General features: G+C 73.0%; 109 protein-coding genes and 2 pseudogenes (1 of these 111 cut by a window edge). 67 read left to right on the top strand and 44 right to left on the bottom strand.

The features are described 5' to 3' along the window. Positions 1–53 carry the 5' end (the start) of a hypothetical protein gene (locus QOZ86_RS08075; RefSeq protein ID WP_431521205.1) on the bottom strand. 262 nt of this gene lie to the left of the window's left edge, so only the first 53 of its 315 coding nucleotides appear in the window; its start codon is at positions 51–53; the stop codon falls past the left edge of the window. 4 nt (positions 54–57) lie between these two features. Here QOZ86_RS08075 and QOZ86_RS21145 point away from each other — a divergent pair, with 4 nt between their 5' ends. The 4 genes from QOZ86_RS21145 to QOZ86_RS08060 all read left to right on the top strand — a co-directional run bounded on the left by QOZ86_RS21145 (position 58) and on the right by QOZ86_RS08060 (position 1,985). Next, positions 58–156 carry a helix-turn-helix domain-containing protein gene (locus tag QOZ86_RS21145; RefSeq protein WP_431521204.1) on the top strand — a complete coding sequence of 33 codons (99 nt, stop codon included), beginning with the start codon at positions 58–60 and terminating at the stop codon, positions 154–156. A 129-nt stretch (positions 157–285) separates the two neighbouring features. Beyond that, positions 286–441: a hypothetical protein gene (locus tag QOZ86_RS08070; protein WP_284491441.1), complete on the top strand. Its 156-nt coding sequence runs from the start codon at positions 286–288 to the stop codon at positions 439–441. A gap of 460 nt (positions 442–901) precedes the next feature. After that, positions 902–1,339 carry a DoxX family protein gene (locus QOZ86_RS08065; RefSeq protein WP_284491440.1) on the top strand — a complete coding sequence of 146 codons (438 nt, stop codon included), beginning with the start codon at positions 902–904 and terminating at the stop codon, positions 1,337–1,339. A 496-nt stretch (positions 1,340–1,835) separates the two neighbouring features. After that, the gene (locus QOZ86_RS08060; RefSeq protein WP_284491439.1) at positions 1,836–1,985 is read left to right on the top strand and encodes a hypothetical protein; all 150 of its coding nucleotides are present in this window, start codon (positions 1,836–1,838) and stop codon (positions 1,983–1,985) included. 122 nt (positions 1,986–2,107) lie between these two features. Here QOZ86_RS08060 and QOZ86_RS08055 read toward each other — a convergent pair whose 3' ends face one another. Further along, positions 2,108–2,425: a type II toxin-antitoxin system PemK/MazF family toxin gene (locus tag QOZ86_RS08055; protein WP_284491438.1), complete on the bottom strand. Its 318-nt coding sequence runs from the start codon at positions 2,423–2,425 to the stop codon at positions 2,108–2,110. Next, complete coding sequence (locus QOZ86_RS08050) at positions 2,422–2,622, bottom strand: hypothetical protein (protein ID WP_284491437.1); 201 nt, start codon at positions 2,620–2,622, stop codon at positions 2,422–2,424. Before QOZ86_RS08050 ends, QOZ86_RS08055 begins: the two co-directional genes overlap by 4 nt. A gap of 875 nt (positions 2,623–3,497) precedes the next feature. Here QOZ86_RS08050 and QOZ86_RS08045 point away from each other — a divergent pair. The 3 genes from QOZ86_RS08045 (at position 3,498) to QOZ86_RS08035 (ending at position 4,774) form a co-directional block, all read left to right on the top strand. Then, entirely contained in the window at positions 3,498–3,689 is a 192-nt protein-coding gene (locus QOZ86_RS08045) for a hypothetical protein (protein WP_284491436.1), read from the top strand. 47 nt (positions 3,690–3,736) lie between these two features. Further along, positions 3,737–4,330, top strand: coding sequence for an HhH-GPD-type base excision DNA repair protein (locus QOZ86_RS08040; protein ID WP_284491435.1), 594 nt, complete (start codon positions 3,737–3,739; stop codon positions 4,328–4,330). A 99-nt stretch (positions 4,331–4,429) separates the two neighbouring features. Further along, a complete protein-coding gene (locus QOZ86_RS08035; RefSeq protein ID WP_284491434.1) occupies positions 4,430–4,774 on the top strand; it encodes a DUF3099 domain-containing protein in 345 nt (114 codons plus the stop codon). Positions 4,775–4,781: 7 nt separating this feature from the next. Here the strand turns inward: QOZ86_RS08035 and QOZ86_RS08030 are convergent, their stop codons facing one another. Further along, positions 4,782–5,660, bottom strand: coding sequence for a carbohydrate kinase family protein (locus tag QOZ86_RS08030; RefSeq protein ID WP_284491433.1), 879 nt, complete (start codon positions 5,658–5,660; stop codon positions 4,782–4,784). An 8-nt stretch (positions 5,661–5,668) separates the two neighbouring features. Beyond that, positions 5,669–6,598 (bottom strand): pseudouridine-5'-phosphate glycosidase, encoded by a 930-nt coding sequence (locus QOZ86_RS08025; RefSeq protein ID WP_284491432.1) that lies wholly within the window; start codon positions 6,596–6,598, stop codon positions 5,669–5,671. An 89-nt stretch (positions 6,599–6,687) separates the two neighbouring features. Here QOZ86_RS08025 and QOZ86_RS08020 point away from each other — a divergent pair, with 89 nt between their 5' ends. Beyond that, positions 6,688–6,915 (top strand): DUF3039 domain-containing protein, encoded by a 228-nt coding sequence (locus tag QOZ86_RS08020; protein WP_284491431.1) that lies wholly within the window; start codon positions 6,688–6,690, stop codon positions 6,913–6,915. A gap of 352 nt (positions 6,916–7,267) precedes the next feature. On the opposite strand, the gene QOZ86_RS08015 is transcribed toward QOZ86_RS08020, so the two are convergent. The 5 genes from QOZ86_RS08015 to ppgK all read right to left on the bottom strand — a co-directional run bounded on the left by QOZ86_RS08015 (position 7,268) and on the right by ppgK (position 13,819). Beyond that, positions 7,268–8,326: a YihY/virulence factor BrkB family protein gene (locus QOZ86_RS08015; protein ID WP_284491430.1), complete on the bottom strand. Its 1,059-nt coding sequence runs from the start codon at positions 8,324–8,326 to the stop codon at positions 7,268–7,270. Between the two features lie 49 nt (positions 8,327–8,375). Beyond that, complete coding sequence (locus QOZ86_RS08010) at positions 8,376–10,556, bottom strand: VanW family protein (protein WP_284491429.1); 2,181 nt, start codon at positions 10,554–10,556, stop codon at positions 8,376–8,378. A gap of 142 nt (positions 10,557–10,698) precedes the next feature. Next, entirely contained in the window at positions 10,699–10,923 is a 225-nt protein-coding gene (locus QOZ86_RS08005) for a DUF7455 domain-containing protein (RefSeq protein WP_284491428.1), read from the bottom strand. Positions 10,924–11,481: 558 nt separating this feature from the next. Next, on the bottom strand, positions 11,482–12,828 hold the full coding sequence (locus QOZ86_RS08000) for an RNA polymerase sigma factor (protein WP_284491427.1): 1,347 nt from the start codon (positions 12,826–12,828) through the stop codon (positions 11,482–11,484). A 247-nt stretch (positions 12,829–13,075) separates the two neighbouring features. Then, entirely contained in the window at positions 13,076–13,819 is a 744-nt protein-coding gene (ppgK, locus tag QOZ86_RS07995; RefSeq protein WP_284491426.1) for a polyphosphate--glucose phosphotransferase, read from the bottom strand. 104 nt (positions 13,820–13,923) lie between these two features. Here ppgK and QOZ86_RS07990 point away from each other — a divergent pair, with 104 nt between their 5' ends. Beyond that, complete coding sequence (locus QOZ86_RS07990; RefSeq protein ID WP_284491425.1) at positions 13,924–14,745, top strand: inositol monophosphatase family protein; 822 nt, start codon at positions 13,924–13,926, stop codon at positions 14,743–14,745. A gap of 10 nt (positions 14,746–14,755) precedes the next feature. Here the strand turns inward: QOZ86_RS07990 and QOZ86_RS07985 are convergent, their stop codons facing one another. Continuing rightward, the gene (locus tag QOZ86_RS07985; protein ID WP_284491424.1) at positions 14,756–15,304 is read right to left on the bottom strand and encodes a LytR C-terminal domain-containing protein; all 549 of its coding nucleotides are present in this window, start codon (positions 15,302–15,304) and stop codon (positions 14,756–14,758) included. A gap of 104 nt (positions 15,305–15,408) precedes the next feature. After that, positions 15,409–16,455, bottom strand: coding sequence for a phosphotransferase family protein (locus QOZ86_RS07980; RefSeq protein ID WP_284491423.1), 1,047 nt, complete (start codon positions 16,453–16,455; stop codon positions 15,409–15,411). Positions 16,456–16,745: 290 nt separating this feature from the next. Here QOZ86_RS07980 and QOZ86_RS07975 point away from each other — a divergent pair, with 290 nt between their 5' ends. From QOZ86_RS07975 to QOZ86_RS07950, 6 genes are all read left to right on the top strand, one after another. Further along, positions 16,746–17,045: a DUF4193 domain-containing protein gene (locus tag QOZ86_RS07975; RefSeq protein WP_284491422.1), complete on the top strand. Its 300-nt coding sequence runs from the start codon at positions 16,746–16,748 to the stop codon at positions 17,043–17,045. A 133-nt stretch (positions 17,046–17,178) separates the two neighbouring features. Beyond that, the gene (locus tag QOZ86_RS07970; protein ID WP_284491421.1) at positions 17,179–18,066 is read left to right on the top strand and encodes a hypothetical protein; all 888 of its coding nucleotides are present in this window, start codon (positions 17,179–17,181) and stop codon (positions 18,064–18,066) included. 153 nt (positions 18,067–18,219) lie between these two features. After that, positions 18,220–18,726, top strand: coding sequence for a dUTP diphosphatase (gene dut, locus QOZ86_RS07965; protein WP_284491420.1), 507 nt, complete (start codon positions 18,220–18,222; stop codon positions 18,724–18,726). A 1-nt stretch (position 18,727) separates the two neighbouring features. Next, positions 18,728–19,495 carry a DUF3710 domain-containing protein gene (locus QOZ86_RS07960; protein WP_284491419.1) on the top strand — a complete coding sequence of 256 codons (768 nt, stop codon included), beginning with the start codon at positions 18,728–18,730 and terminating at the stop codon, positions 19,493–19,495. Positions 19,496–19,560: 65 nt separating this feature from the next. Continuing rightward, a complete protein-coding gene (locus QOZ86_RS07955) occupies positions 19,561–19,938 on the top strand; it encodes an OB-fold nucleic acid binding domain-containing protein (RefSeq protein ID WP_284491418.1) in 378 nt (125 codons plus the stop codon). A gap of 64 nt (positions 19,939–20,002) precedes the next feature. Next, on the top strand, positions 20,003–20,818 hold the full coding sequence (locus tag QOZ86_RS07950; RefSeq protein WP_284491417.1) for a DUF3159 domain-containing protein: 816 nt from the start codon (positions 20,003–20,005) through the stop codon (positions 20,816–20,818). Between the two features lie 78 nt (positions 20,819–20,896). Here QOZ86_RS07950 and QOZ86_RS07945 read toward each other — a convergent pair whose 3' ends face one another. Together QOZ86_RS07945 and QOZ86_RS07940 are read right to left on the bottom strand one after the other, a co-directional pair. After that, entirely contained in the window at positions 20,897–21,571 is a 675-nt protein-coding gene (locus tag QOZ86_RS07945; protein WP_284491416.1) for a potassium channel family protein, read from the bottom strand. Next, entirely contained in the window at positions 21,571–22,239 is a 669-nt protein-coding gene (locus tag QOZ86_RS07940) for a potassium channel family protein (RefSeq protein ID WP_284491415.1), read from the bottom strand. The genes QOZ86_RS07945 and QOZ86_RS07940 overlap by 1 nt, the downstream gene beginning before the upstream one ends. Positions 22,240–22,411: 172 nt before the next feature. Here QOZ86_RS07940 and QOZ86_RS07935 point away from each other — a divergent pair, with 172 nt between their 5' ends. Both QOZ86_RS07935 and QOZ86_RS07930 read left to right on the top strand, forming a co-directional pair. Beyond that, positions 22,412–24,448, top strand: a complete 2,037-nt coding sequence (locus QOZ86_RS07935; protein WP_284491414.1) for an APC family permease — start codon at positions 22,412–22,414, stop codon at positions 24,446–24,448. 94 nt (positions 24,449–24,542) lie between these two features. Then, positions 24,543–25,838 carry a class I SAM-dependent RNA methyltransferase gene (locus tag QOZ86_RS07930; RefSeq protein WP_284491586.1) on the top strand — a complete coding sequence of 432 codons (1,296 nt, stop codon included), beginning with the start codon at positions 24,543–24,545 and terminating at the stop codon, positions 25,836–25,838. A gap of 9 nt (positions 25,839–25,847) precedes the next feature. Here QOZ86_RS07930 and QOZ86_RS07925 read toward each other — a convergent pair whose 3' ends face one another. Next, positions 25,848–26,072 (bottom strand): DUF6968 family protein, encoded by a 225-nt coding sequence (locus QOZ86_RS07925; RefSeq protein ID WP_284491413.1) that lies wholly within the window; start codon positions 26,070–26,072, stop codon positions 25,848–25,850. An 87-nt stretch (positions 26,073–26,159) separates the two neighbouring features. Between QOZ86_RS07925 and QOZ86_RS07920 the strand changes: the two genes are divergently transcribed. The 4 genes from QOZ86_RS07920 to QOZ86_RS07905 all read left to right on the top strand — a co-directional run bounded on the left by QOZ86_RS07920 (position 26,160) and on the right by QOZ86_RS07905 (position 29,231). Continuing rightward, complete coding sequence (locus tag QOZ86_RS07920; RefSeq protein ID WP_284491412.1) at positions 26,160–26,390, top strand: DUF4177 domain-containing protein; 231 nt, start codon at positions 26,160–26,162, stop codon at positions 26,388–26,390. 80 nt (positions 26,391–26,470) lie between these two features. Continuing rightward, positions 26,471–26,839 carry a hypothetical protein gene (locus QOZ86_RS07915; RefSeq protein WP_284491411.1) on the top strand — a complete coding sequence of 123 codons (369 nt, stop codon included), beginning with the start codon at positions 26,471–26,473 and terminating at the stop codon, positions 26,837–26,839. A 107-nt stretch (positions 26,840–26,946) separates the two neighbouring features. Beyond that, positions 26,947–28,872 (top strand): 1-deoxy-D-xylulose-5-phosphate synthase, encoded by a 1,926-nt coding sequence (dxs, locus tag QOZ86_RS07910; protein ID WP_284491410.1) that lies wholly within the window; start codon positions 26,947–26,949, stop codon positions 28,870–28,872. Continuing rightward, positions 28,869–29,231, top strand: coding sequence for a thiamine-binding protein (locus QOZ86_RS07905; RefSeq protein ID WP_284491409.1), 363 nt, complete (start codon positions 28,869–28,871; stop codon positions 29,229–29,231). The genes dxs and QOZ86_RS07905 overlap by 4 nt, the downstream gene beginning before the upstream one ends. 119 nt (positions 29,232–29,350) lie before the next feature. Here the strand turns inward: QOZ86_RS07905 and QOZ86_RS07900 are convergent, their stop codons facing one another. Next, positions 29,351–29,509 (bottom strand): hypothetical protein, encoded by a 159-nt coding sequence (locus tag QOZ86_RS07900; protein ID WP_284491408.1) that lies wholly within the window; start codon positions 29,507–29,509, stop codon positions 29,351–29,353. A gap of 169 nt (positions 29,510–29,678) precedes the next feature. Here QOZ86_RS07900 and QOZ86_RS07895 point away from each other — a divergent pair, with 169 nt between their 5' ends. From QOZ86_RS07895 to QOZ86_RS07885, 3 genes are all read left to right on the top strand, one after another. Then, positions 29,679–30,776, top strand: coding sequence for a sugar ABC transporter substrate-binding protein (locus QOZ86_RS07895; protein ID WP_284491407.1), 1,098 nt, complete (start codon positions 29,679–29,681; stop codon positions 30,774–30,776). A gap of 147 nt (positions 30,777–30,923) precedes the next feature. Continuing rightward, positions 30,924–31,730 carry an ATP-binding cassette domain-containing protein gene (locus QOZ86_RS07890; RefSeq protein WP_284491406.1) on the top strand — a complete coding sequence of 269 codons (807 nt, stop codon included), beginning with the start codon at positions 30,924–30,926 and terminating at the stop codon, positions 31,728–31,730. 10 nt (positions 31,731–31,740) lie between these two features. Then, on the top strand, positions 31,741–33,027 hold the full coding sequence (locus tag QOZ86_RS07885) for a sugar ABC transporter permease (protein ID WP_284491405.1): 1,287 nt from the start codon (positions 31,741–31,743) through the stop codon (positions 33,025–33,027). Between the two features lie 159 nt (positions 33,028–33,186). Here the strand turns inward: QOZ86_RS07885 and QOZ86_RS07880 are convergent, their stop codons facing one another. Both QOZ86_RS07880 and QOZ86_RS07875 read right to left on the bottom strand, forming a co-directional pair. Continuing rightward, positions 33,187–34,338: a ribonuclease D gene (locus QOZ86_RS07880; RefSeq protein WP_284491404.1), complete on the bottom strand. Its 1,152-nt coding sequence runs from the start codon at positions 34,336–34,338 to the stop codon at positions 33,187–33,189. A gap of 219 nt (positions 34,339–34,557) precedes the next feature. Beyond that, positions 34,558–35,187 carry a DUF3000 domain-containing protein gene (locus QOZ86_RS07875; protein ID WP_284491403.1) on the bottom strand — a complete coding sequence of 210 codons (630 nt, stop codon included), beginning with the start codon at positions 35,185–35,187 and terminating at the stop codon, positions 34,558–34,560. 105 nt (positions 35,188–35,292) lie between these two features. On the opposite strand from QOZ86_RS07875, the gene hemE reads away from it, so the two are divergent. From hemE to hemQ, 4 genes are read left to right on the top strand one after another with little or no spacing between them, the layout of a single operon-like run. After that, positions 35,293–36,387: a uroporphyrinogen decarboxylase gene (gene hemE / locus QOZ86_RS07870; RefSeq protein ID WP_284491402.1), complete on the top strand. Its 1,095-nt coding sequence runs from the start codon at positions 35,293–35,295 to the stop codon at positions 36,385–36,387. Continuing rightward, positions 36,384–37,757 carry a protoporphyrinogen oxidase gene (gene hemG, locus QOZ86_RS07865; RefSeq protein ID WP_284491401.1) on the top strand — a complete coding sequence of 458 codons (1,374 nt, stop codon included), beginning with the start codon at positions 36,384–36,386 and terminating at the stop codon, positions 37,755–37,757. The genes hemE and hemG overlap by 4 nt, the downstream gene beginning before the upstream one ends. 52 nt (positions 37,758–37,809) lie before the next feature. After that, the gene (locus QOZ86_RS07860) at positions 37,810–38,001 is read left to right on the top strand and encodes a hypothetical protein (protein ID WP_284491400.1); all 192 of its coding nucleotides are present in this window, start codon (positions 37,810–37,812) and stop codon (positions 37,999–38,001) included. Between the two features lie 60 nt (positions 38,002–38,061). After that, positions 38,062–38,781, top strand: coding sequence for a hydrogen peroxide-dependent heme synthase (gene hemQ / locus QOZ86_RS07855; protein WP_284491399.1), 720 nt, complete (start codon positions 38,062–38,064; stop codon positions 38,779–38,781). 133 nt (positions 38,782–38,914) lie between these two features. Here the strand turns inward: hemQ and msrB are convergent, their stop codons facing one another. Further along, positions 38,915–39,331 (bottom strand): peptide-methionine (R)-S-oxide reductase MsrB, encoded by a 417-nt coding sequence (gene msrB, locus QOZ86_RS07850; protein ID WP_284491398.1) that lies wholly within the window; start codon positions 39,329–39,331, stop codon positions 38,915–38,917. Between the two features lie 41 nt (positions 39,332–39,372). Further along, a pseudogene (locus QOZ86_RS07845) lies at positions 39,373–39,552 on the bottom strand (response regulator transcription factor); the annotation flags it as partial. A 138-nt stretch (positions 39,553–39,690) separates the two neighbouring features. Between QOZ86_RS07845 and QOZ86_RS07840 the strand changes: the two are divergent. Continuing rightward, on the top strand, positions 39,691–40,170 hold the full coding sequence (locus QOZ86_RS07840) for a hypothetical protein (RefSeq protein ID WP_284491397.1): 480 nt from the start codon (positions 39,691–39,693) through the stop codon (positions 40,168–40,170). A 66-nt stretch (positions 40,171–40,236) separates the two neighbouring features. On the opposite strand, the gene QOZ86_RS07835 is transcribed toward QOZ86_RS07840, so the two are convergent. Continuing rightward, a complete protein-coding gene (locus QOZ86_RS07835) occupies positions 40,237–40,440 on the bottom strand; it encodes a cold-shock protein (RefSeq protein ID WP_014377016.1) in 204 nt (67 codons plus the stop codon). A 159-nt stretch (positions 40,441–40,599) separates the two neighbouring features. Continuing rightward, positions 40,600–41,019 (bottom strand): hypothetical protein, encoded by a 420-nt coding sequence (locus QOZ86_RS07830; protein ID WP_284491396.1) that lies wholly within the window; start codon positions 41,017–41,019, stop codon positions 40,600–40,602. A gap of 307 nt (positions 41,020–41,326) precedes the next feature. Between QOZ86_RS07830 and QOZ86_RS07825 the strand changes: the two genes are divergently transcribed. Both QOZ86_RS07825 and QOZ86_RS07820 read left to right on the top strand, forming a co-directional pair. After that, on the top strand, positions 41,327–41,563 hold the full coding sequence (locus QOZ86_RS07825; protein WP_284491395.1) for a hypothetical protein: 237 nt from the start codon (positions 41,327–41,329) through the stop codon (positions 41,561–41,563). Between the two features lie 35 nt (positions 41,564–41,598). Next, on the top strand, positions 41,599–41,823 hold the full coding sequence (locus QOZ86_RS07820; RefSeq protein ID WP_284491394.1) for a PilZ domain-containing protein: 225 nt from the start codon (positions 41,599–41,601) through the stop codon (positions 41,821–41,823). Between the two features lie 9 nt (positions 41,824–41,832). Here QOZ86_RS07820 and QOZ86_RS07815 read toward each other — a convergent pair whose 3' ends face one another. The 8 genes from QOZ86_RS07815 to glgX form a co-directional block, all read right to left on the bottom strand. Beyond that, positions 41,833–42,900, bottom strand: a complete 1,068-nt coding sequence (locus tag QOZ86_RS07815) for a DNA polymerase domain-containing protein (protein WP_284491393.1) — start codon at positions 42,898–42,900, stop codon at positions 41,833–41,835. 37 nt (positions 42,901–42,937) lie between these two features. After that, positions 42,938–44,494 carry an alpha/beta hydrolase gene (locus tag QOZ86_RS07810; RefSeq protein WP_284491392.1) on the bottom strand — a complete coding sequence of 519 codons (1,557 nt, stop codon included), beginning with the start codon at positions 44,492–44,494 and terminating at the stop codon, positions 42,938–42,940. Between the two features lie 75 nt (positions 44,495–44,569). Further along, positions 44,570–45,643, bottom strand: a complete 1,074-nt coding sequence (locus tag QOZ86_RS07805) for an ATP-dependent DNA ligase (protein WP_284491391.1) — start codon at positions 45,641–45,643, stop codon at positions 44,570–44,572. Positions 45,644–45,817: 174 nt separating this feature from the next. After that, complete coding sequence (locus tag QOZ86_RS07800; RefSeq protein WP_284491390.1) at positions 45,818–46,210, bottom strand: VOC family protein; 393 nt, start codon at positions 46,208–46,210, stop codon at positions 45,818–45,820. A gap of 59 nt (positions 46,211–46,269) precedes the next feature. Beyond that, the gene (locus QOZ86_RS07795) at positions 46,270–47,010 is read right to left on the bottom strand and encodes a dihydrofolate reductase family protein (RefSeq protein WP_284491389.1); all 741 of its coding nucleotides are present in this window, start codon (positions 47,008–47,010) and stop codon (positions 46,270–46,272) included. 1 nt (position 47,011) lies between these two features. Beyond that, a complete protein-coding gene (treZ, locus tag QOZ86_RS07790; RefSeq protein WP_284491388.1) occupies positions 47,012–48,781 on the bottom strand; it encodes a malto-oligosyltrehalose trehalohydrolase in 1,770 nt (589 codons plus the stop codon). A 118-nt stretch (positions 48,782–48,899) separates the two neighbouring features. Then, positions 48,900–51,245 (bottom strand): malto-oligosyltrehalose synthase, encoded by a 2,346-nt coding sequence (treY, locus tag QOZ86_RS07785; RefSeq protein ID WP_284491387.1) that lies wholly within the window; start codon positions 51,243–51,245, stop codon positions 48,900–48,902. Positions 51,246–51,318: 73 nt separating this feature from the next. Next, a complete protein-coding gene (gene glgX / locus QOZ86_RS07780) occupies positions 51,319–53,430 on the bottom strand; it encodes a glycogen debranching protein GlgX (RefSeq protein ID WP_284491386.1) in 2,112 nt (703 codons plus the stop codon). Positions 53,431–53,927: 497 nt separating this feature from the next. On the opposite strand from glgX, the gene uvrB reads away from it, so the two are divergent. The 5 genes from uvrB to QOZ86_RS07755 all read left to right on the top strand — a co-directional run bounded on the left by uvrB (position 53,928) and on the right by QOZ86_RS07755 (position 61,527). After that, positions 53,928–56,042 (top strand): excinuclease ABC subunit UvrB, encoded by a 2,115-nt coding sequence (uvrB, locus tag QOZ86_RS07775; RefSeq protein WP_284491385.1) that lies wholly within the window; start codon positions 53,928–53,930, stop codon positions 56,040–56,042. 529 nt (positions 56,043–56,571) lie between these two features. Next, the gene (locus QOZ86_RS07770) at positions 56,572–57,810 is read left to right on the top strand and encodes a TerC family protein (RefSeq protein WP_284491384.1); all 1,239 of its coding nucleotides are present in this window, start codon (positions 56,572–56,574) and stop codon (positions 57,808–57,810) included. A 164-nt stretch (positions 57,811–57,974) separates the two neighbouring features. Next, positions 57,975–59,069: a TerC family protein gene (locus tag QOZ86_RS07765; protein ID WP_284491383.1), complete on the top strand. Its 1,095-nt coding sequence runs from the start codon at positions 57,975–57,977 to the stop codon at positions 59,067–59,069. Positions 59,070–59,144: 75 nt separating this feature from the next. After that, the gene (locus QOZ86_RS07760) at positions 59,145–61,157 is read left to right on the top strand and encodes a S9 family peptidase (RefSeq protein WP_284491382.1); all 2,013 of its coding nucleotides are present in this window, start codon (positions 59,145–59,147) and stop codon (positions 61,155–61,157) included. Between the two features lie 88 nt (positions 61,158–61,245). Further along, positions 61,246–61,527 (top strand): hypothetical protein, encoded by a 282-nt coding sequence (locus QOZ86_RS07755; protein WP_284491381.1) that lies wholly within the window; start codon positions 61,246–61,248, stop codon positions 61,525–61,527. Positions 61,528–61,535: 8 nt separating this feature from the next. Here the strand turns inward: QOZ86_RS07755 and QOZ86_RS07750 are convergent, their stop codons facing one another. Continuing rightward, positions 61,536–62,201, bottom strand: coding sequence for an MBL fold metallo-hydrolase (locus QOZ86_RS07750; protein WP_284491380.1), 666 nt, complete (start codon positions 62,199–62,201; stop codon positions 61,536–61,538). 47 nt (positions 62,202–62,248) lie between these two features. Here QOZ86_RS07750 and QOZ86_RS07745 point away from each other — a divergent pair, with 47 nt between their 5' ends. From QOZ86_RS07745 to QOZ86_RS07685, 13 genes are all read left to right on the top strand, one after another. Beyond that, the gene (locus tag QOZ86_RS07745) at positions 62,249–63,697 is read left to right on the top strand and encodes an amidase (RefSeq protein ID WP_284491379.1); all 1,449 of its coding nucleotides are present in this window, start codon (positions 62,249–62,251) and stop codon (positions 63,695–63,697) included. Positions 63,698–63,881: 184 nt separating this feature from the next. Continuing rightward, positions 63,882–66,779, top strand: a complete 2,898-nt coding sequence (uvrA, locus tag QOZ86_RS07740; protein WP_284491378.1) for an excinuclease ABC subunit UvrA — start codon at positions 63,882–63,884, stop codon at positions 66,777–66,779. A gap of 250 nt (positions 66,780–67,029) precedes the next feature. Next, positions 67,030–67,338, top strand: a complete 309-nt coding sequence (locus QOZ86_RS07735; protein ID WP_284491377.1) for a hypothetical protein — start codon at positions 67,030–67,032, stop codon at positions 67,336–67,338. A 253-nt stretch (positions 67,339–67,591) separates the two neighbouring features. Next, complete coding sequence (gene uvrC / locus QOZ86_RS07730; RefSeq protein ID WP_284491376.1) at positions 67,592–69,622, top strand: excinuclease ABC subunit UvrC; 2,031 nt, start codon at positions 67,592–67,594, stop codon at positions 69,620–69,622. Further along, a complete protein-coding gene (gene rapZ / locus QOZ86_RS07725; protein WP_284491375.1) occupies positions 69,619–70,551 on the top strand; it encodes an RNase adapter RapZ in 933 nt (310 codons plus the stop codon). Before uvrC ends, rapZ begins: the two co-directional genes overlap by 4 nt. Then, complete coding sequence (locus QOZ86_RS07720) at positions 70,551–71,519, top strand: gluconeogenesis factor YvcK family protein (protein WP_284491374.1); 969 nt, start codon at positions 70,551–70,553, stop codon at positions 71,517–71,519. The genes rapZ and QOZ86_RS07720 overlap by 1 nt, the downstream gene beginning before the upstream one ends. A 134-nt stretch (positions 71,520–71,653) precedes the next feature. Next, on the top strand, positions 71,654–72,634 hold the full coding sequence (gene whiA / locus QOZ86_RS07715; protein ID WP_284491373.1) for a DNA-binding protein WhiA: 981 nt from the start codon (positions 71,654–71,656) through the stop codon (positions 72,632–72,634). Between the two features lie 320 nt (positions 72,635–72,954). Next, positions 72,955–73,959 carry a type I glyceraldehyde-3-phosphate dehydrogenase gene (gap, locus tag QOZ86_RS07710; RefSeq protein WP_284491372.1) on the top strand — a complete coding sequence of 335 codons (1,005 nt, stop codon included), beginning with the start codon at positions 72,955–72,957 and terminating at the stop codon, positions 73,957–73,959. Beyond that, on the top strand, positions 73,959–75,164 hold the full coding sequence (locus tag QOZ86_RS07705; protein ID WP_284491371.1) for a phosphoglycerate kinase: 1,206 nt from the start codon (positions 73,959–73,961) through the stop codon (positions 75,162–75,164). The genes gap and QOZ86_RS07705 overlap by 1 nt, the downstream gene beginning before the upstream one ends. A 1-nt stretch (position 75,165) precedes the next feature. Continuing rightward, entirely contained in the window at positions 75,166–76,017 is an 852-nt protein-coding gene (gene tpiA / locus QOZ86_RS07700; RefSeq protein ID WP_284491370.1) for a triose-phosphate isomerase, read from the top strand. Between the two features lie 46 nt (positions 76,018–76,063). Then, on the top strand, positions 76,064–77,839 hold the full coding sequence (locus tag QOZ86_RS07695) for an ABC transporter substrate-binding protein (RefSeq protein ID WP_284491369.1): 1,776 nt from the start codon (positions 76,064–76,066) through the stop codon (positions 77,837–77,839). A gap of 149 nt (positions 77,840–77,988) precedes the next feature. Beyond that, complete coding sequence (gene secG, locus QOZ86_RS07690; protein ID WP_284491368.1) at positions 77,989–78,225, top strand: preprotein translocase subunit SecG; 237 nt, start codon at positions 77,989–77,991, stop codon at positions 78,223–78,225. Positions 78,226–78,400: 175 nt separating this feature from the next. Then, a complete protein-coding gene (locus QOZ86_RS07685; RefSeq protein WP_284491367.1) occupies positions 78,401–78,742 on the top strand; it encodes an RNA polymerase-binding protein RbpA in 342 nt (113 codons plus the stop codon). Between the two features lie 3 nt (positions 78,743–78,745). On the opposite strand, the gene pgl is transcribed toward QOZ86_RS07685, so the two are convergent. The 6 genes from pgl to tkt form a co-directional block, all read right to left on the bottom strand. Next, positions 78,746–79,561 (bottom strand): 6-phosphogluconolactonase, encoded by an 816-nt coding sequence (pgl, locus tag QOZ86_RS07680; RefSeq protein WP_284491366.1) that lies wholly within the window; start codon positions 79,559–79,561, stop codon positions 78,746–78,748. After that, positions 79,558–80,595: a glucose-6-phosphate dehydrogenase assembly protein OpcA gene (locus QOZ86_RS07675; protein WP_284491365.1), complete on the bottom strand. Its 1,038-nt coding sequence runs from the start codon at positions 80,593–80,595 to the stop codon at positions 79,558–79,560. Before QOZ86_RS07675 ends, pgl begins: the two co-directional genes overlap by 4 nt. 192 nt (positions 80,596–80,787) lie before the next feature. Next, entirely contained in the window at positions 80,788–82,305 is a 1,518-nt protein-coding gene (gene zwf / locus QOZ86_RS07670) for a glucose-6-phosphate dehydrogenase (protein WP_284491364.1), read from the bottom strand. Between the two features lie 136 nt (positions 82,306–82,441). Further along, complete coding sequence (locus QOZ86_RS07665; RefSeq protein ID WP_284491363.1) at positions 82,442–84,043, bottom strand: glucose-6-phosphate isomerase; 1,602 nt, start codon at positions 84,041–84,043, stop codon at positions 82,442–82,444. A gap of 73 nt (positions 84,044–84,116) precedes the next feature. Beyond that, positions 84,117–85,223: a transaldolase gene (gene tal, locus QOZ86_RS07660; protein ID WP_284491362.1), complete on the bottom strand. Its 1,107-nt coding sequence runs from the start codon at positions 85,221–85,223 to the stop codon at positions 84,117–84,119. 87 nt (positions 85,224–85,310) lie between these two features. Then, positions 85,311–87,524, bottom strand: coding sequence for a transketolase (gene tkt, locus QOZ86_RS07655; RefSeq protein ID WP_284491361.1), 2,214 nt, complete (start codon positions 87,522–87,524; stop codon positions 85,311–85,313). 310 nt (positions 87,525–87,834) lie between these two features. Here tkt and QOZ86_RS07650 point away from each other — a divergent pair, with 310 nt between their 5' ends. Together QOZ86_RS07650 and QOZ86_RS07645 are read left to right on the top strand one after the other, a co-directional pair. Continuing rightward, positions 87,835–88,767 carry a heme o synthase gene (locus QOZ86_RS07650; protein ID WP_284491360.1) on the top strand — a complete coding sequence of 311 codons (933 nt, stop codon included), beginning with the start codon at positions 87,835–87,837 and terminating at the stop codon, positions 88,765–88,767. Positions 88,768–88,900: 133 nt separating this feature from the next. After that, the gene (locus tag QOZ86_RS07645) at positions 88,901–89,818 is read left to right on the top strand and encodes a DUF559 domain-containing protein (protein WP_284491359.1); all 918 of its coding nucleotides are present in this window, start codon (positions 88,901–88,903) and stop codon (positions 89,816–89,818) included. 54 nt (positions 89,819–89,872) lie between these two features. Here QOZ86_RS07645 and QOZ86_RS07640 read toward each other — a convergent pair whose 3' ends face one another. Both QOZ86_RS07640 and QOZ86_RS07635 read right to left on the bottom strand, forming a co-directional pair. Beyond that, a complete protein-coding gene (locus tag QOZ86_RS07640; RefSeq protein WP_284491358.1) occupies positions 89,873–90,817 on the bottom strand; it encodes a COX15/CtaA family protein in 945 nt (314 codons plus the stop codon). 65 nt (positions 90,818–90,882) lie between these two features. Next, positions 90,883–91,245 (bottom strand): nuclear transport factor 2 family protein, encoded by a 363-nt coding sequence (locus QOZ86_RS07635; protein ID WP_284491357.1) that lies wholly within the window; start codon positions 91,243–91,245, stop codon positions 90,883–90,885. Between the two features lie 142 nt (positions 91,246–91,387). Between QOZ86_RS07635 and QOZ86_RS07630 the strand changes: the two genes are divergently transcribed. From QOZ86_RS07630 to QOZ86_RS07595, 8 genes are read left to right on the top strand one after another with little or no spacing between them, the layout of a single operon-like run. Further along, entirely contained in the window at positions 91,388–92,236 is an 849-nt protein-coding gene (locus QOZ86_RS07630) for a helix-turn-helix transcriptional regulator (RefSeq protein ID WP_284491356.1), read from the top strand. Beyond that, positions 92,233–93,672 carry a Fe-S cluster assembly protein SufB gene (gene sufB / locus QOZ86_RS07625; protein WP_284491355.1) on the top strand — a complete coding sequence of 480 codons (1,440 nt, stop codon included), beginning with the start codon at positions 92,233–92,235 and terminating at the stop codon, positions 93,670–93,672. The genes QOZ86_RS07630 and sufB overlap by 4 nt, the downstream gene beginning before the upstream one ends. Further along, the gene (gene sufD / locus QOZ86_RS07620) at positions 93,672–95,009 is read left to right on the top strand and encodes a Fe-S cluster assembly protein SufD (RefSeq protein WP_284491354.1); all 1,338 of its coding nucleotides are present in this window, start codon (positions 93,672–93,674) and stop codon (positions 95,007–95,009) included. The genes sufB and sufD overlap by 1 nt, the downstream gene beginning before the upstream one ends. Positions 95,010–95,011: 2 nt before the next feature. Then, positions 95,012–95,377 carry a non-heme iron oxygenase ferredoxin subunit gene (locus QOZ86_RS07615; RefSeq protein ID WP_284491353.1) on the top strand — a complete coding sequence of 122 codons (366 nt, stop codon included), beginning with the start codon at positions 95,012–95,014 and terminating at the stop codon, positions 95,375–95,377. A 17-nt stretch (positions 95,378–95,394) separates the two neighbouring features. Next, a complete protein-coding gene (gene sufC, locus QOZ86_RS07610; protein ID WP_284491352.1) occupies positions 95,395–96,210 on the top strand; it encodes a Fe-S cluster assembly ATPase SufC in 816 nt (271 codons plus the stop codon). Next, positions 96,207–97,520, top strand: coding sequence for a cysteine desulfurase (locus QOZ86_RS07605; protein ID WP_284491351.1), 1,314 nt, complete (start codon positions 96,207–96,209; stop codon positions 97,518–97,520). The genes sufC and QOZ86_RS07605 overlap by 4 nt, the downstream gene beginning before the upstream one ends. Positions 97,521–97,530: 10 nt before the next feature. Then, positions 97,531–98,037 (top strand): Fe-S cluster assembly sulfur transfer protein SufU, encoded by a 507-nt coding sequence (sufU, locus tag QOZ86_RS07600; protein ID WP_284491350.1) that lies wholly within the window; start codon positions 97,531–97,533, stop codon positions 98,035–98,037. After that, positions 98,034–98,438, top strand: coding sequence for a metal-sulfur cluster assembly factor (locus QOZ86_RS07595; RefSeq protein WP_269193641.1), 405 nt, complete (start codon positions 98,034–98,036; stop codon positions 98,436–98,438). Before sufU ends, QOZ86_RS07595 begins: the two co-directional genes overlap by 4 nt. A gap of 160 nt (positions 98,439–98,598) precedes the next feature. Here QOZ86_RS07595 and QOZ86_RS07590 read toward each other — a convergent pair whose 3' ends face one another. After that, positions 98,599–100,422, bottom strand: coding sequence for an SCO7613 C-terminal domain-containing membrane protein (locus QOZ86_RS07590; RefSeq protein ID WP_284491349.1), 1,824 nt, complete (start codon positions 100,420–100,422; stop codon positions 98,599–98,601). A 193-nt stretch (positions 100,423–100,615) separates the two neighbouring features. Here QOZ86_RS07590 and QOZ86_RS07585 point away from each other — a divergent pair, with 193 nt between their 5' ends. The 5 genes from QOZ86_RS07585 (at position 100,616) to QOZ86_RS07565 (ending at position 106,377) form a co-directional block, all read left to right on the top strand. Continuing rightward, on the top strand, positions 100,616–102,217 hold the full coding sequence (locus QOZ86_RS07585) for an ABC-F family ATP-binding cassette domain-containing protein (protein ID WP_284491348.1): 1,602 nt from the start codon (positions 100,616–100,618) through the stop codon (positions 102,215–102,217). 292 nt (positions 102,218–102,509) lie between these two features. Beyond that, positions 102,510–102,737 carry a helix-turn-helix domain-containing protein gene (locus QOZ86_RS07580; protein ID WP_014376958.1) on the top strand — a complete coding sequence of 76 codons (228 nt, stop codon included), beginning with the start codon at positions 102,510–102,512 and terminating at the stop codon, positions 102,735–102,737. A gap of 150 nt (positions 102,738–102,887) precedes the next feature. Then, on the top strand, positions 102,888–103,679 hold the full coding sequence (locus QOZ86_RS07575) for an enoyl-CoA hydratase/isomerase family protein (protein ID WP_284491347.1): 792 nt from the start codon (positions 102,888–102,890) through the stop codon (positions 103,677–103,679). 84 nt (positions 103,680–103,763) lie between these two features. Continuing rightward, positions 103,764–105,659 (top strand): ABC transporter ATP-binding protein, encoded by a 1,896-nt coding sequence (locus tag QOZ86_RS07570; protein WP_284491346.1) that lies wholly within the window; start codon positions 103,764–103,766, stop codon positions 105,657–105,659. Between the two features lie 253 nt (positions 105,660–105,912). After that, positions 105,913–106,377, top strand: a complete 465-nt coding sequence (locus tag QOZ86_RS07565) for an SgcJ/EcaC family oxidoreductase (RefSeq protein ID WP_284491345.1) — start codon at positions 105,913–105,915, stop codon at positions 106,375–106,377. Between the two features lie 87 nt (positions 106,378–106,464). Here QOZ86_RS07565 and QOZ86_RS07560 read toward each other — a convergent pair whose 3' ends face one another. The 4 genes from QOZ86_RS07560 to QOZ86_RS07545 all read right to left on the bottom strand — a co-directional run bounded on the left by QOZ86_RS07560 (position 106,465) and on the right by QOZ86_RS07545 (position 111,751). After that, complete coding sequence (locus tag QOZ86_RS07560) at positions 106,465–107,289, bottom strand: DUF881 domain-containing protein (protein WP_284491344.1); 825 nt, start codon at positions 107,287–107,289, stop codon at positions 106,465–106,467. A 141-nt stretch (positions 107,290–107,430) separates the two neighbouring features. Next, positions 107,431–108,138 (bottom strand): sirohydrochlorin chelatase, encoded by a 708-nt coding sequence (locus QOZ86_RS07555; protein ID WP_284491343.1) that lies wholly within the window; start codon positions 108,136–108,138, stop codon positions 107,431–107,433. Beyond that, the gene (locus QOZ86_RS07550) at positions 108,135–108,896 is read right to left on the bottom strand and encodes an SDR family oxidoreductase (protein ID WP_284491342.1); all 762 of its coding nucleotides are present in this window, start codon (positions 108,894–108,896) and stop codon (positions 108,135–108,137) included. The genes QOZ86_RS07555 and QOZ86_RS07550 overlap by 4 nt, the downstream gene beginning before the upstream one ends. Further along, entirely contained in the window at positions 108,896–111,751 is a 2,856-nt protein-coding gene (locus QOZ86_RS07545; protein WP_284491341.1) for an aconitate hydratase, read from the bottom strand. Before QOZ86_RS07545 ends, QOZ86_RS07550 begins: the two co-directional genes overlap by 1 nt. Positions 111,752–112,013: 262 nt before the next feature. On the opposite strand from QOZ86_RS07545, the gene QOZ86_RS07540 reads away from it, so the two are divergent. The 3 genes and pseudogenes from QOZ86_RS07540 to QOZ86_RS07530 form a co-directional block, all read left to right on the top strand. Further along, on the top strand, positions 112,014–113,027 hold the full coding sequence (locus QOZ86_RS07540) for a phosphatase PAP2 family protein (protein WP_284491340.1): 1,014 nt from the start codon (positions 112,014–112,016) through the stop codon (positions 113,025–113,027). Beyond that, positions 113,024–113,785: an SIR2 family NAD-dependent protein deacylase gene (locus tag QOZ86_RS07535; RefSeq protein WP_284491339.1), complete on the top strand. Its 762-nt coding sequence runs from the start codon at positions 113,024–113,026 to the stop codon at positions 113,783–113,785. Before QOZ86_RS07540 ends, QOZ86_RS07535 begins: the two co-directional genes overlap by 4 nt. A gap of 375 nt (positions 113,786–114,160) precedes the next feature. After that, positions 114,161–114,673, top strand: a pseudogene (locus QOZ86_RS07530) (hypothetical protein); the annotation flags it as partial.

Below are 114,673 nucleotides of genomic sequence, written 5' to 3'. Positions count from 1 at the left end.
CGGCCGGGCTGCCCACCGGCCAGATCGCCCGCCGACTGGACCCTGTCGGACAAGACGGTGCGCAACCACGTCTCGGCAGTGCTCACCAAGTTGCGAGTTCCGGACCGCGCAGCTGCCATCACCCGCGCCAGGGAGACCGGCATGGGCCGGGCCTAGTTCGCTGCGCCGGAGCCGATTGCTCAGCGCGAGGGGGCAAGGGACTCTCGCGCCCGGAAGAGACGTCCGCTGAGGGGCAGCGGCCGGCGGGGCGCGTGACGTCATCACCTGGGCCGGTACGGAGCGAGCGTGCCGACTCTGACCATCGCCCAGAATGCCCGGGCCGACGAGCTGCTGAGCCGTGACCCGCTCGCGCTGCTGATCGGGATGCTGCTGGACCAGCACATGCGCCGACGAAGAGCTGAACGCTGGCAGAGGCAACTCCTGACATCTGCCGCCAGGTGATCAGTTGGCGCGTCGATCAGCACGGGTCGAGGGCAGTGGCAGGTCCCGACTTCGACTGGCCGGGGTGCACATCGCGATTCGGGTCAGTGCCCGGCGGCGAGAAGGGATCCGTCGACTGCGCGCAGCCGGTCGAGCAGGGCGTCGGACGTGCCCCGCTCCTCATCGCTGGAAGCGGCGAGGACGGAGCGCGGGTCGGCTGCTCATCTCATCGTGAGCCGGCCGGCCTCCGGTCGCCCGAGCAGCACGAGCACCTCAGTCCACGGGCGGGGGAGGTTGCACCGGATCTCGAGCTCGGCGCCGTGCCGGCGTTCGAGCCGGCTCCGGACCCTGCCTCGTCCCACGACTCGAATAGCGTGGGGCGCGAGCCATCGCCGCCCCCGCCTTCCCATCTGGTTCGACGCAGACCGGTCCGGTCAGCGCCCCACACCCTCGATCCGCCCCACCACCGAGAGGACCCGTCATGACCTTCCCCGCTCCCGCCCGTGACCTCGCCGTCCTGGTGACCCGCGTCGCCGTCGGCCTCATCTTCTTCGCCCACGGCTGGCAGAAGCTGTTCACCAACGGCATCGACGGCACCGCCGCGTTCTTCGACCAGGAGGGCGTGCCCGCCGCCTCCGCCGCCGCGTGGGTCGTCGCCGTCGTCGAGCTGGCCGGTGGTGCCGCCCTGATCCTCGGCCTCGCCGTCCCCGTTGCCGGGCTGCTCCTCCTCGTCGACATGATCGGCGCGTTCGCGTTCGTCCACGCCGGCGCCGGCCTCTTCGTCGACCAGGGCGGCTACGAGCTCGTCCTGGCCCTCGGCGCGGCCGCCCTCCTGCTGGCCGTCGTCGGCGCCGGGCGCTTCAGCGTCGACCACCTGCTCGCCGGCCGCCGTCGGACCGCCCGGTCCGCGGGGGCCTGACCCCGTACCGTGCTCCGGGCCGGGCAGCCCGTGAAGGGTCGCCCGGCCCGCTCTCTGCGCGCAGTGAAGGATCCTCGCCAACACGGCCTGACGGCGGTGCTCCGGGCACGACCCTCGGGGCGCCCCCGCCCTCTCCGCCACGACCACGAGCAGTCCGCGTGACCACGCCCGCCCTCACCACGCCCGCTTCCGGCCGCGCACCCGATCACTGCGCATCGGCAGCGTGTCGCCGCCCTCGAGGGGGAGCAGGCGCACCGGCCGGGGACGCCGGAGGACGGGCTGCTGCCCAGCCTCTACCTGTTCCACGGCTGCGAGCCGATGCCGTTCGGCAGCCCCGAGTGGCTCGACTCGCTGCACGACTGGGCCCGGGCGCTGCCGTGCCCTCGGGCGGCGCGAGCGGTGCTCGTTGAGCGAGGCGGAGCCGACCGCGACCGTGCAGGTGCCGCGGCCGTGCCTGGAAGGTTGTCGCCGCGGTTCCGTGCGGCACACTGCTCCGGTGCCGATCCTCTGCATCGCCCAGGACGCCGCCGCCGACGAGCTGCTCGGCCCTGACCCGCTCGCGCTGCTGATCGGGATGCTGCTGGACCAGCACGTGCGTGGACGAAGCGGTGAGGCGGTCGGCCGCAGAAGGGCAGGTACCCGGTAGGAAGCCCTCCGTCACCGGCGAGCCGACGACACGGTCCGCATCCGTCGCCCTCGCGCGAGGGTATTCCCCGCCCCCGCCGTCGGCCGCCCCGCGCCAGTGGGCCCATGCGACCCGAGTGCGGGTCAGAGGCCGAGGTACCGGGTGACAGCGACCTCGACCTCGTCGAGTTCGTCGCGATGGAGGAAGAACGCAGGCTCTCCCTCGACGAAGCGCACGTCGATGCTGCGCATCTGATCGACGAGGAATCGGGTCAGGACGCCGCCCAACTCGATCTCGGGCCGGAAGACGGCGGGCTGGGCCTGTGTGGACGTCGGGACGACCGTGGCGACGCTCCAGGCCATGTCGGTGGGACTCAGGACCAGTCCGTAGCGCCGGCCGCGTTGCTCGTGACCACGACGAGCCACCCCGAGGTCGACGCGGTAGACAGCGCCGCGGATCACCAGGCGTCGGCCTCGCCGGACAGGTCCTCGTCCGCCAGTCGCTCGGCGTCGGCCCGCGCTCGCGCGAGCCATGCTTCGCGATCCAGCAGGCGGAGCGCGCGGCGGATGACGTCGGCGGTGTGCTCGTCGTCGCGCATCGCCGCGCGGATGATCCGCTCGTCCTCCTCGGTGGGGCGGAACCCGATGGTCTTGCTCACGCGGCGATGCTAAACACCTGCTTGACAATCGTGCAACGGGCGCCGGGTGTGTTGACGGGGCCACGGCGCCCGATGGGCGGGCACGTACGCCGGCTCTGACTTCGACATCTCCGAAAGCACCTGCGGAGATGTGAGAACGCCGACGCTGCTGCCACTGCTGCGCGCGTGGGCAACACCCGACTGGTCCGGGCGGACATCTCCAGCGTGCTCGCCGGTCCGCTGACCGACCTACTGGCGGTCACCTACGGGCCTCGACCGGTGCTCTCCGACGCGCTGCACGGTGTGCCGGGCGTCGCCCGCGCCTACATCTACGGGTCCTGGGCCGCGCGCTACTCCGGCCTGCCGGGCCCGGTGCCCAACGACATCGACCTGCTCATCATCGGTACGGCCGACCTCAATGACCCGATGACGCCGTCCGCCCCGCCGGCGAGCGGCTCCGCCGCGAGGTCAACGTCCGCCGGGTCGCCTCCGACACCTGGGCCCGGGCGGACCGTGGCGAGGACGCCTCCGGCTTCCTCGCCACGGTCACCGCCGGCCCACTGGTCGCACTCGACCTCGACGCCGCCGACCGGCAGCCGTCGGTCGGAGCGGCCCGATGAGGTGGCAGCAGGGCCGGGACCGGATCGAGGAGATGCTGCACGGGACACCGGCGACGCTGCAGCGGGTCCAGCCGAGCCGGGAGCACGCCGACCGGCTGGTCCGTCGGGCCCGCGCCCACCTGGCAACCGTCGTGAAGGTGGCCGGCGACGACCCGGCCGGCGCCTACGGCCTGCTCTACGACGCCGCGCACAAGGCGCTGACCGCCGTGCTGGGAGAACCAGGGCCTGCGGCCCACATCCCGGGGCGGCCACCTTGCCGCGTATCACGCGGTCACCGTGCAACTGGACCCGCCGCTGGGCAGGACGCTGCGGCCGTTCGACCGGCTGCGCCGCACCCGCAACGACGCCGAGTACCCGGCGACCGACGCCGAGGAGCTCACCGCCGAGCCGGTCGTCGAGGACCTCCCGAAGGCCGCCGTGATCGTCGATCTGGCCGCGCAGGTGCTCGACGAGATGAGCCCGTTCTGACCACCGCCGCTGACTGCGTTGCGATCGCCCTACGGCACCATCTCCACGTGCCCACCCTCCGCATCGCCCAGGACGCCGCCGCCGACGACCTGCTCGGCCGCGACCCGCTCGCACTACTCCTTGGGATGATGCTGGACCAGCAATTCCCCATGGAGCGGGCATTCGGTGCGCCGCGGCTGCTGGCCGACCGGCTGGGGGTCGACACCCTCTCGTCCGAGCAGTTGGCGTCGATGGACCCCGACGAGCTCGTGCGCGTCTTCCAGGGGCCGCCGGCGCTGCACCGCTACCCCGGGTCGATGGCCGCGCGCGCCCAGGAGGTGTGCCGGGCGCTGGTGGCCGACTACGACGGCCAGGTGGCGGGTCTGTGGGCCGACGGCCCGGACGGTGCGACGCTGCTGAAGCGGCTCAACGCGCTGCCGGGGTTCGGTGCGCAGAAGTCGAAGATCTTCCTCGCCCTGCTCGGCAAGCAGTACGGCGTCACCCCACCGGGCTGGTGCGAGGCCGCCGGCGACTACGGCCGCGAGGGGTCCCGGCGCTCGGTCGCCGACATCACCGGTCCGGAGTCCCTGGCCGAGGTGCGCGCCTTCAAGCAGGAGCAGAAGCAGGCGGCGAGGGCGGCCAAGCAGGCGGCGGGCAGCTGATCGCGGGGCGCCTGCACCGGGCTCTGCGCGGTGGCACCATGGGGGTGGTCCGGGAGCCGGCGGGGTGATGCCCGCGGACACCGGCCAGCGGAGGGAAAGGTGCCCGTGGCCTCGAGCCAGCAGTTCCCGCGGTCGCGCAGGCCGGAGCCGGTGCTCATCACCGAGGCGGCCCCGAGCCTCACCGACCAGCAGGCCGCCCGCAAGCGGCGGTACGCGATCACGATGGCCATCCGCGGTGTCGCGCTCGTCCTGGCCGCGGTCTTCTACCAGACCGTCTGGCTGATGATCATCCTCGCCGTCCTCGGCACGGTGCTGCCCTGGATCGCCGTGGTCATGGCCAACGACCGGCCCCCGAAGGCCAAGACCCGCCTCCCGGGCGTCGATGCGCGCCCCGACCGGGTGCTGGAGAACCCCGCGCGGTCCGGGCGGATCATCGAGGGCTGAACGGCGTTCAGCGGGCTCCCGGCCGGCGGACCACGTCGGCGGCGCGGGCCAGGCCGGCGTCCAGGGCGGCGGCGGGGGAGCAGTCCTGGTCGGTGAGCCACGCTCCGAGCAGTCCGGCGGCGAACGCATCCCCTGCGCCGGTCGTGTCCACGACCGTCGTCGTCCGCGCTGGTCGGTGCACCACCGTGTCCCCGGACGCCCACAGCGCGCCGTCGGCTCCCAGGGTCACCACGGCGATCGGGTGCCGGCCGGCCAGCGCCCGCGCCGCCTCGGTGACGTCCGCACAGCCGTTGAGCAGCCGTGCCTCGTCGGCATTGGGTAGCACCAGCGTCACTCCGGCCGTGTCGTTCAGCCACCGGTCCACGCCGTAGGTGCGCAGCGGGCCGGTCGAGGCCGGGTCCACCGAGCTGGTGCAGCCCGCTGCGGTGGCCGCGGCCAGCGCCGCCAGGCCCGCGGCGCGCGGACCGGGGTCCAGCAGCGTGTAGCCAGACAGGTGCAGGTGGCCGCCCGGCCGCGGGGCCGGCACGTCGGGTGGGCGAAGCGCCAGGTTGGCTCCGCGGTCGGCCAGCATGCTGCGCTGCCCACCCGGTTCGACCAGGCTCACGATCGTGCCGGTCACCGTTCCCGGCACGGTGCGCAGTCGCAGCCGCACCCCGGCGTCGGCCAGCTCGGCGGACAGGCTCGCGCCGGCCACGTCGTCGCCGATGCAGCCGGCCAGCACCACGGGCACTCCCGCCCGGGCCAGGTGGACGGCGACGTTGGCGCCCGCGCCGCCACCGCGGACCCGGATCGACGCCGGCCGGTCCGACCCCGGCGCCGGCTCCCCGGAGAGGACCGCCACCACGTCGGTGGCGACGTCGCCGACGACGAGGACCGGCTCAGGCACGACCGTGTTCAGGCCGGGGAGGCGGCGAGCGCCGCGGCGATCCGGCCGGCGAGCTCCGCATTGCGCAGGACCAGCCGGACGTTGACCGCCAGGGTCGCGCCCTCGCTCGCGCGGTGCAGGTGGTCGAGCACGAACGGGGTGACCCCCTTGCCACGCACGCCGGCTGCATCGGCCGCCGCGAGCGCATCGGCGATCACCCGGTCGTGCAGCACCGGGTCGAGCTGCTCGTCGGCCGGCAGCGGGTTGGCCACGACGACCGCCCCGGGGGCGAGCCGGCGTCGGGCGGCGAAGACGGCGGCGGCCTGCTCGGGGTCGGTGACCGACCAGTCCAGCGTCGAGCCGGAGTCGGCGACGTAGAAGCCGGGGAACGTGGTCGTGCCGTAGCCGACGACCGTGACCGACAGCGACTCCAGCCGCTCCAGGGTCGCCGGGACGTCCAGGATCGACTTGACGCCGGCGCACACCACCACCACGGACGTGCGTGACAGCGCGGTCAGGTCGGCCGATTCGTCGAAGGTCTCGCTCGCCAGCCGGTGCACTCCGCCGAGCCCCCCGGTGGCGAAGACGGTCACGCCCGCGGCCTCGGCCAGCAGAGCGGTGCTCGACACCGTCGTCGCGCCGCTCAGCCCGAGCGCGGCGGCCACCGGCAGGTCGCGGACGCCCAGCTTGGCCAGGTCCGGGTCGGCGCACACCCGGTCGATCTCCGCGGGCTTCAGGCCGACGTGCGGAACGCCGTCGAGGACGGCGATCGTCGCCGGGACGGCGCCTCCGGCGCGGACGGCGGCCTCGACGTCGTCGGCGGCGGCGCGGTTGTCCGGCCGGGGCAGGCCGTGCGCCAGCAGCGTGCTCTCCAGGGCCACGACGGGGCGGCCGGCAGCAAGGGCGTCGGCGACCTCGGAGGACAGGACCGGGCGGGAAGGGGGGTTGGCGGGAGTCACCCTGTCATCATGGTGGGCGGGTGCGGGAGCACCGCGGCCCGCGGCCGCGCGCCGACCGCACGACCCGACCGTCGAGCAGGGAGCCCCGCATGAGCAGCAGCGACATCCTCGAGCGGCCGGACGTCCGCGAATCGGACACCGGCAACGCCAACGAGGTCTTCCACTACGTCAAGAAGAACCAGATCGCCGAGAGCGCCGTCATGGGCACCCTCGTCGAGGCGCTGTGCGGCGAGGTCTTCCCGGTCACCAAGAGCCCCAAGCCCGGCAGCCCGGTGTGCCCGGCCTGCAAGGAGGTCTACGAGCAGCTCAAGAAGTGACCGGAGTCCAGCCTGGTCGTCCCGAGTGGGCCCGGAGGGTCCGCGCAGGGACGACGGAGGCGCTCAGCGCAGCCGGGGGACGGCACGTGGACGCGGTGCGGTCCGGAGGACCGCAGTGTCATGGGCCCCGGAGGGGTCCGCGCAGGGGCGACGCAACGGCTCCGCGGCGCAGGGGCACGGCACCTGGTCGTGGTGCGGTCCGGAGGACCGCGATGTCATGGTGGTGCGGTCCGGAGGACCGCAGTCTCATGGGTTCGGAGGGTCCGCGCAGGGACGACGGAGGCGCTCAGCGCAGCCGGGGGACGGCACGTGGGCGCGGTGCGGTCCGGAGGACGGCCGGGTCATGGCGGTGTCACAGCCCGAGGCGCCGGGCCTCCTGCTCGAGCTTGGCCTGGCGGCGGGCCTTGCGACGCCGGTCGTGCCGGCGCAAGGGTGCCGGCCAGCGGGACTGGATGGTGGCGTTGAGCTCGGCGCCCAGCAGCACCGCCATGCCGAAGAAGAAGCAGAACAGCAACGCGCCGATGGGGGCCGCCAGCGCGCCGTAGGGCAGCGCACTGGTGAGAAAGTCGGTGACGTACGCGCGCAGCAGCAGCGCGGCCACGAGGAAGAAGCCCAGGCTCAGCAGCGCGCCGGGCAGTTGCCGGCGCCACGGCAGCCGGTTCGGCAGCACGACGTGCAAGAAGCTGGTCAGCCCCAGCAGCAGGCCCACGACGACGATCGGCCAGTAGACGGCGCCGATGAGCATGTCGGTGGTGCTCTGCCAGTCCGGTGGCACCAGGGCGACCAGCACGTCCCGGCCGAGCACCAGCAGCGGCAGCGTGAGCACCGCCAGCAGCATCCCGACGATGAAGAGCCACAGCGCCTTGAGCCGGGTGCGGATCGGGCCGCGCACGTCGCGCTGGTCGTAGGCGATGACGATCGTGTTCATGAACGTCGCGGTGGCTGAGGACCCGGCCCACAGGGACAGCAGGAAGCCGAGGCTGACCACCTCCAGCCGGCCCGAGCCCAGGATGTCGGCCAGCGTGGGGCGCACCAGGCCGTCGACCACGTCCGGGGTGAGGACCTGCGCCGAGGCGTCGAGCAGACGCTCCTCGATCTGGCTGACGGCGTCGTTCCCGATGAGGGCACCCAGGTAGCCCAGCGAGCCGAGCAGGCCGATGAGCAGCGGCGGCACCGACAGGATCTGCCAGAACGCCGCCTCGGCCGACAGTCCGAGGATGCGGTCCTGCCACGCCTTCGCCAGCGTGCGCCCGAGCACCTGCAGCGGCACCCGCAGCGGTGTCGGCCAGCGGCCCAGCTTCGACGGCGCCGGGGCGTCCGCGCGCACCGGACCGGATGCGGCAGGGCCTGCGATCGCGGGCTCACCCACCCCGGCCCGGGTGGGTGAGTCGCTGGGCAGCACGGCGCTCACCTGGACAGTGTGCACGGCGGGTAGTGCCTGACCGGTCCGGTCGCCGGCGTCAGGCCACCCGCCCGCGCGCCGGGCGACGTCCGCCGGGCGCCGGCGGACTGCTGGGGGCGGTGCCCTCGGGGCCCGGCGCGGGCGGTTCGGCCGGAACGCAGTTGATGATCGGCTCGGCGGCGTACCGGGTCCGGAAGTTCTCCCGCTCCAGCTCCGCACCCGTGGTGAGATCCCGGAAGATGCGGGTGACGGTGATGTCGAACCCGGTCGAGCCCGACTGCGGCTCGCAGGTGGGGCTGTCGGGCTTGTCCTGCACCACTGGCTGCCGGATGTTGTAACGCTCGCTGCTGACCGACTGGATCTCGTAGCGCTTCGTCCCGTAGAAGGTCACCGTGAGGGAGTCGGGCGTCCATGCGGTGTCGACGTAGACGCCGGTGTCCCCGTCGTTGCGCCACTTGAGGTCGATGGAGTCGTAGTAGACGGTGGCCTCGCGGCCGGCCGGGTAGCGGCTGATGTAGTAGCTGTGCGGTTTGTGGAAGACGTCCTCGAGTCCGGCGAAGAACACCGCGTTGAACATCGTGGTGGCGAACTGGCTGATGCCGCCGCCGACGGCGGTGGTGAACTCGCCGTTGTTGATGACGCCGGCCTCCACGTACCCCTGAGCCGTCCCCCGGGGACCGGTGAAGCTGTTGAGGCTGAAGGTCTCGCCCGGCATGATCACCGCGCCGTCGACCTCCTTCGCCACCACCCGGATGTTCTCGCCGCTGGCCGGGTTGCCGATCTTCGTGGTGAAGCTGGAGATCTCCTCACGGATGCCGAGCGCCTCGGCCTCGGCGGTGGTGAACTCCGCCGGGACCGGCCCGAGCTCGGCGGTGACGGTCCGCGGTGCCTGGCCGGCGAGCACCGGGAGCAGCTGCTCGGCCAGCTGCGCCGGCGCGATCCCGGTTCCGTCGACCGACGGCACGACGGTGACCGCGCCGCCGGCGACCTCGAACCGGGCGTCCTGGGCGGGGGTACCGAAGGCGCCGAGCTCGTCACCCAGCGCGGACTGCAGGGCCTGGGGGTCCAGGCCCACGGCCAGCTCGCCGTCGTCCTGGGCGGTGAACGTCAGCGCTGCTGCGATCGCCTCGACCGGAACCGCTGCAGAGGTGCCGCCGTCCTGGCTGACGACCTGCACCGGCGCGGACAGCGCCGGGGTGACCGTCTCCTCCAGGACCCGCTCGGCCTCCTCGACGTCGACGTCGACCGGTGTGACGTCGACGGGCAGCTCGATGGGCGCACTCGGGTCGCCACCGGAGGCGAGCGCGTCGGTGATCGCCTCGGCCGAGCCGTCGCGGTTCAACGTCCGGCCGTCCTCCGGCTCCACGACCGACGGCGTGGTGCCCGCGATCGCGATCGTCGCGTCCTGCGGAGCGCGGTCGACCTGGGCGGCGATGCCATCGATCTGGGCGGCCAGCGCCGTCTCCTCGCCGGTGATGACCGGCTCGACCTCGCGGTCGGAGAAGAGAGTGACCAGGCGGGTCCAGGGGTTGAGCGGCTGGTCTTCCGCGGCGTCCACGGTGCGGGCGACGTCGAGGGTGATGCCGGCGGTGGCGGGGGACAGCGTGGCGGTCACGTCGGCCGCGGTGACCGTGTGGTCGGCCACCACGCGTGGGGCCAGCTCCTCCTCGAGCACCTGTGCCGCCCGCGCAGGTGCGAGCCCGCCGACGTCGACGCCGGCCACCACGGTGTTCCGCGGTACCTCACCGGAGGCTGCCAGCAGGTCGACGCCGTAGGCGGCGGCCAGCACGGCGAGGAGGGCCGCGGGGACCAGGGTCGTACGGCGCCGCCACCAGTGGCCGCGTGGGCCGCTCGCCGGCGGCCGGTCGTCGGACCGGGGCCCGGGAGGCACGTCGGCTGCGGGGTCCAGGGGCGGCACCACGGCGGTCCGAGCGGTGTCGCCCTCCGGCGCCGGTGCGGGGCTGACGCGATCGAAGCGCTGGGTGCCGTCGGCCTCGTCGGCCTCGGCGGTGGCGGGGGCGACCGCCGGGCCGTCGTCCGTGGTGGGTGCCACGCCTGCGTCCGGGGGAGCGGCCGGGGCGCTCTCGGGGGCACTGCGCAGCCAGTCCCGGCCCACCGGCCGGGTGTCGTCGGGCTCGGCCCCGAACGCCGGGGACGAGACCGTCGGCTGCGGGCGCCCGCCGGCGCCGTCGGGCCGCATCCGGACGGTCTCGTCGGACGAGGGGGACTGCTGGGACATGCTGGATTCCTCCGGTTGCCGCCGACCGGGGGTCCCCGGAGACGACGGAGCCGCCGGCCCGGTGCCCGCACGAGGCGGGGCATCGGACGCGGCGGCGTCGTCAGGTGAGACGGTCATCGCGGGCGCGACGTTATCGCCTCTCTCACGCGGTTACGTGCTGCTCGCCCTCTGTGTCGATGATGTCGACGGCGATGTCGCGGAGCTTGTTCTCGTACTCACGGGCGTGGTGCCCGCAGAACACGAGATCGCTGCCGCTGGCGAGCACGACACGGACCTTGGCCAGGGCACCACAACGGTCGCAGTGGAACGGCACGACCAGGTCGTCGGCGGCGGGGGTCGTCGTCAGCGTCTGGGTCATCTGGGTCATCACTCGCTCTCTACCGCACGGACCCGCGGTTGCGGATCGGCCTCCTGCACAGCGCCAGGATGGCCCCTCGGATTCCCGTTCCCACCCGGAACGTCGTGGACTCGCCGAAAGAGATGAGTCCGTGACACGCCGGGCGCGGGCGGAGCGGGTTCAGCAGGGGACGTCACTGGGTGGAACTGGTGGTGCACGTGCTGGTGGTCATCTGCCCGACCGGTGGGAACCGGCCGGACCGTGGATCCGCTGCTGTTCTGACGGCGTCCACGCTACGCCGTCTACCCGACAGGTGTCGGCGTACACCGGCGTAGTCACACCGTGACCCTTTCGGGCGAGGGCACCGTGGCACCGGCTGCCCAGATGGCCGACGGCCGGCGCCGCGGGGGTCGCCGGAAGCCGGGAGTCTCCCGAGTGGGCCCCGGAGAGGTCCGCGCAGGGACGATGCAATGACACCGTGACCCTCGGGGCCGCACCGCAGCCAGGTGCCGTTCCCCTGGTGCGAGGAGCCGCCGCGTCACTCCTGCGCGGGACCCTCCGGGCCCCACTCGCCGTGAGGGTGCACCCTCAGTCCAGGTAGTCGCGCAGCACCTGAGAGCGGCTGGGGTGGCGCAGCTTGGACATGGTCTTGGACTCGATCTGCCGGATCCGCTCACGGGTGACCCCGTAGACCTGGCCGATCTCGTCCAGCGTGCGCGGCTGGCCGTCGGTGAGCCCGAACCGCAGCCGCACGACGCCGGCCTCCCGCTCCGACAGCGTCTGCAGCACGCTGGTCAGCTGGTCCTGCATCAGGGTGAAGCTGACCGCGTCGACGGCCACGACGGCCTCGGAGTCCTCGATGAAGTCACCGAGCTGGCTGTCGCCCTCGTCGCCGATGGTCTGGTCGAGGCTGATCGGCTCCCGGGCGTACTGCTGGATCTCCAGCACCTTGTCCGGGGTGATGTCCATCTCCTTGGCCAGCTCCTCCGGGGTGGGCTCGCGGCCCAGGTCCTGGAGCAGCTCGCGCTGGATGCGGCCGAGCTTGTTGATGACCTCCACCATGTGCACCGGGATGCGGATGGTGCGGGCCTGGTCGGCCATGGCGCGGGTGATCGCCTGCCGGATCCACCAGGTGGCGTACGTGGAGAACTTGTAGCCCTTGGTGTAGTCGAACTTCTCGACGGCACGGATCAGACCGAGGTTGCCCTCCTGGATCAGGTCCAGGAACGCCATGCCGCGGCCGGTGTAACGCTTGGCGAGGGACACCACGAGGCGCAGGTTCGCCTCGAGGAGGTGGTTCTTGGCGCGCTCGCCGTCGCGGACGATCCAGTTGAGGTCCCGGCGCATCTGCGGGGAGAGCTTCTGGCCCTCCTCCTCGACCTGGCGCAGCCGCTCGGAGCCGTAGAGACCGGCCTCGATCCGCTTGGCGAGGTCGACCTCCTCCTCGGCGTTGAGCAGCGCCACCTTGCCGATCTGCTTGAGGTAGGCGCGGACGGAGTCCGCCGAGGCGGTGAGCTCTGCGTCCTTGCGGGCCTGCCGCAGCGCCTCGGACTCCTCCTCGTCGTCCCACTCGAAGTCGGTGCCGCCCTCGGTGGTCTCCTCCTCGGCGGCGGCGACCTCGACGCCGTCCTTGCCGGTGACGACCGTCTCGTCGAGCTTGAGCCCCTCGGAGCCGGCGTCGACCACGGCGACGGCGGAGTCCTCGGTGGCCACGGCGGTGAGGACGGTGCCCTCACCGGCACCCGGCGACGGGGTGATCGTCGGCTTCGCGCGCCCCTTGGCCGGGGTCTTGGCGGCCGCGGTCGGTGCCTTCTTCCGGGCGGCGGCCGGCTCGGCGGCCGTCTTCTTGGTGCCGGCACGGGTCCCGGCTGCGGCCGTCCTGGCCCGCGGGGTGCTCGCTACGGCTGCTTCCGGTGCTGGCTGATCGGCGGGCACTCAGGTTCCTTCCCGTACTGGGTTCGTTCCCCGGGGACCGTGTGGTCCGCGGGCAGCGGCTCCGCCTGGGGCTCTCGAGGGCCGGAGGACCCGCGGACCGGCACGGCGTTTGACCGCGATCGGGACGGGGGAATCCCTCCCGGCTGGAGGGCGACGGGCTGGGGCGTCACCATTGTAACGACGTCGCCGAGCGAAATCAGCGCCTCGGATCCGAGGCCCTCGCTCGGACGGGGCGGGACGGGTCGACTCAGTGCTCGGGACGTTCCGCGGCGGCCAGTGCCGCGCCGACGATCCCGGCGTCGTTCTGCAGTTCGGCCGGCACCACGGGGGTGCGGGTGGACAGCAGCGGCACCCACTTGTGCGCCTTCTTGCTCACGCCGCCGCCGACGATGATCAGGTCCGGCCAGAGCCCGGCCTCCAGGACGTCCAGGTACCGGTCCACGCGCCTCGCCCACTCGGGGTAGCTCAGTTCCTCGCGCTCACGGGCGGCCGCCGACGCTCTCCGCTCGCCGCCCTCGCCGTCGACCTGGATGTGCCCGAACTCGGTGTTGGGCACCAGCCGGCCGTCGACGAACAGCGCGCTGCCGATGCCGGTACCGAACGTGAGCATCAGCACGACGCCGCCCCGGTCGCGGCCGGCGCCGTAGCGCATCTCGGCCAGCCCGGCGGCGTCGGCGTCGTTGAGGGTCTCGACGGTGCCCGGGATCCGCTGGGAGAGCCCGGCGTCGACGTCGGTGCCGATCCAGCTCTTGTCCACGTTCGCCGCCGTGTGCGCCACCCCGGCCTTCATCACCCCCGGGAAGGTGACGCCGACGCGACCCGCCCAGCCGAAGGCGCCGACGAGCTCCGCCACCACCTCGTAGACCGACTCCGGCAGCGAGGGCTGCGGTGTCTCGGTCCGCCGCCGTTCGCCGACGAGCCGGCCCTGGTCCAGGTCGACCAGGCACCCCTTGATGCCGCTGCCGCCGATGTCCACCCCGAAACCCTGCACGCCGACAGGTTAGTAGAACGACCCCCTCGCTCACCGCCGCTCGCGAGCTCGCAGCCGGGCCCTGCGAGGGGGCCGTGGCGCCCGGCTGCGGCAGGATCGGCGTCGTGACCGATTCCACCGCCGGCCCTCCGGACCCGCGTGCGCTGCTGGAGCTCGCCGTCTCGGCCGCCCGGGAGGCGGCTGCGCTCGTGGCCCGTGGCCGCGACACCGCAGCCCGGCACGTGACCACGAAGTCCAGCCCCGTGGACGTCGTGACGGCGGTGGACGCGGCGAGCGAGGAGCTGCTGGTGCGGCACCTGCTCGCAGCCCGCCCGGACGACGGCGTGCTGGGCGAGGAGGGCGCCGCCCGTGACGGGACCAGCGGGGTGCGCTGGATCGTGGATCCCATCGACGGAACGGTGAACTTCCTCTACGACCTGCCCGCCTACGCCGTGTCGATCGCCGCCGAGGTCGAGGGCGTGGTGACCGCGGGGGCCGTGCTGAACGTCGCCACCGGGGAGCTCTTCACCGCCACGGCCGGCGGGGGAGCGGAGCTGGCGTCCCCCGGCCGGCCGGTGCGCCGGCTGACGGCCGGCCGCCCGGAGTCACTGGACCGGACGCTGGTCGCCACCGGCTTCGGGTACCGGGTGGAGCAGCGGCGCGCCCAGGGGGCGGTCGTGGCACGGCTGCTCCCGCAGGTGCGCGACATCCGGCGGTTCGGCAGCGCCGCACTGGACCTCTGCGCCGTCGCCGCGGGACGGGTCGACGCCTACTACGAGCTGGACCTCAACCCCTGGGACCACGCGGCGGGCGCGCTGGTGGCCGCGGAGGCAGGGGCGGTCGTCACCGGCCTCTCGGACGGGCCGGTCGGCGCACCGATGGTGATCGCGGTGGCCCCTTCCGTGGCCGGCCCGTTCCTCGACCTGGTGGCCGAGCTGCACCGCTGAGGCGGGAGCCTCAGCAGGCGGTGTCCGCCGCCTCCTCCGCGGGTGCGAACGCCGCAGTGACCTCCTCCGGGGTGGCCATGCTGTCCGGGAAGACGAACTCCGGCCCGATCACGAGGTCCACCACCGCGTCGGCCCGGGTGTCGCGGTACATGCCCGCACCTGGCAGGTAGACCGCCAGGAACCGCGCGGCGTCCCGCCCCCGGGGCCCGTACCGCACCTCGCCGACGCCCTCGACCTGCCGGTCGGTCGGGTCGTTGGCGACCTCGCCGACGGTGAAGCCGCGCGCCCGCAGGTCGTCGGCGACCTGCTGGGCCAGGCCCCCGGTGTCGGTGGAGTTGTGCACGCGCACCGAGACGGCGGCGGGATCCAGCTGCGGAGGTGGCTCCTCCGCGGATGCGCACGCCTGAGCCGCCTCCGCGCGCCGTGCCTGGTCCTCGCGGATGACCGTCCACCACACGGCGCCGGCCGCGAGCGCGAGCACCAGCAGGAAGATGAGCGGCGGCAGCGGGCGCCGCCCGCTGCGCGGGCGCACCGCAGGGCGCGCGGAGCGCTCGGTCACGGTGACTCCTCGGCGGGATCCGGGGGCGTGGCGCCGAGGGTCCGGGGCGCCTACGTCCTGGTTCGGACGGCTGACGGTCCGAGCTTAGGGGGCCGCAGGGGGTCTCAGATCGAACCGTCCTCCAGCGCGGCGCGTCCCAGCGCTACGCACGGGGCGATCCGTTCCGCGTAGCCGCTGGTGTCCTTGCCCGCCATCGCCCCGGCGGCCGACCGGGCCAGGATGCCCGCGATGATCGCGGCGAACTTGAAGAAGCCGAAGGCCACGTACCAGTTCAGGACCGACAGATCGGTTCCGGTGCGCGCTCCGTAGCGATCGGCCACCTCCCGCCTGGTGGGGAAGCCGGGCAAGGTCGTGACCGGGCTCTGCGAGGAGGGTCGGTTCTCACCGGCCTCCGGCCAGTAGACGAGCATCATCCCGAGATCGGTGAGCGGATCCCCCAGGGTGGACATCTCCCAGTCGAGGACCGCGGCGATCCGGCCGGGCGAGGTCGGGTCGAGCAGGCAGTTGTCGAGCCGGTAGTCGCCGTGCGTGATCCCGGGCCGCTGGGTGACCGGCACCGTCTCGGCCAGCCGCGCCGCCAACGCGTCGAGGTCCGGGCGGTCGCGGTCGCGGGTCGCCTCCCACTGCGTCGTCCAGCGGCGGACCTGGCGCGCCACGAAGCCCTCCGGCCGGCCGAAGTCGGCCAGCCCCACGGCGGCGGGGTCCACCGCGTGCAGGTCGCCCAGCGTGTCGACGAGCGCGTCGCCGATCGCCCGGCGCTCGGCAGGGGTGTCGGCGTACCCGGCCGGCAGCTCCCGCGCGACGTGCACCCCGGCGACCCGTTCCATCACGTAGAAGGGCGCGCCGAGCACCGCGGGGTCCGTGCACAGGTGCAGCGTCCGGGGCACCGGCACGGGCGTCGGCCCGAGCGCGGAGATCACCCGGTGCTCGCGCGCCATGTCGTGCGCGGTGGCCAGCACCGCGCCGGTCGGTGGGCGGCGGAGGATCACCGCGGCGTCGGGCGGACCACCTTCCGGCGTCACCACGTACGTGAGGTTGGACATGCCTGCCGCGATCAGGTCGATGGTCACCGATCGCCAGCGCTCGTGCCCCAGCGCAGTGGCCAGGTAAGGGCCGACGACGGCTGGATCGGCACCCGGGAAAGTCGCCACGGCGGCAGGGTAACCTCTGGCGCTCCCCAGCCCACCCGACCGTTCCCGGCGCCCGATGTGTCACCTCTCCGGAGGCGGGCACAAATCGGTGCCGGACGGCGTTGGGGGGCTGCTGGCTCCACCGCGAGGAGGAGCCGGCGAGACGTGGACGGGCGCCCCGGCAGCGGGCTGCTCCCACACCGACCACCGATCGCCCACCGGCGACCGGCCCAGGACGACGGCGCGCACCCCGCGTCGCGTCAGACGAGCGGGCACGACGCCCGCGACGACCCCGGAGGAGGGGCACACCCATGGCCACCGACTACGACGCCCCGCGCCGCAACGAGACCGACGAGCTGGGGGAGGACTCGCTCGAGGAGCTCAAGGCACGCCGGGCCGAGGCCCAGTCGGCGTCGGTCGACGTCGACGAGACCGACTTCAACGAGAACCTCGAGCTCCCGGGCGCCGACCTCTCGAACGAGGAGCTGACCGTCCGGGTCCTGCCCAAGCAGGAGGACGAGTTCACCTGCTCGCGCTGCTTCCTGGTGCAGCACCGCAGCCGGTTGGCCGCCACCCGTGGTGACCAGGGGTTCTGCCGCGACTGCGCCTGAGCGGACCCCCTTGCTCCCCGCCGCTCGCAAGCTCGCGGCGGAACCCTGCAAGGGGGCCGTTCCAGCGCGGTCACTCGGCTCGGCGCGGCCCCTGAAGGGTGGCGGTTCCAGCCGTGACGAGAAGGGACGACCGATGACCGGAGGCCCGCGTACCGGCGCGCCGCGCGACGTCCCGGCCCCCCGGCCGGTGCCGGCTGCGCCGGCGCCGACCGGAGCCGAGGACAGCCCGCTGGCGCGCGCCGGCCGGGCGGTCGCCGAGGCGGTCGCCGGCCTGGCCGGCACGGGTGCCCAGAAATCCGCGGGCGGTGGGCTGCGGGACGTCGTGGGGGCCCTCGCCGGGGCGGTGGCCGGTGCCTTCGGCAGTGGGTCCGCGGCAGCTGGAGCGCCCGGCGCGCGCCCGGAGGAGCCCGGCAGCACGGGCGTCGCCGACGATCGCAAGCCGGGCGCGCTGCTCGGTGACCTGCTCGCCACCGCGGTCCCCCGCCTCCCGATCCGCGACGGTGCCCGGCTCCGTGCGGCTCATCCTGGGGCGTCCGACGAGGAGATAGCCGAGGCGCTGGTCCAGCGGGCCGCCCGGGTGACCTCCGGGATCGGCGCCGCCACCGGCGGGTTGTCCGCGGCGCACTGGTTCGCACCGCCGTCCCTGCTCGCCGTCCCGCTGGAGCTCGGGGCGGAGACGGTGCTCGTCGCCGCCGTCGAGGTGGTGCTCATCGGGGAGCTGCACGAGCTGCACGGCCGGCCGGCGGCCGGCGACGCGGCCGAGCGGGCGCAGGCCTATCTGCGCAGCTGGTCCGAGCAGCGCGCCGTCGCCGGTACGCCGGGTGCGGACCTGGGGTCCCTGCTGGGAACCGCCGGTCTGCGGGCCCTGCGCCGCCGGATGACCCGGCGGCTCGCGGGCGCGGTGCCGTCGGCCGCCCCGCTGCTCGTGGGGGCCGCGCTGTCCAGCCGCGGCAACCGGCGGGCCACCGAGTCGCTCGCCCGCCGCATCCTGGCCGACCTGCGCCGGCCTCCGGCCTGTTGAAGGACCCCGTCCTCCTCACCCCCGCAGGCTCGGGGCGAGCCTCGGGACGCGGCCTGACCGTCCTCCCCACCCTTCGCACGCTCAGGGCGGGCCCCGGGGCGGGGCCGCCCCGCCGCACGGTGGGAACGGGGTGGCCCTTATAGGGTCGCGGTCGTGCCCGAACCCTCCGCCGAGCTGGACGTGCCGGTCCTGCTGACCGTGCCCGACGGAGCCGTTCCGCGCTATGCGCTGGCCGGCGACGCCGGCGCCGACCTGACCGCGGCCGAGGACGTCGAGCTCGCCCCGTTCGAGCGGCGGCTGGTCGGCACGGGGGTCGCCGTGGCGATCCCCGAAGGCTATGCCGGCTTCGTGCACCCCCGCTCGGGGCTGGCGCACCGGCTGGGCCTGAGCATGGTGAACGCGCCGGGGACCATCGACGCGGGGTACCGGGGCGAGATCAAGGTCAACCTCATCAACCTGGACCCGGCCACGCCGCTGCGGCTGTCCCGCGGTGACCGCATCGCCCAGCTGGTCGTCCAGCCGGTGACCCGGGCGCGCTTCGTGCCCGTGGCCGAGCTGCCGGCCAGCGAGCGCGGTGCGGGTGGCCACGGCTCCACCGGCGGGTACCGGGCGGCGGCGCCCGGGTCCGGCGACACTCCAGCACTCGAGGGGCGGAACTGACATGCCGTTCGGACGGCGCCGCAATCGGATCGACCGCAGCCTGCGGGAACGCGGGGTCCCGCCGGAGCCGCAGCAGCGGGTCCGGGACATCCCGGAGACGACCGGGCCGTGGGACGAGGCCGACGCCCCGGACGACGGCGTGAACCGCATCGATCTCGGCGCGATCCGGCTGCCCGCGCTGCCGGGCATGGATCTGCGGGTGGAGCTCAACCAGCAGCAGAAGGTCATCGGCGCGACGCTGCGGCACGGCGGTTCCCTGCTGCAGGTCGCGGCGTTCGCGGCCCCTCGGGTGACCGGGATCTGGGACGACGTCCGCGCCGAGCTCGCCCGCACCGCCTCCGGCCAGGGCGCGTCGCTGCGTGAGGTCGAGGGGCCGTTCGGCATCGAGCTGGCCGGGACCGTCGTCGCCGCGCTGCCGCCGCAGCCCGGGCAGCCGGCCGCGCAGCCGGTCCGGCGGCCGGCCCGCTTCCTGGGGGTCGACGGCCCCCGCTGGTTCCTGCGGGGTCTGCTCAGCGGCTCGGCTGCCGAGGACGGCGAGGCGGAGGCCGCGGCGCTGGAGACGGCGTTCCAGGGCATCGTCGTCGTCCGGGGGAACGAGCCGATGCCGGTTCGTGAGCCGCTCCCGCTGACCCTCCCGGCGCAGGCCGCGGCGCAGCTGGCCGCACAGCAGGTGGCCCAGCAGGCGGCGCAGCAGCAGGCGGCGCAGCGGCGGGCGGTCCAGCAGCAGGCGCAGCCGCCGGCCGACGGCCCGGCTCCCGACGCCGGCTGAGCGACGCGACGCAGCCGACACCCGTCGCGGCCGCCTCTGCGGCGCACCGCACTACGCTGGTCGGTGTGACGGAGACCCGATCGGCGGGCTGGTGGTCGCGCACGATGCAGCGACTCACCGCCGACGACCACACCATCGACGCCCAGCAGCTGCGGGCCGGCACGGCCAGCGCCGGCTGCGAGTCGGTCAGTTCCTGCCGCAAGGGTGCGGTGGTCACGGTGACCGGCCGGCTCAAGTCGGTCGTCTACACCCCCCGCGAGACCGTGCCGACGCTGGAGGCCGAGCTGTTCGACGGCTCCGGATCGGTGACGCTGGTCTGGCTGGGGCGGCGCCGCATCCCGGGGATCGAGCCCGGACGGTCGCTCACCGCGCGAGGCCGGTTCGCCGCGTTCGACGGCCGCCAGGTCATCTACAACCCCTGGTACGAGCTCTGTTCCGGCTGACCCGGGCACGGCGGGGAACTCCCGCCGCGGGCGGGCCAGGAATCGTGGGACAGAGGGGACGAAGGTGACCGCAGCAGGTCCGCCGGCCGGTGACGACCAGGACCACCGGGCAGACCCCGGTGCGGACGCACCCCGCTCGATGTTCGCCCGCGAGGAGCTGCTCAGCCAGCTCGGCGGCTGGCGGGGCATGGTCGACGCCACCCTTCCCACGCTCACCTTCGTGGTGGCCAACGGCATCGGCGGGCTGCGGACCGGCATCTGGGCGGCGGTGGGTGCCGCGGCGCTGGTGTTCGTCCTGCGGCTGGTCCGCCGGGAGAGCACCCAGCAGGCGGTCAGCGGCCTGTTCGGGGTCGCGATCGCCGTCGCGATCGCCGCGGCGTCGGGGGAGGCCCGCAACTTCTACGCCCCAGGCATCATCCGCAACGCCGGCATCGGCGTGGTGCTGCTCGTCTCGGTGCTGGTGCGCTGGCCGCTGGTCGGGGTGGTCGCCGAGTTCCTGTCGCCCAGCCACCTCGGCGGCCTGGCCGCCGGTGGGGTTGCCGGGTTGCGCGGCAAGGGTGGTGCCGGGGCGCCGGTCGACGGGCCTGCCGATGGTGGCGGCCGGCCGCGGAGCGCCGACCCGGTGCCGGAGCGGCACTGGCGCGAGGACCGGCGGATGGTCCGCACCTACTCCTGGCTGACGGTCCTGTGGGCCGGCACCTTCCTCCTGCGGGTCGCCGTGCAGGGCCCGCTGTACCTGGCGGACGAGGAGGACCTGCTCGGCGTGGCCTCGATCGCGCTCGGGCTCCCGGTGACCGCGGTCGCGCTCCTGGTCACCCTGTGGGCCGTGTCCCGGCTGCACCGCCACCGCGCGCCGTCGGTCGACGATCCCCCCGCCTGAAAGAGGACTCTCCTGTCCCTCACCGCTCGCACGCTCGCGGCGGGACCCTGCAGGAGGGCCGTCGACAGGGATCCTCGTTCAGGTGCGGCCGGGTCCCTCCGGGGCGAACACGTGCTGCAGCTCCTCCTCGGTCTCGCCGTGCGAGACGAACAGCAGCTCGTCCCCGCTCTCCAGCGGCTCGTCCGGCGACGGGGTGACCACCCGGTCGCCGCGGAGGATCACGGTCAGGACCGTCTCGCGCGGCAACGGGACCTCGCGGAGCGGGTGCCCTACCCACGGGGTGTCGTCGCCGAGGGTGATCTCGACCAGGTTGGCCGCCCCCTTGCGGAAGCTCATGAGCCGGACGACGTCGCCCACGGTCACCGCTTCCTCGACCAGCGCGGCCAGGACCCGAGGGGTCGAGACGGCGACGTCGACGCCCCACGCCTCGGTGTAGAGCCACTCGTTGCGCGGGTCCTTCACCCGGGCGACGACGCGGTTGACGGCGAACTCGGTCTTGGCGAGCAGGGAGACGACCAGGTTGGCCTTGTCGTCCCCGGTCGCGGCGACGACGACGTCGCAGGTGGCCAGCTGGGCCTCCTCCAGCGAGGAGACCTCGCAGGCATCGGCCTGCACCCATTCCGCGCCGGGGACCGAACGGGTACGGACCTTGCGGCCGTCCTTCTCGATGAGCATGACGGTGTGGCCGTTCTCCAGCAGCTCGCCGGCGATGGACCGCCCGACGGCACCGGCCCCGACGATGGCGACGCGCATCAGTGCTCGCCTCCCTGCGGGCCGCGCTCGATGACCTCGTCCACGCGGGTGGTGAGCTCGTCGGTTGCCGCGACGACGAGCTGGTCGCCGTCCTGGAGGACCGTGGTAGGTGTGGGCAGCTGCGCCTCGCCGAAGCGGACGAGCCAGGCGGCGCGCGCGCCGGTGGCCGCCTCGAGGGCGGTCAGCTTCCGGCCGACCCAGCCCTCGGTGACGGTGACCCGCATGAGCAGCACCTTCCCGGTCGGTTCCCGCCACAGCTCGCTCACCTTGACCGACAGGAGCTCGCGCAGGAGGCGGTTCACCGTCCACGGGACGGTCGCCACGCTCGGGATCCCCATGCGCTCGTAGACCTCGGCCCGCTTCGAGTCGTAGATGCGGGCCACGACGTGCTGGACGCCGAAGGTCTCCCGCGCCACCCGGGCGGAGATGATGTTGGAGTTGTCGCCGCTGCTGACCGCGGCGAACGCGCCGGCGGAGTCGATGCCGGCGTCGAGCAGCGTCTGCCGGTCGAACCCCAGCCCGGTGACCTGCCGGCCGCTGAAGTCCGGGCCGAGCCGCCGGAAGGCCGCGGGATCCTGGTCGATCACCGCGACGCTGTGGCCGATCTCTTCCAGGCGCCGGGCGATGGCCGAGCCGACGCGGCCGCAGCCCATCACGACCACGTGCACGTGTCTCTCCCCGCAGGATCCGGTCGCGCAGGCGTCGTCCGCCCGTGCATTCCGGCCGCGAAGCTACACCCGCGCGGCACCCGCGAACCCGTAGGCGGGCCGCTTCCCCCCGTCGGGGCGGGGTGGGCCGAGTCACCCGCACACGGGGCGCCGGCGTCCGTACCATCGCGCCGTGCCAACCCTGTCCGACCTCGGACAACTACCGAAGCGCCTCGTGCTCGGCCGCCCGGTGCGCAGCGACCGCGCCGGGGAGTCGCTGCTGCCCAAGCGCCTCGCGCTGCCGATCTTCTCCAGCGACCCGCTCTCCTCCGTGGCCTACGCCACGCAGGAGATCCTCATCGTCCTGACCCTCGCCGGCACCGCGTACCTGTACCTCACCCCCTGGCTGGCCGCCGGGGTGGTCCTGCTCCTGGCCATCCTGGTGCTGTCCTACCGCCAGGTGGTGCGCGCCTACCCCTCCGGCGGTGGTGACTACGAGGTCGCCCGGCGCAACCACGGCCCGTTCGCCGGGCTCGTCGTGGCCAGCGCGCTGCTCGTCGACTACGTGCTGACCGTCGCGGTGTCGGTCGCGGCCGGCACCGACAACATCATCTCGGCGTTCCCGTCGCTCGACGACCAGCGGGCGCTCATCGCGCTGCTGCTGGTCACCGTCCTGGCGGCGGCCAACCTCCGCGGGGTGCGGGAGTCGGGGCGGGCGTTCGCCGCCCCGACCTACCTGTTCGTCACCGCCATCCTGGTGATGGTCGGCACCGGTCTGGTCCGGTACTTCTTCACCTCCGCGGAGGTCGTGGCCGAGAGCGCCGGTTACGCCGTGACCCCGGACGCCGGCTACGGGGAGGCGGGGGCGCTCGCGCTGGTGCTCCTGGCCGCGCGGGCCTTCGCCTCGGGCTGCACCGCCCTCACCGGGGTCGAGGCGATCGCCAACGGCGTCCCGGCCTTCCGCACGCCGAAGAGCCGCAACGCGGCCACCACGCTCGCCCTGATGGGCGGGCTGGCGGCCGTCATGTTCCTCGGGGTGAGCTCGCTGGCCCTCGTGGCCGGGGTCACCTACACCGACGACGCCTGCAACCTGGTGGGTTTCGCCGACTGCGCGACCGAGCCGCAGCGCACCGTGATCGCGCAGCTGGCCGCGGCCACCTTCGGGGGCTCCTCGGTCGGCTTCTTCGTGGTGCAGGCCGCGACCGCGCTCGTCCTCCTCCTGGCGGCCAACACGGCGTTCAACGGCTTCCCGCTGCTGGGCTCGGTCCTGGCCGAGGACCGCTACATGCCCCGCCAGCTGCACACCCGCGGCGACAAGCTGGCCTACAGCAACGGCATCCTCCTGCTGGCCGGGTTCGCCGGGCTCCTCATCCTGTTCTTCGACGCCTCGGTCAGCCGGCTGATCCAGCTCTACATCGTCGGGGTGTTCACCGCCTTCACGATCGGTCAGTGGGGCATGGTGCGGCACTGGAGCCGGGAGCTGCGCAGCGCGCCGGACCGCGCGGCCCGGTCGAGGATGCGCAGGTCGCAGGCGATCAACCTGGTGGGCGGCTCGTTCACCGGCATCGTCCTGGTGATCGTCGTCGTCACGAAGTTCACCAACGGCGCCTGGCTGGTGATCGCCTCCATGCCGGTGCTCGTCGTCCTCATGAGGGCGATCAACCGGCACTACTGCAACGTGGCCGAGCAGCTGGTCCCCGACGCCGACTCGCGCACGTTGCCCAGCAAGGTGCACGCCGTCGTGCTCGTCTCGAAGGTGCACAAGCCGACCCTGCGGGCGCTGGCGTTCGCGCGGGCCACCCGCCCCGATGCGCTCACCGCGCTGACGGTCAACGTCGAAGACGAGGAGACCCGCGCCCTGCAGGCCGACTGGCAGCGCTTCGACATCCCGGTGCCGCTGACCGTCCTCGAGTCGCCGTACCGGGACGTCCCCCGCCCGGTGCTCGACTACGTCAAGGGCATCCGCCGCGACAGCCCCCGGGAGCTCGTGGTGGTGTTCGTGCCGCAGTACGTCGTCGGCCACTGGTGGGAGAACGTCCTGCACAACCAGACCGCCCTGCGGCTGCGGGCCCGGCTGCAGTTCCAGCCCGGCGTGATGATCACGACCGTGCCGTGGCAGCTGGAGAGCACGGCCGGGCACGAGGACGACGCCCGCCACGACGGCCCGGCCCCGGGCGACCTGCGGCGCGGGCTCACCGACCATCCGGTGGACGTGACGCCGTATGGCTGAAGGACCCCGTCCTCCTCACCCCTCGCAGGCTCGGGGCGAGCCTCGGGACGGGGCCGCCGCTGCCCCCCACCGCTCGCAGGCTCGCGGCGGGCCCCTGCAGCGGGGCCGTTCCAGCACGTCACCTGACCGGGGCCTGGGCTGGACCGGCCGGGAGTTCGAGGTCGAGGTGGGTGCGGTCGCGCACGGCGGGCACTGCGTGGCCAGGCACGAGGAGCGCGTCGTCTTCGTCCGCCACAGCCTGCCGGGGGAGCGGGTCGTGGTCCGGGTGACCGAGGACCGCCACCCCGGCTTCTGCCGGGCGGACGCCGTCCAGGTGCTGGCGGCGGCGCCCGCACGGGTCGACCGGCCGTGCCCGTACAGCGGGCCGGGGAAGTGCGGCGGCTGCGACTGGCAGCACGTCGACCCCACGGAGCAGCACCGGCTCAAGGCCACGGTCGTCCGCGAGCAGCTGGTGCGGCTCGGCCGGCTGGACGCCGCCGACCCGGTCGTGGCCGGTCTCGTCGTCGAGCCGTTGCCGGGCGGCGCGCTGCGCTGGCGGTCGCGGGCCCGGTTCGCCGTCGACCGCACCGGGGCGCCCGGGCTGCGCAGGCACCGGTCGCACGACGTCGTCGTCCTCGACGACTGCCCGATCACGGTGGAGCCGGCCGCCGCCGCGGTCCTGCAGCAGCGCTGGCCGGGGGCCGGGGCCGTGGACGTGTCGATCGACTCGACCGGTTCGGTGACCACCACCCGGCTGGACCGGCGGGGGCGGCCGCAGTCCAGCGAGGTCCGGTCCGCAGGCGAGGACCTGCCGCAGGAGCCGGCCGGCCGCGCCGAGCGGCGCGCGGGGGGCCGGGACTGGGAGGTCGAGGGCACCGGCTTCTGGCAGGTGCACCCGGGCGCGGCGGACGCGCTCGTCGCGGCCGTCGCCGAATGCGCCGCGGTCCGGCCGGGGGAGAGCGTGCTGGACCTCTACGCCGGTGCCGGTCTCTTCGGGGGCGCACTCGCTCCGGCGGCCGGCGAGCAGGGCCGGGTGGTGTGCGTGGAGTCCGACGCGGGAGCGTGCGCGGCGGCCGATGCGAACCTGGCCCACCTGCCGCAGGCGGAGGTGTGGCAGGGCGAGGTGGACGCCGACGGGCTGACCGAGCTGCTCGCCGAACTGGGATCCCCTCCGGACGTCGTCGTCCTGGACCCGCCGCGAGCCGGTGCCGGCCCGGCGGTGAGCCGGCTGCTGGCCGGTACCGGAGCGCGCGCCGTCGTCTACGTCGCCTGCGACCCGGCGGCGCTCGGCCGGGACGTGGCCGCCTTCACCGAGGCCGGGTACCGGCTCGCCGCCGTCCGCGGTTTCGACGCCTTCCCGATGACCGCGCATGTGGAGTGCGTGGCGCTGCTGGTCCCCGTCGGGCAGTAGCCGGCGAGCTCAGCCGCCGGGCCGGAGCGCGACGTAGGACGCCGGGTCCACAGTCAGCCGCAGGGAATCCACGCCGAACGCTCCACCGACGGCGTCGTCCCCGAGCCCGTCGATCCGGTGCGGGCAGAAGCAGTAGCCGCCCGGGAGCGGATCGGGCACCGGTGCGCCGATCCGCACGAACACCGGCGTGCGGGAACCGTCCGCGCCCACTGCATCGAGCTGTCGCTCGGCCACCACCGTCCCGAGCTGCCGGATCGTGATCGGTGCTGCCTCCCGTCCGCTGCCGGCACCTGCGGTACGGCCATTGGATACCGTCTGGAGGTGCCCACATGGGAATACGCCTCGGTCATCACCGCCAACGACGCGGAATCGCAGCGGGCCGGTGTGAGCGTCAAGCTCCCCGGTGGTCCGTCCGAGCGGCAGCAGGGGGACACCAGCTCGGTGCTGAACAAGCTCGGCGCGGAGGGGTGGGAGCTGGTCAGCTACCACTCCAGCGGCGCCGGCTCCTGGGGGTTCGAGCAGTTCTGGCTCAAGCGGCAGATCGGCTCCTGAGCGCGGGCGTCGCAGGGCGGCCCTGAAGATTCGGGCCCCGTCCTCGAACACCCGTTCGACGCGTGCGGCAGAATGGCGGGGTGGACGCGACGCTGCCGCCGGGCTGGCCCGAGGAGGTGCGGCCCCAGGGCGCGCCGGACTGGGAGCGCACCGCGGTCGCCTGGCTGTTCGACCTCGTTCCGCCGGACTACCGCACGCACGAGGTGCTCCGCCGGTATCCGGTGCTGCTCGCCAGGTTCGCCGCCGACCACGTCTCGGCCGGCCTGGAGGCCGCCCGCAAGGGATGGCGCACCCTCCGCGTCGAGCTCGCCGACCAGCTGCCGGCCGAGGCCGTCGAGGCCGCGATGGTCGCCTACGAGCGCGAGGGTGCACGGCTGGCCGCGGCCGCCCGCGGGATCGAGGTCGTGGCGGGTGCGCTCCGCGGCGAGCGGTGGGTCCCGCGGCTGTGAGGTGCATCCGGTCGGACCGCTCGACCGGAAGACCTGGGAAACCGCAGTTACAGTGGGTCGGCGGCTGCCGAGCAGCTGCCGACCGACCGAGAGGACACCGCCGCACCGTGCCGCTCCTGCGATCGCTGCGGGGCCCGGAAGATGTCAGGGCCCTCGAGTCCGAAGCGCTTCCCGCCCTCGCGGCGGAGATCCGTGACGCGCTGGTCACCAGCGTGGCCAAGACCGGTGGTCACCTCGGGCCCAACCTGGGCTGCGTCGAGCTGACCATCGCCATCCACCGGGTCTTCGACTCCCCGCGCGAGCCGATCGTCTTCGACACCGGCCACCAGTCGTACGTGCACAAGATGCTGACCGGCCGGGTCGAGGGCTTCCAGCGGCTCCGCCAGCGAGGTGGGCTGTCGGGTTACCCGAGCCGGGCCGAGAGCGAGCACGACTGGGTCGAGAACAGCCACGCCTCGACGTCGCTGTCCTACGCCGACGGGCTGGCCAAGGCGTTCGCGATCCGCGGTGACAGGCGACCCGTCGTCGCCGTGGTCGGCGACGGTGCCCTCACCGGCGGCATGGCCTGGGAGGCGCTGAACAACATCGCCGCGGCCCAGGACCGCCCGCTGATCATCGTGGTCAACGACAACGGCCGGTCCTACTCGCCGACCATCGGTGGCGTCGCCGACGCGCTGGCCACCCTGCGGCTCCGGCCGGGCTACGAGAACGCGCTGCTCCAGGTGCGCCAGGCGCTGCACAAGGCGCCGGTGGTCGGCTCGGCGCTCTACGACGCGCTGCACGCGATCAAGAAGGGCCTCAAGGACGTCCTGTCCCCGCAGGGCATGTTCGAGGACCTCGGCCTGAAGTACGTCGGCCCGGTGGACGGGCACGACATCGAGACCGTGGAGTCGGCGCTGCGCCGGGCCCGGTCCTTCGGCGGGCCGGTCATCGTGCACGCCGTCACGACGAAGGGCTTCGGCTACCCGCCGGCCGAGACCGACCAGATCGACGCCTGGCACGCCACCGGGGTCTTCGACCCCGACAGCGGCGCCAGCGTCCGCAAGACCGGGCTGGCCTGGACCGACGCGTTCGCCGACGAGCTGGTGCGCGTCGGCGCCGAGCGGCCGGACGTCGTCGCGGTCACCGCGGCGATGCTGCACCCGACCGGGCTGGCGCCGTTCGCGGAGCGGTTCCCGGAGCGGACCTTCGACGTGGGCATCGCCGAGCAGCACGCGCTCACCTCGGCGGCCGGCATGGCGATGGCCGGGCTGCACCCGGTCGTGGCCGTCTACTCGACGTTCCTCAACCGGGCGTTCGACCAGCTGCTCATGGACGTCGCGCTGCACCGCCAGCCGGTCACCGTCGTCCTGGACCGCGCGGGCGTGACCGGCGAGGACGGCGCCTCGCACAACGGCATGTGGGACATGTCGATCCTGTCCGTGGTGCCCGGCCTGCACCTGGCCGCGCCGCGCGACGAGCCGACGCTGCGCGAGGCGCTGCACGAGGCGGTCGACATCGCCGACGCGCCGTCGGTCATCCGGTTCCCCAAGGGTGTGCTCCCCCCGGACATCCCGGCGCTGGAGCGGCGGGGCCCGGTGGACGTGCTGCGTCGCGCGGCCCGGCCGGACGTGTTGCTCGTCGCCGTCGGGTCGATGGTCCCGATGTGCCTGGCGGTGGCCGAGCGGGCCGCCGACCACGGCATCGAGGTCACCGTCGTCGACCCCCGGTGGGTGCTGCCGGTCGCCGATGAGCTCGTCTCGCTCGCGTCGGGCTTCCGGTTGGTGGTCACCGTCGAGGACGGCGGCCGGGCCGGGGGAGTGGGGACCACGCTCACCCAGGCGCTGCAGGACCGCGACTGCGACGTCCCCGTGCGCACCGTGGGCCTGCCGCAGCGGTTCTTCGAGCACGGCAGCCGCGGCCAGGTGCTCGCCGACGTCGGGCTCACCGAGCAGGACGTCGCCCGGCGGATCGCCGAGTGGACCGCCGTCCTCGCCGAGCGTGCGGAGGACCGGGCGGCCGCCGCCGCCCCGGCCGTGGAGGAGCGGGCATGAGCGCGACCGAGCGTGCGAGGTCGCCCGAGGACACAGCATCGCGCGATGAGCGTCCCGACGAGCGCCAGCGAGGAGGGATCCTCATCGCCGAGATCCAGGTGGCGCCCTCGCCGCCCGGCACCGCGGAGAACCCGCACGCGCACGTGGAGGCGGCGATCGCCGTCATCCAGGCGTCCGGGCTCCGCTACGAGGTCGGCGCGCTGGGCACCACGCTCGAGGGTGAGGCCGACGAGGTGTGGGCCACGCTCCGGGCCGCGCACGAGGCCATGCTGGCCGCCGGCGTCACGGCCGGGCTGTCGCACGTCAAGGTCGCCTCGGTGAACCGCACGATGGACAGCCTGACCGCCAAGTTCCGCTGAACCGGCGGCCGGCCGACGATGCCTGCGGGGGTGCCGCGCTGTCGTCGCCGGTACCGCGCTGTGGCGCGGTAGCCGCCACCACATCGCGGTAGCGGCTGGGACGACGAACGCTCAGTGCATCAGGCGGGGAGCGAGGCCATGCCCTGCGGCGGGAGACGCGAACCGGTGACCTTCTCCGAGACGCCGGTGCGGTCGACGTAGGCAGGAATGCCGCCCAGCCGGAACGGCCACCCGGCGCCGAGGATCATGCCGGTCCAGGAGTGGCTGGCGGAGGTCAAGTTACCCTGCGGTAACCGAGCCGCCGGACGGAACCCCACCTTCCAGCGGGGGACCCCGGTATCACGGTCCGGCAACAGCGAGCGGTTGTGCGTTGCGGTGGCGCACGACCGGTGCGCAAGATGACGCGCCGGAATTTATCTGTAACCCCAACGAATAGAGGTCCCCCTCATGGCGCGACGGCGCACTGTGACGACGGCGATCGCAGCAGCCATGGTCTTCGGCCTGGCCGCGTGTGGTGGCGACGACAGCGGTAACGGCGGCAGCGACGGTGGCGACACCGGCGGCGGCGAGGCGGCCGGCAAGGTCGGCGTGATCCTTCCCGACACCGCCTCCTCGGCCCGCTGGGAGTCGGCCGACCGTCCGCTGCTCGAGGCCGCCTTCGAGGAGGCCGGTGTCGAGTACGACATCCAGAACGCGCAGGGCGACGCCCAGCGGATGGCCACCATCGCCGAGCAGATGATCACCGAGGGTGTGACCGTCCTGGCGATCACCAACCTCGACTCGGCCTCCGGTGCGGCGATCCAGCGCCAGGCCGAGCAGCAGGGCGTGCAGACGATCGACTACGACCGGCTGACGCTGGGCGGCGAGAGCGACTTCTACGTCTCCTTCGACAACACCGAGGTCGGCCGGCTGCAGGGCCAGGGCCTGGCCCAGTGCCTCGGCGACGAGCCGGCGAACATCGCCTACCTCAACGGCTCGCCCGACGACAACAACGCCACGCTGTTCTCGCAGGGTGCCCACGAGGTGCTGGACCCGATGGACCAGTACACGGTCGTCGCCGAGCAGGCCGTCCCGGAGTGGGACAACCAGCAGGCCGCCACCATCTTCGAGCAGATGTACACCCAGGCCGGCGGTGACATCCAGGGCGTCCTGGCCGCCAACGACGGTCTGGCCAACGCGGTGGTCTCGATCCTCGGCCGCAACAACGTGGCCGGGCAGGTGCCGGTGACCGGTCAGGACGCCACCGTCGAGGGGCTGCAGAACATCCTCGCCGGCAACCAGTGCATGACCGTCTACAAGCCGATCGCCGAGGAGGCGCAGGCGCTGGCCGACCTGGCCGTCGAACTGGTCAACGGCCAGGAGCCGACGGTCGCCGGCGAGGTGGAAGATCCGGAGGGCAACCGCACGGTTCCCTCGGTCCTGCTCGACCCGGTCTCGATCTTCCGGGACAACGTCAAGCAGGTCATCGACGACGGCTACCAGAGCGCCGCCGACGTCTGCACCGGTGAGTTCGCGGCTGCATGCCAGGAGCTCGGCATCTCCTGAGCCGTCCGGGCCGGGGCACCCGCACAGCGGTGCCCCGGCCGTCTGCTCCTGCCCTGCGGCTCCCGGTGTGCCGGCACCCGCAGGGCGTCAGACTGTCGCCCTCCGGCCCTGTCCCGGGACCGGACCCCTGCAGGAAAGGACGCATCGGTGTCCACAGCGGAACCGACCTCGACGACCACGACCCTCGACCGGCCGACGCTGAGACTGCGAGGGGTCAACAAGAGCTTCGGGGCCGTCCAGGTCCTGCACGACGTCAACCTCGACGTCTATCCCGGCAAGGTCACCGCGCTCGTCGGTGACAACGGCGCGGGCAAGAGCACGCTGATCAAGTCCATCGCCGGCATCCACCCGATGGACTCCGGCACCGTGGAGTTCGAGGGCGAGCCGGTGCAGCTGAGCGGGCCACGCGACGCGGCGCGCCTGGGCATCGAGGTCGTGTACCAGGACCTCGCGCTGGCCGACAACCTCGACGTCGTCCAGAACATGTTCCTGGGGCGGGAGCGCAAGCGCGGCGTGGTCCTCGACGAGGCCTCCATGGAGGAGGCCGCACGGGACACGCTCACGAAACTGTCGGTGCGCACGCTCAAGTCGGTGCGCCAGCTGGTGTCCAGCCTGTCCGGTGGGCAGCGGCAGACGGTGGCCATCGCCAAGGCCGTGCTCTGGGAGTCCAAGCTCGTCATCCTCGACGAGCCGACCGCCGCCCTGGGCGTCGCCCAGACCCGCCAGGTGCTCGACCTGGTCCGCCGGCTGGCCGACACCGGCCACGCCGTCGTCTTCATCACCCACAACATGGTCGACGTCTTCGAGGTCGCCGACCGCGTGGCCGCTCTCTACCTCGGCCGGGTCGCCGCCGACGTCCCCATCTCCGACGTCGACCGGACCCAGGTCATCGAGCTGATCACCTCCGGCCGGTCCGGTGACGTGGGCCTCGCGGCCGAAGACCTCGAGGACTGAGAGGACCGTCATGTCGAGCAACACGCTGACCGCCGCCGAGGCGAGCGGGCCGCACAAGCCGGCCGGGGGATTCGAGGGCGACCGCCAGGACAACACCGTGGGCGGCGTCGTCAAGAGCTACCTGAACAAGCTGCGGGCCGGTGACCTCGGCGCGCTCCCGGCGATCCTGGGCATCGTCGTCCTGGGCGTCCTCTTCACCGTCCTGCGGCCGGGCACCTTCCTGACGCCGTTGAACCTCGCCAACCTGCTGGTGCAGGCGACGCCGATCATCGTGCTCGCGATGGGGCTGGTCTTCGTCCTCCTGCTCGGTGAGATCGACCTGTCCGCCGGCGTGGTCAGCGGCGTCTGCTCGGCGGTGCTGGCCCAGCTGCTGGTCCAGGTCGGGGTCTCCTGGCCGATCGCCGTGCTCGCGGCCATCGCCGCCGGTGCGGTGATCGGCGTCTTCACCGGCAGCCTGGTCGGCATCATCGGCATCCCGTCGTTCGTGGTGACGCTCGCCCTGTTCCTCGGCTTCCAGGGCGTGACCCTGCGGCTGATCGGGCAGGGCGGCACGGTGCCGGTGCGCGAGCCGGTCATCCGCGCGCTGGCCAACGAGAACGTGCCGGTCACGCTCGGCTGGATCCTGGCGGTACTCGTCGCCGTCGCCTACGCCGCGGTCGAGCTGTGGCGCTGGCGCTCGCAGCGTGCCCGGGGTCTGGCGCACCAGCCGCTGGTCATCGTGGTGGCTCGCGTCGTGGTCATCGCCGCGGTCGTCTTCGGTGTGACGGCGCTGCTCAGCGTCGACCGGGCCCTCGCGGCCGCGATCGACCTGGCCGGCATCCCGTACGCCGTGCCGCTGGTGGTGTTCCTGCTGCTGGTGCTCACCTTCGTCCTCGCGCGCACGAGCTTCGGGCGGCACGTGTACGCCGTCGGCGGCAACGCCGAAGCCGCGCGACGGGCGGGCATCAACGTGACCCGGATCCGGGTGGCGGCGTTCGTGATCTCCTCGAGCCTGGCCGCGATCAGCGGCATCCTCGCCACCTCGCGGCTCAGCTCGGTGACGCCGGACGCCGGAGCGGGCAACACGCTGCTCTACGCCGTCGGTGCCGCCGTCATCGGTGGCACCAGCCTCTTCGGCGGCCGCGGGCGGGCCCGGGACGCCGTCCTCGGTGGTCTGGTGATCGCGATCATCAACAACGGCCTGGGCCTGCTGGGCGTGGCCGCGTACCTGAACTTCATCATCACCGGGGCGGTGCTGCTGCTCGCCGCGAGCGTGGACGCGATCGCCCGCCGACGGGCCGCCACGGCCCGACGATGACCCCTGCCGCCCGCCGTGCCCTGCGCCGGCGGGCGGCAGGCGCCCACGACGACGCCGGGAGAACGCGGCGTCGGCTCGCCGATCGGGCACCCGGGCACAGGAACCTATGCATACGTGTCGGGGCACCGATCCGTAGGCACAGGTTCCTATGCCTGCACCTCAGTCGCGGCAGACCGCGTCGGTCAGCACGCCCAGGGTGAGCCCGATCTGCCACTCCCGGGCGCCGCCGGCGCGCAACGCGTCGGCGACCGCCGCGGCATCGGCCGCCTCGGGCGGGCTCCACATGATCCGGCGCACCAGGTCGGGGGAGACGATGTTCTCCACCGGCACGGAGTGCTTCTCCGACAACTCGGCGAGGCCGGCGCGGGCCACCTGCAGCCGGGCGGCGGCTGCCGGATCGCGGTCGCCCCAGCGGTTCACCGGCGGCGGTCCGTCGCCGGGCTTGCTGTGCAGCGGCAGCTCGTCCTCGGGCTGCGCCTTCCCGCGGGCGAGCGCGGTGAACCAGTGCGCCACCATGCGCCGGTTGGCCCGGCCACGGAAGACCGGCAGCTCCAGCAGGGCACCCTCGTTCTTCGGATCGGCCTGCACTGCCGCGACCATCGCCGAGTCGGGCAGCACCCGGCCGGGGGCGATGTCGCGGCGCCGGGCGAGGTCGTCGCGCGCCTCCCAGATGGCCCGCAGCATGCCCAGCTGACGGCGGCTGCGCAGCCCGTGGACGCCGGAGGTCCGCCGCCACGGGTCCTGCTTGGGCGCCGGCGGCCCGGCGGCCAGGATCGCCTCGAACTCCTGCCGCGCCCACCCGGTCTTGCCCTGCTCCTCGAGGATCGCCGCCAGCGCGTCCCGCAGGTCGACCAGCACCTCGACGTCCAGTGCGGCGTACACCAGCCACTCCTCGGGGAGGGGCCGGGTGCTCCAGTCGGCGGCCGAGTGCCCCTTCTGCAGCGAGTACCCGAGCAGCGACTCGACGACGGCGCCGAGACCCACGCGGGGCAGGCCGGCCAGCCGGGCGGCCAGCTCGGTGTCGAACACGCGCGCGGGCACCAGGCCGATCTCGGCGAGGCACGGCAGGTCCTGGTTCGCCGCGTGCAGGACCCACTCGGTGTCGCCGATGGCCTGCTGGAGCACCGACAGGTCGGGCAGCGGGACGGGGTCGACCAGCCCGCTGCCGGAGCCGTTGCGGCGGAGCTGCACCAGGTAGGCCCGCTGCCCGTAGCGGTAGCCGGAGGCGCGTTCGGCGTCGACGGCGACCGGGCCGGTGCCCGCGCGGAGCGCCTCGGCGTACTCCACCAGCTGGGTGGAGGTCTCGATCACCGGCGGAAGCCCGTCCCGGGGGGCGAGCAGCGGGATCGCTTCGGGCGCGTCCTCCGGCGGCTGGGGAGTGGCCTCGGTGCTCAGTTGCCGTCCACCTTCTCGCCGGTTCTCGTCTGTCGGTCCACGCGCTCGGCCGCGGTCCGCCGCGACGCCGCCCGCGGATCCCGGGACGAGGAGCACCGGCGCAGTGGGCTCCGGACCCCTGTGCCAGGAACGATGTTAGAGAGTCTCGCTACCGACCCGGTCGGAGGGACCCAGCAACCGCACGCCGGGGGGCGGCAGGCCGGCCGCGTTGCCGACCACCTCGAGCCAGGCCAGGAGGTGCCGGTCGAGGTCGGTGTCCTCGGCCGTCCACGACGCCCGCATCTCGACGTCGACCGAGTGCTCGGGGCCGGCCAGCTCGCCGAACCGGGTCGACGCGGTGCGGGTGACCGTGCCCCCGACGGTGTGGTGGGCGGCCCCCGAGTCCCCGAGCGCGTCGGTGAGCCAGCTCCAGGCCACCTCGGAGAACATGGCGTCGTCCACCAGCTCCTCGTCCGTCGCCGCGGAGAGGTAGCCGACGCAGCGCATCGTCCCGTGCCAGGCCTCGTGACCCTGCGGGTCGAACAGCACGATGAAGCGGGCGCTGGCGATCTCATCGTCCTCGTCCTCGCCGTCCGGATCGGGCACCCGGGCACCGATCGCATGGGCGAAGGGGGCGAGTCGCTTCGGGGCGGGGATGTGCTCCAGCTCGATCTCCGGCCGGGCCCGCACCGCGGCCAGTGCGTCGAGGGCGGCGCGGAACGCGGCGGGGACGCCGTCGGCATCCCCGCTCTGCTCCTGGGCGCCGGCCAGGTCGCGTGGCTCCACGTCTCGCAGAGTAGGCCGGGAACCAGCACACGGGCGCCGACGCGCCGCACACCCGCGGGATGCGGCGATCGGGCGGCCGGCGGGTGTCTGGGAGGATCGTCGGTCGTGAGTCCCGCTCCCGTGTCGGCGTCCCCGGCCGATTCCGACCTCGTCCGCGCCGCACGTGGCCTCCCGGTGAGCCGCACCCCGGTCTGGTTCATGCGCCAGGCCGGTCGCTCGCTCCCGGAGTACCGCGCCCTGCGGGCCGGCACGGCGATGCTCGCCGCCTGCCAGGACCCCGACCTGGTCACCGAGATCACCCTGCAGCCGGTGCGCCGGCACCAGGTGGACGCCGCGATCCTCTTCTCCGACATCGTGCTGCCCCTGGTGGTCGCCGGGGTGGACATCGAGATCAAGCCGGGTGTGGGACCGGTGGTGGCGAAGCCGGTGCGCACCGTGGCCGACGTCGATGCGCTGCCGGACCTGGAGCCCGAGCGGCTGTGCTTCCTGCAGACGGCGGTCCGTCAGCTGGTCGCCGAGCTCGGTGCGACGCCGCTGATCGGGTTCGCCGGCGCGCCCTTCACCCTCGCGACCTATCTCATCGAGGGTGGTCCGTCGAAGGAGCACGCGCGCACCAAGGCGTTCATGTATGCCGAGCCCGAGGCCTGGTCGCGGCTGCTGCAGCGGCTCTCGGTCTCGGCGACCACGTTCCTGACCGCGCAGGTGGACGCCGGCGCCTCGGCGGTCCAGCTGTTCGACTCGTGGGCCGGTGTGCTCTCGGCGGCCGACTACGCGCAGCGGGTGCTGCCGCACTCGCGGGCGGTGTTCGACGGGCTCGGTGAGGGCCGGGTGGGGGAGGACAGGGTGCCGCGGATCCACTTCGGCGTGGGCACCGGCGAGCTGCTGCCGCTGATCGGCGAGGCCGGGGCCGACGTCGTCGGCGTCGACTGGCGGGTGCCGCTGGACGACGCCGCCCGGCGGGTGGGCTCCGGGCGGTCCCTGCAGGGGAACCTCGACCCCGCCGTCCTGCTGGCCGACCGCGAGACCGTCGACCGCGAGGTGCGCCGCGTGGTGCAGCAGGCCTCGGCCGCCCGCGGGCACATCTTCAACCTCGGGCACGGCGTGCTGCCCGACACCGACCCGGATGTGCTCACCCACGTCGCGGCGCTGGTCCACGAGCTGACCGCAGCTCCGTCCCACCCCACCACCCCGGGCGCATGACCCGGCGCCGCCTGGTCGTGGTCGGGGCCGGGATCACCGGCCTGGCGGCCGCCTTCGAGTGGCGGCGTCGGCGTCCCGACGACGAGATCGTCGTCCTCGAGGCCGGGGACCGGATCGGCGGCAAGCTGCACCGGATCCGGCTGGCCGGGCACTGGTACGACACCGGGCCCGAGGCGATGCTCGCCCGGGTGCCGGAGGCGGTCGGGCTGGTCGAGGCCCTGGGCCTCGGGGACCGGCTGGTCTCCCCGGGCACCACGCAGGCGTCGGTGGTGCTGCCCGAGGGACGGTTCCCGCTGCCGGCCGGCACGGTCCTCGGGGTCCCGGCGTCGGCCGACGGCCTCGACGGCTTCCTCTCCCCGGACGGCGTGGCCCGGGTCCGGGCGGAGGCCGCTCTGCCGCCGCTGGGTGTCGACGGCGACGTCGCCGTCGGCGGGCTGCTCCGCGAGCGGCTCGGCGACGAGGTCGTCGACCGGTTGGTGGAGCCGCTCCTCGGCGGGGTCTACGCCGGGCGGGCCGACGAGCTCTCGCTGCAGGCCACCATGCCCGTCCTGGCCGCGCACCTGGCCACGGAGCGGTCGGTGCTGGCCGCCGCCGCAGCCGCGCGCGAGGCGGGCGACCGGAGCCGGGGCGACGCCGACGGCCCGGTGTTCCGCACGGTCGACGAGGGCATCGGCTCCCTACCGGCCGCTCTGGTCGCCGCCGCCCGCGCCGAGGTGCGGCTGCGCACCCCCGCCCATGCCCTGCGCCGGACGGCATCGGGCTTCGAGCTGTCCGTCGGGCCGACGGCGGCACCCGAGCTGCTGCCCGCCGACGCCGTGCTCGTCGCCGCCCCCGCGGGCAAGGCCGCCCGGCTGCTCGGCGAGGTCGCCCCGGGGGCGGTCGGGCCGCTGCAGGGCATCCCGTACGCCTCGATGGCCGTGGTGGCGATGGCCTTCCCCGCCCAGGACGCCGACGCCGGCTCCGGCCTGCTGGTGCCGCCGGTGACCCGCCGGCTGGTCAAGGGTGTGACGGTGTCGTCGGCGAAGTGGCCGCACCTGGGCGACGACGTGCTCCTCGTCCGCTCCTCGGTGGGCCGGTTCCGCGACGAGTCCGAACTGCAGCGGACCGACGGCGACCTCGCCGCCGCCGTGGTGGCCGACGTCGCCGACCTGCTGGGCCTGTCGCGGCCGGAGCCGGTGGAGACGGCGGTCGTGCGCTGGGGCGGGGGGCTGCCGCAGTACCTGGTCGGCCATCCGGCGCGGGTGGCCGCGATCCGCCGCGCGGTCAGCGACGTACCGGGCCTGGCCATCGCCGGAGCCGCCTTCCAGGGCGTGGGCATCCCGGCCTGCATCCGCGACGCGCACTCCGCGGTCGACGCGCTCCTCGGCTGACCAGCGCACCGGCACGGGTCGACTTCGCCGGCGTGCCTGGCAGGGGCGGTGCATGACCGGGACCTTCGCGCGTGGGCTGATCGCCGGTGCGGCCGGCAGCGTCGCGCTCGACGCCGTCAGCCATCTCGAGATGGCCCTGCGGGGACGTCGGGCGAGCACGGTGCCCGAGCAGCTGGTCGGCGTCGCGCTGGCGCTGGCCGCGCTGGCCTGCCTGCCCGGACGCAACCACCGACCCTGGTCGTGATCCCGCACACCTGACCCGCCCGGCCCTCGTGCCGCCCTCGCCGCGGAGGAAGATGGGGGCATGAGCGAGCAGCAGGTGGAGGGACGCAGCGTCGGCAAGCGGGCGAACGAGCTGAACGAGCTGATCCGCTACACGATGTGGTCGGTGTTCAAGCTGGCGCGGCCGTTCGGGGACGAGCAGCGCGGGGCGGCGGCCGACGAGGCGGCCGCCCTGGTCGAGGAGCTGGCCGGCAAGGACGTCGTCGTCCGCGGCACCTACGACGTGAGCGGGCTGCGGGCCGACGCCGACCTGATGGTCTGGTGGCACTCGTCCTCGGCCGAGGCGCTGCAGGATGCCTACACCCGGCTCCGGCGCACCGCGCTGGGCCGGCGCCTGGAGCCGGTGTGGTCGCAGATGGCGCTGCACCGGCCCGCGGAGTTCAACCGCAGCCACATCCCCGCTTTCCTGGCCGACGAGGAACCGCGCCGGTTCGTCTGCGTCTACCCGTTCGTGCGGTCCTACGAGTGGTACCTGCTGCCCGACGAGGAGCGGCGGGACATGCTCAAGGAGCACGGCATGCAGGCGCGGCCGTACCCCGACGTGCGGGCCAACACGGTGGCCTCGTTCGGGCTGGGCGACTACGAGTGGATGCTCGCGTTCGAGGCCGACGAGCTGCACCGCATCGTCGACCTGATGCGTGATCTGCGGGCCAGCCGCGCCCGCCGGCACGTGCGCGAGGAGGTGCCGTTCTACACCGGCACCCGCAAGCCGGTCGCCGAGCTGGTCAACGACCTGCCTTGAGGCGCAGCACGCCTGGCGATCGGCGTCGCGGGGGCCGGGGGCCTCCCGACGCCGATCGCGGGTCGGCTCAGCGCAGCGGGGGGACGGCTCGTGGCCGCGGTGTGATCCGGAGGATCACGATGTCGTAGCTCGGCTACTCGGCCGGCTGCAGCTTGATGCTGACGCTGTTGATGCAGTAGCGGTCGCCGGTGGGCGTCTGCGGGGCGTCGTCGAACAGGTGGCCCAGGTGGCTGTGGCAGGTGGCGCACAGCACCTCGGTGCGGGTCATCCCGAAGCTGCGGTCCTCGCGCAGGATGACGTTGTCCTCCGCGGAGGCCTCGTAGAACGACGGCCAGCCGCAGTGCGAGTCGAACTTGGTCTCCGAGCGGAACAGCTCCGCACCACAGGCGCGGCACTCGTAGACGCCGACGGTCTTGGTGTCCACGTACTCGCCGGTCCAGGCGCGCTCGGTGCCGGCCTTGCGGAGCACGGCGTACTCCTCCGGGGACAGCTGCGCCCGCCACTCCTCGTCGGTCTTGCTGACCTGGGGCTTCTGGGGGGAGGTCGTCATGACTGGTCGAACGAACCCGGGCGAAGGGCCATTCCCGGCGCTCAGCGGCCCAGTCCGGCCTCCCGCGCCCGCACGATCACCTGCGCGCGGTCGGTGACCTGCAGCTTGGTGAGCACGTTGGAGACGTTGTTGCGCGCCGTCTTCGGTGACAGGTGGAGGGTCGCGGCGATCTGGGCGTCGGAACGGCCGGCGGCCACCAGGTCGAGCACCTCGTGCTCCGGGGCGGTGAGCTGCGGGAAAGCGGCCTCCGGCCCGGACGGCGGCGAAGACGGTGCCGTCGTCCTCGCTCATGGTCAGGACGACGACGCCGACCGGGAGGCGGGGCGCCGCCGTGCGTGGGGGGCGGGGAGACTGGGGGAGTGACCGTTCCCGATCCGACTGCGCCCGGCAGCCCGTTGCCCGATGTCTGGTTCGCCCGTGACCTGCCGGTGCTGCGGGCCATCGCCCGTCTGGTCGACGAGCCCAAGCACGGCGGTGCGCCCTATCTCCTCGGGGCGGTCGTCCCCGCGAGCGGGCTGCCCAAGGCGGAGGTCATCGTCGCGGCGAAGGCATTGGCGTCGGCCGGCTACATCGAGCCGTTGACCAACCACGCCGGCGACATCGTGCGGATCACCGCCATCTCCGCCGAGGCCCGGCGGCTCGCCGGCCTCTGGCCGACGCCCCAAGGGGAGTGGGAGCGGCTGCTCGAGCAGCTGGCCGCCCGTGCGGAGCGGGCGCCCACCGACGTCGAGCGGCAGCGCTGGCAGGCCTTCGCCGACGCAGCGACCGCCGTAGGCGAGCACGACGGGGCGCTGCTCATGTCCGCGCTCATCGGCGGCTACGTGCCCCGGGCCCGGTAGACGGTCCCGGAACGACAGCGCCCCCGCCCGGATGTTCCGGGCGGGGGCGCTGTGCTGATCAGGAGATCAGAGCGGCGTCACGTTCGCAGCCTGCGGGCCCTTCTGGCCCTGCTCGATGTCGAACGCGATGCGCTGGCCTTCATCGAGCGAGCGGTACCCGCTGGACTGGATGGCCGAGTAGTGGACGAACACATCCGGTCCGCCACCGTCGGGGGTGGCGAAGCCGAACCCCTTCTCGGCGTTGAACCACTTGACAGTTCCTTCGGGCATTGCTCGCTCCTAGCTGAGGTGGTGCGCCGGGGTCCTGCCATAGCGCAGGGCCTTCCCGACGGCACAACCCTAGCCAAAGATCTCCAGAAGGGAACACCGGAGCCGCACAACTGTGACCTGCGACTCTCCCGCCACCGTGGTGACGGCCCCGCATCGGGCTCACAGCAGGTGGCCGGGCTCCTCCGGGAACGACGGTGCCAGGCGCCGCCCGCGCCGGCCCGTGCCGGAGCCGTAGGCGCCGACGGAGTACGTGCTGTGCACCGGAGCGGGCGCGGGTGCCGGGGCCGGGAGGGCCAGCGGTGCCGGGCGCCAGGAGCGGACGCCGATCGGCCGGTCCGGGACGGCGGGTGCGAATGCTCCGGCCGGCCCCGCCGCGAGCAGGCGCGCGCCCCAGCGCCGTGCCCCCAGCTGGGCGGCCAGCAGGACCGCCAGCGTCACGGACACGGTGAGGAAGGCGTCGACCAGCGCGGTGGCCACGTCGAGGGCGGTGAGCTGCGGCCAGCCGATCCGCTGGAGGGCGGAACCCGTGAGCTCGATGACGACGTACAGCACGCCGTACACCAGCAACCAGATCCTCACTCGTTCTCCTCTGCCGTGACCTCCACGTCCATCGGCCACGGTCACCTGCTGCTGGAGCGCCGGCACGTGCCGGGGGGAGCGCCTCACCCGTCCGGGTGGGCGGGACCGGCCGTCCGTGGGTGGAGGGCGTCGGCGCTGCTACGGAGGGGCACCGACCCCCGCAGCGGGTCGGCAGCGGTGCCGGTGTCGCCCGGGGCGACGGTCTTGCGGGAACCCTGCGCTTTCATCGGTGGGGTCGTGCGGCTGGTCCTCGACGGTGGGAACCAGCCGGACCGATCCGGCGCGTCACCGATCCAGGAGAACCGTCATGCGCCCCATCGCCACCTCGGCCCTGTCCGCCCGCACCGCCGCTCCCGTCCTGCTGCGCGACATCGAGGACCTCCACGACGCCGACCTGGACCAGGTCATGGCCGACCGGCTGGCGGAGTCGGCCGATGTGCTGCGTGCCGTGGTGGCGGCCACGGAGCTGTCGGTGCAGGTTGCGGTGCCGGACGCCTTGCGGGCGCACTCCCTGGGGGCGGTCGCCCGGCGGCTGGCCGGCTGACTGCTCCGGCACGTCCGGCCAGACTGCGTACGTTCGTGGACGGCTGGGGACTGGCTCCCGAGCCCGGGACGGCGACGCGGGTCAGCATCACGGTGGACGACGACATCCTCGACGTCTCGGGGGAGATCGTCCGCCAGCAGGTGCAGGGCCCGCGGTGGCTGCTGTCGATGCAGTTCCACGAGATGCCGGAGAGGATGGCCGACCTGCTCCGCCGCCGCGTCTTCCGTGCGCTGCGCGAGGAACGAGCCCTGGCCGACTGAGCGGCCTGCTCAGTCCCGATCGCTCGCCGGCTTGCGGGCACGGCTCGGCTGCACCCGCATCGGCTCGCCCGGCATCTTCGGGTAGTCGGGGGGATAGGGCAGGTCGCCGAGGCCGGCGTCGGTCTCCTGCTTCTCGGCCAGCTCCAGCAGCGCCTCGATGCCGAAGGCGTGCTCGGCCAGACCGGCGTGCTTGTCGCCCACCTCCCGGAACCGGGCCGGCATGCTGAGGACGTCGAAGTCGAACGGCGAGACGTCGGGCAGCTCGTCCCAGTCGACCGGGGCCGACACCGGGGCGTGCGGCTTGGGCCGGATGGAGTACGCCGAGGCGATCGTGCGGTCCCGGGCCATCTGGTTGTAGTCGAGGAAGATCTTCTCGCCGCGCTCCTCCTTCCACCACGACATCGTCACCTGGTCGGGCAGTCGGCGTTCCAGCTCCCGGCCGAAGGCGATCACCGCCCGGCGCGTCTCGGAGAAGGTCCAGCGGGGCTGGATGGGCACGTAGATGTGCACGCCGCGCCCGCCGGAGGTCTTCGGCCAGCCCTCCATGCCGAACTCGGCCAGCAGCGCGCGGACGTGCGGGGCCACCCGGACGGCGTCGGCGAAGTCGGTGCCCGGCTGCGGGTCGAGGTCGATGCGGATCTGGTTCGGGGACTCGACGTCGCCCTTGGACACCGGCCACGGGTGGAAGGTCAGCGTGCCCAGGTTCGCCGCCCAGGCGACCACGGCCACCGAGTCCGGCGCGATCTCGTCGGCGGTCCGGCCGCTGGGGAAGGTGATGTGCGCGGTCGGGATCCACCCGGGCGCGTTCTTCGGCACCCGCTTCTGGTAGAAGGCGTCACCGGTGTTGTCGGTCCGCGTGGAGATGCGGGCGCCCTCGAACACCCCGCCGGGCCAGCGCTCCAGCGTCGTCGGCCGGTCCTCCAGCGCGAAGAGGATCCCCTCGCCGACGGCGACGAAGTACTCGACGACGTCGATCTTCCGGATGCCGCGCTCGGGGAAGTACGGCTTCTCCGGGTTGGAGACCCGCACCTCGTGCCCGTCGACGTCGAGCACGACGGCGTCCTTGCTGCTGGCCATCAGGTGCTCTCCCTCATCGTGGACGTCAGGCCGAGTCTCACGCAGGGCAGGTGAGCCCGTCCATCGGCACGGCGAGGTCGATCAGGTAGGCGTTGACCGCCGCGGTGACGCACTCGGTCTTGGGGTAGGCCGTGTGCCCCTGGCCCTGCCAGGTCAGCAGGACGCCGTTGTCGAGGTCCTCGGCGAGGTCGACCGCACCCGGCAGGGGGGTCACCGGGTCACCCTGGTTGCCGATCACCACGATCGGCGCGCTGCCCTCGGCGTCACGCTCGGGGATCGGCGTCCGCTCGGCGTCCCACGCCGAGCAGGTGAACAGCCCGGCCGCCGAGCCGGCGCCGAACAGCGGGTACGTCGCGCTCCACTCGGCGACGAGCTCGCGGACGCGTTCCTCCTCCACGGTCTGCTCCGTGTCGGCGCAGTTGATGGCCAGGTTGGCGTCGAGCAGGTTGGAGTAGGTGCCGTCCTCGAGGCGGCCGCTGTAGTCGTCGGCCAGGGAGAACAGCGCCTTGGCATCGCCGGCGCGGGCGGCGGCCAGCCCCTGGGCGAGCTGCGGCCACGAGGCCGTGTCGTAGAGACCCGCCTGCACCGCGGTGAGGATGACCCCCGGCGTCGCCTGCCGGGTCTCGCCGGGCTCGCTGCTGGGGATGGGCGTGGCCTGTGCCTGGGTGAGCAGCTCCTCGAGGAAGAGCCGGGGGTCCGGGCCCAGGGGGCAGCCGGCGATCAGGCCGGTGCAGTTCGCGGCGAAGGCGTCGAAGCCGGCCTCGAACCCGGCCGCGCTGGCCTCGGCGTCGGCGATCACGTCGGAATCGGGGTCGACGGCGGCGTCGAGCACCATGGCCCGCACCCGGTCGGGGTAGAGCTCGGCGTAGGTGGAGCCCAGCGTGGTGCCGTAGGAGTAGCCGAGGAAGTTCAGCTGCTCCTCGCCGAGCGCCTGCCGCAGCTGCTCCATGTCCCGTGCGGTGTCGACGGTGTTGAAGGTGCCGAGCGCCTCGCCGTACTCCTCGGCGCAGCCCTCGGCCACCTCACGCGAGATCGCGAAGACGTCGTCGAGCTGCTCCGGGGTGGTGGGGCGCGGCTCCGCGGCGATCGCGCGGTCCTTGAGCTCCTTGGGAATGCACTCGACCGGCGTGGACAGGCCCACCCCGCGCGGGTCGAAGCCGACGACGTCGAAACGGCGCAGCACGTCATCGGGGAGGCTGAGCGCCAGCCCGATCGCGGCGTCGGCGCCGGAACCACCCGGCCCGCCCGGGTTCACCATGAGGGAGCCGATGCGGTCGGTCTGCGTCCCCGACGAGGCCCGCACCAGGAACAGCGGCAGGGTCGCGCCCTGCGGCTCGTCGTAGCTGATCGGCACCTCGGTGCGGCCGCACTCGAAGGCGATGTCGCGCTCGCTGCCGGGCTGCCCCTCGACAAGCGGCTGGATCTGCGCATCGCAGTCGGTCCACTCGATCGGCGCGACCTCGGGCTCGGCGGGCGTCGCACTGGCGGTCGCTGGCTCCGGGGCCGGCTCCTCCGAGGTGCAGCCGGCCAGGGCCAGCGGGAGGGCCAGGAGCAGGCCGGACGCGGCGGCCGACAGGCCACGGTGCAGACGCATGATCACGAGCGTAGGAGGCCCGCGCCAGCGACGCAGGCGCGCGGTCTCCGATCGGGTGCCCGGCCCGCGGTCCCGTCAGCCGTCGAGCACCTCGGCCAGGTCGTAGCGGACCGGGACGTCGAGCTGGTCGTACGTGCAGCTGCGGGGGTCGCGGTCGGGCCGCCAGCGGAGGAAGTGCCCGGTGTGACGAAGTCGACGGCCTTCGAGCTGGTCGTACTTGATCTCGACGACCAGCTCCGGGCGCAGCGGCACCCAGGAGAGGTCCTTCTTGGCGTTCCACCGGCTCACCGCGCCGGGCATGCGGTGCTCGCCGTCGGCGCCGGTCTCGGCGTTGGCCCAGTTCTGCCACGGGTGGCCGTTGAGGGCGTCGGCGCGGTGGGGCGCCAGCTCCTCGACCAGCTCGGCGCGGCGCTTCATGGAGAAGGAGGCGGCCACGCCGATGTGCTGCAGGTCGCCGGCGTCGTCGTAGAGCCCGAGGAGGAGCGAGCCGACGACCGGCCCGCTCTTGTGCCAGCGGAACCCGGCGACGACGCAGTCCGCCGTCCGCACGTGCTTGATCTTGGCCATCAGCCGCTGGTCCGGCCCGTAGGGCAGCTCGCCGTTCTTTGCGACGACGCCGTCGAGCCCGGCGCCCTCGAAGGTCTCGAACCAGCGTCGGGCGGTGTCGGCGTCGCGGCTGATCGCGGTCACGTGCACCGGCGGCCGTGCGCCGTCCAGCACGCTGCGCAGCCGCTCCTGGCGCTGGGCGAACGGCACCTCGAGCAGCGACTCGCTGCCCAGCGCGAGCAGGTCGAAGGCGACGAGGGAGGCCGGCGTCTGCTCGGCGAGCAGGGTGATCCGCGACTCGGCGGGATGGATGCGCTGGAGCAGTGACTCGAACTGCAGCCGGTCCTCGTGGGCGATGACGATCTCGCCGTCGACGACGCACCGCTCGGGGAACTGCTCCTTCACCGCGGCGACCACCTCGGGGAAGTAGCGGGTCAGCGGCCGCTCGTTGCGGCTGCCCAGCTCCACCTCGTCGCCGTCGCGGAAGACGATGCAGCGGAAGCCGTCCCACTTGGGCTCGTAGAACCACTCGTCGCCGGTGGGGATCGTGGTCACGGCCTTGGCGAGCATCGGCTTCACCGGCGGCTGCACGGGGAGGTCCATGCCGGCAGTCAACCAGCCGGGACCGACGTCGACCGTGTTCGCGGGGTCGCCTCCCCGGGCCCTGCTACCTCGAGGTCGCCCTCGGGTGGCCGGACCTGCCGGCCCGGCGCTCGGTCGACGCCGCGGCGGCGACACCTACGGGACACTCGGCCGGCCGGCCGGCGTGGCAGCCGGTCAGGAGCTGGCGATGAACTCCAGGGCGTTGCCGTCGGGGTCCTTGAAGGACAGCACGCTGCCGTAAGCGGCGCGCTGGACCGGGCTGTGCTCGACCTCCAGCTCCGCCAGGCGCCGCTCCCAGGCGTGCAGCTGCGCCTCGTCGCCGACCTCGAAGCTCAGGTGATCCAGCCCCGGGCGGCGTGGGTCGAACCTGTCCGCGGCGGGAGCGCCGTCGTGCTGGACGATGCTGACCGCCTGGCCGCCGGGAACGGCGAACACGCGGCGGACGAACGGCCCGTCGGTCATCGTCTGCCGGGGCTCGCTGCCGAGCAGCGCCGTGTACCAGCGCGTCGATGTGTCGACATCGGTCACGGTGAGGGAGACATGAGCGATCCCGGGGAAGCTCGGCATCCTGCCAACGTTACGGCCAGGCCCGGGGAATCCGCGCGGCGCCGTTCCGGCGCGGCGAGCTACCGGAGGGTCGCGTCGCCCACGGTGTACCGGGTGAACAGCATCCCGTCCTCCTCGAGGACCTGATGGAGCGCCAGCCGCGCCGGCCCGGGGAGCGCGCCGCCCAGGAGCCGGGCCTGCCCACCCACCAGCGCGGGCGACACCGACAGGTCGAGCTCGTCGACGACGCCGGCGGTCAGCGCGCCGTGGAGCAGCTGGGGACCGCCCTCGCAGACCACCTGCTCGAGCCCGCGGTCGGCGAGCGCGTGCAGCGCCGCCGGCAGGTCGACGTCGTCGTCGCCGCACACCAGCACCTCCGCGCCGGCAGCGGCCAGCGCGGCCCGGCGGTCGGCGTCGGCGGCCGCGCAGGTGACCAGGATCGTGCGGGCCGTCGCGCGGGTGACCAGATCGCTGCGCGGGTCGAGGGAGGCCCGCCGGGAGACGACGGCCACCGGCATCACCGGCGTCCGGCCGAGCGCACCGCGCAGCCGACCGACGGGGGAGTCCGCCGTCACCGGTCTGTAGCCCTCACCGGCCGCGGTGCCGTGGCCGACGAGGACGACGTCGGCCAGCGCCCGCAGCAGGCGGAACACCCGCCGGTCGCCGGGGGAGCCGAGACCGGCGCTGCGGCCGTCGACGGTGACGGCGCCGTCCAGCGAGGCGACGAAGTTCACCCGGGCGAACCGGCCGGCCGGGACGCGGTACGCCTCGGCGAGTGCGTCGTCGTCGAGCTCGGTCGGCTCGGGCAGCAGCCGCCGCACGTCAGCGGGTGGTCAGCACGGCGGCGCTCTCCCCGGGCAGGGTGACCGTCCGGCCATCGACGGCCGGCAGCTCGCCGGTGGCGAACAGCACCTCGCCGGCCGGGATGTCGAGGTCGATCTCCCGCGGTTGGTCCGCCAGGTTCACCGCCACCCGCAGCGATCCGCGGTGCACCACCATCCAGCGGTCCGCGTCGTCCCAGTTGACCTGCACCGCCGACAGGTCGGCGTCGACCAGGTCGGGGTGCGCCCGCCGCAGCGCGAGCAGCGACCGGTGGACGGCGAGCAGCCGCTCGTGCGGCTCCTTCGACAGCTCGGACCAGTCGAGCTTGGACCGCGTGAACGTCTCCGGGTCCTGCGGGTCGGGGACGACGTCGGCGTCCCAGCCGTGCTCGGCGAACTCGCCGATCCGCCCCTCGGCCGTTGCCTTGCCCAGCTCCGGCTCCGGGTGGCTGGTGAAGAACTGCCACGGCGTGCTCGCGCCCCACTCCTCGCCCATGAACAGCATCGGCGTGAACGGGCTGGTGAGGACCAGCGTCGCGCCGACGGCGAGCAGGCCGGGGGAGAGGGTGGCCGAGATGCGGTCACCGGTGGCCCGGTTGCCGATCTGGTCGTGGTCCTGCAGGTAACCCAGGAACTTCCAGCCGGGCAGGTGCGCGGTGTCGACCGGCCGGCCGTGGTGGCGGCGGCGGAAGCTCGACCAGGCCCCGTCGTGGAAGTAGGCGCCGGTCAGCGTCTTGGCCAGCCCGGCCAGGCCGCCGGCGGCGAAGTCCGCGTAGTAGCCCTGCCCCTCGCCGGTCAGCACCGAGTGCAGCGAGTGGTGGAAGTCGTCGCTCCACTGGGCGGTCAGGCCGAGGCCGCCGGCCACGCGAGGGGTGACCATGCGGGGGTCGTTCAGGTCGCTCTCGGCGATCAGCGTCAGCGGGCGGCCGACGGCCACCGAGAGCTCGTCGACCTCCTGCGCCATCTCCTCCAGCACGTGCGTGGCCCGCTCGTCGACCAGCGCGTGCACGGCGTCCAGCCGCAGCCCGTCGACGTGCATGTCGCGCAGCCACATCAGCGCGTTGTCGATGACGTAGCGCCGCACCTCGTCGGAGTCCGGGCCCGACAGGTTGATCGAGTCGCCCCAGGTGTTGGCGCCGCCCGCAGCGAAGATCGGGAAGAACTGCGGAAGGTAGTTGCCGGACGGGCCGAGGTGGTTGTAGACGACGTCCTGGATCACGCCGAGGCCCTGCTGGTGGCAGGCGTCGACGAACCGCTGGTAGGCCGCGGGGCCGCCGTACTCCTCCTGGACCGTGTACCAGAGGACGCCGTCGTAACCCCAGTTGTGCGTGCCGTTGAAGCCGTTGACCGGCAGCAGTTCCACGAAGTCGACGCCGAGCCGCACCAGGTGGCCCAGCCGGCCGATCGCGGCGTCGAGGGTGCCCTCGGGGGTGAACGTGCCGACGTGCAGCTCGTAGACGACACCCCCGGCGAGCGGTCGTCCGTGCCACGACTGGTCGCCCCACTCGTAGGCCGACGGGTCGTGGCGGCGGGACAGGCCGTGCACGCCCTCGGGCTGACGGCGCGAGCGCGGGTCGGGCAATGGTCCTTGCCCGCCCGCCCCATCGCCGTCGTCGAGCAGGAACCCGTAGTCGGCCTCGGGCCCGGCCGCCACCTCGGCACGCCACCAGCCGCCGCCGTCCTTCCGCATGTCGTGGACGGTGCCGTCGACCTGGAGCCGCACACGTTCGGGCAGCGGCGCCCAGACGGCGAACTCGACGGGAGCGGACATGCGGGGGCCTCCAGTGAGGGGGACGGCGGGGGCGGACCGATCATGCCCGCGCGGCGCCGGGTCAACCCCCGCGCGTCAGCAGGATGACGACACGGGGCTGTCGGGTGCGCCGGTCGGATCAGGCGCGGACGAGGAGAGCTACAGGGAGCCGGGTGAGCAGGGCGTCGACCGCGACACCGGCGACGTCGGAGACCGCCCGCTGGCCGGTGAAGAGGTCGCGCCACGCGCCGTTGGGCAGCTGGAGGGCGGTGTCGCCCCAGCCCTCGGCGGCCAGGCCGACCGGCAGCCGCGTCGCCACGACGACGACGCCACCCCGGTCGAAGGCCACCAGGTGGTCGGCGGCCGAACCCGTCACCTCGACCGGCTCGTACCCGGCGAACCACTCGGGGTGGTCCCGCCGTGCCCGCAGCACCCGCGAGGTCACCAGCAGCTTCGCCGCACCGGTCTGGTCCACGGCCGGCACCTCGCCGGCGTCCAGCCGGGCCAGCAGCTGCCGACGCAGCGCGTAGTCGACCGGGCGGCGGTTGTCCGGATCGACCAGCGAGAAGTCCCAGAGCTCGGTGCCCTGGTAGACGTCCGGGACGCCGGGCATCGTGAGCTGCAGCAGCTTCTGCGACAGCGAGTTCGACCAGCCCAGCGGTGCGATCCGGGTGACGAACTGCTCGATCTCGGCGTTCGTCGTCGGGTCGTCGTAGGCGGCGTCGACGAGGCCGTGCAGCTGCTCCTCGAACTCCTGCACCGGGTTGGTCCAGGTGGTGGAGGTGCCGGCCTCGCGGGCGGCCTTCTCCACGTAGCCGTGCGCCCGCTCGCGGGACAGCGGCCACGCGCCGACCAGGTTCTGCCACACCAGGTGGGCCAGCGACCGGTCGGCCAGCGGGTGCCGGCCGAGCCAGCCGCGGACCAGCTGCGCCCACTCGCTCGGGATCTCGGCGAGCACCGCCAGCCGCGCGCGCACGTCCTCGCTGCGCTTGGTGTCGTGGGTCGACAGGGTGGTCATCGACTCGGGGTAGCGCTCCGCCCGGCGTTGCTGGGCGGCGTGGAACTCCGCCACCGTGCTGCCGAAGCGCGCCGGGTCCCCGCCCACCTCGTTGAGCGCCACGAACCTGGCCCACCGGTAGTAGGCGCTGTCCTCCACGCCCTTGGCCATGACCGGGCCGCTGGTCTGCTCGAACCGCGTGGCCGCCTCGGTGCCGGCCTGGGACAGCACCGGGTGCAGTGCCTCGAGGGCCGGCACGAGGTCGGGACGGCGCTCGCGGACGGCGGCCACCGTGGCGTCGAGGTGCTCCCGCCCGTCGGGCAGGTAGCTGCGGTAGACGCCGAAGGTGGCCAGCAGCTCGGCCAGCGCCTCGGTCTGCTGCGCGGCGTCCACGCCCGGCAGCTCGCCGATCACCCGCACCAGGCGGGCGACCTCCGAGCCGAGCATCCCGTCGGTGACCTCGCGCTTGCACATCCGCACCAGCTCGGCGTAGTCGACCGCACGACCGGCCAGCTCGGTGTCCAGTGCGGTGAGGGGCGCCTCGCCGGCCGGATCGACGAGCACCTCGTCGACCTCGGCGAGCGCGTCGTACCCGGTCGTCCCCGCCGTGGCCCAGCTCTCGGGCAGGTCCTCGCCGGGTTCGAGGATCTTCTCGACGACCGTCCAGCGGTTGTCCGACGCCTCGGCCAGGCGGTCCAGGTAACCCTTGGGGTCGGCCAGCCCGTCCGGGTGGTCGATCCGCAGCCCGTCGACGGCGCCGTCGTGCACGAGCCGCAGCACCAGCTCGTGGGTGGCGTCGAAGACGGCCGGCTCCTCCGCGCGCAGCCCGGCCAGGGTGTTGATGGCGAAGAACCGCCGGTAGTTCAGGTCGGTGTCGGCGCGCCGCCAGTCGATCAGCTCGTAGTGCTGGCGGGCGTGCACCTCCTGCGGGCTGCCTTGCTCGGTGCCTGGTGCCACGGGGAAGCGGTTGTCGTAGTACCGCAGCTCGCCGTCCACCACCTCGAGCTTCTCGACGTCGTCGCCCGAACCGAGCACGGGGATGCGGACCTTGCCCCCGCCGAACTCCCAGTCGATGTCGAACGCCGACGCATGAGCGCTCTCCTGGCCGTGCTGGAGGACGTCCCACCACCAGTTCGAGACGAACGGGTCGGCTGCGTCCGTTCCGCTGCCCATGTGGTTGGGCACCAGGTCCAGCACCAGGCCGAGGCCCTGCTCGTGCAGCGCCGCGACGAACCGGTCGAAGCCGGCCTGCCCGCCCCGGGCCTCGTCGATGTGGGCGTGGTCGACGGTGTCGTAGCCGTGCGTGCTGCCCTCGGCCGAGCGCAGCAGGGGGGAGGAGTAGGCGTGGGTCACGCCCAGGTCGGCGAGGTAGCCCGCGACGTCGGCGGCGTCCTGCAGCGGGAAGCCCGCGTGCACCTGCAGCCGGTAGGTGGCCGCGGGCACCTCGCGGCGTCGTACGCTGCCGGGCACCTGGATCGGGTCGGTCACGAGTCCTCCTCGCTGCCGCTCGTCGGCCGCGTTCCCGGCGGTGCTGTGCCCCCTGGTGAGCTCGCCAGCTCGCTCACTGCGCGGGCCCCTGGAGCACGACGATCGAGCGGCCCTGGACCGTCACGGTGTCGCCCGGCTTGATCTCCACCGGCTCGACCTCGTTCATCTCCGCCGTGTCGAGGACAGTCGTCCAGTTCTGGCAGTAGTCGTCGCTGGGCAGGGTGAAGTCGAGCGGCTCGTGCGAGGCGTTGAACGCCAGGTAGAAGTGGTCGTCGGTGACGTACTCGCCGCGCTCGTCCATCTCCCGGATGCCGACGCCGTTGAGGTAGGCGGCCAGGGACTTGGCGTAGGCGGCGTCCCAGTCGTCCTCCGCCATCTCCTCGCCGGCGGGCGTCAGCCAGGCGATGTCCGGCACGGGATCGCCGAGTCCCCGGCGGACCGGACGGCCGTGGAAGAACCGGCGACGGCGGAACGTCGAGTGCTCGCTGCGGAGCTTGGTGACGGCCCTGGTGAACTCCAGCAGGCCCTCGTCGACGTTCTCCCAGTCGATCCAGGTGAGCTCGGAGTCCTGGCAGTAGCCGTTGTTGTTGCCGCCCTGGCTGCGACCGAGCTCGTCGCCGTGCAGCAGCATCGGCACCCCCTGGCTGAGCATCAGCGTGGCGATGAAGTTGCGCCGCTGCTGGGCCCGCAGGTGCAGGATCTCCGGATCGTCGGTCGCGCCCTCGACGCCGCAGTTCCAGCTGCGGTTGTGGCTCTCGCCGTCGTTGTTGTCCTCGCCGTTGGCCTCGTTGTGCTTCTCGTTGTAGGAGACGAGGTCGTTGAGGGTGAAGCCGTCGTGCGCGGTGACGAAGTTGATGCTCGCCATCGGACGCCGTCCCGAGTGCTGGTAGAGGTCCGACGACCCGGAGATCCGGTCGGCGAACTCACCGATGGTCCCGCCCTCGCCCCGCCAGAAGTCGCGGACGGTGTCGCGGTACTTGCCGTTCCACTCGGTCCACAGCGCCGGGAAGTTGCCCACCTGGTAGCCGCCCTCGCCGACGTCCCACGGCTCGGCGATCAGCTTGACCTGGCTGATGATCGGGTCCTGGTGCACCAGGTCGAAGAACGCAGCCAGCCGGTCGACGGCGTGCAGCTCGCGGGCCAGGGTGGAGGCGAGGTCGAAGCGGAAACCGTCGACGTGCATCTCGGTGATCCAGTAGCGCAGCGAGTCCATGATCAGCTGCAGCGACTGCGGCGTCCGGACGTTGAGGGTGTTCCCGGTGCCGGTGTAGTCCATGTAGTACTGCTTGTCGTCCTCGACCAGCCGGTAGTAGGCCTGGTTGTCGATGCCCTTGAACGACAGCGTCGGGCCGAGGTGGTTGCCCTCGGCGGTGTGGTTGTAGACGACGTCGAGGATGACCTCGATGCCGGCCTCGTGCAGGGTCCGCACCATCCCCTTGAACTCCTGCACCTGCTGGCCCGCCGTGGTGTCGCTGGCGTACTCGTCGTGTGGCGCGAAGAAGCCGATCGTGTTGTAGCCCCAGTAGTTGCGCAGGCCCTTCTGCTGGAGGGTGTCGTCCTGCACGAACCGGTGCACCGGCATGAGCTCGATCGCGGTGATCCCCAGTTCGGTGAGGTGCTCGATGATCGCCGGGTGCGCGATGGCTGCGTACGTGCCGCGCAACTCCTCCGGGATCCGCGGATGGGTCATCGTCAGGCCCTTGACGTGGGCCTCGTAGATGACCGTCTTGTTGTAGGGGGTCTTCGGCGGGCGGTCGACGCCCCAGTCGAAGTACGGGTTGACGACGACGGACTTCGGCATGTGCGGCGCCGAGTCCTCGTCATTGCGCTCCTGGGTCTCGAAGTCGTAGCCGAAGACCGAGGGATGCCAGGCGACCTGGCCGTCGATCGCCTTGGCGTAGGGGTCCAGGAGGAGCTTGCTCGGGTTGCAGCGCAGGCCCTGCTCGGGGTCGTAGGGCCCGTGCACGCGGTAGCCGTACTTCTGGCCGGGGTGGACCCCGGGCAGGAAGGCGTGCCACACGTACCCGTCCATCTCGGGCAGGCGGATGCGCTCCTCGTTGCCCTCGTCGTCGAACAGGCACAGCTCTACCTTCTCGGCCACCTCGCTGAAGATCGCGAAGTTGGTTCCGGTGCCGTCGTACGTGGCGCCGAGGGGATAGGCACTGCCGGGCCATACCTGGGTCATCGTGGGGAGTTCCTCCTGCGCGGGGCGCCCCGAGGGGTACGGGGCGGTGACGCGGCGCGTGTGCTGGTGCCACCGGGTCGGGACGGACGTCGGGAGATCGTTGCCCGCGCCAGGAGCTCGCCACACCTCCACGCCGTGTGAGCCGGACCGCCGGGAGAGCCGGGGACCCCGGAGCCGACGGCGCCCCCCGCGGCGGGCCGCAGGGGGCGTCGTGCGCAGGGCCGCCCGGGATGTTCCCGGGTGCCCGGACGCCCGGGAGCGACGCGGAGCCGGCGTCCCGGTGGGAGGACCGGGACGCCGGTGCGCCGGGGGCCGACCTCGCCCGGGGATCCCGGGTGGCGCTGGTCCTCGGCGGAACCGCCCTGCGACCAGGCACGCTAGGGGTGTCCGGCGGAGGAGACAAGTACCCACCCTGTCGCTCCCGCGCCGGCCGCCCCACCGGTCGCGGGCAGCGCTCGCGACGCGTTCTGTCACACCGCCGACGTACCGTCGTCCCCGTGCGCACGACCACCGATCTCCGGCCCACCCAGGGGCGCTTCCGCGTCGTCAGCGAGTTCGAACCCGCGGGTGACCAGCCGGCGGCGATCAAGGCCCTCGCCGAGCGGGTGGACGCCGGCGAGCAGGACGTCGTCCTGCTCGGCGCCACGGGCACCGGCAAGTCGGCGACGACGGCGTGGCTGATCGAGCAGGTCCAGCGGCCGACGCTGGTGATGGCGCCGAACAAGACCCTCGCCGCGCAGCTGGCCAACGAGTTCCGCGAGCTGCTGCCCGACGCGGCCGTCGAGTACTTCGTGTCGTACTACGACTACTACCAGCCCGAGGCCTACGTCCCGCAGACCGACACCTACATCGAGAAGGACTCCTCGGTCAACGAGGAGGTCGAGCGGCTGCGGCACTCGGCCACGAACAGCCTGCTCACCCGCCGCGACGTCGTCGTGGTCTCCACCGTCTCCTGCATCTACGGCCTGGGCACTCCCGAGGAGTACGTCGACCGCGCGCTCAAGATCTCGGTGGGGGAGGAGCGCGACCGCGACGAGCTGCTGCGCACCCTGGTCACCGAGCAGTACACCCGCAACGACCTGTCGTTCACCCGCGGCACGTTCCGGGTGCGCGGCGACACGATCGAGGTCTTCCCGGTCTACGAGGAGCTCGCCGTCCGGATCGAGATGTTCGGCGACGAGGTGGAGCGGCTCTACTACCTGCACCCGCTGACGGGGGAGGTCGTCCGGGAGGTCGATGAGCTGTTCGTCTTCCCGGCCAGCCACTACGTCGCCGGGCCCGACCGCATGGAGCGGGCGATCCGTGGCATCGAGGCCGAGCTGGAGCAGCGGCTGGCCGAGCTGGACAGGCAGGGCAAGCTGCTGGAGGCCCAGCGGCTGCGCATGCGCACCACCTACGACATCGAGATGATGCGCCAGGTCGGCTTCTGCTCCGGCATCGAGAACTACTCGCGGCACATCGACGGCCGCGCCCCCGGCAGCGCCGGCGCATGTCTCATCGACTACTTCCCCGAGGACTTCCTCCTCGTCATCGACGAGTCGCACGTGACCGTCCCGCAGATCGGCGGCATGTACGAGGGCGACATGAGCCGCAAGCGGACGCTGGTCGAGCACGGTTTCCGGCTGCCCTCGGCGATGGACAACCGCCCGCTGCGCTGGGAGGAGTTCACCGACCGGATCCGCCAGACGGTGTACCTGTCCGCCACGCCGGGGGACTACGAGCTGGGCCGTACCGGCGGGGAGGTCGTCGAACAGGTCATCCGGCCCACCGGGCTGATCGACCCGGAGGTGGTCGTCAAGCCGACCAGGGGCCAGATCGACGACCTGGTGCACGAGATCCGGCTGCGCACCGAGAAGGACGAGCGGGTGCTGGTCACCACGCTCACCAAGAAGATGGCCGAGGACCTCACCGACTACCTGCTCGAGCTCGGCATCAAGGTGCGCTACCTGCACTCGGAGGTGGACACGCTGCGCCGGGTGGAGCTGCTGCGGGAGCTGCGGCAGGGCGAGTACGACGTGCTCGTCGGCATCAACCTGCTGCGCGAAGGACTGGACCTCCCCGAGGTCTCCCTGGTGGCCATCCTCGACGCCGATAAGGAGGGCTTCCTCCGGTCGGGCAAGTCGCTGATCCAGACCATCGGCCGGGCCGCGCGGAACGTGTCCGGCCAGGTGCACATGTACGCCGACAGGATCACCCCGTCGATGGCCCAGGCGATCGAGGAGACCAACCGGCGGCGCGAGAAGCAGATCGCGTACAACACGGAACGCGGCGTCGATCCGCAGCCGCTGCGGAAGAAGATCGTGGACATCCTCGAAGGCATCTACCGAGAAGCGGAGGACTCGGAGGCCACCGAGCTGATCGGCGGCTCCGGCCGGCAGCAGTCCCGCGGCAAGGCACCGGTCCCGGGCCTGTCGTCGAAGAGCAGGGCCAAGGCCGGATCGATCGACGTGCAGGGCCTGCCGCGTGCCGAGCTGGCCGACATGATCACGACCATGAACGAGCAGATGCTCGCCGCCGCCCGCGAACTCCAGTTCGAGGTGGCCGCCCGGCTCCGCGACGAGCTGAACGAGCTGAAGAAGGAGCTCCGTCAGTTCGACGCCGCGCACGCCTGAGCCGGAGCCCAACCGTGACGGCGCCCGGTCCTCCCGGCCCTCCCGTCGACTCGGCCGGCCACGGCAGCCGGCCACGGCAGTCCGCCGCTGACGTCGGCGATCACCTCGGTCGACTCGACGACCGTCCCGCTGTAGGTCGGCGACCAGGCGTGGCAGCGCACCACCGGCGTCGTGCACGGTGTTGTCGATCCGCGGGAGGGCATCGCCTCGCCGGAGTCCTGTGCGGGAACCGGGGTGGCTGGCAGCCGTTCACCGCCGACGGACTCCGGCAGCGCTACGGAAGCGTGGCGGAAGGGTGCGAAGGCGCACCCGCTCATCGGTCCGGCGGGAACTTCCCCGGCGGGTCAGGCGTTCGGCCGGGTGGATGTGCTCACCGAGCGCGTCCGATCTGGAGGGGAGTACCCCCGCGCGGCAGGGTCGTCACTACGGGATCGTCCGATCCCCGGCCCGCCGGCCGTCACCCTCGGGTAGGCGGTGGGAGAGACCTCCGGTACTGACAGCAGCCAGTCACCGGAGGGTTTTCTTGGACGTGCCGTTCTGGGTGTGGGCAGTCACGGTCGCCGTGATCGTGGCCATGCTCGCCTTCGACTTCTTCGGCCACGTGCGCACGCCGCACGCGCCGACCCTGCGCGAATCCGCCACCTGGTCGGCGATCTACGTCGCGCTCGCCGTGGTGTTCGGCATCCTCATCTGGGTCTTCTACGGTGGGACCTACGGCGGTGAGTACTTCGCCGGCTACATCACCGAGAAGAGCCTGTCGGTCGACAACCTCTTCGTCTTCGTGATCATCATGGCCAGCTTCGGGGTGCCTCGGGAGATGCAGCAGAAGGTGCTGCTCTTCGGCATCGCCTTCGCGCTGGCGCTGCGTACCGTGTTCATCATCGTCGGCGCGGCCGCGATCGAGAACTTCAGCTGGGTCTTCTACCTGTTCGGCGGCATCCTCATCTACACCGCCTGGATCCAGGCCCGTAGCGGTGGGCACTCCGAGGACGAGGACTACCAGGAGAACGCGGTCCTCCGGTTCGCGCGCAAGCGGCTGCGCACCACCGACGAGTACCACTCCGACCGGATGACGGTGAAGCTCGAGGGCAAGCGCTACCTCACCCCGCTGGCCATCGCGCTGATCGCGATCGGCACCGCCGACATCATCTTCGCGGTCGACTCGATCCCGGCGATCTTCGGGCTGACGCAGGAGACCTTCCTCGTCTTCACCGCGAACGCCTTCTCGCTGCTCGGCCTGCGCCAGTTGTTCTTCCTGATCGACGGGCTGCTGGACCGGCTGGTCTACCTGGCGTACGGCTTGGCCGTCATCCTGGGCTTCATCGGGGTCAAGCTGGTCATCCACGCGCTGCACACCAACGAACTGCCGTTCGTCAGCGGCGGTGAGCACGTGACGCTGATCCCCGAGATCCCGACCTGGCTGTCGTTGACGGTCATCCTGGTCACCCTGCTCGTGACGACGGTGCTGAGCCTCGCCCGCAGCCGCCGGGACCGGGCCGAGCACGCGGCCCTGCGCGCGGCCACGCCCGAGGCCGGGGTCCCGGAGGCGCCGGCGGGGCTGGCGGCCGGGGAGCGGCCCGCCGGCGCCGATCCGCACGTCGCGATCGGCGGGCCCGACGGAGACCCGCTGGGCCGCGGGGTGGACGGGCATCCCGTGGTACCGGCGCGTGGCGAGTCGTCCGTGGGAGGCGTCCGGGAGTCCAGCGGGTCAGGCGGCGACCGAACCGGTACCGTGAGCGCCGCGAACCCGGAGCGACGCGAACACTGACGATCGCGGCCGCCGGGGGATGCCAGGAGGGGAGTATCCCCCCGCGGCAGTGTCGTCATCACGAGGTCCCATGGCCTCCGGTGCTGCTGATCGCAGGCCTCTCGGTCTGCGGTGGGAGAGACCTCCGGTGCTGACACCTGCTTGTCCCCGGAGGACCCCACCGCATGGAGCTACCTGTCTGGTTCGAGATCGCGACGTTCGTGGGGCTCACCGTCCTGCTGCTCGCGGACCTCGCGATCGTCACCCGCCGCCCGCACGAGCCCTCCATGAAGGAGGCGGGGATCTGGGTGAGCTTCTACGTCACCCTGGCCCTGCTCTTCGGGCTCCTCCTGCTCGCGTTCACCAACGGGCAGTACGCGACGGAGTTCTACGCCGGCTGGCTCACCGAGTACTCGCTCTCGGTCGACAACCTGTTCGTCTTCGTGATCATCATGGCCCGCTTCAGGGTGCCCCGGCACCTGCAGCAGGAGGCCCTGATGGTGGGCATCATCATCGCGCTCGTCCTGCGCGGGATCTTCATCCTGCTCGGCGCCGCGCTCATCGCGCGCTTCAACTGGGTCTTCTACTTCTTCGGCGCCTTCCTCATCTACACCGCGGTCAACCTGGTCCGGCACCGCGGTGACGACGAGGACTACGAGGAGAACGCCTTCATCCGCCGGATGCGCAAGGTCCTGCCGATCAGCCAGGACTACCACGGCGCCAAGGTCCGGGTGATGGAGAACGGCAAGAAGGTCTGGACGCCGATGATCATCATCTTCCTCGCCCTGGGGACGACGGACCTGATCTTCGCGCTCGACAGCATCCCGGCGATCTTCGGCCTCACCCGGGAGCCGTTCATCGTGTTCACCGCGAACGTCTTCGCACTGATGGGCCTTCGCCAGCTGTACTTCCTGCTGGGCGGGCTGCTCAAGCGGCTGGTCTACCTGTCGCTGGGCCTGGCGGTCATCCTCGCCTTCATCGGCGTGAAGCTGGTGATGGAGGCGCTGCACGACAACTCGTTGCCGTTCATCAACGGTGGCGAGCCGATCGAGGCGGTGCCGCACATCCCGATCTGGCTGTCGCTGTCGATCATCCTGGGCGTGCTCATCGTCGCCACGGTCGCCAGCCTGCTCAAGACGCGCGGCGACGTGTCCCGCGACGAGCCGGTCATCGAGCCGGAGGAGGCCGAGCAGTTCCACGCCGGAGGCCCCGAGGCCGCCGCGGAGCTCGAGGCGCGGCTCAAGGCCGAGGCGGAGCAGGGCAAGGATCCCCGCCACTGATCCGCCCGATGCCGGCGCCGGTACGTCATCCCGCCCGGGGTGGCGTACCGGCGCCGTCGGCTAGGTTCGGGCGCCATGCGCCCGTCTGACCTCGCGCTGCTGCGCACGCCGGGCGTCCCGGCGGTCTCCCCGGACGGCCGGATCGCGGTCGTGGCCGTGGAGTGGCCCGACCTCGAGGCCGACGAGTACCGCAGCCAGCTGTGGGCGGTGCCCACCGACGGCTCGGCACCCGCCCGGCCGCTCACGTCGGGGCAGCGGGACGCCGACCCGGCGTTCTCCCCGGACGGCCGGTGGCTGGCCTACCTCGGTACCGAGTCCGGGGGACGTCCGCAGATCCGGGTGCTGCCCACGTCCGGCGGCGCTTCACGCCGGCTGACCAGTCACCACCTGGGCGCCGGGGCGCCGGTGTGGTCACCGGACTCCCGCCGGCTCGCCTACGTCGCCCGCGTGCCCGAGCACGGCCGGTACGGCACGGTCGACGGCGTCGACGCCGCCGCCGAGCCGCCGCGCCTGATCACCACGCTGCGCTACCGGCTCGACGGCGTGGGTTTCGTGCGCGACCGGCCGAGCCAGCTGTTCGTGCTGGACCTGCCGGCCGACTTCGCCGACGACACCGCACCGCTGCCCGAGCCGGTGCAGCTCACCACGGGCACGGCTGACTGCGCCGACGTCACGTGGCGCCCGGACGGTGCCGAGCTGGCCTTCGTGGCGGCGACCCACGAGCGCGCGGACCGGGACCTGGTCCGCGACGTGCACGTCGTGCGGCCCGACGGCTCCACTCTCCGCCGCGTCACGGACTCCCGGGCCGGGTGCACCCGACCGGGGTACACCGATGACGGAGCGTTCCTGGTCGTCACCGCGGTCCCCGACCTGGGACCGGAGGGGCTGGACTGCGTCGCCCGGCAGGCGGTGCCCTGCCGGGTGCCCGGAGACGGCGGACCGCTGGTGCCCCTGCTGGATCCGGAGCAGCACCACCGGGGCGACCTCACCGCGGCCACCGTCCTCTCCGACGGTGCGGTGGTGATGGGGGTGGAGCGGCAGGGCGCCGTCGATCTGCTGCGCGTACCGGTGGACGGCGGCCCTCCGGAGACCCTCATCGAAGGACCGTTCACGGTGCGTGGGGTCGCGGCCGCTGCCGGCATCGTCGTCGTCACGGTGGCGCACGACCGCTCGGCCGGTGAGCTGATGGCGATCAGCGACGGCGGCCGGCGGCTGCTCACGGCCTTCGGCCGGGCGCTCGGCGGCAGCGGGCGGCTGCACCGGATGAGAGAGCGCACCGCGACCGCGCCCGACGGGTACCCGGTGCACGGCTGGGTGACGACGCCGCCGGGGCCGGGGCCGCACCCGGTGCTGCTGAGGGTGCACGGGGGGCCGTTCTCCCAGGACGGCTGGACCCTGCTGGACGAGACCCAGGTGCTCGTCTCCGCCGGATATGCCGTCGTGCAGTGCAACCCCCGCGGGTCCTCCGGCTACGGCGCGGCGCACGGTCGCGCCATCCGGCAGGCGTGGGGAGGGCTCGACGCCGACGACGTGCTGGCGTTCCTCGACGCAGCCCTGACCGACCCGGCCCTCGACGGGAGCCGGGTCGGGATCATGGGTGGTTCCTACGGCGGATATCTCGCCACGCTGCTCCTGGGCCGGACCGGCCGGTTCGCCGCCGGCGTCGTGGAGGGGGCGTTCACCGACCCGGTCGGCTTCATGGGGTCGGCCGACATCGGCTGGTACTTCCCGGACCAGCACCTCGGCACCGATCCGGACCGGCTCGCCGCGCAGAGCGCCCTGGCCCGCGTCGAAGCCATCACCACGCCGACCCTGGTCGTCCACTCGGAGGATGACTGTCGCACGCCCCTGGAGCAGGGCCAGCGGCTCTACGTGGACCTCCTCCGCCGGGGCGTCCCGACGGAACTCCTGCTGTTCCCCGGCGAGGGGCACGACCTGTCGCGCACCGGGCGGCCCCGGCACCGGCTGGCCCGGTTCGAGCACGTCCTGCGCTGGTGGGCGCGCTGGTTGCCGACTCCGGGGAACGCCGGGAGCGGCGGGGCCGACCACACGGTGCCGTCCTCGGCAGGCGCGTCGCCGGCCGGCTGAACGCACGTTCCCGCGGCAAACGCCCTCGAAATCGGCGCGGCGCAGGCACAAGGTGTCGAACCGGGGTCGGGGGCCTACCGTGCGCAGGATGGCGCTCATCTACCCGGTCCGACTCGACTCCCCTGAGCCCGACGACGACGCGGCTCCCGACTTCGCCGAGCTCGCCGCCGACCTGTCGGACCACTGGCTGGTCGAGATCGATCTCGGCGAGGACGGTGACGACGCCTGCTTCGGCCCGCTGACCCCGCGGGCGGCCTGGGACCTCGCTCTGGGCGTCGACGAGCGGCAGCCGGACTGGACCGTCTCCGTCCTGCCGCTGCACGTCCCCGGCACGCCCGATGAACTGGTCGCCCTCTTCACCGAGGACTGATCAGCCCCTCACCAGCCGCGCTCGCGCCACTCCGCCAGGTGCGGGCGCTCGGTGCCGATCGTCGTGTCGTCGCCGTGTCCCGGGTAGACCCAGGCGTCGTCCGGCAGGACGGCGAACAGCCGCTGCTCGACGTCGTCGATCAGGCTGGCGAAGTCCTCCGCGGACCAGGTCTTGCCCACGCCGCCGGGGAACAGGCTGTCGCCGGTGAAGACGTGCACGCCCGCGTCGCCGGAGCCCCGCCAGACCAGGGCGATGCTCCCGGGGGTGTGCCCGCGCAGGTGCACCACCTCGAGCGTCTGCTCGCCGACGGCGACGGTGTCCCCGTGCTCGACCGGGCGCTGCACCGGTACCGGCAGGTCGGCGGCGTCGGCCGGGTGCGCCACGGTCACGGCCCCGGTGTCCCGGACGACGTCGGGCAGAGCCCGGTGGTGGTCCCAGTGGCCGTGCGTGGTGATGACGGTGCGCAGGTCGGCGTTCCCCACGAGCGCCCGCACGGCGGCCGGCTCCGCCGCCGCGTCGACCAGCAGGGCCTCGTCCGTCGCGGTGCAGCGGAGCAGGTAGGCGTTGTTGGCCATCTCGCTCACCGCGAGCTTGCTGATCGTCAGGCCGGGGAGGTCCCGCACGTCGGCGGGGCCGCCCACGGTGACGTTCCCGGTGTAGGGAGAGGTGCTCATCCGGACTCCGTTCGGAAAGTGTCGTCGGACGCCGTTACGGTCCTGGCATGGACGCTAGCGGAGGTGTCGGCACGGCTCAGGGCGACCGCGCGAGCCGGGCGGGGGACGGCGCGGGGATCGTCGGCCTGCCGGCCACCGAGATCGCGGCCCGGGTCCGGGCGGGGGAGCTGACGGCGGTCGAGGTCACCCGCGCCCACCTCGCCCACATCGAGGCGGTCGACGCGCGCATCGGCGCGTTCCGGGTGGTGCGGCGCGAGGCCGCGCTGGCCGAGGCGGCGGCCGTGGACGCGAGCCTGACGCGCTTCGCGCTGCCGCTGGCCGGTGTACCGGTGGCGATCAAGGACAACGTCCCGGTGTCGGGCGAGACCTGCACCGACGGCTCGCCCGCCCGCCGGTCCGGGCCCGAGTCGCAGGACCACGAGGTGGTCCGGCGGCTCCGCAAGGCCGGGGCCGTCGTCGTGGGGATCACCCGGGCCCCGGAGCTGTGCCTGTACGCCGCCACCGACGGGCCCGGAACCGTCACCCGGAACCCTTGGGACACCGCGCTCTCCCCGGCCGGGAGCTCCGGCGGCAGCGCCGCCGCGGTGGCCTCCGGCTCGGTGCCCATCGCGCACGGCAACGACGGCATGGGGTCCCTCCGGCTGCCCGCCGCCGCCTGCGGCCTGGTGACGCTGAAGCCCGGGATCGGCGTGGTCCCCGGAGGGATCGGGGCCGATGACTGGTCGAACATGGCGGTCAACGGCGCCCTGGCCACGACGGTGGCCGACCTCGCGGTCGTGCAGGCGGTGCTCGCGGGGGAGCAGCCGGCACCCCCGGCCGACCCCGGGCGGCCGTTGCGGATCGCCGTCAGCACGCGGTCGCCGATGCCGGGCCTCGGCGGCGATGCACCCGTCCGTGCGGCGGTCGACGCGGTGGTCGCCCAGCTCCGGGCGGCCGGGCACACGGTGGTCCGTCGCACGCCGCCGATCACGCCGGGCGCCACCGGCGGTGCGCTGGTCCGCTGGATGGCCGGCGCGGAGGACGACGCGGAGTTCCTCGGGATCGACCGCGCCGACCTGCAGCCGCGGAGCCGCACCCACGCGCGCATGGGCCGGCTGGTGCGTCGGCTCGGGCTCGTGCGGCCGCGGACCCAGGCCCGCTTCCGCGAGCGGATGATCCGGTTCTTCGACGACGTCGACCTGCTGCTGACGCCGGTCACCACGGGGCCGCCCCTGCCGGCGCGGCCCTGGCACGAGCGGTCCTTCCTCGCCAACATCACGGCCAACGCCCGCTGGGCGCCCTGGACGGGCGCCTGGAACCTGGCCGGGATCCCGGCAACGGTGTTGCCGGGCGGAACCCGGCCGGACGGGCCGCCGGTGCCCGTCCAGTTCGTCGGCCCGCCCGGTGCCGAGGGGCTACTACTCTGGATCGCCGGGGAACTGGAGGCCCGGCAGCCGTGGCGCCGGTACGCGCCGGTCTTCGACCCGACGTCACCACCGACGGCTGCCTCCGCCTGACGCTCCGGCGGACGGGCGGCGGTGCGCCGGCGGCGACCGGGCGCAGCTCACACCGCCCGACGGACGACCGCGGGTCGCCGGGGTGTTGCACCCGGTGACCGGCGCCGGACCGTCAGCGGCCGCCGACCACCGCAGCACCGTCACATCCATCAGGTGACATCCACCAGCGACCGACAGGGATCACATGGACCGGCTCGTCGTCCGCGGCGCCCGTGAGCACAATCTCAAGGACGTCCACATCGACCTTCCCCGGGACGCGCTCATCGTCTTCACGGGCCTGTCGGGGTCGGGCAAGTCCAGCCTCGCCTTCGACACGATCTTCGCCGAGGGCCAGCGCCGCTACGTCGAGTCGCTCTCGGCCTACGCCCGCCAGTTCCTCGGCCAGATGGACAAGCCGGACGTCGACTTCATCGAGGGTCTCTCGCCGGCGGTGTCGATCGACCAGAAGTCGACCAACCGCAACCCCCGGTCGACCGTCGGCACGATCACCGAGGTCTACGACTACCTCCGCCTGCTCTACGCGCGCGCCGGCCAGCCGCACTGCCCGAACTGCGGCAAGCCGATCTCCCGGCAGAGCCCGCAGCAGATCGTCGACCAGGTCCTCGCGATGCCGGAGGGCACCCGGTTCCAGGTCCTGGCCCCGGTGGTCCGTGCGCGCAAGGGCGAGTACGTCGACCTGTTCAGCTCGCTGCAGACCCAGGGCTTCTCCCGCGTCCGGGTCGACGGCACCGTGCACCCGCTGACCGAGCCGCCGACGCTCAAGAAGCAGGAGAAGCACAGCATCGAGGTGATCATCGACCGCCTCACGGTGAAGGAGAGCGCCAAGCGCCGGCTCACAGACTCGGTGGAGACCGCACTCGGGCTCGCCGGTGGTCTGGTCGTCCTCGACTTCGTCGACCTGCCCGACGACGACCCGGAGCGCGAGCGCACCTTCTCCGAGCACCTCGCCTGCGTGGACGACGGGCTGTCCTTCGAGGCGCTGGAGCCGCGGTCGTTCTCCTTCAACTCGCCGTTCGGCGCGTGTGGCGAGTGCACCGGCATCGGCACCCGCAAGGAGGTCGACCCCGAGCTCGTCGTCCCGGACCCGGGGAAGAGCCTCGGCCAGGGCGCGATCGCGCCGTGGTCGAGTTCGATGAGCAACGAGTACTTCACCCGGCTGCTCACGGGGCTGTCGCAGCAGATCGGCTTCTCCATGGACGACCCGTGGGAGCGGCTGCCGGCCAAGGTGCAGAAGGCGATCCTGCACGGCTCGCCCGACCAGGTGCACGTCCGCTACAAGAACCGCTACGGCCGCGAACGCAGCTACTACGCCGCGTTCGAGGGCGTCCTGCCGTTCCTCGAGCGCCGGCACGACGACACCGACAGCGAGTACATGCGGGACAAGTACGAGGGCTACATGCGCGACGTCCCCTGTCCCGTCTGCCACGGGACCCGGCTGAAGCCGGAGATCCTCGCGGTGAAGCTGAACGGCCGGTCGATCGCCGAGGTCACGAACCTGTCGATCGGCGAGGCGTCGCAGTGGCTCGGTGCCCTGGAGCTGGGGGAACGGGAGAAGGCGATCGCCGACCGCGTCCTCCGCGAGATCCAGGCCCGGCTGTCCTTCCTGGTCGACGTCGGCCTGGACTACCTCTCGCTCGACCGGCCGGCAGCCACCCTCGCCGGCGGCGAGGCGCAGCGCATCCGCCTGGCCACGCAGATCGGCTCGGGCCTGGTCGGCGTCCTCTACGTGCTCGACGAGCCGTCGATCGGCCTGCACCAGCGGGACAACACCCGGCTGATCGAGACCCTCGTCCGGCTGCGGGACATGGGCAACACGCTCATCGTCGTCGAGCACGACGAGGACACGATCAAGACCGCCGACTGGGTCGTCGACATCGGCCCGGGTGCCGGTGAGCACGGCGGCGAGGTCGTCGTCAGCGGCACCGTCGAGGACCTGCTGGCCAGCGAGCGGTCGATCACCGGCGCCTACCTCTCCGGCCGGATGGAGATCGCCGTGCCGCAGAAGCGGCGCGTGCCGGAGACGGGACGCGAGCTGGTGGTGAAGGGCGCCCGCGAGAACAACCTGCGCGGCATCGACGTCGCTTTCCCGCTGGGCTGCCTGGTGGCGGTCACCGGTGTCTCGGGGTCGGGCAAGTCGACGCTGGTGAACGACATCCTCTACACGACGCTGGCCAACCAGCTGAACCGGGCCCGGCAGGTGGCGGGGCGGCACCGGACCGTCACCGGCCTGGAGCACCTGGACAAGGTCGTGCACGTCGACCAGTCGCCGATCGGCCGCACGCCACGGTCCAACCCGGCGACCTACACCGGGGTGTGGGACCACGTGCGCAAGCTCTTCGCCCAGACGACGGAGGCGAAGGTCCGCGGCTACCTGCCCGGGCGGTTCTCCTTCAACGTCAAGGGCGGCCGCTGCGAGGCCTGTTCGGGCGACGGCACGCTGAAGATCGAGATGAACTTCCTGCCCGACGTCTACGTGCCCTGCGAGGTGTGCAAGGGGGCCCGGTTCAACCGGGAGACCCTCGAGGTCCACTACAAGGGCAAGACGGTGGCCGAGGTCCTGGACATGCCGATCGAGGAGGCCGCCGACTTCTTCGCCGCCATCCCGGCGATCGCCCGGTACCTCCGCACGCTGACCGACGTCGGCCTCGGCTACGTGCGGCTGGGCCAGCCGGCGACGACGCTTTCCGGTGGTGAGGCGCAGCGGGTCAAGCTCGCCAGCGAGCTGCAGAAGCGGTCCAACGGCCGGAGCATCTACGTCCTCGACGAGCCGACCACCGGTCTGCACTTCGAGGACATCCGCAAGCTGCTGCTGGTGCTGCAGGGGTTGGTCGACAAGGGCAACTCCGTGATCGTCATCGAGCACAACCTCGACGTCATCAAGAGCGCCGACTGGCTCATCGACATGGGGCCCGAGGGTGGCTTCCGCGGTGGCGCAGTGGTTGCGCAGGGATCGCCGGAGTTCGTCGCCTCGGTGCAGGAGAGCCACACCGGGCGGTACCTCGTCCCGCTGCTCGAGGCCGACGCCATCGCCGCCGCAGCGGCCGGTCCGGCGCCGAAGCGGGTCCGCAAGAAGGCCAGCTGACCGACCGGCGTCCGACGACGGCCCGTGCCTCCCCATCGGAGGTGCGGGCCGTCGCCGTGTGGGCGGCCGCGTCAGGGGAGGTGCGGTGGTACGGGTGGGACCCGTGGTGGTCGGGAACGGCGCTGGCGTGCGACCCGCGGCGGGGCCCGTCGAAGGTCATCAGGCCGGAAGCTTGTGAGACATGTCACGAGGGCGTACCGTGTGTGTGATCGACATCACTGGGACGTCCTGTGTCCCCGAGGAGGCCGCGATGAGCGCACTCACGCCCGACTGTGACCCGGACATGAGCCACTGTGGGCAGCCATGGCAGGGGAAGAGCAGGCCCGGGTCGGGTATCGTCTCCGCCGCCGTGCTGGTCGGGCTCCTCGGCGTCGCACTGCTGGTCGTGACCAAGGACGTGGTGTCCGACGCGTTCGACTTCGTCGCCGTCCCCGTGGGCGTTCTCGCGGCCGTGGCGCTCACCCGCCGTGTCGTCCGCCTGGCCGCCCACGGCGCCTCCGCCGTCGCCGCGCGCATGCCCACGGCCGTCGCGGTGCGGCGCTCCCAGCCCGTGGGCTGACGTACAGCACTTCCTCGGAGCGACGTCCTGACGGGGCCCGATGGGCCCCGTCAGAGGCATGTGCACGCCCCGATGTCACGTGCCACGGCCTGGTGGGACGGTCGGTGCGATGGCGTGGTGCGGCAGCGCTCGCCGGCTGCTGCGCCTCGTGGCGGATGGCGCTCCAGGACGGTGTGATCGACTCGACGAGTCGATTCCGGACGCCCGGTGTCCGTCGTGCAGCCGTGTCGGTACGGCGACTTAGGGTGGAGGCATGGCCGACCCGTCCACGTACCGCCCAGCGGTCGGTTCCATCCCCGAGAGCCCGGGGGTCTACAAGTTCCGCGACCCCCACGGCCGGGTCGTCTACGTGGGCAAGGCGAAGAGCCTGCGCCAGCGGCTCAACAGCTACTTCGCCGACGTCGCGGGCCTGCACCCCCGCACCCGGCAGATGGTGACGACGGCGTCGAGCGTCGAGTGGACCGTCGTGGGCACCGAGGTGGAGGCGCTGCAGCTCGAGTACAACTGGATCAAGGAGTTCGATCCCCGGTTCAACGTCCGCTACCGGGACGACAAGAGCTACCCGTCGCTCGCCGTGACGTTGAGCGAGGAGTATCCGCGGCTGCAGGTGATGCGCGGGCCCAAGAAGAAGGGCGTCCGGTACTTCGGTCCCTACGCCCACGCCTGGGCGATCCGGGAGACCGTCGACACCCTCACCCGCGTCTTCCCGGCTCGCACCTGCTCCAACGGTGTCTTCAAGCGGGCCGGGCAGATCGGCCGGCCGTGCCTGCTCGGCTACATCGGCAAGTGCGCCGCACCCTGCGTCGACCGGGTCAGTGCCCAGGAGCACCGGAAGATCGTCGACGACTTCTGCGACTTCATGGCCGGCCGCACCGACACGATGCTCCGTCGCCTCGAGCAGGAGATGGCCGCCGCCGCGGAGACGATGGAGTACGAGAGGGCCGCACGGCTGCGCGACGACATCGGTGCGCTGAAGCGAGCCATGGAGAAGCAGGCCGTGGTCCTCGGCGACGGCACCGACGCCGACGTCGTCGCCTTCGCGCAGGACGAGCTGGAGGCCGCGGTCCAGGTCTTCCACGTCCGCGGAGGCCGGGTGCGCGGGCAGCGCGGCTGGATCATCGACAAGGTCGAGGAGCTCACCACCGGCCAGCTGGTGGAGCAGTTCCTCCTGCAGGTGTACGGGGGCGTCGACGAGCAGACCGGCGTCGGTGAGGCGGGGGAGGCCGTGCCGCGCGAGGTCCTGGTCCCGAAGCTACCGGAGGACGCCGACGTCTACGTCGAGCTGCTGGAGGAGCTGCGCGGCGGCCGGGTCTCCCTGCGCGTGCCCCAGCGCGGCGACAAGCGCAGCCTGATGGAGACCGTGGAGCGCAACGCCAAGGAAGCGTTCGCCCGGCACCGCGTGAAGCGCTCCAGCGACCTCACCGCCCGGTCGCTGGCCCTCTCGGAGCTGCAGGAGGCCCTCGAGCTGCCCGATGCCCCGCTCCGCATCGAGTGCATCGACATCAGCCACGTCCAGGGTACGAACGTGGTGGCCAGCATGGTGGTCTTCGAGGACGGCCTGGCCAAGAAGTCCGACTACCGCCGGTTCTCCGTCACCGAGGGCACGGACGACACCGCCGCGATGGCCGAGGTGGTGCGCCGCCGGTTCGCCCGGCACCTCAAGGACGAGCAGGATCGCCGCGACGAGCAGGGCGTCGCGGCGGAGGAGGGGCGGCCGCGCCGGTTCGCGTACCCGCCGAACCTGCTCGTCGTCGACGGCGGCGCCCCGCAGGTCGCCGCGGCCGCCCGGTCGCTCGACGAGCTGGGGATCGTCGACGTCGCCGTCTGCGGCCTGGCCAAGCGCATGGAGGAGGTGTGGCTGCCGGGGGAGAGCGACCCGGTGATCCTCCCGCGCACGTCCGAGGCGCTGTACCTGCTGCAGCGGGTGCGCGACGAGGCCCACCGCTTCGCCATCACCTATCACCGGCAGAAGCGCTCCACCGGCATGCTGGTCTCCTTGCTGGACGACGTCCCGGGCCTCGGTGAGGCCCGGCGGAAGGCGCTGATGAAGCAGTTCGGATCGCTCAAGCGGCTGCGCGCGGCCACCGTGGAGGAGCTCATGGCGGTGCCCGGCATCGGTAGGCGGACGGCGGAGGCGGTGCAAGCGGCGGTCGCCGAGCCGTCCGGCACCCCGGAGGGCGGCGAGCCCGTCGAGACGGCTCTCGCGCCGCAGGGCCCCGCCCAGCAGGGTGCCCCGCGCCCCGGTTCGGGTGACACCGCCGAGGTGGGCCGGGTGGCTTCGTGACGTCCCGGACCGACGCCGTGGGGTCACAGAACGGTCGGTCCCCGGCCATCGACCCGGCGAGCACCGAGACGCCGCCGCTGGACGTCGTCGTCGTCACCGGCCTGTCGGGGTCCGGGAAGAACAGCGCGGGCCGCGTGCTCGAAGACCTCGGCTGGTTCGTCGTCGACAACCTGCCACCGGCGCTGCTGCTCCCCATGGTGGAGCTCGGCGCGCGCGGCGACCTGCGCCGGTTCGCCGCCGTCGTCGACGTGCGCAGCAGGGCCTTCTCCAGCGACCTGCAGGAGGCCATCCGGGTGCTGTCCGACGCCGGGCACCGGCCGCGGGTGGTCTACGTGCACGCCCGCGACGAGGTGCTGGTCCGCCGGTACGAGTCGAACCGCCGCGAGCACCCGCTCCAGGGCAACGGCACGCTGATCGACGGGATCACCGCAGAGCGGGCGCTGCTGACCGGCATCGCCGGCGAGGCGGACCTGTGGGTGGACACCAGCGACCTCAACGTCCACCAGTTGCGGGCGACGCTCGAGAACGCCTTCGCGCGGGCGGGCAGCACCCCGCCCCTGACCGCCACGGTGATGAGCTTCGGCTTCAAGTACGGCCTGCCGCTGGACGCCGACCTGGTGGTCGACGCCCGCTTCCTGCCCAACCCGCACTGGATCCCCGAGCTGCGGTCGCACACCGGCCGCGACGCCGACGTCCGTGACTACGTGCTCGGGCAGGACGCCGCCGCCGACTTCCTCGACCGGTACACCGAGGTCCTGCGACTGCTCATCCCGGGCTACCGGCGGGAGGGGAAGCGGTACCTGACGCTGGCGGTCGGCTGCACCGGCGGAAAGCACCGCAGCGTGGCGATCGCCGAGGAGTTCGCCCGCAGGCTCGGGGACGAGGGGATCGCCGCCGTCGCCCGTCACCGTGACCTGGGCCGCGAGTAGTGGGCGGCGCACCGGTCCCGCGGCGCGCGCCGCGGGTGGTGGCGTTCGGCGGCGGACACGGCCTGGCCGCGGCGCTGGCGGCCTGGCGACGGATCACCCCCGAGCTCACGGCGGTGGTGACAGTCGCCGACGACGGCGGCTCGTCCGGGCGGATCCGCCGGGAGATGCCCGTGCTGCCCCCCGGCGACCTGCGGATGGCGCTGGCCGCACTGGCAGGTGACGGGGAACGCGAGCAGACCCTCGCCGACCTGTTCCAGCACCGCTTCGGCGGCAGCGGCGTCCTGGCCGGACACCCCGTGGGGAACCTGCTCCTGACCGGTCTCGCGGAGATGCACGGCGGCGACACGGTGCGGGCGCTGGACGAGCTGGCCGCGCTGATCGGCGCGCGTGGCCGGGTGCTGCCCATGGCCGACGAGCCGCTCGACCTCGTCGCCCGCGTGGAGACCGCCGACCCGGACGACCCCGCCCGGGTGCGCACCATCCGCGGCCAGGTCGCCATCGCGGCCACCCCGGGCCGGGTGTGCGAGATCCGCATCGCGCCGGCCGATCCCGCCGTCCACCCGGCGGTGCTGGAGGCCATCGAGCAGGCCGACGTCGTCTCGCTCGGTCCCGGCTCCTGGTACACCTCGGTGCTGCCGCACCTGCTGGTGCCCCAGCTCCGCGCCGCCCTGGCCGCCACGGAGGCGCAGGTGGTCGTGGTGCTGAACCTCGAGCCGCAACCCGGTGAGACGGACGGCTTCTCCCCGGAGGAACATCTCTCCGTGCTGCAGGCCCATCTGGACGGAGTGGCGTTGCACACCGTGATCGCGGACGTGGAGGCGGTTGTTGACCGCCGTGGTCTCCTGGAGGCTGTCCGCGGGTGCGGTGCCGAGCTGCTGCTGGCGTCGGTCGCCGAGCCGGACGGCGCACCCCGGCACGACCCCGTGCGACTGTCCGCGGCCCTGGCCTCGGTGGTCGGCCTGCGGTGAACGAATAGGAGTGTCCGTGCGGGTACCGGGTGGATGGCCGTCTGGCCGGCACGAGGGGGAAAGGGGACGGCGTACATGACGCTGACCCGAGCTGCGGGCGCAGGACGTCCCGGGGGAACGTGGGGGTGGACAGCATGGCGATGACCGCCATGGTGAAGGACGAGCTCTCCAGGGTTGAGTGCACGAAGACTTCGGAGCGCAAGGCCGAGGTGACCGCTCTGCTGCGGTTCTCCGGTGGCCTGCACATCGTCGGTGGGCGGGTGGTCATCGAGGCGGAGCTGGACACCGGGTCGGTGGCCCGGCGACTGCGCCGGGACATCAGCGAGGTGTACGGCTACACCAGCGGGGTGAGCGTCCTGGCCGGCGGCAACATCCGCCGCGGCGTGCGGTACCTCGTGCGCATCGCGAAGCACGGCGAGGGTCTCGCCCGGCAGACCGGTCTGGTGGACCAGCGCGGGCGCCCGGTGCGCGGGCTGCCCCCGTCGGTCGTGTCGGGCAGCCTCAACGACGCCGAGGCGGCCTGGCGTGGCGCCTTCCTGGCGCACGGCTCGCTGACCGAGCCCGGTCGCTCCTCGTCGCTGGAGGTGACCTGCCCGGGGCCGGAAGCGGCCATGGCGCTGGTCGGCGCCGCCCGGCGCCTGGGCATCCCGGCCAAGGCCCGGGAGGTGCGCGGCATCGACCGGGTCGTCATCCGCGACGGCGAGGCGATCAGCCAGCTGCTCACCCGGATGGGCGCCCACGACGCGGTGCTGGCCTGGGAGGAGCGGCGGATGCGCCGCGAGGTCCGGGCGACCGCCAACCGGCTGGCCAACTTCGACGACGCGAACCTGCGCCGCTCCGCACGGGCCGCCGTGGCCGCCAGTGCCCGGGTCGAGCGGGCGCTGGAGATCCTCGGCGAGGACGCCCCGGAGCACCTGCTGGTCGCCGGCCGGCTCCGGCTCGAGTTCGGCCAGGCGTCGCTGGAGGAGCTCGGGCAGCGCGCCGACCCCCCGATGACCAAGGACGCCGTCGCCGGCCGGATCCGGCGGCTGCTGGCGATGGCCGACAAGCGGGCCAAGGACCTCGGCATCCCCGACACGGAATCCGTCGTCACCGACGACATGCTGGCCCAGTAGCGGCTCGCACTCGCCGGGCAGCACTCGGCCATTTCGTCGACAGGTCCGTCGCCCTCTGGGGTGGCGGGCCTGTCGACGTGCAGGCGCCGGCCCGCACCCCGGCGTCCTGGCTCACCTGACGGGGTCCTGGCTCACCGTCGACGCCGAGCCAGGACCCTTGATGATCACCTGGCCTGATCTTCGAGGGGTCGGAGGCCGGGGGTGGTCGCCCGAACGGGCGACCAGGAGCCGGTGCGGAGCCGGACCGATAGGGTCTGGCGGAGCGAGGCCGTGCGACGCGTGCGGCCGGCGAACGTGACGTTTTCCATGGGAGGTCTGCAGTGACGGTCCGGGTAGGCATCAACGGGTTCGGCCGGATCGGCCGCAACTTCTGGCGGGCCGTCGCCGCCAGCGGTCAGGACATCGAGATCGTGGCGGTCAACGACCTCACCAGCAACGAGGCACTCGCCCACCTGCTCAAGTACGACAGCATCCTGGGCCGGCTCCCGCAGGACGTCGTGGCCGACGGCGACGGCATCACCATCGGCGGCACCAAGATGAAGGTGCTCTCCGAGCGTGACCCGGCGAACCTGCCCTGGGCCGACCTGGGCGTCGACGTCGTCGTGGAGTCCACCGGCTTCTTCACCAAGGCCGCCGACGCGCGCAAGCACGTCGACGCCGGTGGCGCCAAGAAGGTCATCATCTCCGCGCCCGCCACCGACGACGACATCACGATCGTCATGGGCGTCAACGACGACCTGTACGACGGCTCCCAGACCGTCATCAGCAACGCGTCGTGCACCACGAACTGCCTGGCCCCGCTGGCCAAGGTCCTCAACGACGCCTTCGGCATCGAGCGCGGCCTGATGACCACGATCCACGCCTACACCGCCGACCAGAACCTGCAGGACGGTCCGCACAAGGACCTCCGCCGGGCCCGCGGCGCGGCGCTGAACATGGTGCCGACCTCCACCGGTGCCGCGAAGGCCATCGGCCTCGTGCTGCCCGAGCTCAAGGGCAAGCTCGACGGCTACGCCATCCGCGTCCCCGTGCCGACCGGCTCGGCGACCGACCTCACCGTGCAGCTCAAGCGCGAGGCGACGGCCGACGAGATCGACGCCGCCTACCGCGAGGCCGCCGCCGGCCCGCTCGGCAAGTACCTCACGTACACCTCCGACGAGATCGTGTCCTCGGACATCGTCACCGACCCGTCGTCCTGCATCTACGACGCGAAGCTGACCAAGGTGTTCGGGCCCATGGCCAAGGTGCTCGGCTGGTACGACAACGAGTGGGGCTACTCCAACCGCCTCGTCGACCTCACCGCCCTGGTGGGCTCGAAGCTCTGATGCGCTCCGTCGACGACCTCATCGCCGAGGGCGTCTCAGGTCGGCGCGTGCTCCTGCGCGCCGACCTGAACGTCCCGCTCGACAAGTCCACCGGCGCCATCACGGATGACGGCCGGATCCGCGCCAGCCTGCCCACCCTGCAGGCGCTGCGCGACGCCGGTGCACGGGTGATCGTGGCCGCGCACCTCGGCCGGCCGAAGGGCACGCCGGACCCGCAGTTCTCCCTGGCGCCGGTCGCCGCGCGACTCGGTGAGCTGCTGGGGACGGCGGTGCCGCTGGCCGCCGACGTCGCCGGTGACGACGCCCGGGCCAAGGCCGCCGCCCTCGGCGAGGGTGACGTGCTCCTGCTGGAGAACGTCCGTTTCGAGGCGGCCGAGACGTCGAAGGACGACGCCGAGCGCGGCGAGCTGGCCGATCGGTTGGCCGCCCTGGCCGACCTCTACGTCGACGATGCGTTCGGTGCGGTGCACCGGAAGCACGCCTCGGTGTTCGACGTCGCCGAGCGGCTGCCGCACGCCGCCGGGCGGCTGGTCGCTCGTGAGCTGGAGGTGCTCACCCGGCTCACCCAGGACCCCGACCGGCCGTACGTGGTCGTCCTGGGCGGCTCGAAGGTGAGCGACAAGCTGGCCGTCATCGAGGCGCTGCTGCCCAAGGTGGACCGGCTGCTCGTCGGCGGCGGGATGTGCTTCACGTTCCTCGCCGCCCAGGGACACGGCGTGGGCGGCTCGCTGCTGGAGGCCGACCAGGTGGACACCTGCCGCCGGTTGCTCGCCGAGGCGGGGGACCGCATCGTGCTGCCGGTGGACGTCATCGCCGCCACGGCGTTCAGCGCTGACGCGGAGACCAGCGTGGTCCCGGTGGAGGAGATCCCCGACGGCCGGATGGGACTGGATGTGGGCCCGCGCACCGTCGAGCTGTTCGGCGCCACCCTGGGCGATGCGCGGACCGTGTTCTGGAACGGGCCCATGGGCGTCTTCGAACTGGCGCCGTTCCAGGCCGGTACGCGGGGCGTGGCCCAGGCCGTCGGCGCCGTCGACGGGCTCTCCGTGGTCGGCGGTGGCGACTCCGCGGCCGCGGTGCGGGTCCTGGGTCTCGACGAGGACGCCTACGGCCACATCAGCACCGGTGGTGGCGCATCCCTGGAGTACCTGGAGGGCCGGCAGCTGCCGGGCCTCGCGGTGCTGGCCGGCCGAGCGGGGGAGTGAGATGGCACGCAGCGACCGTTCCCGGGCCCGGGAGGGTCGCCGGCCGTTGATCGCCGGCAACTGGAAGATGCACATGACCCACCTGGAGGCCATCGGCCTGGTCCAGAAGGTGGTGTTCTCGCTCAAGGAGAAGGATCTCGACACCGCCGAGGTCGTCGTCCTGCCGCCGTTCACGGCGCTGCGCAGCGTGCAGACGCTGGTCACCGGCGACAAGCTGGGCATCGGCTACGGCGCGCAGGACCTCGCAGCAGCGGACTCCGGCGCCTACACCGGTGAGGTCAGCGGCGGGATGCTCAGCGCCCTGGCCTGCAGCTACGTCGCGGTCGGTCACTCGGAGCGCCGGGCGCTGAGCGGCGAGGACGACGTCGTCGTCGCCGCCAAGGTGAATGCGGCGCTGCGCCACGGCATCGTGCCGATCCTCTGCGTGGGGGAGGGGCTCGACGTCCGCCGGGCGGGCACGCACGTCGCGCACTGCACCGGCCAGCTCGACGCCGCGCTCGAGGGGCTGACCGCCGAGCGGCTGACCGCGCCGGGCGACGGCACGGGGAGTGGTGCGGGCGCGGGCGGTCGGCTCGTCGTCGCCTACGAGCCGGTGTGGGCGATCGGCACCGGCGAGGTGGCCACCCCCGAGGACGCGCAGGAGGTCTGCGGTGCCCTGCGGGCACGGCTCGCCGAGCGCTTCGGCACCGAGACGGCTCAGTCCGTCCGTATCCTCTACGGCGGGTCGGTGAAGGCCGCCAACACAGCCGGGATCCTGGCCGGGGCGGACATCGACGGCGCGCTCGTCGGCGGTGCCAGCCTGGACGCCGACGAGTTCGCCCAGATCTGTCGGATCGCCGCCGGCGGTAGCTGAACCCTGCTGCCCGCCCCGGCCGGACACGCGTGGAGGCAGGCAGCAGGTGGTGCAGCAGACGCTGGAGCGGCTGGCCGATCGGCATCCCGCGTGGACGCGGGACCGGTCGCGCCGGCGTCTGCTCGGGGCGGCCGCCGTCGTCCTCCTCGTGCTCGTGGTCGCCGTGAGCTGCCTGGGCGGCGGCGGAGGGCGGGCTGACGTCCCGGTGCTGGCCGACGGTCCCGACGCGGGTGTCGAGGGTGTCCGGTCCCCGTCGGACGAGCCCGGCGGCACCCTGCGCGTGGTCGCACCGGCCATCGACAGCCTGGACCCGCAGCGTTCCTACCTGCCCGGGGTCTGGAACCTCATGCGGCTCTACACCCGCACACTGGTCACCTTCGCCAGCAAGCCGGGGACGACGGCGGAACTGGTTCCCGACCTGGCCACCGACCTCGGCACGGTGTCCGAGGACGGGCTCAGCTGGACCTACACCCTCAAGGAAGGGGTGCGGTTCGAGAACGGCCGGCCGATCACCAGCCGGGACGTCAAGTACGGCATCCAGCGGTCGTTCGCCTCGGACGTGATCGTCGGGGGGCCGACCTACGTCGTCGATCTGCTGGACGACCCGGCGAATCCGTACCCGGGGCCGTTCTCCACCGAGGAGGACGACCCCGACCTGACCGCCATCGAGACCCCCGACGACCGGACGATCGTCTTCCGGCTGCGCGCACCGCAGCCGGATTTCCCGTACGTCCTGGCGCTCCCCTCGAGCAGCCCGGTGCCGGCCGAGGCCGACACCCGGGGCGAGTACGGCCGGGATCCGGTGTCTTCGGGCCCCTACGCCATCAGCTCGGTGGATCCGGAGACCGGCATCCTGCTGGAGCGCAACCCGCAGTGGGACCCGGCGACCGACCAGGTCCGGACCGCGCTGCCCGACAGCGTGGTCGTCCGGACGGGGTTGTCCGGCCTGGCGCGGGACCAGGCGCTGCTGGCCGGCTCCGCGGACATCGACATCTCGGGGACCGGCGTCCAACCTGCGACGACGGCGCGGTTGACCGGCGAGGACGCCGAGCCCCTGCTGGAGCGGGTCGACGACGTGACGACCGGGGCGGTCCGGGTGCTGGCCCTGCCGACCGACGTGGCTCCCATGGACAACGCCGACTGCCGGGCAGCGATCGCCGCGGCGATCGACCGGCGCGGCGTGCAGTCCGCGCTGGGCGGAGCGGTCGACGCGGTACGGGCCGGCCAGTTGTGGCCCCGCGCGATGGAGGGTGGTCCGGAGGACGCCGGGACGGAGCCGGACCCGGACGCGGCCCGGGCTGCGCTGGAGGACTGCGGCCGGCCCGAGGGGTTCACCACCGTGCTGGCGGTGCCGGACGTCGCCAGCAGCGTCGACGTCGCCGACGAGATAGCCAGGCAGCTCGGCGAGGTGGGTATCGGCGTCGACGTCCGCCCGCTGGACCCGGCGACGTTCTACGCGACCGAGGTGGGCAACCCGGCCAACGTCGCGAGCAACGGTTACGGGCTGGTGCTCGCCACGCGCACCCCCGACCTGCCGACTCCGTCCTCCTTCCTCGTGCCGCTGGTCGACGGCCGGAGCATCGCGAAGGTCGGCAACCCGAACTACGCGCGGCTCGACGATCCCGAGATCAACGCGCTCGTCGACCGGGCGAAGGCGGGCGAGGCCGAGTGGGCTGAGGTCGCCGAAGCCGCCCGGGCGAGCGCGGCGTACGTCGCCCTGACCGAGACCCGGATCCAGCTGGTGTCCGGTCAGCGACTGCGCAACGGCCTGGTCATGCGCCCCTACGACGGCTACGACCTCGCCACCGCCGGGGTCCGCTGACAGCCGCGGGGGCACCGCAGCGAGCAGCGGACCGCGGCGCGGGAGCGGACCGCGACAGGGTCCGCTGACCGGTTGCCCGCCGCACGTCGGCTAGGCTCGGAACGAGAGCTGGCGTCCGTCGCCGGTCGTCGAGCCTTCCGGAGAGGTCAATGGAGCTGGTCCTCAACGTGCTGCTGGTCCTCAGCAGCCTGCTCCTCATCGTGCTGATCCTGCTGCACCGCGGCAAGGGCGGTGGGCTGTCGTCGATGTTCGGTGGTGCGGCGTCCTCCTCGCTGTCCGGGTCGTCGGTGGTGGAGAAGAACCTCAACCGGCTGACCGTGTTCACCGCGCTGATCTGGACGGTGTGCATCGTGGGCCTGGGCATCCTGATCAAGGTCCAGGCCTGAGCAAGGGCCCTCCTGCCCCCACCACTCGCAAGCTCGTGGCGGAACCCTGCACGAGGGCCGTTCCAGCACATGACGATCGGCGCGCAATCGTGACCGGAGCGTGGCCCGTCAGGCCCTAGACTGCCCGCACGGTGGTCAGCGCCGCCGCACCCGGACCGACGATCAGGGGGCAGACGTGGCTGGTGGGAACGCGATCCGGGGCAGCCGGGTCGGTGCGGGACCGATGGGCGAGGTCGAACGCGGGGAATCCGCGCCCCGGCGGCGCATCCCGTTCTGGTGCGCGAACGGGCACGAGACGCGGGTGATCCTCGCCCACGAGGCCGACGTCCCCGAGTTCTGGGACTGCCCCCGCTGCGGGTTGCCGGCCGGGCAGGACCAGGCCGCCCCGCCGCCGGCGCCACGGATCGAGCCCTACAAGACGCACCTCGCCTACGTGCGCGAGCGGCGCAGCGACGCCGACGGCGACGCCCTGCTCCAGGAGGCGCTCGATCGGCTCCGGGTCCGCCGCGGCGGCTGAGGGTCAGTCCCCGCCGCGGGGCAGCTGGGCGGCGGCGGCCGCGTCGAGCAGCCACCGGGTCGCCCGCCGACCGTGCACGCCGGCGGCCGGTACGTCCGCCGGTGCCGCACCGCTCAGTGCTGCGGCGACTGCGGGGGCCTTGCCGCCACCGGTCACCACCATCCAGATCTCCTCGGCGCTGTTGATCGCGCTGAAGCCGAGGCTGACGCGGGTGGGTGGCGGCTTGGGGCAATCGCGGACCGCGAACACCGGCCGGTCGTCCCGCACCGCGGGGGAGTCGGGGAAGATCGAGGCAGTGTGGCCCTCCGGGCCCATACCGAGGAGCAGCACGTCGAACCGGGGCAGGCTCTCGCCCTCGGGTGCGGCTGCGGCGAGCTGCTCGGCGTACCAGGCAGCCGCCTCGTCGGGGCCGGCGAACTCTCCGTCCGACGGGGGCATGGCGTGCACGCGGGCCGCCGGCACGCCGACCACGTCCAGCAGCGCGGTACGGGCCTGCTCCTCGTTGCGCTCGTCGTCCTCGCCCGGCACGAACCGCTCGTCGCCCCACCAGACGTCCACCGCGGTCCAGTCGACGGTCTCGCGCACCGGTTCGGCGGCCAGCCCGGCGACCCGCTCCAGGACGGCGATCCCGATCCCACCGCCGGTCACCACCAGCGACGCGGTGCCGTGCACCGCCTGCGCGGCAGCGAGCCGGGCGACCAGCGCCTCGGCCACCGCCCGGGCCAGCCGGACATCGTCGGGCTCGATGACGATGTCGGGCACGGGCCGCTCGCCCTGGGCGAGTTCGGCCGATACTCGGTCGCCGGGGGAGACGCTCACGGGGTGGCTCCTTCGGGTGCGGTGGGCTGGTCGGTGTCCTGGGGGGACGCGGGGTCGAGCCAGACGTGTTCACGGACCCGGGGCCGGTCGGCGAGGCCGCGGACGCCCGTCGTGGCCTCCAGGGCCTCGCTGTAGGGCTCGTCGGGATCCAGCCGGCGCAGTTCCTCGCTGAGCAGATCGCCGAGCACGCGCTCGGGCAGCGCGACCGTGGAGTCCGGCCGGTGCGGCTGCGAGATGACGGCGCCGCCGCGGTGGTCGGCCCGAATCTCGACCTGTTCGTGCTGGTCCAGCTCCAGAGCCACCGCGGTGACCCCGCTGGGCCCCGAGCGGTGCGCATCCTCGGTGATGTCGACCGGGCAACCGCTGCGGGAGGACAGCCATCCGGCCAGCAGACGGGCCGTGGCGTTGCCCGGATCGCCCTGGATGGATCCGCCGAGCACCCGTACGGGCTCCCCGCGGCGGCCCGACACCGAGTCCACGGTCGAGGCCAACGCCGTCCGCCACGCGGTGGCGCGGGTCCAGGCGAGGTCGGTGTCGCCCGGGGCGTAGTCCTCGGCCTGCACCCGGAGCGCGGCCAGCGGGTCCTCGGCCAGCGAGCTGTCCGTGATCCGCCGGTGGGCGAAGACCGACAGCGCATCGGTGGCCAACCGCTCCGGGGCAGCCCCGTGCCACCAGGTGACGACGGGGGCGTCGGCGGCCAGCAGCGGCAGCACCACCGACTCGGCGTGCAGCGCCAGCCGGCCGTACATGCGCATGACCACCGCCTCGCCCGGCCCGAGACGGCCACCGATGACCACCTCGGCGTCCAGCCGCGGGCCCGGTGCGTCGATCTGCCGCCGCACCACGACGAGCACTCGGCAGGGGTGCATCTCGGCGGCGTGGGTGGCCGCCTCCTCCGCTTCGGTCACCCGGCTCTCGTCGGCGACGACGACGAGGGTGAGGGCCACCCCGGAGAGAACCGCCCCTCCGGTGCGTCGCTGGGCGGCCAGTTCCTTGACGACCGCCGATCCGGTGGTGTCCCACAACGTGGTCACGGTTCCTCCTCGCTGGCGCTCGTCGGCACCGCGCCCATCGGTGCTCTGCTCACGGATGACCTCGCAAGCTCGGTCACGGTCCCTCCTCGCTGGCGCTCGTCGGCACCGCGCCCATCGGTGCTCTGCTCACGGATGACCTCGCAAGCTCGGTCATCAGGGTCTCCTCCGGTGGGCGGGAGCGCAGCAGCGGCTTCACGGCCGCCGCCAGCGGCGGCCTTCGGCGGCGAGCATCTCGTCGGCGGCCCGCGGGCCCCATTCGCCGGCGCGGTACGGGTGGGGTGCCGTGCCCCGCCAGAAGTCCTCCAGCGGGTCGATCACGGCCCAGGATGCCTCGACCTCGGCGTTGCGCGGGAAGAGGGTCGCGTCGCCGAGGAGGACGTCGAGCAGCAGCCGTTCGTAGGCCTCCGGGCTGGACTCGGTGAACTGCTCGCCGTAGAGGAAGTCCATGGAGACGTCCCGGACCTCCATGACGCTGCCCGGCACCTTGGACCCGAACTTCAGGGTGACCCCTTCGTCGGGCTGCACGCGGACCACGAGCTGGTTGCTGCCCAGCTCCTCGGTGTCGGTGTCGGCGAACGGCAGGTGCGGGGCGCGCTTGAACACCAGCGCGATCTCGGTGACCCGCCGGGGGAGCCGCTTGCCGGCGCGCAGGTAGAAGGGGACCCCGGCCCAGCGGCGCGTCTCCACGCCGAGCCGGACGGCGGCGAACGTCTCCGTCGTGGAGTCGGGATCGACCCCCTCCTCCTGGCGGTACCCGTTCACCCGTTCCCCGGCGAGCCATCCCTGCTCGTACTGGCCCCGGACGGCGAACGCGCCCATGTCCTCGGGGATCGAGACGGCCCGCAGCACCTTGAGCTTCTCGGTGCGGATCTCCTCGGCGGAGAACTCGACCGGCTCCTCCATGGCGGTCAGCGCCAGCAGCTGCAGCAGGTGGTTCTGCAGCACGTCGCGGGCCGCGCCGGTCTTCTCGTAGAAGCCGGCCCGGCCGCCGATGCCGACGTCCTCGGCCATGGTGATCTGGACGGAGTCGACGTTGTACCCGTTCCAGATCGGCTCGAACAGGGTGTTGGCGAAGCGCAGCGCCAGCAGGTTCTGGACGGTCTCCTTGCCCAGGTAGTGGTCGATCCGGAAGACGTCGTCGGCGGAGAACACCGAGTCGACCAGCGCGTTGAGTTCCCGGCTGGAGGCCAGGTCCTCGCCGAACGGCTTCTCGACGACGACCCGACGCCAGCGGCCGGGGGTGTTCTCGGCCATCCCGGTGCGCTGCATCTGCTTGAGGACGACGGGGAACATCGCCGGCGGGATGGACAGGTAGAACGCCGCGTTCCCGCCGATGCCGTGGCTGCCCTCGAGCTCGTGCAGTGCCCCGGCGAGCTCGTCGAAGGCGTTGTCGTCGTCGAAGGAGCCCTGCACGAAGTGCACGCTGGCGGCGAGCCGCTCCCAGACCTCCTCCCGCCACGGTGTCCGGGCGCTCTTCCGCGCCGCCTCGCGGGCCAGCTCGGCGAACTCCGTGTCGCCCCAGTCCCGGCGGGCGAAGCCCAGCAGCGCGAAGTTGGTGGGCAGCAGGCCGCGGTTGGCGAGGTCGTAGACGGCCGGCAGCAGCTTCTTGCGCGCCAGGTCGCCGGTGATGCCGAAGACCACCAGGGCGCACGGCTCGGGCACCCGGGGCAGCCGCCGGTCCCGCGGATCGCGCAGCGGGTTGGGGATCATCGCGGGCCGCGCAGCGGGGAGATGTTCATCGTCCGTCCTCGTCATCGGGGGAGCCAGCCGTCCGTTCCCGGGCAACGGACGGTGGGGCGGAGCAGGCGCGGCTCGAGGGGCGGTGCTCCGGCGTGGCTCCCGGCGGTCAGCTCAGGGTGGTGAGCAGCTGGTCGATGCCCGCCGCCCGGTCGGTCAGGTGGAGATGCAGCAGCGGACGGTCCCGGTCGGTCAGCGCCTTGCGGTCACCGGCGGCCTGGGCGGCCTGCAGGGTCCCGAAGGTGTACGGCTGTTCGGGCACGGGCAGGTCCCCGGCCACCGCACCGGTGACCTGCAGGAAGACGCCGACCTGCGGACCGCCCTTGTGGTACTGGCCGGTCGAGTGCAGGAAGCGCGGGCCCCAGCCGAAGGTGACCGCGTGCTCGGTGCGGCGGGCCAACGCAGCCCGGACGTCGGCCGCGCGGGCGTCCCCGAGACGGTCCAGGTAGGCCATGACGGCCAGGTACCCGCGGGGAGGGATGCCCGCCAGTAGCGCGTCGAGCGCGAGGGAGAGCCCGTCGTGGGACGAGAGGTCCACGCCCTTGAGCACCTCGGCGCCGCCGCGGATCTCCACGGCCCCGATCGTCGCGACCGGCTGCTCGTCGGGCAGACCGGCGGCGAGGATGGCCTGGGTGTTCTCCTTGCTCTCGGTCACGTTGGGCTGGTCGAAGGGGTTGATCCCCAGGACCCGGCCCGCCACCGCGGTGGCGTACTCCCAGCCGAGGAACTGCGCACCCAGCGGGCCGGTGACGCCGATCGACGGCGCCCAGCCGGGGGCGTCCGCTCCGGCCAGGGCCAGCAGCACGTCGGCGGCGGACCCGCCCGGTGCCTTCGGGGACTCGAGCACCACCGGCAGGATGCCGCGGCCCTGCTTGCCCGTGGACTCGGCGATCAGCTGCTCGGCCCAGTCGCCGAAGCCCTGGACCGGGGTGTCGCCGGCGTCGGCGAGCGCGAGCTTGTCCCGCCCGGTCCGGAAGGCGGCACCCAGCGCGATGCCCAGCTCCATCGCCGGTCCGGCCGGGTCGGCCAGCCGCTCGGCGAGCTCCTCGGCGTCGTCGACCAGTGCGGCGACATCGGCGCCGGCCAGCGCCGACGGCACCAGCCCGAACGCCGACAGGGCGCTGTAGCGTCCGCCCACCGTCGGGTCGGCGAGGAACACCGCGCGGGCACCCATGGCCGCGGCCGTCTCGGCCAGCGGCGAACCAGGATCGGTGACGACGACGAACCGCGCGCCGATCTGCTTCTCGTCCAGCCCCGCCTCGGCGAAGGCGGCGATGAACGCCCGGCGCTGGCTCTCGGTCTCCACCGTGCCGCCGGACTTGGAGCTGATCACCACCACCGTCCGCTCCAGATCGGTCATGGCGGCGGCCACCTGTCCGGGGTCGGTGGTGTCCAGCACGACGAGGGGCACGCCGGCGGTCCGGCAGATGACCTCCGGCGCCAGCGACGAGCCCCCCATCCCGCAGAGCACGACGCGGTCCAGCGCCTCGGCGGCCAGCTGCGAGCGCAGCTCGGCCAGCTGCGTCACCAGCGACCGCGAGCTCGCGGGCAGGTCCAGCCAGCCCAGCCGGACCGCCGCCTCGCTCTCGGCATCCGGACCCCACAGGGTCGCGTCCTTGCGGACCAGCCGGGCAGCGACGTCGTCCTGCACCAGCTGGGCGCGGACCGGCTCGGGCACTTCCAGCCCGTGCGTGGTGACCCGGAGCGTCACTTCGTCTCCTCGCTGGCGCTCGTCGCCCGCTTTCCGCGGGTCGCTCGGTCGCTGCATGAGCTCGCACGCTCGTTCACTTCTTGTCCTCGAGCTCCGTGCGGACGCTTTCGGTGAGCTCGTCCCAGGAGTCGACGAACTTCTGCACGCCCTCCTCCTCGAGCACGCGGAAGACGTCGTCGAGGTCGACGCCGGCGTCGCGCACCGCCTGCAGCACCGCCGCCGCGTCGTCGTAGGACTTCTGCACCGGCGTGCCCGGCGTCCCGTGGTCGGCGTAGGCCATCAGCGTCTTCTCCGGCATGGTGTTGACCGTGCCGGGGGCGATCAGCTCGCTGATGTACAGCGTGTCGGAGTAGTCCGGGTTCTTGACGCCGGTCGAGGCCCACAGCGGGCGCTGCGGCCGGGCACCCTTCGCTTCGAGGGCGCGCCAGCGGTCAGAGGAGAACACCTCCTCGTAGGCCTGGTAGGCCAGCTGTGCGTTGGCCACGCCGGCCTTGCCCTTGAGCGAGGAGTCGGCGTCGGCGGCGTCCAGGCGCTTGTCGATCTCGCTGTCCACGCGGGACACGAAGAACGAGGCCACCGACTCCAGGCCGGACAGGTCGGCCTCGGGGTCCTCGGCCAGCCGCTGCTCCAGGCCGTTGAGGTAGGCGTCCATGACCGCGCGGTACCGCGCGAGACTGAAGATCAGGGTGACGTTGACGCTGATCCCGCGGGAGATCGACGTGGTGATCGCCGATAGGCCGGCCTCGGTGGCCGGGATCTTGATGTACAGGTTCGGCCGGTCGACCAGCCACCACAGGTGCGCGGCCTCGGCGGCCGTGGCATCGGTGTCGTTGGCGAGACCCGGCGCCACCTCGAGCGAGACCCGCCCGTCACCGGGCTGCCGATCGGCCAGCGGCCGGAGCAGGTCGCAGGCGTCGCGGACGTCGGCGGCGGTGACGGTCCGCAGCCCCTCATCGACGCTGACCTGGCGCACCGCCAGCGCGTGCAGCTGGTCGTCGTAGGAGTCCGATCCGCTGATCGCCGCGGCGAAGATGGTCGGGTTCGTGGTGACGCCGACGACGGAGTGCTCGTCGACCAGCGACTGCAGGTTGCCGCTGCGGATGCGGTCGCGCGAGAGGTCGTCGAGCCAGACGGCGACCCCCGCGGCCGACAGCTCGGCCAGGTTCTCGTTCTGTGCCATGTCAGTGCCTTCCTGGTGAGGTGCTGGAACGGCCGCCGTTCAGGGGCCCGCGCCGAGCTCGCGAGGCGTGGGGGGAACGGTGGTCCTTCATCGGTCGCCGGTGGCCTGGGGGAGGCCGCCGGAGGCGGCGACGGGACCGGCGGGGACGGCGGCGCCGGACCGTGCCGCCTCGATGCTCTCGCGGGCGGCGGCGACGACGGCCTCGTCGGTGAGGCCGAACTCCTCGTAGAGCACGGTGTACGCGGCGCTGGCGCCGTAGTGGTTCAGCCCGACGATCCGGCCGGCGTCGCCGACGAACTCGCGCCACCCCATGGGGACGCCCGCCTCGACGCTGACGCGGGCGCGGACCGTGGGCGGGAGCACCTCGTCCTTGTAGGACTGGTCCTGGTCGGCGAACCACTCGACGCAGGGCACCGAGACCACGCGGGTCGGGACGCCGTCGGCCTCCAGCCGTTCGCGGGCGGCGACCGCGATCTGCACCTCGGAGCCGGTGCCGAGCAGGATCACCTCGGGCGCCCCCCCCGACGCCTCGGCGAGGACGTACGCGCCGCGGGCGACGCCCTCGGCCGAGCCGAACTGCTCCCGGTCGAACACCGGCAGGTTCTGCCGGGACAGCAGCAGGCCGGCCGGCCGGTCGTTGTTCTCCAGGATCGTCCGCCAGGCGACGGTGACCTCGTTGGCGTCCGCGGGGCGGACGACGTCGAGGCCGGGGATGGCGCGCAGCGCGGCGAAGTGCTCGATCGGCTGGTGGGTCGGGCCGTCCTCGCCCAGGCCGATCGAGTCGTGGGTCCACACGTAGGTGACCGGGAGCTGCATGAGCGCGGCCAGCCGCACCGCGCCGCGCATGTAGTCGGAGAAGGTGAGGAACGTGCCGCCGTACACGCGGGTGCCGCCGTGCAGCGCGATGCCGTTCATGACCGCGCCCATGGCGTGCTCGCGGACGCCGAAGTGGATCGTGCGGCCGTAGGGCCCGCCGGACCACATCTTGGTCTGCCGGTCGGCGGGCAGGAACGACGGTTCGCCCTCCACCGCGGTGTTGTTGCTCTCGGCGAGGTCGGCGGAGCCGCCCCACAGTTCGGGCACCTTCGGGTAGAAGGCGGCGAGGACCTTGCCCGACGCCTTGCGGGTGGCCACGCCCTTCTCGTCGGCGGGGAAGGACGGCAGCCCCTCGGCCCAGCCCCCGGGCAGCCGGCGCTCCCGCATCCGGGCCAGCAGCGCGGCGCCCTCGGTGTCGGCCTGCTCCCAGGCGGTGAAGGCCTCGTCCCACTCGGCGCGGTCGGCGCGGCCCTTCTGGACGACGGAGCGGGCGTGCTCCAGCACGTCGTCGTCGACCTGGAAGGTGCGCTCGGGATCGAAGCCGAGGATCTCCTTGGTGGCGCGGACCTCGTCCTCGCCCAGCGCGGAACCGTGCGAGGCGCCGGTGTTCTGCTTCGTCGGCGCGGGCCAGGCGATGACCGTCCGCAGCACGATGAGGGAGGGGCGGGACGTCTCGGCCTTCGCGGCGGCGAATGCGGCGTCCACGGCGGCGAGGTCCTCGCCGTCGGCGACGTGCTGCACGTGCCAGCCGTAGGCCTCGTAGCGCTTGCCGACGTCCTCGGTGAAGGCGACGGTCGTGTCGTCCTCGATGGAGATCTCGTTGTCGTCGTAGACCAGCGTCAGGTTGCCGAGCCGCTGCGTGCCGGCCAGCGACGACGCCTCGCCGCTGACGCCCTCCTCCAGGTCGCCGTCGGAGGCGAAGCACCAGATGGAGTGGTCGAAGAGGCTCTCGCCCTCGGGTGCGTCGGGGTCGAGCATCCCGCGCTCGCGCCGCGCCGCCATCGCCATGCCGACGGCGTTGCCGACACCCTGGCCCAGCGGCCCGGTCGTCGTCTCGATGCCCGGGGTGTGGTTCACCTCCGGGTGCCCCGGGGTCTTCGAGCCCCAGGTCCGCAGCGCCTTGAGGTCGTCGAGCTCCAGGCCGTAGCCGGAGAGGAACAGCTGCACGTACAGCGTCAGGCTGGAGTGCCCCATCGAGAGGACGAAGCGGTCGCGGGCGACCCAGTTCGGGTCGGTCGGGTCGTGCCGCAGCCACTTGTGGAACAGCAGGTACGCGGTCGGGGCCATGCTCATGGCCGTGCCCGGGTGGCCGTTGCCCACCTTCTGGACGGCGTCCATCGCGAGCACGCGCGCGGTGTCGATGGCCCGGCGGTCCAGGTCGCCGAAGCCCTCTGGGAGGGTCGGCCGCGGCTGGGACGGGTTCCCGGTCGGGGCGTCGGTCGCGGCCTCGGCGGGCGCCTCCGGCCCGGTGCTTCGCGTGTCCATCTGGTCGGTTCTCCCTCGAGTAGGCCTGACGTCGTGCCCGGGCGGAGCGGCCGCCGCCGGCGGAGGTGCGCCGTAGCCCGCCTGCGGCGTCCTCGGGCCGCTGCTGCGGTCGGTGGCGCGACGACGTCGACACCGTCGCCCCTACCCGCTGCACCGGTGGCAGCAACGTGATCAAGCCTAGTCATCCCAGGCCATGCCGTCCGGCTGCCCCGGAACCGGCCGGGGCTACAGTGGAGCAGTTCCGCTCTCCGGTCCGAAGGGATCCCGTGGTGCCCTGCTGCCCGCGCGCGACCGCGCACGAGGGCACCCGGTGACGGCGCTGTCCGAGCGCCCCGCCGCCTCCGCGCGTGGCCTCGCCACCCGTCTCCGTGCACGGGTCGGCGCCTACGTGGGCCTCACCAAGCCGCGGATCATCGAGCTGCTGCTCATCACCACCGTGCCGGCGATGATGCTGGCCGATCGCGGCTGGCCGTCGTGGACGCTGCTGCTGAGCACTCTGGTCGGCGGCACGTTGGCCGCGGGCGCGGCCAACGTCTTCAACTGCTGGTACGACCGCGACATCGACCGGATGATGAACCGCACCCAGAAGCGGCCGCTGGTCACCGGCGCGGTGTCCCCGCGGGCGGCGCTGGTCTTCGGCGTGGTGCTCACGGTGGCGTCCATCGTGCTGCTCGCGCTGACCACCACGCCGCTGGCCGCGGCCCTGGCGGCGGGAGCGATCTTCTACTACGCCGTCCTCTACACCATGGTGTTCAAGCGGCACACCCGGCGCAGCACCGAGTTCGGCGGGGTGCCGGGTGCGGCGCCGGTGCTGATCGGCTGGGCGGCGGTGACCGGCTCCCTGGACTGGCCGGCGGTCGTCGTCTTCGGCGTCGTCTTCTGCTGGCAGATGCCGCACTTCTGGGCGCTGGCGCTGCGGTTCAAGGACGACTACGCGCGGGCCGATGTGCCGATGCTGCCGGTGGTCACCAGCGCCCTGTCGGTGGGACGGCAGACCGTCGCCTGGAGCTGGGTGACCGTCGCCGTCTCGCTGCTGCTCTGGCCGGTCGGGGCCGAGTACGGCGTCGGCCTCGGCTACACGATCGCTGCCGCGGTTCTCGGTGCCTGGTTCCTCATCGAGGCGCACCGGCTGCTGCTCCGCATCCGGACCGGCGGGGAGACCAAGCCGATGCAGCTGTTCCACGTCTCGATCTCGTACCTGGCGCTGCTGATGGTCGCGATCGTCGTCGACGCCATCATCTGAGCCTCTCCGAGCGTGTGCGCCGGCGCCCGGTTCCGGCGATCAGAACTGTGCGTGAGCGCCCACGCTCTAGCGCCCTGTCCACAGGTTCCGGCTGCTGTCCCCATAGAGGCGCCCGACTCGACAGGGTCGCGCGGTGGCGTACGACATCCCGACCTTGCTCGGCCCCGACGGTTGGGCGACATGGGAGGCGCTCACCGCACGGGTCGATCGCAAGACCCTCACCGCCTGGGTGGCGACCGGCCGGCTGCGCCGCATCCAGCCAGGGGTGTACGCCCTTCCCGCGGTGGCCGATGACTGGCGGGTCCGTCTCGAGGCCGCGGTCCAGGCGTGCGACGGGGTGGTCAGCCATCACAGCGCACTCGCCTTGTGGGAGCTCCTGCCGCCGGGAGGCCCGGTCCACCTCACCGTCGACCTCCGGCGCAGCGGGCGCGGGGCAGCGGGTGTCGTGCTCCACCGCAGTCGCGACGTCGCCGACACGGTCCAGCGGGTCGACGGCTTGCCCGTGACCTGCGTCGAGCGCGCAGTCGTGGACACCTGGGGCCGACCGCACGGCGTCCGCCGATCGGACCTCCGTGCCGCGGCCATCACCGCCGTCCGTCGCCGGCTGTGCCTTCCGCGGCAGCTGAGCGCCGAGATCGAACGGCGCCCGCGTCTCCCGGGGCGTGCGGCACTCGTCGAGCTGGTCGGCCTGCTCGCCGACGGGTGCCAGAGCGAGCTGGAGATCTGGGGCTGTCTCCAGGTGTTCTGCGCGCCTGGAATGCCCGCGTTCGTCCAGCAGCGGCCGGTCACGGTCGCCGGGCGGACGCACTACCTCGATGTCGCCTACGAAGACGTCCTGCTCGCGGTGGAGATGGACGGCGCCGCCTGGCACGGTTCCCGCGAGCAGCGTGAGAGGGACATCCGCCGCGATGCTCTGCTGGCCACCATCGGCTGGCAGACGCTGCGCTTCGGTTACCGCCGGCTGACCAGCGATCCGGAGGGGTGCCGACGCGAGCTCCACGCCGTCCACGCCGCCCGGCGACGTCTCTTCAGGCGCGACCGTGTGCGCTGAGGCCCGGTTCCTGAGTCCCGGACTCCGCTGGAGTGCACACGCTCGCGGCCGTGCTCAGCGGGTGGCGGCGGCCGGTTCCGTCGATGAGGCCAGCGGCAGCTCCGACGCCGGGCCGCGGACCGACCAGACCAGCCGCGCCGTGTACGCGGTGACCAGCACCGCGCCGAGCATGTGCGCCAGGACCAGGGCGATCGGCAGGTCGGTGAAGTACTGCACGTACCCGATGACGCCCTGTGCCAGCTGGACGACCAGCAGGTCGCGGGTGGCGCGGCGGACCCGGCCGGGGGAGTCGGTCGCGTGGAGTGCGACCAGCAGGGCGATGGTCAGGCCGAGGAGCAGGAAGACGACGTCGGCGTGCAGCTGGCTCACCAGCTCCGGATCGAAACCCATGCGGACCGGGGTGGCGTCCGGATCGTCGGGCACGTCACCGCTGTGCGGCCCGCTCCCGGTGACGACGGTGCCGAGCACGAGGACGGCGGCGGTGGCGGCGGCGATGCCGTTGACCAGGAGGACGAGGGGGCGGCGCAGCAGCGGCCCACCGACGCCCGGCTCCCGCGAGCGCAGCCAGAGCGTGGTCGCGAGGGCCACGAGGACCGCCGAGAGGAGGAAGTGCGCGGCCACGGTCCACGGGTTGAGCCCGGTGAGCACGGTGACCCCGCCGAGCGCGGCCTGCGCGGGGATGCCGAGGAACGTGAGGACGGCGAGGGTGCGGAGGTCGCGGCGCGGGGAGCGCCACACGACCACCACGGCGGCGATGGCCGCGGCGGCGAGCACGAAGGTCAGCAGCCGGTTGCCGAACTCGATGACGCCGTGCCCGGCGAGCTCCGGGGTCGCCACGAAGCTCTCGTCGGTGCAGCGCGGCCACGTCGGGCACCCGAGCCCGGAGCCCGTCAGGCGGACCAGGCCGCCGGTCACGACGATCAGCCCGTTGGCGACCGCGTTGACCAGCGCCACGCGGGAGATCGTGGTGGGGGAGAAGGAGTCGCGCAGCAGCCGCACGCACCGATGCTAGGCCGTCGCCCGCGTCGGGTAGGCGACGTCGGCCCGGTCGGCGTACGCCGAGTTCAGACGGGCTCGACGGTGTAGTGGATCGTCTGGGCGACGATCCAGCCGTCCTCGATCAGGAACGAGTCGGCTCCGTCGCGCACGCGGGCGTGGTCGGACTCCGCGGTCCACTCGAGGAAGGCCACGCGGCCCTCGACCAGCCGGTTCGTGTAGACGTACGGTGCCTCCGGCAGCTCCTCGGCCAGCAGCCGGGCGAGCGTGCGCGCCCCCTCCCGTCCCCGGAAGACGCCGCGGCGTTCCAGGACCACGACGTCAGGGGAGACGTTGCGCTCGATGTCGTCGGTGAACCGGTGCTCACCGGCCAGGCGGAGGTGGTCGTCGAAGACGTCGGCAGCCGAGCGGGCCCTCAGTTGGTCAGCCATGGGCTGGGTGGTACCCGGCCGCACGGCCGGAGAGTCCCCCGACGCCCGGCTTCGGTGACCATGCTCACGCGCGGGGGTCCAGGGCGTCGATTCTTAGGTCATCCTTGCTTGCGAGGTCGCCGAAATTGGACACACTCGTGTTGTGGAATCCCTCGCGGCGCACCCCCGGTCGTCGGCGCCCGCCGACGACGGGCGCACCCGTGACCGCGTTTCCGCCCTGCTCCTCGAGCACGGCCCGCAGACCGCCACCGAGCTCGCCGGGCGGCTGGGCGTGTCCCCGGCCGCCGTCCGCCGGCACCTGGACGCCCTGCTGGCGAGCGGTCGCGTCGAGGAGCGGCAGAGTCGTGACGCGCACCGCGGCCGCGGGCGGCCCGCCCGCCGCTTCCACCTCACCGACGCCGGACGCTCCGCCTTTCCGCACGCCTACGACGACCTGGCGCTGACCGCGCTGCGCTACGTCGCCGCCTCGGGCGGTCCGGACGCCGTCCGCGCCGTCGCCGAACAGCAGCTGGCGGGCCTGGAGGCGCGCGCTTCCAGCGCCGTCGCACAGGCCGTCGACGCCCGCCCCGGGCAGCCGGTCGACCGGGCCCAGGCCCTTGCCGCCGCGCTGACCGCGGAGGGCTACGCTGCCACCGCCTCGGCGATCTCCGGCGGTGGGCAGCTCTGCCAGCACCACTGCCCGGTGGCGCACGTCGCGGCGGAGTTCCCGCAGCTGTGCGAGGCCGAGACGGCGGTGATCGGCCGGCTCGTGGGCACCCACGTGCAGCGGCTGGCGACCATCGCCCACGGCGACGGCCTCTGCACCACCCACATCCCGGGGCCGCTGGTGCCCGGGACCGGCCGCGGCCGGGAGCACACCCGTGCGGGGAACAGATCGGCCCCCGCGCGCCCTGTACCCGGTGAGCGAGGAGTACCCCGGCCCGCCCGGGAGCGCACCGCACCGTCCAGCACCACCACCCCCACGAACGACCGGGAGAGGACGCCCGCATGACCACCACGCAGCCGGTGACCACCACGCCGCTGACCCAGGACGAGCAGATCGACCAGCTCGGCCGGTACAAGTACGGCTGGGCGGACGTCGACACCGCCGGTGCCTCGGCCCGTCGTGGCATCGACGAGGACGTCGTCCGCGACATCTCCACCCGCAAGGGCGAGCCCGAGTGGATGCTCGAGCGCCGGCTCAAGGCGCTGAAGCTTTTCGGCCGCAAGCCCATGCCCGACTGGGGCTCGGACCTGTCCGGCATCGACTTCCAGAACATCAAGTACTTCGTGAAGTCGACCGAGGCGCAGGCCACGTCGTGGGAGGAGCTCCCCGAGGAGATCCGCAACACCTACGACCGGCTGGGCATCCCGGAGGCCGAGAAGCAGCGCCTCGTCGCTGGCGTCGCCGCGCAGTACGAGTCCGAGGTCGTCTACCACCAGATCCGCGAGGACCTGGAGGAGCAGGGCGTCCTCTTCCTGGACACCGACACCGCCCTGCGCGAGCACGAGGACCTCTTCCGCGAGTACTTCGGCTCGGTCATCCCCGCCGGGGACAACAAGTTCGCCGCGCTGAACACGGCCGTCTGGTCGGGTGGCTCGTTCATCTACGTGCCGCCGGGCGTGAACGTCGAGATCCCGCTGCAGGCCTACTTCCGGATCAACACCGAGAACATGGGCCAGTTCGAGCGGACGCTCATGATCATCGACGAGGGCGCCTACGTGCACTACGTCGAGGGCTGCACCGCGCCGATCTACAAGAGCGACTCGCTGCACTCCGCGGTCGTCGAGATCATCGTCAAGAAGAACGCGCGCTGCCGGTACACGACCATCCAGAACTGGTCGAACAACGTCTACAACCTGGTGACGAAGCGGGCCGTCGCCCACGAGGGCGCGACCATGGAGTGGGTCGACGGCAACATCGGCTCCAAGGTCACCATGAAGTACCCGGCCGTCTGGATGACCGGCGAGCACGCCAAGGGCGAGGTGCTCTCGATCGCCTTCGCGGGCGAGGGCCAACACCAGGACGCCGGCGCCAAGATGGTGCACGCCGCGCCGCACACCTCCTCGACGATCGTGTCGAAGTCGGTGGCCCGGGGCGGTGGCCGCACCTCCTACCGCGGCCTGGTCCAGGTCGACGAGGGCGCCTACGGCTCCAAGTCGACGGTGAAGTGCGACGCGCTGCTGGTCGACACGATCAGCCGGTCGGACACCTACCCCTACGTCGACGTCCGCGAGGACGACGTCTCCATGGGGCACGAGGCCACCGTCTCCCGGGTCAGCGAGGACCAGCTCTTCTACCTGATGAGCCGCGGTCTGTCCGAGGACGAGGCCATGGCGATGGTGGTGCGAGGCTTCGTCGAGCCGATCGCCCGCGAGCTGCCCATGGAGTACGCCCTCGAGCTGAACCGGCTCATCGAACTGCAGATGGAAGGTGCAGTCGGCTGATGTCGGCAAGTCCTGAGAACACCAGCACGACCGACGCTCTCGCCGAGGACGTCGCCGTCGCCCCCGCCACCCTCGCCGGCGAGCTCTTCGCCGCGGGTGTGGGGGCGCAGGCGGGTCCGCCGACCACCCCGGCGCCGGGCACCGGCGCCGCCGGTCAGGCGTCCCCGGGTGCGCACTCGCACGGTGGCCCGGCGCCGACCGGCTCGCCGGCCGAGCGGTTCGCCTCGACCGACCCGGACGCCTTCGGCGTGCCCACGGGCCGGGAGGAGACGTGGCGGTTCACCCCGATGAAGCGGATCCGTCCGCTCCTGGACGGCGCCTCGTCGGACGCCCACCTCACCTGGACCACCGACCTGCCCGAGGGCGTCGAGCTGACCAGCGTCGAGGCCGGCGACCCGCTGCTCAAGGGCCTGCCCGACCCGGTCGACCGGCTGGCCGCGCTCGCCCGGCAGCGCAGCGGCGGCGCCGCCGTCGTCCGCGTGGCCGCCGAGGCGCAGCTGGACCGCCCGGTCACCCTCGGCCTGGCCGGCACCGGCTCCGACGAGGTCGTCTGGGGCCAGCTGGTCGTCGAGGTCGGTGCGTTCGCGAAGGCGACCGTCGTCCTGGATCACAGCGGCCTGGCCCGCTACGCCGGTGGCGTCACCGTGCTCGTCGGCGACAGCGCGCAGGTCACCCTCGTGTCCGTGCAGGACTGGGCGCCGGGCGCGGTCCACGGCGGTCAGTACGACGCCGTCGTCGGCCGGGACGCCACGTTCAGGCAGGTCGTGGTCACCCTCGGCGGCGACCTGGTCCGGCTGGTCAGCAACGTGCAGTACGCGGGTCCCGGCGGCTCGGCGGAGCTCTTCGGCGTCTACTTCGCCGACGAGACCCAGCACCAGGAGCACCGCCTCTGGGTCGACCACGCGGTGCCCAACTGCACCAGCAACGTGCTCTACAAGGGCGCGCTGCAGGGCGAGAGCGCCCGCACGGTCTGGATCGGCGACGTCCGCATCCGCCCTGCGGCGACCGGCACCGAGACCTACGAGCTCAACCGGAACCTGGTGCTCACCGACGGTGCCCGCGCCGACTCGGTGCCGAACCTGGAGATCGAGACCGGCGAGATCGTCGGCGCCGGCCACGCCAGCGCGACCGGCCGGTTCGACGACGAGCAGCTGTTCTACCTGTGCTCGCGTGGGATCGACGCCGAGACCGCCCGTCGCCTGGTGGTGCGCGGCTTCTTCGCAGACGTCGTCCAGCACATCGGCGTGAACGAGCTGCAGGACCGGCTGATGGCCTCCATCGACACCCGCCTGGGCGCACTGCCGGGTCTGGACGAGCAGCCGGTCGAGGTGGCCTGACCATGGCGTTCGAGCGGGTCTGCGCGCTCTCCGAGGTCCCAGAGGACGGGGCGCTGCGGGTGGAGCTGGCGGACATCGATGTCGCGGTCGTGCGGTTCGAGGGCGGGATCTACGCGCTCGAGGACCGCTGCTCGCACGCCGAGGTGGCACTCACCGACGGCGACGTCGAGATCTTCGACGGTGCCCCCACCATCGAGTGCGCCCTGCACGGCTCGTGCTTCGACCTGCGCACCGGCGAGCCCACCAACCTGCCGGCCACCGAGCCGGTGCCCGTCTACCCGGTCCGCGTGGAGGGGGAGGACGTGTACGTCGACACTGAGGCAGACGCAGCAGTCGACGACCGTCTTCCTCGCGCGGCCGCCAACTGAGGAGCGAGAAGTTGTCCGTGGACACCCAGACCGGCACCACCGCCGGCACGCCCAGCACCGGTTCGGTGCTGGAGATCCGCGACCTGCACGTCACCGTCGGGGAGGGGGACGACGCCAAGGAGATCCTCCGCGGCGTCGACCTCACCGTCCGTGCGGGCGAGACCCACGCGATCATGGGCCCCAACGGGTCGGGCAAGTCGACCCTGGCCTACTCGATCGCCGGCCACCCGAAGTACACGATCACCGGCGGCACCGTCACGCTCGACGGCGAGGACGTCCTCGAGATGAGCGTCGACGAGCGCGCTCGCGCCGGCCTGTTCCTCGCCATGCAGTACCCGGTGGAGGTCCCCGGCGTCTCGGTGTCGAACTTCCTGCGCACCGCCGCCACCGCCATCAAGGGCGAGGCACCGAAGCTGCGCACCTGGGTCAAGGACGTCAAGAGCGAGATGGAACAGCTCGAGATGAACCCGACCTTCGCCGAGCGCAACGTCAACGAGGGCTTCTCCGGCGGTGAGAAGAAGCGCCACGAGATCCTGCAGATGCGGCTGCTCAAGCCGCGCATCGCGATCCTCGACGAGACGGACTCCGGCCTCGACGTCGACGCGCTGCGGGTCGTCTCCGAGGGCGTCAACCGCACCCGCGAGGAGGGCCAGGTCGGCGTCCTGCTGATCACCCACTACACGCGGATCCTGCGCTACATCAAGCCGGACTTCGTGCACGTCTTCGTCAACGGCAAGGTCGTCGAAGAGGGCGGCGCCGAGCTGGCGGAGAAGCTGGAGAACGAGGGCTACGCCTCCTACCTCAAGGCCGCCGCGGAGGGGAACCAGGCATGACCCAGACCGTCTCGCGCTCCGGAGCCGGGGCGCAGCGAGCGCCCCTGCCTCTGGACGTCGAGGCGATCCGGGCCGACTTCCCGATCCTGACCCGCACCGTCCGGGACGGGAAGCGGCTGGTCTACCTGGACTCCGGGGCCACCTCGCAGAAGCCGCGCCAGGTGCTCGACGCCGAGCGCTGGTTCTACGAGAACGTCAACGCCGCGCCGCACCGGGGAGCTCACCAGCTCGCCGAGGAGGCGACGGGTGCCTACGAGGAGGCGCGGGCGAAGATCGGCGCGTTCATCGGGGCGCCGGAGAACGAGATCGTCTTCACCCGGAACACCACCGAGGCGATCAACCTGGTGGCGTACGCGATGAGCAACGCCGTCACGGCGAAGGAGCCGGAGTTCCGCACCTACGCCGTGGGCCAGGGCGACGAGATCGTGGTCACCGAGATGGAGCACCACGCCGACCTCATCCCGTGGCAGCAGCTGTGCGAGCGCACCGGGGCGACCCTGCGCTGGCTCGGGCTGACCGACGAGGGCCGGCTGGACCTCGCCGACCTCGACACCGTGGTGAACGAGCGCACCAAGCTCGTCGCGGTCACCCAGCAGTCGAACATCCTGGGCACGATCAACCCGCTCGAGGAGATCGTCGCCCGGGCCCACGCGGTGGGTGCTCTGGTGCTGGTCGACGGCGCGCAGTCGGTGCCGCACCAGCCGGTCGACGTCACGACGCTCGGCGCTGACTTCCTGGTGTTCTCCGGCCACAAGATGCTCGGGCCCACCGGCGTCGGCGTGCTGTGGGGCCGGTACGACGTACTCGACAAGCTGCCGCCGTTCCTGACCGGCGGCTCGATGATCGAGGTCGTGCGCATGGAGGGCAGCACGTTCATGCCGCCGCCGCAGCGCTTCGAGGCCGGCGTCCCGATGACCGCCCAGGTGGTCGGACTCGGTGCCGCCGTCGACTACCTGCAGGACCTCGGCATGGACAAGGTCGAGGAGCACGAGAAGGCGCTCACCGGCTACGCGCTGGAGAAGCTCGCCGAGATCCCCGGCGTGACGGTCATCGGCCCCGCCGACACCGTCGCCCGTGGGGGAGCCGTCTCCTTCACCGTCGAGGACATCCACCCGCACGACGTGGGACAGGTGCTCGACGACCTCGGCATCGCCGTCCGGGTGGGGCACCACTGCGCCTGGCCGGTGGTGCGGCGTTACGGCGTCCCGGCGACCACCCGGGCGACGTTCTACGTGCACACCGGATACGACGACATCGACGCGCTGGCCGAAGGAATTCGCGCGGCCCAGAAGTTCTTCGGAACGGTGTGAGGCGCATCTGATGCAGCTGGAGTCGATGTACCAGGAGATCATCCTGGACCACTACAAGAACCCGCACGGACGCGGTCTGCGGGATCCGTTCGATGCCGAGGTGCACCACGTCAACCCGACGTGCGGCGACGAGGTGACCCTGCGGGTGAAGCTCGATGGCGACACGCTCGCCGACGTGTCCTACGAGGGCATGGGCTGCTCGATCAGCCAGGCCTCGGTCTCGGCGATGCACGACCTCGTCGTCGGCAAGCCGGTGACCGAGGCGCTGGAGACCGGTGAGCACTTCATGACGCTGATGCAGGCGAAGGGCGACCCGTCGGTCGCCGAGAAGCTCGAGGACGAGCTGGAGGACGCCGTCGCGTTCGCCGGCGTCTCCAAGTACCCGGCGCGGATCAAGTGCGCGCTGATGAGCTGGATGGCCCTGAAGGACGCCAGCGCCCGGGCACTGTCGGTCGCCGACAGCGCCGGCGCGCCGGCCACCCACCCCACCGCCCCGACGACCGGAGGCCAGTCATGAGCGAGACCACCGAGAACGCCACGCCCGCAACCGACGGGGCGCCGGGTGACCTGCCGGCGTACAAGTCGGCGCTGCTGGAGGACCTCGAGGAGGCCATGCGCGACGTCGTCGACCCCGAGCTCGGCGTCAACGTCGTCGACCTGGGCCTCGTGTACGGCCTCGACGTCGACGACAGCAACGGCGACTCCAGCGTCGCGATCATCGACATGACGCTGACCTCGGCGGCCTGCCCGCTGACCGACGTCATCGAGGACCAGGCCCGCCAGGCCCTCACCGGCGGCCCCGGGCCGGGCCTGGTCGACGACATCCGGATCAACTGGGTCTGGATGCCGCCGTGGGGCCCGGACAAGATCACCGACGACGGCCGCGAGCAGCTGCGGGCGCTCGGCTTCCGCGTCTAGCAGCACCGGCTGGCCGAGGGGTGGCCGCCCGGCCTGACGGTAAGCCGCGTCGTGGCGCGGTTCACCCTCAGCTGATGCGGCCAGACCCCGGCGGCTGGCTACCGAGTCGGTTGCCGGTGACGTGCCGACGTTGACCGGTCAGAACAGATGATCGGCCTGGTCAGCGGAGGTCGGCGAGGCGGGCGGCGAAGCCGGCGACCGGGACGCGCTCGCGCCGCATCCCGATGAGCAGCAGCACGCTGCCCACGACGAGCGCGGTGCCCACCGGCCACGGAAGCGCGCGTACCGCGAGACCCACGGCGAGCACCAGCGCCGACGCCGACCCGACCATCAGCGGGGCGCGGATGCCGGCGCGGGCACCGGCCACCATCGCCACCGCCGCGACGGCCGGCACCAGCACCGCGCGCGGGGCATCGGGGGAGAGGACGGCGAGCGCGGTCGACGGCGCGGCCGCCGTCACCAGGCCCGGCCCCCAGGAAGGCCACGACGCCTCGCGCACCAGCCCGCGGCCGGCCGCGAGCAGCAAGCCGGCTGCGGCCGGGAGGCTGTAGGCCTCGACCACCCCGAGGCCGGCCACGGCGGCGACCATCCATCCGGCGAGGACCAGTTGCGCCGCCCCGATCCGCCAGCCCGCCGCCGAGCCGGTGTCGTCGTCCGGGGCCGCACCGGTCCGTCCGGTCCACCAGGCCCAGGCGAGCGTCGCCGTGCCCTGGACCGCCAGGTGCGCCGCCACGAGCCCGCGGTCGCCCTGGACGACGAGGAGCACCACGGCGATCACCGCGCAGGCCGCCGCAGCGGTCGACATGGCCCGGCGCGAGTCGTGCTCCAGGTGGGCGGCGGTGAGCACGGAGACCACGTACAGCACGGTGAGCAGGGTTGCCACGACGGCGGGGGAGGCCCAGCCGTCGGGCAGGCCCAGGAGAGCCGCCCCGGCCAGGCAGCCGACCGCGGTGGGCGCGGTCACCGGCCGGTCGCCGCGGCGGAGCGCCGCCACCCAGGTGGTCGGGACGGCGGTCAGCAGCAGCAGGAGCGCGATCTCCGACCAGTGCCAGCCGTGGAGCAGGCGCAGGATCGACAGCACGGCCAGCAGGACACCGCCGCTCAGCGCCACCGGCAGGAACAGCCCCCGCCGCCAGCCCGTCAGCTCGGCGGCGGCCGTGGCCGCGATGAGCACGCCCGTGAAGCCGGCCACCGCGACGACGACCGGTCCGCCGGCCGAGCAGGCCCCGGTCACGGCCACGGCGGAGACGGTGCCGGCGACGACCGGGACCAGACGGGGTGGCCCCAGCAGCACGTCGAGGGGGCGGCGCAGCCGCGCCAGCAGCAACCCGGCCCCCGCGGCGACGACGAGTGCGGCGGCCGGCCAGCGCTCGCCGGCGGCGGCCGTCCAGGCCTCGCGGGAGCTGCCGAGCACACCGGCCAGCCACCACGGCGCGGTCGTCGCCATCGTCAGCCGCGCGACCGACGGGCGCCCCCAGAGTGCGATGCCGAGGCCGAGCAGCACGACGCCCAGGAACAGCCCCGCGTGCAGCGCCTCCGGCACCCCGTCGAGGGCCCGCAGCACGGCCACCTGCCCGGCGGCCCACCCCGCCAGCGGCCACGCGGCGGGCGTCGGGGAGAGGCGGTGAAGGCCCAGGAAGACGCCCGCCAGGGCCAGTGGCAGCAGGGCGTCCCCGGCCGCCGGCGCGCCGAGGACGCCGCTACCGGCCAGCGCCAGGCCCGCACCGCTGGCGGCGAAGGTCTCGGCCGAAGTGCGCAGCCGGGCACGGTCGGCCCGGACCGAGATGGCGCCGGCGGTCGCCGCGAGCGCCAGGACAGCGGTGCGGACGAGCGGTCCGCCGTGCGAGGAGCCGAGCGCGGCCCCCGCGCTCACCAGCAGGACGGCGCCGACGGCGAGCAGCACCTGCGGCGGTCGGGCCCGGTACGGGAACGGGGGTGCCGGGGCGCGCCTCTGCGGCGCGGTCGCCGGCGTCCCCGAGGTCACCGCAGCTCCCTGCCCGTCGGGACGCCGCCCGAATCACCGGGACGGGCCGGTCGAGGTCGACCGGTGTCCCACCCGCAGTCGCCCTCTGCTCGCCGGTGGCAGCAGCGGCCGGCTGTCCCGGAGGGCGAGGTGCCGTCGATGTCACCCCGAGAGCGTTCGTGGTATCGGCCGGGAAGCGCCTACCCTGGGATCAGTGATCACCACGACCGGCCTCGAGTTGCGCGCCGGTGCCCGCATCCTCATCAGCGAGGCGCACCTGCGCGTGCAGCCCGGCGACCGCATCGGCCTGGTGGGGCGCAACGGTGCCGGCAAGACCACCACGCTCACCACGCTCGCCGGTGAGCGACTGCCGCACGCGGGCAAGGTGGAGGTCAGCGGCGAGATCGGCTACCTGCCGCAGGACCCGCGCAGCGGCGACCTGGACATCACCGCCAGCGACCGGGTGCTCTCCGGCCGCGGGCTCGACGTCCTGCGCAACCAGATGGTCAAGGCGCAGGTCGCGATGGCCGAGCCCGCCGACGACGCCGAGCGGGACAAGGCGGTCCGTCGCTACGGCCGCCTCGAGGACCAGTTCGCCGCGCTCGGCGGGTACGCCGCGGAGAGCGACGCCGCGCGCATCTGCACCAACCTCGGCCTGCCCGACCGCGTCCTGGCGCAGCCGCTGCGGACCCTGTCCGGCGGTCAGCGGCGCCGGGTCGAGCTCGCCCGCATCTTGTTCTCCGACGCCGAGACCCTGCTGCTCGACGAGCCCACCAACCACCTCGACGGCGACTCGATCACCTGGCTGAAGAGCTTCCTGTCCAGTCACAAGGGCGGTCTGATCGTCATCAGCCACGACGTCGAGCTGCTCGACGCCGTCGTCAACAAGGTGTGGCACCTGGACGCCAACCGGGCCACGGTCGACCTCTACAACCTCGGCTGGAAGCCCTACCTGGCGCAGCGGGAGACCGACGAGCGCCGACGCAAGCAGGAGCGGGCGAACACCGAGCGGAAGATCGACACGCTGAGCGCGCAGGCGGACAAGATGCGCGCCAAGGCCACCAAGGCCAAGGCCGCGAAGAGCATGGACAAGCGGGCCGAGCGGCTGGCCGCGGGGCTGGCCGACGTCCGGGTGCAGGACAGGGTCGCCAAGCTGCGGTTCCCGACGCCGGCGCCGTGCGGCCGGACGCCGCTGACCGCCGAGGGTCTGTCCAAGAGCTACGGGTCGCTGGAGATCTTCACCGACGTCGACCTGGCCGTGGACAAGGGCGCGCGGGTCGTCGTGCTCGGGCTGAACGGGGCCGGGAAGACGACGCTGCTGCGGATGCTGGCCGGCACGGAGAGTCCAGACACCGGTGAGGTCAAACCGGGGCACGGGCTGCGGGTCGGGTACTACGCCCAGGAGCACGAGACCATCGACATGGACCGGTCGTTGCTGGAGAACATGCGCTCGGCGGCGCCGGACAGCACCGACACCGAGCTGCGGCGGATCCTCGGCGCGTTCCTGTTCTCGGGTGAGTCCGTGGACCAGCGGGCGGGCACGCTCTCCGGCGGCGAGCGGACGCGGCTGGCCATGGCGACCCTCGTCGTCTCCGGCGCCAACGTGCTGCTGCTCGACGAGCCGACCAACAACCTCGACCCGGCCAGCCGCGAGCAGGTCCTCGAGGCGCTGCGCACCTACGCGGGGGCGATCGTGCTGGTCACCCACGACGAGGGCGCGGTGCGGGCGCTGAGCCCGGACAAGGTGATCCTGCTGCCCGACGGCACCGAGGACGCCTGGAGCGAGGACCTCGCCGACCTGGTCGAACTGGCGTAAGGGCCGGGCCGCCCTGGCCTCCCTGACCACCTGAGCCGCCCGACCGGATGGGGAGCCGGGCCACGGCGCGGCTCCCCATCCGCCCGCGCGGCTGGAGTCGCGGCGGCTGCGCCCCCTGCGGGCTCCGGGTCGGTGCGGGATCTTCCTTCGCGTGGCCGACGTGTTGTGTCTGGGTGATCATGGGTGCGCGGGAGCCGTGGTCGACGGGACGGCGGCACCAGGGCGACAGCGCCAACAACGGGCCGCCGCACGGGCCGGCACTGCCGGCCGGTGGCCGACACGGAGGGGAGCCATGGCCGACACGAGCACTGCGGACCTCGGCAAGGGGAAGCGGATCACCGGCGGAGACCGGTCCACGCTCGCCGACGAGCTGCGCAAGCGGTACGACGAGGGCGAGAGCATCCGGTCGCTCGCCACCTCGACGAACCGGTCCTACGGGTTCGTGCACCGGCTGCTGTCGGAGTCCGGGGCCTCGCTGCGCAGCCGCGGCGGGGCCAACCGGAACAGCAAGAAGACGTGAGTGAGCTTGCGAACGAACCGGTAGGCACAGCACCGCGCGGTCCGCGCCTGACGAGCGTCAGCGAGGCAGGGACGTGAGTGAGCTTGCGAACGAACCAGTAAACACAGCACCGCGCGGTCCGCGCCTGACGAGCGTCAGCGAGGCAGGGGCGTGACCGCAGACCCCACGAATTCGCTCTCCGCATCCGGCTGGGTGCGCACCAGCCGCGACGGCGCCGTCCTCACCGTCACCCTGGACCGCCCCGACCAGCTCAACGCCCAGACGCCGGCCACCTGGTCGGCGCTGGCCGAGGTCGGCGCCTCGCTCGACGACGACGTCCGCGTCATCGTCGTGCGCGGCGAGGGCCGGGCGTTCTCGGCCGGCCTCGACCGCAGCATGTTCGACACCTCGTCGACCGACGGCGGCGGGCTCGGGGAGCTCGTCCGGCTGCCCGTGGAGGAGGCGCAGGAGCGCATCCGGGCCTACCAGGCCGGTTTCCGCTGGCTCCGCTCGCCGGCGATCGTCTCGATCGCCGCGGTGCAGGGGCACGCCATCGGGGCCGGCGCCCAGCTGGCGCTCGCCTGCGACCTGCGGGTGTTCACCGAGGACGCGCAGCTGCGGCTCCCCGAGGTCACCCTGGGCCTGGTGCCCGACCTGACCGGCACCAGCACGCTGGTGGAGCTCGTCGGTTACTCGCGGGCGCTGGAGATGTGCATGACCGGCCGTGCGGTCGGGGCCGCGGAGGCCCGGGCGATCGGCCTGGCCACCCTCGTCGTCCCCGGTCCGGAGCTCGAGGACGCCGTCGCGGACCTCTCCGCTGCCCTCCTCTCGCCGCCGGTCGGCGCCAGCCGGGCGACCGCGGCGCTGGTGCGCTCCGCTGTCCGCAACGACTTCCCGACCCAGGACGCCGCGGAGCGGGCCGCCCAGGTACAGCGACTGCACGATCTCGCCGGCGGCCGCTGACCTCGCCGACCGCGGAACAAGCCGGGTCGCGCCCCGGTTGGACGAGCAGCCGGGGCCGCGACCGGCGGAACCCGAGGAGGCGCGGTGGACGGCCAATCCATGACCTCCATGGCCGCGATGCGGTCGTTCAGGCGAGACCCGTCGGTGACGGCGCGGCGGCTCCCCAAGGGCACCGTGCGGCGCATCCTCGGCATCGCCCGGCCGTACGAGCGCGAGCTGACCTTCTTCCTGCTCCTCGTCGTCGGCTCGTCGGTCATCGGCGTGATCACCCCGCTGCTCGCCGGCGACATCGTCAACCGCATCGCCGGCCTGGAGGGCACCGCGGCCGGCATCGTCCGGATCGCGCTGATCATCGCCGGGCTGGCGGTGATCGACGCAGGCATCTCGCTCGGCACGCGGTGGTTCTCCGCGCGCATCGGCGAGGGCGTCATCTACGACCTCCGCAGCCAGGTCTTCGAACACGTGCAGCGCATGCCCGTCGCGTTCTTCACCCGCACCCAGACCGGCGCCCTGGTCAGCCGGCTCAACAACGACGTCGTCGGTGCCCAGCAGGCGTTCACCTCGACGCTCTCGGGTGTCGTCTCCAACGTCATCGGTCTGGTGCTCACCGCCGCCGTCATGTTCACGCTGTCCTGGCAGATCACCCTGCTCTCGCTGGTGCTCGTGCCCGTGTTCGTCCTGCCCGCCCGCCGCATCGGCAGCCGGCTGCAGGAGATCACCCGGGAGTCCTACTCCCTGAACGCCTCGATGAATGCGACGATGACCGAACGGTTCAACATCGCCGGGGCGTTGCTGGTCAAGCTGTTCGGCCGGCCCAGCGCCGAGGCCGAGTCCTTCCGGGGCCGCGCCGCCCGCGTCCGCGACATCGGCGTGCTGTCGGCCATGTACGGCCGCACGTTCTTCACCGCGCTCACGCTGGTCGCGGCGCTCGCCACCGCGCTGGTGTACGGCCTCGGTGGCTGGCTGGCCTTCACCGGCACGCTGAGCGCGGGTGACGTCGTCGCCCTGGCGCTGCTGCTCTCGCGCCTCTACGGCCCGCTCACCGCGCTGTCGAACGTCCGGGTCGACGTCATGAGCGCGATGGTGAGCTTCGACCGGGTCTTCGAGGTGCTAGACCTCCCGCCCATGATCCAGCAGGCGCCCGACGCGGTCCCGGTGCCGGCCGAGGAGCGGTCGATCGAGTTCGACGACGTCTCGTTCAGCTACCCGGCCGCCGCGGACGTCTCGTTGCCGTCACTGGAAGAAGTGTCGCTGCCCGAGCACGGTGGCCCGGTCGCCGTCCTGCACGGGGTCTCCTTCCGGGTGGAGCCCGGGCAGCTGGTGGCGCTGGTCGGGCACTCGGGCGCCGGCAAGTCGACGATCGCGAACCTCGTGCCTCGGCTGTACGACGCGACCAGTGGCACGGTTCGGGTCGGGGGAGTGGACGTGCGTCTCGCCACCCTGGCGTCGATGCGCGACGCGATCGGCGTCGTCAGCCAGGACGCGCACCTGTTCCACGACACCATCCGGGCCAACCTGCGCTACGCCCGCCCGGAGGCCACCGAGGAGCAGCTGTGGGAGGCGCTCGGTGGAGCGCGCATCGCCGAGCTGGTGCGCTCGCTGCCCGAGGGGCTGGAGACCGTGGTGGGCGACCGTGGCTACCGCCTCTCCGGCGGGGAGAAGCAGCGTCTGGCGATCGCGCGGGTGCTGCTCAAGGCGCCGGGCATCGTGATCCTGGACGAGGCGACGGCGCACCTGGACAGCGAGTCCGAGGCCGCCGTGCAGCGCGCGCTCGACACGGCGCTGGCCGGGCGCACGTCGCTGGTCATCGCCCACCGGCTCTCCACCATCCGCAGCGCCGACCAGATCCTGGTGGTCGACGAGGGGCGGATCATCGAGTCCGGGACCCACGACGAGCTGCTCGCCCGCAGCGGCCGCTACGCCGATCTGTACCGCACCCAGTTCGTGCAGGGCGACCGCGGTGCGCTCGCGGTCGGGTGACCGCATCGATCGCCGGCGTGGCTCTGCGCGCACGACCGCACACGTTGGGTCCGGGGCGCTCGGTACGGACCGGAAACGGGCAGATGAGACGGCGTGTGGCACCGGCGAGCATCGAACGGCGGGGGTACCCGGAGCACTACCGTCACTCCTGTCCCAGGCGGCCGCAGCCCGGGGCACGTGACCGGGCTGGCGCGGTCACGCAGAACCACAGCACCCGTCGGGACGCACCGGCGACCGCCAGCGAGGAGGAGACGTGACCGCAGCGCACCCGCAGGACACCCAGATCCGTTCGCTCTACGCCGAGTTCATCGACGGGTGGAACCGACGCAGCGGCGCGGCGGTGGCGGCCGGGTTCGCCGACGACGGCGACATCATCGGGTTCGACGGCAGCCACCACCGTGGCCGGCTGTCGATCGCGGCGGACCTGCGCCAGGTCTTCGGCTCGCACCAGACCCCTGCCTACGTCGCGGTGGTCCGCTCTGTCCGACCGGTGGCGCCGGACGTCGCGATGCTCACCGCGCACGCGGGGATGATCCCGGCCGGCGGCAGCGACCTGGACCCGGCCCTCAACGCCGTGCACACCATGATCGCGGTGGACGAGGGACGTGGCCGGTGGCGCATCTCGCTGTTCCAGGCCACCCCGGCGGCCTGGCACCAGCACCCCGAGGCCCGTGAGGCGCTCACCGACGAGTTGCGGGGCCTGCTCATCCCGCAGTGACGGTTCCGTCGACGATCACACTTGTCGGCTTCCGCGCCTCGGTCCGCTCCTCGCTCGCTGGCGCTCGCTGCGATGCTCCCGAGGCTGTCAGTCGACGACGGCGTCGACGACGAGGGAGTCGACCTGCTCGACGCGGGCTTCGCCGCCTACCCGGCCGATGTCGGCGACGACCCCGCCGGAGACGTTCAGCGCGACCTCCATCGCCGCGGGCGGCCCGACGGCGCGGAACTCGTACGGCGCGCTGAGCGGCTCTCCGTCGATGCGCAGGTCGCCGGGCGTGCCGGTGACGGCGCTGGAGACGACGATCCGCACGCCGTCCACCTCCATGGCCTCGGCGCCGGCGCCCCGGAGCTCCTGGATCGCACCCAGGACCACTGATGCGGGCACGGCCCCGTCGGGGTCCCGGACGGTCAGGCGCAGGCCGGGGCCGCTGGCCGGCAGGGTGCCGGCCAGGATGCCGATCGCCTGCGCGCGGGAGCGGGCCTCCTCCAGCGCCGCGCCGGACTCCTGCCGGCCGCTGCTGAGGTCCTCGACGGTCTGCCGGGTCTCGCCGATCTGCTGGCGGAGCGTCTCCTCGCGCTGGTTGATCTCGTCGAGGATGACCACGAGGTCCTCCTCGCGCCCGACGACCTCGTCCTGGGGCTCGGCAGTGGTCCGGATCTGGGTGGTGAGGGCGAACCCGAGGGCCACGGTGACCGCGGCGGTCGCCACGGCGGCCACCGGCCGGCTCCAGCCGCGGCGGGAGTCTGACCCTCGAGTGGAGGACGAGGCTTCGTCCTCCGGTGCCGCGTCGTCGCCGGCCTCCACAGGGGCATCCGCGGCGGTCGAGCCGTCGGAGGGCGGCACGGTGGGCGCGTCGCCGCGCCGGTCGGTCGGCGAGGGGTTCTCGTCGGTTCGCGGCTCGCCGTCCATCGCTTCCACAGTAGGTCAGCGGCACGCGCCGCCGGTGGCGTCCGGCCCGGATGGGAGGGCCGGGGCGGGTGGTGCACGGTTCAGCGGCCGCCCGGCCGCGGGGAGTCGCCGAGGTGGGATCGCGGCAGGCCTCTCGGCCGGTCAGGTCGCCGGGAGGGCCGCCTCGTAGCGGTCGACGAGGACGGCGGCGATCCGGTCGTCGGGCAGCAGCGGGGCGGTCACGAGGTCCGCCCCGGCCCCGGCGAGCTTGTCGTGGAAGTGTCCCGGTGCCAGCAGGTAGGACGCCACCACCACCCGCTCCGCGCCTCCGGTTCGGGCCGCGGCCACCGCGTCGGGGACCGGGGGCCGGGCCGCCGAGCCGTAGCCGGTGGTCACCGGGCCGGCCCAGTCCTGCTGCAGCAGGTCGGCGGTGTCCTCCACGTCGGCCACCGAGCGCGGGTCGCTGGAGCCGGCGGCGGCGAGGACGACGGCGGTGAGCGGGTCGCGCGGGTCGGCGCCGGCTGCGACCAGCCGGTCGCGCAGCACGGCGGCCAGCCGGGGGTCGGGCCCGAGCGGGCGGGCCGCGACGGTCCCCGGCGCACCGGCCACGGCCTGCGCGATGTCGACGTGCACGTGGTATCCGCCGGACAGCAGCAGCGGCACCACGACCGCGGCGCGGCCCGAGGCCGAGAAGCCTGCGACCACGTCGACGACGGTGGGCGGCTGCACGTCGACGAAGGCAGCGGTCGTGATCAGCCCGGGGCGCAGCCGCCGGGCGGCGAGGGCCAGTTCGGCGATCAGCCGGCGGCCGGTGGGATTGCGGGTCCCGTGCGCGCAGGCGACGAGGACAGGGGCCTCGGCGCCGGTCACAGGGCCCGGAGAGCGCCGCCGTCGACCGGCAGCATCACCCCGGTCAGGTAGGAGGCGGCGGGGGAGAGCGCGAAAGCGGCGACCGCGCCGAACTCCTCCGGTCGCCCGACCCGCCGCAACGGGACGGCCGACTCCGTACGGGCACGCATCGCCGCGGGGTCCCCGCTGGCGGCCTCGATCTCGGTGATCCGGTCGGTGGCGATGGTGCCCGGCAGCAGCCCGAACACCCGGATGCCCCGCGGGCCGAGCTCGTCGGAGAGTGCCTTCGCGGTCATGGCCAGGCCTGGGCGCAGGCCGTTGCTGATGGCGAGATGGGGGACCGGCTGACGCACCGACGTGGACAGCACGAAACCGATGGCTGCCCCCTCGCCGAGGTGCGGTACGAGGGCCTTGACCAGCCGCAGCGGCCCCAGCAGGACCGAGTCCACCGCCGACCGCCAGGCGTCCTCGCCGACGTCGAGCACCGAGCCGGGGGTCGGCCCTCCGACGCTGAGCAGCGCGCCGTCGATCCGTCCGAGCCGTTCCCCGGCCTCGGCGACCAGCCGCTCCGCGGCGTCGGGAGCCGCGAGGTCAGCCGGCACGCCGGAGGCCGCCGGCGCCCCTCCGAGAGAGGCGACGGCGGCGTCCACGGCGTCGGCTTCCCGGGAGCTGACCAGCACTCGGGCGCCGTCGTCGACCAGGGCGCGGGCGGTCGCGAACCCGAGCCCCCGGCTCGCGCCGGTGAGCAGGTATCCGCGACCGCCCAGCCCCAGGTCCATCAGGCGGCCGAGCCCCGCAGCGACCGCAGGACGTACTGCATGATCCCGCCGTTGCGGTAGTAGTTCGCCTCGCCGGGGGTGTCGATGCGGACGCGGGCGTCGAACTCCACGTCTCCGGCCTGGACCTTCACCGTGCGCGGCACCGAGCCGTCGTTGAGGGCGGTGATCCCGGTGATCGTGAACTCCTCGTCACCGCTCAGGCCGAGCGACTCGCGGTCCTGGCCCTCGGGGAACTGCAGCGGCAGGACGCCCATGCCGATGAGGTTCGAGCGGTGGATCCGCTCGTAGCTCTCGGCGATGACCGCCTTGACGCCCAGCAGCGCCGTGCCCTTGGCCGCCCAGTCGCGCGACGAGCCCGAGCCGTACTCCTTGCCGGCCAGCACGACCAGCGGGATGCCGGCGTCGATGTAGGCACGCGAGGCGTCGTAGATCGTCGTCGTCTCGCCGGTCAGGTGGTTCTTGGTGACGCCATCCTCGGTGCCGGGCACGAGCTGGTTGCGCAGCCGGATGTTGGCGAAGGTGCCGCGGATCATCACCTCGTGGTTCCCGCGCCGGGAACCGTAGGAGTTGAAGTCGCGACGGTCCACGCCGTGCTCGCGCAGGTACGTGCCCGCGGGGCTGTCGGCCTTGATGGAGCCGGCCGGCGAGATGTGGTCGGTGGTCACCGAGTTCCCGAGCACCGCCAGGGTGCGGGCGCCGGAGATGTCCTCGACCGGAGCCGGCTCGGCCGGCATCCCCTCGAAGTACGGAGGACGCCGCACGTAGGTGCTCTCCGCGTCCCACTCGAAGGTGTTCCCGGTCGGCGTGGGCAGGTTCTGCCACTGTTCCGTGCCGGCGAACACGTCCTCGTAGCTGCTGCCGAACTGCTCTGCCGAGACGGCGTGGTCGATGACCCGCTGCACCTCCTGCGGCGAGGGCCAGATGTCGCGCAGGAAGACGTCGTTGCCGTCGGTGTCCTGACCCAGGGGGTCGTTGTTCAGGTCGACGTCCATGGACCCGGCCAGCGCGTAGGCGATGACCAGCGGCGGCGACGCCAGGTAGTTCATCTTGACGTCGGGGTTGATCCGGCCCTCGAAGTTGCGGTTGCCCGAGAGCACCGAGACGACGGCGAGGTCGGCCTCGTTCACCGCGGCCGACACCGGCTCGGGCAGCGGGCCGGAGTTGCCGATGCAGGTGGTGCAGCCGTAGCCGACCAGGTAGAAGCCGAGCTTCTCCAGGTACGGCGTGAGCTCGGCCTTCTCGTAGTAGTCCATGACGACCTTGGACCCGGGGGCCAGCGTCGTCTTCACCCACGGCTTGCTGGTCAGCCCGCGCTCCACGGCGTTCTTGGCCAGCATGGCCGCGCCGATCATGACCTGCGGGTTGGAGGTGTTGGTGCAGGAGGTGATCGCGGCGATCACCACGTGGCCGTGGTCGACCTCGGTCTCCGTACCGTCCTCCATGACGACCTTCGTCGGCTTGCGCGGCCGCTCGGCCACGGCATGCCCGTCGACGTGGTGCGGCTTGCCGGCCTCACCGTTGCCGTGCGCGAACGGGCTCACCGGGTCCGAGGCGGGGAAGGACTCGGCCGAGGCCTCGTCGGCCTCCGACTCGACGCCGTAGGGCTGCTGCTGACCGGGGACGCCGGCCTTGCGGTCCTCGCCGCCGGTCTCGTCGTCGGCCACGTACTCGGCCAGCGCCTCGCGGAAAGCGGGCTTGGCGTCGGTGATGGCGACCCGGTCCTGCGGGCGCTTCGGGCCGGCGATCGACGGGACGACGGTCGCGAGGTCGAGCTCCAGGTACTCGGAGAACGCCGGCTCGCGGGACGCGTCGTGCCAGAGGCCCTGCTCCTTGGCGTAGGCCTCGACCAGCTTGACCTGCTCCTCGCTGCGCCCGGTGAGCTGCAGGTAGGTGATGGTCTCCTCGTCGATGGGGAACATCGCCGCGGTGGAGCCGAACTCCGGGCTCATGTTGCCGATGGTGGCGCGGTTGGCCAGCGGCACGGCGGAGACGCCCTCGCCGTAGAACTCGACGAACTTCCCGACCACGCCGTGCTGGCGCAGCATCTCGGTGATGGTGAGGACCAGGTCGGTGGCGGTGGCGCCGTCCGGCAACTGGCCGGAGAGCTTGAAGCCGACCACGCGGGGGATCAGCATCGAGACGGGCTGACCGAGCATCGCGGCCTCGGCCTCGATGCCGCCGACGCCCCAGCCCAGGACGCCGAGACCGTTGACCATCGTGGTGTGGCTGTCGGTGCCCACGCAGGTGTCGGGGTAGGCGATCACACGGTCGCCCTCCTGCCGGGGGAAGATCACGCGGGCCAGGTGCTCGATGTTGACCTGGTGGACGATGCCGGTGCCCGGGGGGACGACCTTGAAGTCGCTGAACGCGCCCTGGCCCCAGCGCAGGAACTGGTAGCGCTCGCCGTTGCGCTCGTACTCGATCTCGACGTTGCGCTGGAACGAGTCCTCGGTGCCGAAGATGTCGGCGATGACGGAGTGGTCGATGACCAGCTCGGCCGGAGCCAGCGGGTTGATCTTCTGCGGGTCGCCGCCGAGCTCGGCCATGGCCTCGCGCATGGTCGCCAGGTCGACGATGCAGGGGACACCGGTGAAGTCCTGCATGACCACGCGAGCGGGGGTGAACTGGATCTCCTGGTCGGGCTCGGCCGACGGGTCCCAGTTCGCGATCGCCCGGATGTGGTCGGCGGTGATGTCCGCGCCGTCCTCCGTGCGCAGCAGGTTCTCGAGGAGGACCTTCAGGCTGAAGGGCAGCTTCTCGGAGCCCTCCACCGCGTCGAGCCGGTAGATGTCGTAGTCGGTGCCGTCGACGGAGAGCGTCGACCGTGCACCGAAGGTGTCCTTGCTGGCTGCCACTTCTCTGCGCCTACCCCTCGTGGTTCATCACGCGTCGTTGACCACCCTCGATCATCCCAGCTCGCCCGCCGGAGCACCGAGTCAGGCGACCCTTCCCTCACCCGGTGACCCGTGTCACGTCCGAGGAAACCCGGCGGGGCCGGTGGACGTCGGCGTCCCTTCTGTCCGTGACGCCGCACGAGCCCCAACCGCGCACCTCGGAGCGGCGTGCCGCGGACAGGAGCGTCCTGCTGCGGCTCCCGTGCGGTTACGGTCCCGCGCCATGACCGCGGTCGACTCACCGGCACCCGTCCTGGCGGCGGCTGGTCCGGCACCCGTGCAGCCGGCCGGCGCCGGCACGGAGGGCCGGAGCCGCGGGGCGCGACTGCTCACGCCCGTCCTCTGGACCGCCCTGGGCATCGCCTTCGCGGCCACCTGCGCGGTCCGCGGGCTGCCGACCGACCGGTTGGTCCTGCTCGGCTGGGTGCTGGCGGGGCTGGTCGTCTCGGCGGCCACGCACGGCTGGCGCCGCGTCGTGCGCCTGCTGGCGGACTGGCTGCCGCTGGCGGCCGTGCTGCTGGCCTACGACGCCACCCGAGGCCTCGCCGACGGGCTCGGCATGCCGGTGCACGTGCGCGAGCTGGCCGACGCCGACCGGTGGCTCGGCGGTGGCGTGCTGCCCACCGTCTGGCTGCAGGAGCACGTGCAGGCCGACTGGTGGAAGGCCCTGGCGACGCTGATCTACAGCAGCCACTTCGTGCTCACCCCCGTGGTGCTCGCCGTCCTGTGGCTGCGCGATCGGGCCCGCTGGGCCCGGTGCGCGCGGCTGGTGGTGGCGCTCTCGCTCGCCGGTCTGGTGACCTACGTGCTCTACCCGGCGGCGCCTCCGTGGCTGGCCGCCAAGCAGGAGGTCATCGAGCCGGTCGACCGGATCAGCAGCGCCGGCTGGGCCGTGCTCGGGCTGCCGCGGGCCGGCGTCCTGCTCGACACCAGCCAGGGCCAGGTGAACCTGGTCGCCGCGGTGCCGTCCCTGCACACGGCCTTCGCCGTCCTCATGTGCATCGTGCTGCTGCCGCTGGCGCGCCGGTCCTGGCAGCGGGTGTCGCTGGTGGCCTACGCGTTGCTCATGCCCCTGGTGCTGGTCTGGTCGGGTGAGCACTACGTCGTCGACACGCTGCTCGGCGCGGCCTACGCCTGCGCCGTCGTCCTGCTCGTGCCGCAGGCCGGGCGGGCGGTGCGCGCGGGTACCCGCCGTGCGGCGCGCGCCGCCGGGCGGCCCTTACCGTGGCGGGCGTGACCGGCGTCGTCCCCGACCCCCTGCCCGGTTGGCTGACCGCCGCCACGGGGATCACGGCGCTCACCGGTGCGGGGATCTCCACCGACAGCGGCATTCCCGACTACCGCGGCCCCGACGGCGTCTGGACCAAGGATCCGGACGCAGAGAAGCTCGTGACGCTCTCCTACTACGTGCGCGATCCCGACATCCGGCGCCGGGCCTGGCTGATGCGCCGTGACTTGGGGGCGCGCGACCTCGCGCCCAACGCCGGGCACGCCGCACTGGTCGACCTCGACCGGCAGGGGCGGCTGCGCACGCTGATCACCCAGAACGTGGACGGGCTGCACCAGGCGGCCGGCTCGACGCCGGAGCGGGTGCTGGAGATCCACGGCACCGTGCACGAGGTCGAGTGCCTGGGGTGCCGCGCGCGGACGACGATGCACGAAGCGCTGGACCGGGTCGCCGCGGGGGAGCCCGACCCCGCGTGCCTGGTCTGCGGCGGGATCCTGAAGTCGGCGACGATCAGCTTCGGGCAGATGCTGGACCCCGAGGTGATCGAGGCCGCCGTGGACGCGGCCGCGGACTGCGATGTCTTCCTCGCCGTCGGCACCTCGCTGACCGTGCACCCGGCCGCGGGCCTGGTCGACATCGCCGTGCGGCACGGGGCCCGGGTGGTCGTGGTCAACGCCGAACCGACGCCCTACGACGACGTCGCGGACCTGGTCGTCCGCGAGCCGATCGGGTCCGCACTTCCACGACTGGTGGCGCCGCCGGCGTGATCGGGCGTTCTGCGCCTCGTGCCAGACCGCCACCGCGCTGTCGGGCGTCTCGCTGGTCCTCGCGCTGTCCGAGGCGCCGGGCCTGACGGCAGCTGTGGAAGCGGTAGTCCCACCGGTCCCGCCCGGAGTGGACGACGTCCGTGCGGCCGACCGCGGGGTCGAAGACTCCGCGGCCGACCGCCCCCACCGTGCCTGCTCCGGGCCGTATCTGCTGCGCGTCCTCGTCGTGGCCCACGCCTGTCGGCATGCCGGTCCCCGCGGGCAGGAGGTGCATGCGCCGGCTTCGTCCGCGGGGCCCGGTGAGGAACCTGACCGGACGTCCGGCGTCCTCGTCGGGCGCGGAAAAGTGTCAGACCCCGTCCCTATGGTCGTGGCATGTCGTCGGGTGTGGGGTTCGCGGTCGGGGTGACCGTGATGCCGGTCGGTGGCGTGCCTTCGGAGTGGGAGCTGGCCGATCCTGATCCGCTGCCGCGGTTGGGGGAGCCGTTGTCGGCGTGGTTGCCGGCCCGGCGGAGCGCGGGTGAGGCGGCGGCGCTGCTCCAGCAGATCGTGGTGGCCGAGGCGCAGTTGGCGGCGTTGCGGGCGGAGCTGGTGATGGATCTGGCCGCGGCCCGCCCGGCGCCGCCGGACCCGTTACCCGGTGGGGAGGGCGCGGGTGCGGTCGGCCCCGCGGGGGTCAGTGAGTTCGTGCCCGACGAGCTGGCGCTGGTGCAGAACTGCAGCCGGGCGGCGGCTGTCACGCTGCTGGAGCACGCCGAGGTGCTGACCACCGTGCTGCCGGCCACCTATGCGGAGCTGTGCCTGGGGCGGCTGGACTGGCCCCGTGCTCGGGCGATCGCCGCCGAGGTGGCCGTCACCGGGCGGGACACCGATCCGGCGGTGATCGCC

This window comes from Blastococcus capsensis (genome assembly GCF_030165005.1).
In the GTDB taxonomy this organism is placed as follows: Bacteria; Actinomycetota; Actinomycetes; order Mycobacteriales; family Geodermatophilaceae; genus Blastococcus; species Blastococcus capsensis.
This window is presented reverse-complemented; position numbering and strand designations above follow the sequence as displayed.

Coding starts and splice junctions, on each gene's coding strand:
- QOZ86_RS08065 (WP_284491440.1), top strand. CDS start 902: ATGACCTTCCCCGCTCCCGCCCGTGACCTCGCCGTCCTGGTGACCCGC.
- QOZ86_RS08020 (WP_284491431.1), top strand. CDS start 6,688: ATGAGCAGCAGCGACATCCTCGAGCGGCCGGACGTCCGCGAATCGGAC.
- QOZ86_RS08010 (WP_284491429.1), bottom strand. CDS start 10,556: ATGTCCCAGCAGTCCCCCTCGTCCGACGAGACCGTCCGGATGCGGCCC.
- QOZ86_RS08005 (WP_284491428.1), bottom strand. CDS start 10,923: ATGACCCAGATGACCCAGACGCTGACGACGACCCCCGCCGCCGACGAC.
- QOZ86_RS07975 (WP_284491422.1), top strand. CDS start 16,746: ATGGCCACCGACTACGACGCCCCGCGCCGCAACGAGACCGACGAGCTG.
- QOZ86_RS07970 (WP_284491421.1), top strand. CDS start 17,179: ATGACCGGAGGCCCGCGTACCGGCGCGCCGCGCGACGTCCCGGCCCCC.
- QOZ86_RS07960 (WP_284491419.1), top strand. CDS start 18,728: ATGCCGTTCGGACGGCGCCGCAATCGGATCGACCGCAGCCTGCGGGAA.
- QOZ86_RS07945 (WP_284491416.1), bottom strand. CDS start 21,571: ATGCGCGTCGCCATCGTCGGGGCCGGTGCCGTCGGGCGGTCCATCGCC.
- QOZ86_RS07905 (WP_284491409.1), top strand. CDS start 28,869: ATGAGCGCGACCGAGCGTGCGAGGTCGCCCGAGGACACAGCATCGCGC.
- QOZ86_RS07895 (WP_284491407.1), top strand. CDS start 29,679: ATGGCGCGACGGCGCACTGTGACGACGGCGATCGCAGCAGCCATGGTC.
- QOZ86_RS07885 (WP_284491405.1), top strand. CDS start 31,741: ATGTCGAGCAACACGCTGACCGCCGCCGAGGCGAGCGGGCCGCACAAG.
- hemG (WP_284491401.1), top strand. CDS start 36,384: ATGACCCGGCGCCGCCTGGTCGTGGTCGGGGCCGGGATCACCGGCCTG.
- QOZ86_RS07860 (WP_284491400.1), top strand. CDS start 37,810: ATGACCGGGACCTTCGCGCGTGGGCTGATCGCCGGTGCGGCCGGCAGC.
- hemQ (WP_284491399.1), top strand. CDS start 38,062: ATGAGCGAGCAGCAGGTGGAGGGACGCAGCGTCGGCAAGCGGGCGAAC.
- msrB (WP_284491398.1), bottom strand. CDS start 39,331: ATGACGACCTCCCCCCAGAAGCCCCAGGTCAGCAAGACCGACGAGGAG.
- QOZ86_RS07835 (WP_014377016.1), bottom strand. CDS start 40,440: ATGCCCGAAGGAACTGTCAAGTGGTTCAACGCCGAGAAGGGGTTCGGC.
- QOZ86_RS07825 (WP_284491395.1), top strand. CDS start 41,327: ATGCGCCCCATCGCCACCTCGGCCCTGTCCGCCCGCACCGCCGCTCCC.
- QOZ86_RS07815 (WP_284491393.1), bottom strand. CDS start 42,900: ATGGCCAGCAGCAAGGACGCCGTCGTGCTCGACGTCGACGGGCACGAG.
- QOZ86_RS07810 (WP_284491392.1), bottom strand. CDS start 44,494: ATGCGTCTGCACCGTGGCCTGTCGGCCGCCGCGTCCGGCCTGCTCCTG.
- QOZ86_RS07805 (WP_284491391.1), bottom strand. CDS start 45,643: ATGGACCTCCCCGTGCAGCCGCCGGTGAAGCCGATGCTCGCCAAGGCC.
- QOZ86_RS07800 (WP_284491390.1), bottom strand. CDS start 46,210: ATGCCGAGCTTCCCCGGGATCGCTCATGTCTCCCTCACCGTGACCGAT.
- treZ (WP_284491388.1), bottom strand. CDS start 48,781: ATGTCCGCTCCCGTCGAGTTCGCCGTCTGGGCGCCGCTGCCCGAACGT.
- glgX (WP_284491386.1), bottom strand. CDS start 53,430: ATGACCCAGGTATGGCCCGGCAGTGCCTATCCCCTCGGCGCCACGTAC.
- QOZ86_RS07765 (WP_284491383.1), top strand. CDS start 57,975: ATGGAGCTACCTGTCTGGTTCGAGATCGCGACGTTCGTGGGGCTCACC.
- QOZ86_RS07760 (WP_284491382.1), top strand. CDS start 59,145: ATGCGCCCGTCTGACCTCGCGCTGCTGCGCACGCCGGGCGTCCCGGCG.
- QOZ86_RS07755 (WP_284491381.1), top strand. CDS start 61,246: ATGGCGCTCATCTACCCGGTCCGACTCGACTCCCCTGAGCCCGACGAC.
- QOZ86_RS07750 (WP_284491380.1), bottom strand. CDS start 62,201: ATGAGCACCTCTCCCTACACCGGGAACGTCACCGTGGGCGGCCCCGCC.
- QOZ86_RS07745 (WP_284491379.1), top strand. CDS start 62,249: ATGGACGCTAGCGGAGGTGTCGGCACGGCTCAGGGCGACCGCGCGAGC.
- uvrA (WP_284491378.1), top strand. CDS start 63,882: ATGGACCGGCTCGTCGTCCGCGGCGCCCGTGAGCACAATCTCAAGGAC.
- QOZ86_RS07735 (WP_284491377.1), top strand. CDS start 67,030: ATGAGCGCACTCACGCCCGACTGTGACCCGGACATGAGCCACTGTGGG.
- uvrC (WP_284491376.1), top strand. CDS start 67,592: ATGGCCGACCCGTCCACGTACCGCCCAGCGGTCGGTTCCATCCCCGAG.
- whiA (WP_284491373.1), top strand. CDS start 71,654: ATGGCGATGACCGCCATGGTGAAGGACGAGCTCTCCAGGGTTGAGTGC.
- QOZ86_RS07705 (WP_284491371.1), top strand. CDS start 73,959: ATGCGCTCCGTCGACGACCTCATCGCCGAGGGCGTCTCAGGTCGGCGC.
- tpiA (WP_284491370.1), top strand. CDS start 75,166: ATGGCACGCAGCGACCGTTCCCGGGCCCGGGAGGGTCGCCGGCCGTTG.
- secG (WP_284491368.1), top strand. CDS start 77,989: ATGGAGCTGGTCCTCAACGTGCTGCTGGTCCTCAGCAGCCTGCTCCTC.
- zwf (WP_284491364.1), bottom strand. CDS start 82,305: ATGATCCCCAACCCGCTGCGCGATCCGCGGGACCGGCGGCTGCCCCGG.
- tal (WP_284491362.1), bottom strand. CDS start 85,223: ATGGCACAGAACGAGAACCTGGCCGAGCTGTCGGCCGCGGGGGTCGCC.
- tkt (WP_284491361.1), bottom strand. CDS start 87,524: ATGGACACGCGAAGCACCGGGCCGGAGGCGCCCGCCGAGGCCGCGACC.
- QOZ86_RS07635 (WP_284491357.1), bottom strand. CDS start 91,245: ATGGCTGACCAACTGAGGGCCCGCTCGGCTGCCGACGTCTTCGACGAC.
- sufB (WP_284491355.1), top strand. CDS start 92,233: ATGACCACCACGCAGCCGGTGACCACCACGCCGCTGACCCAGGACGAG.
- sufD (WP_284491354.1), top strand. CDS start 93,672: ATGTCGGCAAGTCCTGAGAACACCAGCACGACCGACGCTCTCGCCGAG.
- QOZ86_RS07615 (WP_284491353.1), top strand. CDS start 95,012: ATGGCGTTCGAGCGGGTCTGCGCGCTCTCCGAGGTCCCAGAGGACGGG.
- QOZ86_RS07605 (WP_284491351.1), top strand. CDS start 96,207: ATGACCCAGACCGTCTCGCGCTCCGGAGCCGGGGCGCAGCGAGCGCCC.
- sufU (WP_284491350.1), top strand. CDS start 97,531: ATGCAGCTGGAGTCGATGTACCAGGAGATCATCCTGGACCACTACAAG.
- QOZ86_RS07595 (WP_269193641.1), top strand. CDS start 98,034: ATGAGCGAGACCACCGAGAACGCCACGCCCGCAACCGACGGGGCGCCG.
- QOZ86_RS07580 (WP_014376958.1), top strand. CDS start 102,510: ATGGCCGACACGAGCACTGCGGACCTCGGCAAGGGGAAGCGGATCACC.
- QOZ86_RS07560 (WP_284491344.1), bottom strand. CDS start 107,289: ATGGACGGCGAGCCGCGAACCGACGAGAACCCCTCGCCGACCGACCGG.
- QOZ86_RS07550 (WP_284491342.1), bottom strand. CDS start 108,896: ATGGACCTGGGGCTGGGCGGTCGCGGATACCTGCTCACCGGCGCGAGC.
- QOZ86_RS07540 (WP_284491340.1), top strand. CDS start 112,014: ATGACCGCGGTCGACTCACCGGCACCCGTCCTGGCGGCGGCTGGTCCG.